Source organism: Acinetobacter sp. CIP 102129 (assembly GCF_000368305.1).
In the GTDB taxonomy this organism is placed as follows: domain Bacteria; phylum Pseudomonadota; class Gammaproteobacteria; order Pseudomonadales; family Moraxellaceae; genus Acinetobacter; species Acinetobacter parvus.
Genome location: NZ_KB849341.1, coordinates 53,931 through 169,273, shown reverse-complemented (window position 1 = coordinate 169,273; position 115,343 = coordinate 53,931). Strand labels below are relative to the sequence as shown.

Genomic DNA, 115,343 nt, shown 5'->3' with positions numbered 1-115,343 from the left:
TGTATTCGTAATGTGCTGGACAATGCCATACGCTATACGCTAGAAAAAGGCTGTGTCTATATCACTTTAGATAAGCAGGGACAGTATTTACAGCTTATTATTGAAAATGAGGGACAAGGTATCGACCCAGAAGTATTGCAGCATTTGGGAGAACGTTTTTATCGTGCGTTGGGAACCAAAACCCAGGGATCAGGCTTAGGCTTATCCATTTGTAGGAAAATTATCGAATTACATCATGGGCAAATGGAATTGTTGCCATCTTCATATGGCGGATTAAAAGTCGTGATCAGATTGCTTGTCTAAAGCTTTATTTTGGTTTCTAGATGAATTAAAAAGCAGTACGCGCTGAACATACTGCTATTTCCACGTTTATTATTATCCGATTACTATTATTTTACTTGGTTAAAATCAGACGGTTGTTACGGGTGAGGCGTAGGCGATACTCTTCACCAGCGTGCATAATGCGAATTTCGCGGCCTAAGGCAAATAGGTTGTTTGAATGCAGCATTGGTAAGGATTGAGTTGCATCAGTGCTACGAGTAAATAGGTTAAATGGTGCGTTCATTTGTTATGCTCCGTGGCGTATTATCTAACGTTTTAAATGATAATCATTATCAAATATACCTGTCAACGTAAATTTGAATAATTTACAAAATCATTTATAAGTTTTTTCAGAACGATGTGCAAATTGATGAATGACAGGGATTTACTCTGTAGAGATGAGGGATGTGGACTGTGATAGCAAAGAGCGTCATTGATGTCGCAATTGCAATTTTATTGCATAAATCCAAGGTATTGGTGGGGTGGCGTCAGGCCAACCAACATCAGGGCAATAAGCATGAATTTCCTGGGGGCAAGGTTGAGCAGGGAGAAACACCTGAGCAGACCTGCCGCAGGGAAATTTATGAGGAGGTGGGCATTGGCTTAAAGGACTGGCATCGTTTTGATGTGATTCGCCATGAATATGATGATGTGATTGTGAACTTGCATATTTTTCATGCCTATGTCCCTGATGCGTTACTGGAACTGATTCACCAGCCTTGGGCTTGGTACAGTCGTGACCAACTGAAAGAATTAAATTTTCCTAAAGCCAATGACGTGATTCTGCAACGTTTGGTGTGGCCACATCTGATTAAGGTGAATGAACAGTTGGTCAAACTCCCGCAGCAGGAAAGTTTATTTTATTGGCGGACACAGGATGAAAATATTGATGCGATTGAGCAGCAGTTAGAAACACTCACTGATGAGAAGTATCAAAAACTCATTGTGAATTTTGAAATCTGCAATCAGCTGGATTCAGCATGTCAGGAAAAAATTAACACGGTTCATCTAAAACAATCACAGCTGATGGGATTAAAGAAAGGAGAATTAATTGTAGGGAAACGTTTTATTGCAGCGTGCCATGATGCAGTTTCATTGCAACATGCACATCATATTGGCTGTGATGCGGTGTTTTTAAGTCCTGTGAATATAACTGAGACTCATCCAGAAACAAAAGTGTTGGGATGGGACGGTTTTGCTGAACTCGCTGGAAAAAGTGATATTCCTGTTTTTGCTTTGGGTGGTGTTGCGCCTACTGATCTGGAACAAGCCCAAAAACATCATGCTTATGGGCTTGCGGGGATTCGCCAGTTTGAATCAATCCAGTAACAAGGCTCTAAAGTGACTGAATTGCTTTTTTCGCTTCCTGTGCCTTGACTGGATGATTACGTGCTTCGCTGGCACGAAGCACAATTGTCCAAAGCTGCTTTTTCATGGCATTGCTCTGTGCATAGCTTAAACCACGGCGCGCTAAAGCCTCGGCATTGGCATACTCTTTTCGCTGGTTGGCGATTAGACCCAGATATAAATAGGTTTCAGAAGCCTGTGGTGCAATCCGTTGGGCTTGAAGCGCATAACGTTCTGCTTCCGCGAGTTGCTGACTTTTATAAGCGGTCTGGGTTTTTTGCATCAGGGTTCTAAAGGCGGGGAGTTGAGCACCATCATTACTAAACTTCTGCTTCACCTTTTGTTCAGGTACCACCACCTGTGGTGTCACGGTTTGCCGTTTAATCTCTTTTTGGTCATACGGAATGACTTTCACGCCAGAAGCAGGCGGAGTCACTTTTTTCTTCTGCGTATTCGTGCCTGCTGCTGGATTAACAGGTTTAGTGGTCGTGACTTTTTCTGGAGTGGCGGTACAGCCAGCCAGTACAAGTACACCAATTGCGAAAGTTATTTTCTTGATCATGTCCAAATCCCTGTAGAAATTAATTTTCACCGCTGTAGCTACCACTGGAAATGATGCGTGTTGGCGTATGATTTGATAAATCATTGTCCATCTGGTTTTCGCTTTCCCGAATATAATTGTTTGTGCCATCATCATGATCATTTTCTGATGTACCACCCTGAGGTATATAGGTTGGTTCAACTTCATAATGAGACTGACCGCAAACCGTTGCATGGCGAGGTACAGTTTGACGAAGCAATGGAATATACAATGCGCCATCACAGCCCTCGGCAGAAAGCTCACCGCTGGCGCTATCAATCCACTGCCATTGAACGTTGTCGGTTTGACGAAGATTTACAGGTTCCTGACGAAGCTGTTTCATGACATTGGTCCAGACTGGCAATGCACCAGAGGAACCTGTCAGACCAGTAACCTTGTTGTCATCCAGCCCTAACCAGACCACAGCGACATGATTGCCAGAATAACCAGCAAACCATGAATCGCGTGTATCGTTGGTTGTTCCTGATTTTCCTGCAAGATTCAGTGATTCAGGCAAGCTGCCATAGGCAGAGCGGCCTGTACCTGAACGCATGACTTGCTGTAAACCATAATTCAGGATATAGGCGGTGGCGGGGTCAATGGTTTGCTGTACATTCAAACCATAACGCTCCAATAAATGCCCTTTTGCATCCACAACAGTGCGGATAGAACGGGTAGGGTATTTAAAGCCACCTGTGGCAAAGTTTCCATAAACGCTCAGCACTTCCATTGGTGACATATTCACCGCCCCCAGATAAATGGATGGATAGGCTGGAATATCTGAACTTACCCCAAACTGTCTGAGCTTATTTGTGAATGTAGATAGGCCAAACTCGTTCGCCAAACGTACAGTAGAAAGGTTGTATGAATTTGCCAAAGCCTGCTGCATTGGAACCACACCATGCTCACCACCACTATAATTTTTGGGTGTCCAGTTTTTATAACCATCAATTGGAATACTGATGGCTGTATCTTCAATTGGGCTAGCCCATGTATAACGGCCTGACTCAAGTGCACTTAAATAGATGACAGGTTTCAGTAATGAACCCACTTGACGTTTAGCATCCAGTGTACGGTTAAAACCTGTAAAGTCTTGAGTCGATCCCACAGCGGCAACCAGTTCACCATTGTCTGGATGAGCGACAACAATGGCACCCTGTAAGTTCTTTAAACGGGCAGGATTGGCATTCGCCAGACGATCAACTGAATTTTTAAACGCATTTTGCACCTGAATCTGTGTGATTGGATCTAGTGTGGTAAAAATTCTTAAACCCTGATTGGTAATGTCACTTTCCTGATATTCGGTGCGTAGCTGACGACGGACAATATCAAGGAAATCAGGGAATTTCGCAGGTCCTAGAGTCGGTTTGCTCACTACATTTAAAGGACGTGCAATTTCATCCTGATATTCCGCCTCACTGAGATAGCCCATAACTTTCATGTTGTTCAGTACAACATCACGGCGTTTTTTTGCCGCTTCAGGATTACGCCAAGGGTTATATAAAGAAGGACCCTGTACTAAACCAACCAAATAGGCTTGTTGGGAAATATTCAATTCACGTAAAGGTAAACCAAAATAGAACTGTGAAGCCAGACCATAACCATTGATGGAATAACTGCCATTTTGACCTAAATTCACTTCATTCAGATAGGTTTCAAGAATTTCATCCTTGCTGTAATGCAGTTCAATCAATAAGGCCATCAGCGCTTCATTGACTTTACGTTTCAGGGTTTTTTCAGGAGAAAGATAAAAGTTTTTCACCAACTGTTGTGTGAGTGTTGATCCACCTTGACGTTTACCACCCGTCACATTGCTGACTAGAGCACGTGCAGTGCCACGAACTGAAACACCGTGATGGTGATAGAAGTTGCGGTCCTCAGTTGAGATCAAAGCCTCAATCAGTGTTTTTGGTACTTTATCTAGTTTAATGAGTACGCGATCTTCATTATGCTGAGGGTAAATACCACCAATCAATAAAGGTTCCAGCCGTGCAATGCCTGTGCTTGATGGTTTGGTGGAACGGATTTCACCAACCTGCCCATTCAGGAAACCAATTTCAAGCACCTGTTCAGGTTCATTGCTGTCACCATAGTCAAAACCACGTGTATGGACATACATCTGGTTGCCTTGGGTGACATAGCTACCTGATTTTTCATAATTTGTGGTATTTTTGTAACCCAGTAATTTCAGTTCCTGAATGAAGTTTTCCTGAGTAATTGGCGCATTTGCATAGATTTCTAGAGGACGAGCAAATACCTTGGCTGGAATATCCCAGCGCTGACCTTCAAACTTATTGCGAATAATATTATCCAGACGGATCAGATAGATACTAAAGGCAATAAAAACACCAATCACTAAAATGGAAAAAATTAGCGCAAGAAAACCGATACCACGTTCACACTTCATAGATTTGCGTTAAAATCAAAACAATGGGGTTAATGATGCGATAGCTTATGCGCAATTTGCAATCGTAAAACTGTGAATAAATAGCAACATGCAACAAAAAATTTAAGAATGTGTTGACATTAACTGAGTAAAAAAACAACGAATAGACATTTTTATACTTTTTAACAATCGTCAACGAATTTCTGATAGTTAATGATATGATAGTCAGGAAGCGCAGCGGAGCTGAATTATTCGTGCAAATTTCACATAAATCCTTTCGAAATATTGGTTTGATTGGGCGACCAGATAAAGATTCTGTAGTAGAAACCTTATGTTTGATTCATGATCACTTGATCACCTTAGGTTTAAATCCTGTCTTTGATCAGGAAACAGCGAAACTCGTACCTTATAGCCATGGACAGACTGTCAGCCGTAATTTATTGGGCGAAGTCGTGGATTTAGTGATTGTAGTGGGCGGTGATGGGTCGCTACTACATGCTGCACGTGCCTTGGTTCGATACAATACTCCTGTGATTGGGATTAACCGTGGGCGACTGGGCTTTTTAACCGATATTAAACCTGCTGAAGCAATCTTTAAGCTAGATCAGGTGTTGCAGGGACATTTTCAACTGGATCGCCGTTTCCTGCTGGAAATGGAAATTCGGTCTAATGGTGAAACCATTTATGATGCAATTGCATTAAATGATGTGGTTCTACATTCTGGACGATCAGTCCATATGATTGATTTCGAACTCAGTATTGATGGGCAATATGTCTATCGTCAGCACAGTGACGGTTTAATTGTTTCCACACCAACGGGTTCGACAGCATATGCATTGTCTGGTGGTGGACCTATTTTGCATCCAAGTATGGATGCGATTGCATTGGTGCCCATGCATCCGCATACCTTATCCTCCCGTCCGATTGTGGTTGGTGGACAAAGTGAGATTAAAATTACCATTCGTGAAAATCGGGTTTTACCCATGGTCAGCGCCGATGGACAACATAGTGTTGCATTAAATGTGGGTGACACTGTGCATATTCGCAAACATCCATTTAAACTAAGCTTATTACATCCGCCTGGGTACGATTTTTATATGGCTTGCCGTACTAAACTGGGCTGGAATCAAGATTTCGAATCTTTTCAACAGGATGACTCATGAATATTGAACAAATGCTCGCTGTTTTAAATCCTGAAATTGTTGAGCGCTTAAAAACAGCCGTTGAAATTGGCAAATGGCCAAATGGTATTGCATTGACCAAAGAACAACGTGAAACCTGTATGCAGGCTGTTTATGCATGGGAAATGAAACATTTACCAGAAGAACAGCGTAGTGGCTATATTGATCGTGGTACAAAGGAAGAGGGTGAGGAATGTGATGATGACCATCACAAACATGAACCTGAATTTAAACCAATTCGGTTTGTTTAAATTAAAGACCCAGTAAAAACACTGGGTTTTTTAATGAATGAAGCCTAAATTTTTCGACTTTCCCAAAGCTCTTTTGCTTTAACCATCGCCTCATCAAAACTACTGACCACACCCATCGTATATAAAGCGATTCCGATGGTTTCAGTGACGGCCATTTCACCATAGTCATGTTGCTGCTGACCAAGCCAAACCGCTTTAAACACTTCAAGATCGAGCTCTTCTTCAATAGGGCTACGTTCAGGTGTCAGTTTGGGTAATTCATACTCATATAACTCACCATTTTTAATCCCACAAATAAGGGTTTTTGCATCAGGGTTACGCTCAAATTCACCTCCTTCACCTTTAATCACCGCACTATTTTGATAACCTAAACGGAACGCGGTGTGTTGGTGTGAGGTTCGATAAGCAGGGTGGAAAATGGCCTGTAAAGTGGCTTTGGCATTAAAAGGATTAATCAGGCGGGCAAGGGTATGAATGGGTGAACGTAAGCCCATCACATTTCTCAATGAAATCAGATCACTTAAAATTGGTGAGATCACTTCAAGAGGCAAATAGGCAAAGTTATGTCTTTCTAGTTGTTGTTTAACCTCCTGTTCATTTTGGCAGATTGAATAGCCTAAGTATTGTAAAACCTGTTCTGTATAAACACGGTTAATGGTATGACCCGATGCACCATGCATCACGATCTTATAACCATGATGGGCCAGTGTTAAGGCTGCCAATAAAAACCATGGATAATGTTTACGTTTTCCTGCATATGATGACCAATCCAGATCAACATCTAGCGGTTGAAAATTAAGTTGATCACGCGTTGCCTGGACAAAACCAGCCAGTTCATCAACAGATTCTTCCTTAACCCGTAACAACATTAAAAAAGCACCCAATTGAACATCAAGCACTTCATTTTTTAAGATCATGCTAAAAGCCTGATAGGCCTCATCATAACTCAGTGAACGCGCACCCGTCTTACCCTTACCAACGATTCGTATGTATTGGGCGAAAGGATGTTCAGCATCTTTATAAATATTGCGTTTGGTATTCATGATCGTATTTGCAGTCATGGTGAAGAATTAAAATTAATATGACATAAAAGTGATGCATTTAGCGTAAAAAATCAGAACTTCTGTTTATTCAATAAGCAATTGGGTCTCGAAAATAACCACTGCAAACAAAATTATTGACCGCATCAGTCGGGTGATTTGATGCAAAAGGGACATGACATCCTACCTAAAAATCATTAGCATGGTTGCGAAGCAAATTTTCAAGAAAAATGAAAGCGAAAGGAAATAAAGATGTTAGCTTATGATGCAGATTTGGAACTCTTCCGTGACAACTTTAAACGTTTTATGAGTGAACACATTGCACCTCATTATGAAAAATGGGAACGTGAGGGCATTATGCCGCGTTCTGTCTGGACATTATTGGGTGAAAATGGCTTCCTGTGCGTAGACGTGCCAGAAGAATATGGTGGTTATGGCGTACCAACCCATTATTCATTGATGTTGGTTGAAGAATCTGCGCGTGCTGGTTATTGTGCCTTATCAACTGGTATTTCGTGTCACTCTGAAATTGCTGCACCATATATCCAACATATTGGGTCAGAAGAACAGAAACAGTATTGGTTGCCAAAAATGGTGTCTGGTGAAGTGGTGGGTGCAATTGGTATGACTGAGCCTGGTGCTGGTTCAGACTTGCAGGCCATGCGTACCAGTGCAATTTTGCAGGGTGATCACTATGTGTTAAATGGTTCTAAAACCTTTATCTCAAATGGTCAGCATGCTGATGTTGTGGTTCTGGCAGTGAAAACTGATCCGCAAGCTCGTGCCAAAGGTGTGTCTTTATTATTGGTTGATACCCATTTGGAAGGCTTTAAAAAGGGCACGAACTTAGACAAAATTGGTCTGCATTCACAGGATACCTCAGAGCTTTTCTTTGATAATGTCAAAGTACCTAAAGACCAGTTGTTGGGTAACGCAGGTTCAGGTTTTGCTTATTTGATGCAGGAATTACCTCGTGAGCGTACTGCAATCGCAGCGACCTCTTTGGGAGCAATTCGTGGTTCAATTGATCTTGCGATCCAATATGTGAAAGAGCGTCAGGCATTTGGTCAGGCGATTGCTAACTTCCAGAACACACGTTTTGTCTTAGCTCAGGCGAAGATTGATGAATTGGCAACTGCCGCTTTCTATAATCAAAACGTGGCCTTATATAATGAGGGTAAACTGGATGTTGAAACTGCGGCTGCACTCAAGAGCTTCAGTACTGACATGCAAATGAAAGTTGCTGACAACTTGCTTCAGTTATTTGGTGGCTATGGTTATATGACTGAATATCCAATTTCACGCTTCTTTGTTGATGCACGTATCCAGCGTATTTACGGTGGTACCAATGAAATCATGAAAGAAATCGTGGCACGTGGATTGATTGGTAAAGCTTAATTAATCTTGATAAATCGGCCTGCTTTCGAGCAGGCTGTTTTTTGATAGATACTATTTTTCTATTGGGGTAGGCTTTGTTGCATAAATATTTTGCAAGATACTGATTTTTAAGGTTTTTCCTAAAATTTTAATAAAAATAAATATAATAAAATCATAGTGTTAGCTATTTGTGCAACAAAGCCCACGAGAACTGAAATTTAGCATCAAACATATAATGAAAATCATTATCAATAAAGTTGAGTCATGAAAAGAGTTAAAACTCAGCGTGTTTAATAGCTTAAAGTCTTGTTATACTAGCCAAGATAACCAATTCACAGATGAATTGTAATCCATTCTTATAGATGATTTTGCTGAGGCTGCATTCAATGGTAAACGATGGACAAAACACATCGACTTCACTTAATTTAGAACAAATTCGTAACGATATTGATAGTGTTGATCAACAAATCCAAGAATTACTCAATCGCCGTGCCACATTGGCGGAAGCCGTAGCCAAGGCGAAGTTTGCAGCCGAAGACAACCCACTGTTTTATCGCCCTGAACGTGAAGCTCAGGTTTTGCGTAAAGTGATGGAGCGTAATCAGGGACCTTTGTCCGATGCAACGATGGCGCGTTTGTTCCGCGAAATCATGTCGGCATGTCTGGCACTTGAGGCCCCGCAAAGTATTGCTTTTTTAGGGCCAGAAGGAACCTATACCCACTCCGCGGTGCTGAAACATTTTGGTAATGATGCAGTGGTTCGTCCATTGCCAACCATTGATGAAGTGTTCCGTGAAGTGGAGGCGGGTAGTGCGCATTATGGCGTGGTTCCTGTTGAAAACTCATCAGAAGGAATTGTTAACCATACACTGGACTGTTTTAAGGCTTCTAGCCTGAATGTGATTGGTGAAGTTGAATTGCGTATTCATCATCAATTCCTTGTTTCTGAAAATACCCGTAAAGACAGCATTAAGCAGATTTATGCACATCAGCAAACCTTGGCGCAGTGCCGTAAGTGGTTAGATGCGCATTATCCTGGAGTAGAGCGTGTTGCACTAAACTCAAATGCGGAAGCGGCTCGCCGTATTCGTAACGAATGGCATTCTGCTGCAATCGCCTCTGATATCGCAGCCAGCATGTACAACCTTGAGATTTTATATAGCAATATCGAAGATAATCCTGAAAATACCACACGCTTCCTGGTGATTGGTCGTGAGAAAATTCCACAAAGTGGCAATGATAAGACCTCATTGTTGATTTCAGCACATGATCGTGCAGGAGCTTTACTGGAAATTCTTGCGCCATTTGCCAAGCATCAAATCAGCTTGACCAGTATTGAAACTCGTCCAGCTCTACCAGAAAAATGGGCCTATGTGTTCTTCATTGATCTGGAGGGGCATATTGATCAGGACAATGTGGCGGCTGCACTAGATGAAATCCGTCCAATGGTCAAAGAGTTACGTGTACTGGGTTCTTATCCAATCGCTGTTTTATAAAACTGTTTTATCGTATGGATAGGTGGATGAATCATCTATCCATATCAAAATCGTCTTACTAGGCAAATATTTTTTATGTCACAAGCAGCTGTTTCCAAAGTATTGTTTAAAAAAGTCGCTTTTATCGGACTTGGGCTGATTGGTTCAAGTCTGGCACGTGTGATTGTGGCGGAACAGCTTGCGTCTGAAATTGTGGCTTCAACACGCTCAAAAAAAACATTGGAAGATGCCAAAGCACTCGGTCTAATTCAACATGGTTATACAAATCCTGAAGAAGCAGTCCAGGGTGCGGATTTAATTGTTTTGGCATTGCCTGTTCGTGCCACACAAAAAGTGTTGGAACAGATCAAACCTTATCTTGCAGAGAATGTCATCATTACCGATGTGGGTAGTACCAAAGGCAATGTGGTGGATGCAGCGAAGGCAGTGTTTGGTGAAAATCTGCCTGTTGGTTTTGTACCTGGGCATCCAATTGCAGGTGCGGAACATACAGGTGTACATGCAGGTAAAGTCGATTTATTTGCTAACCATAAAGTGATTCTAACGCCTTTGCCAAGTAGTGCAGATTGGGCGGTGCAGAAACTGATTCAGCTTTGGTCAGTCGCCAAAGCGGAAGTGATTTGTATGGATGTGTCGAAACATGATGAAGTGTTGGCGCATACCAGTCATTTACCGCATTTGATGGCGTTCAACTTGGTTGAGCAACTGGCCAACCGTGAAGATAATCTGGATATTTTCCGCTATGCAGCGGGTGGTTTTCGGGATTTCTCTCGGATTGCGGCCAGTGATCCACAGATGTGGCATGACATTTTCTTTGCCAATAAAAACGCAATTCTCAATGCCGTTGCTGGCTTTGAGCAGCAACTTTCTGTTTTAAAGCAACTGATTGAAAATGAAGATTCTCAGGCGTTGATGGGGCTGCTTGGACATGCGCAAGCGGCACGCCAACACTTTAACCATATGTTAGCCAAAAAACCTTTGATGGAGAAAAACAAGGTGACACAGCAATTTACCATTTTACCAGGCAAGAAAACATTTACAGGTAAATTCACCGTGCCAGGTGATAAGTCAGTGTCACATCGCTCCATCATGTTTGGGGCGATTGCTGAGGGTACAACCCATGTGACTGGCTTCCTTGAGGGTGAAGATGCGTTAGCAACTTTACAGGCATTCCGTGATATGGGGGTCAGCATCGAAGGCCCAAAAAATGGTGAGGTGACCATTCATGGCGTGGGCATGCAAGGTTTAAAAGCACCTGCCAGTGCCTTATATATGGGTAACTCAGGCACAAGTATGCGTCTGCTATCTGGTATGTTGTCAGCACAAAAGTTTGATTCGGTGATGACAGGTGATGCGTCATTGTCTAAACGTCCAATGGAGCGTATTGCAAAACCATTACGTTTAATGGGTGCGCAAATTCAAACCACAGGTGAGAAAGGTACGCCGCCAGTCAGCATTACAGGCAGTCAAGCTTTAAAAGGTATTCAATACGATTTGCCAATGGCTTCGGCTCAGGTGAAATCAGGGATTTTACTGGCAGGTTTATGGGCTGAGGGTGAGACTTCTGTGACTGAACCAGAGCCGACCCGTGACCATACTGAGCGTATGTTGCGTGCCTTTGGTTATGAGGTAAAAACCGAGGGCAATAAAATCTCGCTGGTTGGTGGTGGTAAACTGGTTGGTACAGATATTCAGGTGCCATCAGACATTTCATCTGCTGCATTCTTTATGGTCGGTGCTGCGATTACCGAGGGTGCTGATGTGATCCTTGAAGCAGTGGGCATCAACCCAACCCGTACAGGTGTGATTGAAATCCTCAAGCAAATGGGTTCGGACATCAGTGTTGAAAATGAACGCATCGCTGGCGGTGAGCCGATTGCCGATATTCATATCAAGGGATCTAGTACACTCAAAGGTATTCACATGCCTGAAGATCAGGTACCTTTGGCGATTGATGAATTTCCTGCCTTGTTTATTGCGGCTGCCTGTGCGGAAGGTCAAACTGTTCTGACTGGCGCTGCGGAACTTCGCGTGAAAGAATCTGACCGTATTCAGGTGATGGCGGATGGCTTGAAAGTCATGGGTATTGATTGCACCCCAACTGAGGACGGCATTATCATTGAGGGTAAGGGTAAGTCTGGTGACTGGTCAGCAATTTTCACAGGTGGAAAAATTGAATCACACCATGACCATCGTATTGCCATGAGTTTCAGTATTGCAGGGTTACGTACTTCGGGCGAAATCATCATTCACGGTACGGAAACAGTGGCAACCAGTTTCCCCACCTTTACCGAACTTGCCAATGCGGCAGGGCTAGATTTACAGGTTGTAGATCAATAAGTTAATCGGAAAATGCAGTGTCTGGCTTGCTCAAATGCTGCATTTCTTATTCGGTTATCAATAAAAACAGCTTGTTTATCATGATAATAAAACGTTTAAATAATAAAAATGTTGGGTTTGGATATGTATAGTCAAACTACTTTATTATCCATACAGGATTCGAAAAAAAATCGAAATAATTCATCGATTGAGTTGTATTAGTTCTATAATGATTTGACTATACATATCTAATCAGGTCTAAATTTATCAATTTAGCAAAACAAGTAAGACAATTGGCTAATCAATTAAAGATAATTGTATATATACGACTTAGGCACTGTTATTTATAGACTTTTTGTGGTAGCAGATGATTTTTATCGAGAATAAAGTCATCAATGAAGTTTTTGATCATTGGTCTAAATAATTTCTTCTGCCAACGATATACATTTTCAAAGATCCGCTCAAACTGGTTCTTTTGTATCTCAACGTAGGCCATTAAGGCTGAAAAAATATGATTCAAAATCAGTTTAGATCGTCTTACCTGAAACTTTTCAATATGACAAACCTGTTTAATCACCCAGTGATATTTTTCTATTTTCCAATAACTTGAATGTAATTCATAAAAACTTTCAAAGGACAATAAATCATCTTCATCTTGATACACAATATAAAACCTCTGCTGTTCTTTTAACTAAGTCTTAAATAATTGTACAAAGCCAAAATCTTTGAGCCAGACCACTTGACCCTGTAATAAATTGAATCTTTGCACCCCAACTGAGTACTTCACTTAACATATCCATAAAGTAATCATTCTTGGTTTTACCCTCAGATTTGTCATAAATTCGGAAATTAATTGGAATATTTTGACCATTCTGATCTGTCGCATACAAGGTAATGAGATTAATCCCCTTGACGGATCGGTGGTGTTTGCCTGACCAAAAATAGCTAACCAAGTCCATATGTTGACTATATGGTTTATCTAAAACAGTATCATCAATACTGACTATAAGTTTATTTGCATATTCCTGCATAAACATACCACCCATTCTTGTTCGTAACGTACCAGTCGTTCCTTTCGTAATGAGCCGAAAATGAATAAACCACAAACAGTAGATGCACAATTTAAACTTAGATTACCAACAACATTAAAGTTAAAAATTGAAAATGAAGCTCAAGGCTTGAAACGATCTATGAATGCTGAAATTGTGGCACGATTAGAAAAAAGCTTTAACTTTAAAAAATTAGACAATAATAGTGTATTGAACCAATATCAACTTATTGATCGCAAGAAAGAACTATCAAATCGCTTAACTAAAGCAATAGAGTTGTTTAATTCATTACAGGTAAAAGAAATTAAATATACACACATTGCTGAACAACTAGGATATGAAACTGCTGAACCTGTATTAGATTGGATACAAGGTAAACATGAACCATCTTTCCATCAACTTCGAGAAATAGCAGAGTATCTAAAGGTTAATCCGTCTTGGCTTGTACATGGTGATGGTGAAATCAGCACTTGAATAATAGTACCATTATTGATACTATTTAGAGATTGGAATTATTGAGCATATTAATGGCTAATATTGATCAACTCATAGAGCAAATGCGGAATAATCCAAAAAATATTCGTTTTGTGGATTTAATCAAGGTTTGCAAACAGTATTTTGGTGAGCCAAGACAAACAGGTGGTAGTCACACCGTATTTAAAACACCGTGGCAAGGCGATCCTCGTATAAACCTTCAAGATGATGGTGGGAAAGCTAAACCATACCAAGTGAAGCAAGTTTTGGCTGCACTCGATAAACTTAACGTATTGTGAGGTGGAAAATGGATAGTAAGCAATATACTTACCGTGTTATGTGGTCAGCAGAAGATAATGAATACGTTGGACAATGTGCTGAATTTCCATCATTATCTTGGCTTGATGCAGATCAATCTAAAGCATTTTCAGGTATTGTTAATGTTGTTGCTGAGGTTGTAGCCGATATGATCAGTAATAATGAAAAAGTACCAGTGCCACTTTCAGAGAAGAAATATAGTGGTCGTTTTGCTGTACGTGTTCCATCAATGGTTCATCAAAAACTAGCATTAGAAGCAGCAGAACGTGGTGTAAGTATGAATCGTTTAGTATCCGCAAAATTAGCTATGTAACCAGTTAAAAGGATATGAGATTTTGTCTCATATCCAAGTGGTTCAAGAAATAGGAATGACTGGTATGTTACGAACAGGAATAGGTGGTCGTTTTATCCAGTATTTTGCACACTGTGCTTTCACTGTTAAAGAAACAGATGGAATTTGGTTTATCCACGTTGATACAAAGCCATTCACCAACTGCCATGGATTGACACAAGCCTGTCCATCTAACATTTTGATCGCAATGTTCTTTATCGTGCTTGCACTGTGCTGGTTGCTTTGTTCAATCGCTGTGGCTTTGACCTGTATGGTCATATCCTGATTTTTGCTACTAGCAAAGCGTAACTGTGTCCAGTCCCATGTGCTGATATCTATCCATTGCTGGGTTGAACTAATGGTGATGTAGTTCGTTCCATCGGTCAGTACCGTACCCTGACTAAAGCCTGACAACTCCAGTTTGATGGTTTCTGAACCATCCTGATCATTACTATAGGCTGCAATCATTGGTAGATAGGTTGTTTGTCCGACCATTGCATAGACTTGGTTTGCTGTTGAAGTATAAGTTTCGACTAAACAAAATCAGGATAGTGCTACCTCGCATCCCAGATATAAAATAATGAGGACATTTTCTATTCCTTTTAAAACTATTAAAATACAAAAATGAGCTATTAAATAACTCATTTTTATAAAAATCTATCAAATAATTTTAGGATACGATACTATTATATCTTTTCTCAACTTCTTCGTACAATTTCTCTATTGTCCAATTAGCAAGATGAGGTAGAGCTTTAGCTCCTCTTTCAACATAAGATAAAGCTTCCTGAATTAGTTGATCATATAGAGGATCATTTAAGTATTTAGCGAAAGCCAGCCGATTTACTACTGCATTACCTATTATATATTTTTTTTCATCACCATGATTAATCCACTGATTTAATGTTTCTAAATCTTTGTGTTGTTCAGCATCATAAATTAAAAAATCATAAATTTGTTTAAAAATACTTTCAAGCTGTTTAGGGTGTGTTATCGCCAAGGGTTTACCCTCAACCCCATGCAGTTCTGGTATATATTGTAGGGTAAAATCTTTAATCGGATGTTGTCTAAGAATAGTAAAAGCCTTATCTTCAGAAACTTGAATATAACTGCTTAAAGAAACATGAGAATAACCTAGTTCATATTTAGATAAATTTGATGCAGTTACTATAAGAATTTTTTCATATATATTTTGACTAAAATCTCTATACAAACCGAACCCTTGATTATTCTGATTTTTTTCTTTATCCCAAAAACCCAATATATTTTCATTTTCCTTTAACCACTGATGATAGAACTGAACCAATTTATCCTGACTGGCTGGTAATACTTTAAACTGGCTTAACTGATCTTTGGTAATGGGTTGAACTGTACTTAACCAGCGTTGAATACTGTTCTGTTTTGGAAATATTTTATCTTTACTGAAGAAAATATAAGCCCCTGCATCAAAGCCTACCACATCATATTTTATAATCGCTTCAACAACAACTTTATATAAATATTGACTTTTTTCAAAGAAATAGCGATCTATATCCAACACATTCTCTTGTGTTGGCACAATATATCCCTCTGCATTATCAAAAAAATCTATAATATCCTGATCAAAGTTTTCTGAAAGTTCTGGGTCAGTCACTATTTTAATAATAGCACGTAAACATTGTGCTAAATTCTCACTATACCCCGTATACTGTGGATGTGTCGCATAATATTCTGCTTGTTCAAGATCGTTAATTTCAACATCAGGATGGTGTTGTTTGGCATCCCAAATATAAAATAATGATGACATTTTCTATTCCTTTTAAGATGATAGGACTTACGCACTGTTATTTATAGACTCTCTGTGGTAGCAGATGATTTTTATCGAGAATAAAGTGATCAATGAAGTTTTTGATCATTGGTCTAAATAATTTCTTCTGCCAACGATATACATTTTCAAAGATCCGCTCAAACTGGTTCTTTTGTATCTCAACGTAGGCCATTAAGGCTGAAAAAATATGATTCAAAATCAGTTTAGATCGTCTTACCTGAAACTTTTCAATATGACAAACCTGTTTAATCACTCGGTGATATTGTTCTATTTTCCAATGACTTGAATGTAATTCATGAAAACCCTCAAAGGACAATAAATCATCTTCATCTTGATACACAATATAAAACCTCTGCTGTTCTTTTAACTGAGTCTTAAATAATTGTACAAAGCCAAAATCTTTGAGCCAGACCACTTGACCCTGATGGAAATCTGGCAATAAACGCAGTTGAAACCATTGTCCTTTTTCTGGGGAAACCTTACGGTTACTGTCGACACCAAACATAAATCGAATACCATATTTTCTTATGGTTTTTAGATTTTCAGTCGATGAATACCAACTATCACCTGTAATAAATTGAATCTTTGCACCCCAACTGAGTACTTCACTTAACATATCCATAAAGTAATCATTCTTGGTTTTACCTTTAGATTTGTCATAAATTCAAAAATTAATTGGAATATTTTGATTTGATCTGTCGCATACAAGGTAATGAGATGAATACCCTTGACGGATCGGTGGTGTTTACCTGACCAAAAATAGCTAACCAAGTCCATATGTTGACTATATGGTTTATCTAAAACAGTATCATCAATACTGATTATAAGTTCATTATTATCAATATGTTGAATTGCTTCTTGATATAGGTCGTGAGGTGTGTAGTCTTCACGCTCTAGAAAGCGATTTACACTATCATGCGAGATATTATAAGTCTCGGCAATTTGCGTGCAGCGAATAGAGTTCGGTTTTGTCATGAGAAAGCCCATATAAATGGGTAATGTACAAGTTGCTGTAGAAGCATGTTTAGTTCGTCTGATCACAGATACGTTATAAAGTATTTTAATACTTTTTTGAATCCGTCAATGCGTAAGTCCTAGAAAATATAAAAAAGAAAAGCCTTAATAAAAGGCTTTTCTTTTTTCAGAATAAGTTAATCTGGTTATTTACGATTACGATTCCAGGCATCACGGGAAGCAAGTTTTGCCTCATCCCAAGACAAGCGTGATTCAGCTCTTGATTTTTCCCAATTGACTTTTAGCTCTGGCTCAATCTCTTCAAATGCCACATCAGGATCATAAATTGCATCATTGTCATAACCTAAACGATACGCCTGCTGGTAATCCCGTTCATAATTCAGGTCTGGATAATTTGCCTTGGTTGTACCATAGTAAGGCTGATTAATGTAGTTTTCACGCCAATAGGCATCTTCAACCGTTGGATCAATCGCTTCACCAACCGCACTACCTGCCAAACCACCCACGACAGCACCAACTGCTCCACCAACCAATGTACCCAATGGCCCACCAACACTACCTACAGCAGCGCCTGCCGCTGCTCCACCTACCGCACCCAGGCCTGTTCCTACAGGATGCGAACCAGGCTCTCCAGTAATTGGATCGGCATTCAACTCTTTTTTAACTTCATCTGGAGCATTCTTAATTTGCTCACGATCAAAATCATCTGCATGTGTCATTTCTATTCTCCTTAAAATGGATAAATCACCGTAAGAGTTACATTCTTAATAAAATCTTCAGTGATGTTTAAATTGTCTATTCCACAATAAAATAGGATTTTGTTAAAAAAAAGGCCTAATATTTTATTAAAAGTTAAAATTTATAGTGTTTAGTAACAAAAGAAACATATTGAAATATTAGGGTCGGTTGACATTTAATAATGGCAACTAAATGTATATGCAAGCGGCTTTTTTGCACAGATCTATCTCTAAGGGTTATTCCACAATATGATTTTCAAATGAATAGAGATGGTCCCACTTGTTTGAACAACTAAAAGCTTATTTATAAGTCATATTTTGCTCTAGCTAAGCTATAGCAAACCCTACTATATAAGCTACATTGATTTAAAACCAAACACTAGGGCATCATAATTTTCAACTTCTTCACCTTGGTGAAAAGTCGCATTATCTAAAATGATAATACGGTCTTTCATCGGTTTTGACTTCCCAAATGATTATCCGAATGAAGTTAACCAACTTTCAAATACACTACGATTACAACAGCTTTCAAATAGTATAGGCATGATAAATTTAGTTTTTCTGCCAAAGATATAGTACCAATAAAGCTCATAGGTCTGGAAGATAGACCTGAACGGGTGGCATGACATCTTGTACCTTTCTTTGACCATCCCATTTGGGCGACTTCATTGCAACTCATGCCAGCTTCATCCATATAATAGATATCTGATGGATCAACTCGTTTGAGTATTTCTAAAAAATGACAAGTTTGCGATTTATGGTGAGTATCATGATAATGTTTCATGACTTTTTCACGTAAATTTACAGAATATATTTTAGGTATGGGTAAAATCTCAAATAAATCCAAGTGTAGCTTATATTTTGCTAATTGCTATATATTGTACTCAGTTTAAAGATAAGAAAATGCAAAAGTACCCATATGCATCAATTGGATATTGCATGTTTTTGAAAAGAACCAAATGTGGTCACTTTGCATAGCAACACTTTAAGGCGTAAAATAGCCGATTAGTTTATTTTCTAGGAAAGCTGTTCAGTGCAGATTCATTTAAATGTAGATCAATGGGTTATGGCACGTGACCGTCACCGTTTAAATCGACTGCGCAAAGATAAAAAAACACAACCAGCAGAAATCGAAAAACTGTTTGAACAGTCTAACCACAAAGTCAAGCAACGTCTTGCTCGTCTTCCCAAGATCAAGCTCAATCAGGATTTACCTGTTACTCAGTATGCAGATCGTTTGATTGACGCAATACAAAAGCATCAAGTGATTATTGTGGCTGGTGAAACTGGTTCGGGTAAAACCACGCAGCTACCGCAGATTGCCATGCTTGCAGGTCGTGGTCTTACGGGAATGATTGGGCATACTCAGCCGCGACGTTTAGCTGCTCGCAGTGTCTCACAACGTATTGCAGAAGAAGTTGGGCAGAAACTGGGCGAGGCGATTGGCTTTAAAATCCGTTTTAATGAGCAGGGATCGCAGGATTCGATTGTTCGTTTAATGACTGATGGTATCTTGTTGGCTGAGCTGACCAATGACCGATTTCTTTCAAAATACGACACCATCATTATTGATGAGGCACATGAACGCTCCCTCAACATTGACTTTATCATGGGTTATCTCAAGCAACTTTTACCCAAGCGCCCAGATTTAAAAGTTATCGTCACCTCAGCAACGTTAGATGTAAATCGTTTTAGCCAATACTTCAATGATGCACCGATTTTTGAAGTAGAAGGGCGCAGCTTCCCTGTAGAAGTGCGTTATCGTCCGATCTCTGAGCTGAGTATTGTTGGCAGTGATGATGATGAGTTTGATGATTTTGAAGAAAATCTACCGCGTGCTGTTGTACAAGCGGTCGAAGAGTGTTTTGCTGATGCTGAGGGTAAAGGGCATCCAGAACATGCTGATATCTTGATTTTTGCCAGCACTGAGCAAGAAATCCGAGAATTACAAGAAACCCTACAGAAGTATGGTCCTCGGCATACTGAAGTGTTGCCTTTATATGCACGTTTGGCACTCGCCGAGCAGCAAAAGATTTTCAGTCCAAGCGGCAAAGGTCGCCGTATTATTATTGCAACCAACGTTGCTGAAACAGCATTAACCGTTCCTAATATCCGTTATGTGATCGATAGCGGTTTTGCTCGTATTTCACGTTATAACTACCGTTCACGTGTGCAACGCTTACCGATTGAAGCGATTTCACAGGCAGCAGCCAATCAGCGTAAAGGTCGTTGTGGCCGTATCGCTGCGGGTGTTTGTATTCGTTTATACAGTGAAGAAGATTTTTTAAGTCGTCCTGAATTTACCGAACCAGAGATCAAACGAACTAACTTAGCTTCTGTTATTTTGCAGATGCAAAGTCTTGGTTTAGGTAGTTTAGAAGATTTTGACTTTATTGAGCCACCTGATTTCCGTTTGGTGAATGATGGGCGCAAGCTTTTGATTGAGTTGGGTGCATTAAGCGAACGTAAAAATGATTTAACTAAAGTCGGTCAAATGATGGCACGCATGCCGATTGATCCACGATTAGCACGTATGCTGATTGGTGGCGCTCATTTTGGTGTTCTGAAAGAAACATTGATTATTGTCAGTGCTTTAGCGATTCAAGATCCACGAGAACGACCTGCCGATAAACAAATGCAAGCCGATCAGAAGCATGCCTTATTCAAAGAAGCGGATTCAGATTTTTTATTCTATTTAAAACTTTGGAATACGCTCCAAACCAGTCCTGATACGCAGTCTGAAAACAAGCGCCGTCAATTTGCGCGTCAACATTTTTTAAGTTGGTTACGTTTACGGGAATGGAAGCAAACCCACCAACAATTAGTTGAATTGGCTGAAGGATTAAAGCTGAGCTTTAATGAAAAGGCAGCCAATTATGAAAATTTACATCGTGCTTTGTTAACGGGTTTACTTTCATTTATCGCCAATAAAACCGATGAACGTAATACCTTTATGGCGGTACGTCAGCAGAAAGCCAAAGTATTTCCTGCCAGTACGCTGCATAAGACCAATACTGCTTGGGTGATGGCATTTGAGATGGTGGAAACTTCTCAAGTGTACTTACGCACTTTGGCAAAAATTGATCCTGAATGGATTTTATTAGCTGCACGTGAACTATTGAAATATCACTATTTCGAACCACATTGGTCGAAAAAAGCAGGCATTGTGAATGCCTATGCGCAAATTTCATTGTTTGGTTTAATTATTGAACCAAAACGTATGGTGAATTTTGAGAAAGTTGATCAAGCCGCGGCACATGAAATCTTTTTACGGGATGCCTTAACGACTGGTAATTTGGGTATTACGCCACCGTTTTTAAAGCACAATTTATTGAAGCTTGAAGAAGTTGAGCGTGTTGAAGATAAACTGCGTCGTCGTGATTTAGTGGTCGATGAAGAAACTATTTATCAATTTTATGCTGAAAAAGTGCCAGAGGAAATTGCCAGTCGCCGTAGTTTTGAGGATTGGCGTGCAACAGTAGAAACAGAAAATCCGCGTTATCTGTTTGTTGAAGATGATGCGTTGTGGATGAATGATCGGCCAACCACGCAGCAATTCCCAGATTATTTACATAATGGACAATTGCGTTTAGCTGCGAGCTATCGTTTTGATCCAAGCCATGATGAAGATGGTGCAACAGTTAAAATTCCTGTGCAGGCTTTGCCACAGGTCGATGAAAAGCAATGGTCATGGGGGATTCCTGGGTGGCGTCAGGATTTAATAGAGGCTTTGCTCAAGGCGTTGCCTAAAGACAAACGTCGTAATTTAGTCCCGATTCCAGATACTGCGAAAAAACTGATGCAAGGTGTTGATGCAGTACATTTACGTGAGCACTTATTTAGTTATTTAGCTTTTGCCTTACGTGGTGAGCAGATTACTGAAAAAGATTTTTCTTTTGAACGAATTGATCAATATCTTGTACCTTTTATTAAAGTTGTGGATGAAAAAGGCAAACTCATTGCGCAAGGACGTGATTTAGATGAACTCAAAGCGCGTTGTCGTGTTGAAACGCATCGCCCTGTGAAACAGCAAAAGGGTGAGTTCCAGACTTTTCCTGAAAATTTTGTGTTTGAGGCTTCCCAAAAAGTCACAGGTGTTATTGTCAAGCAATATCAGGCACTTGTTGCTACAAAAGCCTTTGCTGAATTGGATGCCAAAGATGAATCGGGTGTGGTGATTCAAACTTTTAATGATCAAGATGAAGCCATCAAGCAACATCGTGAGGGGATTATTCGTCTTGTGCATATGCAGTTGGGTGATTTAATCCGTCAGTTGAAAAAACAGATTTCCAAACCATTAGCTTTGGCATATTCGCCTTTAGGTGATCGGGCGAAGTTGGAACAAATGCTGGTTTATGCAACCTTACAAGTTTCAATAAAAACTTTGCCTAAAAATACAGCGGAATTTAATCAGCTAATCGTTGATGTGAAAAAGCAATTTTTGGCAGATGGTCAAAAAGTTTTAATTGATATTACTGATATTTTTACTCAATGGCAGCAAATTCGTCGCGAGTTATTGGTTTTAGATCAGGATATCTTTGGTCGAAGTGTGGATGACATTGAAGACCAACTTGATTTAATGTCATTGGCAGACTTTGTTTATAGCCGATCTGCCGAGATTTGGCAGGAATACCCACGTTATTTGAAAGCATTGCTATTGCGTTTAGACCGATTGCCCAATAATCTACAACGTGACCTCGCTGCAATTGATGATGTCGATCCATGGATGGACAAAGTATTTAAATTTAAAAATGATCCTAAAATCAAAGAATTGTATTTGATGTTGGAAGAGCTTAGAATTTCCTTGTTTTCTCAACCGATGAAAACAAAGCTGCCTATTTCACCAACTAGATTGCAAAAACTATGGGATCGATTAGCAATCGGTTAAACTGAGCGATGATGAAAGCTAGAACCATTCTTTACAGGAGTTTTACATGGGCATCCGTATAACAGGTACAGGTTTATTCCACCCGACCGAATCTATTTCCAATGAAGAGTTGGTTGAAAGTTTAAATGCTTATGTAGAACAATATAATCAAGATCATGCCGCTCAGATTGAAGCAGGCGAAATTGAAGCCTTGCGTGGCTCAAGCCCTGAATTTATTGAAAAAGCATCGGGTATCAAAAGCCGTTATGTAGTTGAGAAATCAGGGATACTTGATCCAGCACGTTTACGCCCACGTTTACAAGAGCGTAGCAATGATGAACTTTCACTTCAAGCGGAGTGGGGCGTGATTGCTGCTAAACAGGCAATGGAAAATGCAGGCGTGACCGCAGAAGACATCGATGTTGTCATCTTGGCCTGTTCAAATATGCAACGTGCCTACCCAGCTGTGGCAATTGAAATTCAATCAGCTTTGGGTATCCAAGGTTATGCTTATGACATGAATGTAGCTTGTTCTGCTGCAACATTCGGTTTGAAGCAAGCCTATGATGCAGTGAAATGTGGCGCACGCCGTGTATTATTGCTCAATGTTGAAATTACCTCAGGTCATTTAGACTACCGTACTCGTGACGCACATTTCATTTTTGGTGATGTTGCAACTGCTTCAATTATTGAAGAAACTGAAACCAAATCAGGTTATGAAATCCTAGATATTCATTTGTTTACTCAGTTCTCAAATAACATTCGTAATAACTTTGGTTTCTTGAACCGCAGTGAAGATGCTGTGGTTGATGACAAATTGTTCCGCCAAGATGGTCGTAAAGTGTTTAAAGAAGTTTGCCCATTGGTTGCAAAAATCATTACTGCACAGTTAGAAAAACTTGAATTAACTCCTGAACAAGTTAAACGCTTTTGGTTACATCAAGCGAATGCCAATATGAATGAGTTAATTTTAAAACTCGTTGTTGGTAAAGATGCTGATTTAGATCGTGCACCAATTATTTTAGATGAATTTGCCAATACTTCTTCTGCGGGCGTAATTATTGCAATGCACCGCACAGGTGAGCAAGTAAATAATGGCGAATATGCTATAATTTCATCATTTGGTGCAGGGTATTCGGTTGGTTCGATTATCGTACAAAAACATATTGCTTAAAATTTATAGGCAAAAATAAAAAACCGCATCAATGATGCGGTTTTTTTGATTTCAGCTTATTTAAGCAAGATCGCTAGGTCGATGACTTGCGGAGTGGTGTTACCACCAATAGTTGAAGCTGCTAAATTTGGTGTTCCATCTACACTGATAGCTAAACGTGCTCTAGGTGTTGTAATTGTTGTATCGCTATTTAAGTCGACTCGATAAAGTACAGATGGTCCAGTTTCACCTGCCACAGTCGCTAAAGCTAAGCCATTGTCACCACCAGCAATATCAAAACCATTGTCTATACCTAAGTTGATTCCTAAATTACCGATCAGGTTTAATGTGCCTGCGTTTGGTGGATTCTGTTTAGTGAGAGTTTTGCCTGTTTGATCCAGATCAAATAGTTCTGTAGCTAACATCGCGATAGGTGTAGCGAAACTATTGGTATATGCAGCTGCAGTAACTTTAGCCTCAGAAATTCCGTTAATATCGCCATCTTTTATAGTATCGCCAGTATCGACGTTAATTCTTAAGTTCTGTCCAGTATTGCTGATTACGCGGAGTCGATCTGCTGTAGGGTTGAAATCAACTGCGAAACTTGTACCATCTAGGTTTGTGAAAGTGCTGCCAGTAGCTGGTTTGAGTGCAGTGATGAGGCTTGCTAAACCAGTGTCTGTATTGATCGTATACAAATTCCCTTTATTGGTTAATCCATATAGCTTGCCAGAATTATCAGTTGAGGTTCTAAAACGATAGTCTATACCGATAAATTTCTCATCTACAAGCAATCCAGTGAGGCTCTTTTCAGTTACAGTATTTGGATTAGTAATAGCGAAGCTAAGCAGTTTATTGTTTGCTGTTAAACCATAGCCTTGAGCTGTGGCATCGGTTGAACGTTTTAATGCAATGCCACGAATCCCCATGCTATTAAAACTATTATTCAGGTCATGTGATTCAAAAACAGCATCGCTTGAGGTGCCGACATTAGCTAGATTAAGTTTAAAAAATTTATAATTGCCTGATGCGAGTTTGAGTGCGGCAAAACCGACATTGTTGACAGGGTCTATATCAAAACCGCCACCGCCGTTTGTATTAATATCTGCACCCAAAGCCGTAGAATTGCCTAATGTACCTGCGTTCGCATTTTGAAGATAAATGCGATCACTATTTTGGTCAATGCTATATAGTTTGGTTGAACCTGTGCCAGCAAAGGCATTGGTATAAGCGCCTGCAACAACTGCTGCACTACCTGTGGCTAAATTAATCGTGCCATCTGTAATGGTTGCACCAGTATCAACATTGATACGCAAGTTTTGTCCTGTGTTAGAAATTACACGTAGGCGATCTGCAGCAGGGTTAAAATTAACAGTGATAAGGTTGGCATCACCCATAATTTGTGTGAAAGATGCATTTCCATCTGTAGTATCGCTCGGGTCGGCGATGAGTTTTCTCAGAAAAATTGCTTCGCCATTGTTTGGATTTAAAGTATATAAATTCCCCTGTAGACCAACAGCATAAAGTTTGCCATCTTTAGGGCGGTAATCAATACCTACCAGTTCATCCCCAGACATTAATCCTTTAATCTTGCGGTTAGACACAAGCTTGTCAGGCATTGATCTATCGACTGAACTAATCATTCCATTGGCAGTTAGAATTAAAGTATCGCCAGTATTCACATTTGACGACTCGGCATCGTTGTCTGAATCATTATTACAACCTAACAATGCAAAGCTTGCTAATGCAGTAACAGTCAAAGCTGTAATTTTCTTATTCATGTGTCTATCCTGATCTCAAAGTTATTTATAATAAGAAGTCGTCTTCCAATGAACGGTTTAAATTGACAATGCTTCTTGATATTCATTTTTGTTTGGAGGAAATTCCAAAAAAGATGGATGTATTAAGTTTAAAAATACAAATCACAATTTTTTGAAATTCACTTCTACTCCAATCAGGTTATGCGGACTAGGGTATAAAGTAAATTAATGTTTTTAAGTGATTTTTTTGTAGTAGCGTGTCGATTGGTAATTATTCACGAGGAATTCACGCGCGTTAAGAAACGTTAGTTAGTTCACAGAAATTATTTTTTAAAATTGGATTATCTCATATCAAAAATTAAAAAAGAGAACATGATTGTTCCCTTTTTTAATTTATACAAACTTGATTAAGCTTCTACAGTTTGTACAGCAATTTTCTTGGCAGGGTCAACTTTACGGCGTACCGCAGGCACAGGTTCACCATAATACTGGCGATCGGCGAAGTAACTTGAACGAACCATTGGCGCTGACCAAATATTTCTAAAGCCTAATTTACGACCATGTTCAGCGTAACGTTCAAATTCTTCTGGTGTCACAAAACGATCAATTGGCGCATGTTGTTTGGACGGCTGTAAATATTGTCCAATTGTTACATAGTCCACATCGTGCGCACGCAGATCATCCAGTAATGCAAGCACTTCCTCTTCAGTTTCACCAATCCCAACCATCAAACCACATTTGGTTGGGATATCAGGACAATATTCCTTAAACATTTTCAATAGATTAAGAGAGTGCTGATAATCAGAACCTGGACGCATTGCTTTGTATAAGCGTGGCACAGTTTCAATATTATGGTTAAACACATCGGGTGGACATTCTGTCATGATGCGTAAGGCAATATCCATACGACCACGGAAATCAGGAACTAAAATTTCTAATAAAGTTTTTGGACTCAAAGCGCGAGCTTGTTTAATACAATCCACAAAATGTTGAGCACCACCATCTAAAAGATCATCACGATCTACAGAGGTGATAACCGCATATTTCAAACCCAAATTTGAAATAGTTTCCGCCATATGACGAGGTTCATCAGGATCAAGTGCATTTGGTCGACCATGTGCAACGTCACAGAATGGGCAACGACGTGTACAGATGTCGCCCATGATCATAAAGGTTGCTGTACCACCCCCAAAACATTCAGGCAGGTTAGGGCAGGCCGCCTCTTCACAAACAGTATGGAGTTTTTGTGCGCGCAAGGTGGTTTTAATACGCTGAACCTCTTCTGGTGCGGCCATCTTGACACGAATCCAGTCTGGCTTACGAGGTACTTCAACCGTAGGAATCACTTTTACAGGAATTCTTGCGACTTTTTCTGCGCCACGAAGTTTTATACCCTGTTCAGGTTTACGGTGTTCAGACATATTTCACTTTTCCCTTAATTATTGAACCGATCAAGACTGCATTATTATAGTCAAGTTTGTAGTAGAAACAGGTATTCATTTTGAAAATGTCAATATTTAAAATATATGGTTGAGAAATACATTAATTCGCCGCATATTAGTTATCATATATTTAGAAGTAACAGCAAGAATGAAAGGAGCTTTGAATGCCACGTAAGAAAGAGGTCATTGGTGGGAATATTGTGAAGTTTGATGCAGTTGTTCTCGGTTCTGGCCCTGCGGGTGAAGGCGCGGCAATGAAGCTTGCAAAAGCAGGTAAACGTGTTGCAATTGTTGATGTTCGTGATCAACTCGGTGGTAACTGTGCACACGTGGGAACAATTCCGAGTAAAGCATTACGTCAAACGGTTTCCAGTATTATCCGTTATCAGCGTGATCCAATGTTTCAAAAAGTAGGTGAATGGAAACAGTTCACCATGAAACAGGTGCTGCGTAATGCGCATAAAGTGATTCAGCAGCAAGTCGATACACATACCCGTTTTTATGACCGCAACAAAATTGAGGTCTTTCATGGTCGTGCCTATATTCAGGATAAAAACACCGTCCTGATTTTTGGTCAGGATGGCATTAAGGATAGCATTATCTGTAAACAAATCGTGATCGCAACAGGTAGCCGTCCATATCAACCGAAAGAATTAGACTTTAACCATCCCCGTGTGTTTGATTCAGATAAAATCCTTGATCTGGATTACGCGATCCATAAAATCATTATCTACGGTGCAGGGGTGATTGGCTGTGAATATGCCTCCATTTTCATTGGGCTGGACCATAAAGTTGACTTGATTAATACCCAGCATAAACTTTTAAGCTATCTGGATGATGAAATCGCCGATGCATTGTCTTACCACTTGCGTGAGCAAGGTGTCCTGATTCGCCATAATGAGCAAATTGATCGTTTAGAAACCTTTGATGACCACGTGGTAATGCATTTGCTCAGTGGCAAAAAAATCAAGGCGGATGCAATCCTGTGGTGTAACGGCCGTTCAGGTAATACTGATGGCCTTGGCTTGGAAAATGTCGGGCTTGTTCCAAATAGTCGCGGTCAGCTTATGGTCAATGACCAATATCAAACCGAAGTTGATAATATTTATGCTGCGGGTGATGTCATTGGCTGGCCATCGTTGGCATCGGCTGCATACGACCAGGGACGCTGTGCTGGGGCGAATATGGTGGGCGAGAAGAACGTTAAACCGATCAAGGATGTCCCAACAGGAATTTATACCATTCCAGAAATTTCATCGATTGGTAAGACTGAACAACAGCTTACCGATGAGAAAGTCCCTTATGAAGTAGGGCAGGCATCTTTCCGTCACTTGGCCCGTGCACAGATTACGGGTGATACGGTAGGTGAATTAAAGATTCTATTCCACCGCGATACTTTGGAAGTCTTGGGTATTCACTGCTTTGGTAACAATGCAGCAGAGATTATCCACATTGGGCAGGTGGTTATGCATAGTCCAAACAATACCTTGAAGTATTTTGTTGAAACAACATTTAACTATCCAACCATGGCTGAAGCCTATCGTGTAGCAGCTTTGAATGGTATAAATCGTTTATTTTAAATTGCGATGGATTTAGTTCGATAAGCAACAAAATGCCAATCAATATGATTGGCATTTTGCTATGGTGTGTTTGATAAAAAGGTGGATATGAAAACTCAAAAAAATAATTTAATTATCATCGTGATGGTTTTTCTTATTGCTGCTTATTTGGGATTGGATTTCAAGCAAAAACAAAATACAACCAATGGCTCAGCTCTGCCACCTTCTACCAATTTAGTCATAGATGATCAACAGAAGATCATGCAGGCATATCAACAGCAACGGAGTAATATTCAGGTTCAAGCCCATGGAACAATAAAAGCAATTTTGCCAGATGACGATCAAGGTTCAAGACATCAAAAAATAATTTTACAACTTGAGAACGGATTGACTGTGTTGATTGCCCACAACATTGATTTGGCGCCAAAAATTGAGGGACTTAAAAAAGGCGATAAGGTTGAGTTTTATGGTGAATATGAGTACAACCAAAAAGGTGGGGTGATTCACTGGACCCACCATGATCCTCAAGGAAAACATATTGATGGATGGCTAAAATATCAAGGAAGAATGTATCAATAACATCTTCCCTGAATCCTGATGAACCTAACATGCGCTAAATCAGCTTGTAAGCGCCAATTTTTGACGAGATTTCCATTTAGGTAGGACTTTAGCCAGATAAGCGTCCATGCACCATACTGGGCCAATCAGAAGGAATTGCAGGTCCTTGAAGAATGATGGCTTTTTGCCCTCTACTTTGTGCCCATAAAACTGTCCAATCCAGGCAACCACAAAAACGCCAATATAAAAACCTACCCCTACAGGCAGAATTACAATCAGCCATGCCATGACTGCCAATAGCGCGGCCATTGCCACTGCCAGTACAATATCCAGACGGGCATAAAAGACCAGGGTCAGTACAAGCAGCAGGGCGGTGAGTAGCGTGCTAAAGTGAGCAAGAATCCCAATGATTGAAAAAAGAATGGCTGGAACGCAGACCCAGTGAATTTTTTTATTGGTTTGGTCTTGATGGCTGTCACTATATTCATCAAACCATTCAGTAATTGATTTCACAGCGCTCTCCTTGCTATGCGACTATGTTTTTTTGAATATACCGAAGAAAAGCGAGAGGGTCAAAATGATTCTTGGGAATGATAAGGAAATGATGTCTCTAATTAAAGAAAATAAAAATTTTGGAAACCTAAAACATAAAAAGCCACACAAGGTGGCTTTTTATCGAATTGATGAACCTGAATTAAGAATTTGGACCATCAACGCGTTCTATACTTACTTTCGCAGTGCCGGCATTGGTAACACCGAGTTGCTTAGCTGCGCCATAAGATAAATCTAATACACGGTTACCATGGAATGGACCACGATCGTTAACCTTAACTACAACGCTTTTACCGTTGTCTTTATTGGTCACACGAATGTAACAGTTCAATGGCAGGCTACGATGAGCAGCAGTTAAACCATTCATGTCGAATGTTTCACCGCTTGCAGTCTTACGACCATGAAATTGACGACCATACCATGATGCTACGCCAGTTTGGCTAAACTTACGTACGGTATTAGACGCAACAGTGTTAAGTTTTTCAATCACTGAAGGCTCTTCTTCAGGGATATCAATTTTAGCAGCAATTGTTTGGCGACGTACTTTGTCACCAGAACTCTCAGTGATTGAAAGACTATTGACGTTAGAAAAACGAGAATTAAAATTTTGAGAATCTTTGCTCAAAACGCGGGCTGCTAAATTAGAACCTTCAACATCATTTGTTAATGATGATGATTGTACCATTTCAGCATGTAACGGGCTTAAACTTAAGCCTGCCGTCAGCGCTAGAATATATTTCAGCGAAAACTGCATTGTATAAACTCCTAGAGAACATGCTTTTCTATCTCAACAAAACAGCATTGAAATACAGTGCACATGTCTAATTATTCACTTTTGCAATTACTTTTCTTGGGTGGATAATATTCAGCGCTTACGAAGTGTGTCTAGTCTTTAACGATAAATAGTTACAAAAAGGGTAAAAACTTACAGTTTTAGATTAAAAAATAATCAATATTGTAACAAAATATGAAATTTGATTATTTAACACCCTTTTTGAACCATAAATTTATTGACTTTCAGATTTTGTTTAAAAAATCGGGTTATCTTCCTGCGACTTCAGTGCCTAATAACCACACCGCTGTGGCATACATTCGACTCTTATTATAAGTCGTGATTACTTGGAAATTTGGATAGGTGATGTAATAAATAGGTCCAAATTGGTCTTGTAATTGAATAACATTTACTAAATCAAGATCATCTATTTTTACCAACGGGTCAATAGGCGCAATACCCAGTCTTTTCAGCTCTCCATACGGAGTTGGCAGGGTTAAATCCTTGGCAATAATGCTGTCTGGATTGTTGCCAAGATAGCGGGCGGGGAAGCCAATTGGACGATCCCGTTGCCAGCCATGTTGGGCCAAATAGTTCGCAATTGAACCGATTGCATCAACGGCTGAATTCCTTAGATCAATATGGCCATTTCCATCATAGTCAACGCCTAACTTTTGAATGTTGCTTGGCATGAATTGTGGATAGCCGATTGCACCCGCATACGAACCGACGATGCTATTAGTTGGGTAGCTTTCCTTATATGTCCATGCAATCAGTGCTGCCAATTCATCACCAAAATAGTCTGCCCGACGTGGGTATCCAAAGGCCAGTGTTGCAAGCGCATCCCGTGTGATGAAAGAGCCTTTATTGGCGCCATAACCTGTTTCTACGCCTAAGATTCCCAGAATGACCGACTTAGGCACACCAAACTGCTGTTCTGCGCGATTCAGGGCATCTTCATACTGGCTTTTAAAGCGAGCGCCACGTTGAATAGTGCCCTCAACCAGAAACATTGAGCGATATTCATACCAGGGCTTGCTTTCACCAGGACGGGTCATGATATTCAGGATATTGGGCAGGTTGCGTGCCCCACTCATGGCGGCATCTACCTGCTCACTGCTCAGGCCATAAGTGTTCATGGCCTTTTGTTTAAATGCAAAATAATTGGGATGAGTGAAAAATTCATTTGCCTGCGCCCAGTTACTACTCAAAAATAGGCTGGCACTCAAGGTAACAAGTTTAAAAGTTTTATTTAAAGTTTGATGAAACATAATGTTTATATCGTTCCTCATTATCGATGTGTATGAATAGACATCACCAGTCCAAATGTTGACATAAGGGTAATAATTGCAGTGCCACCATAGCTCATAAACGGCAAAGGCACACCCACTACAGGTAAAATACCACTGACCATGCCAGCGTTTACAAATACATAAACAAAAAAGGACAAACCAAATGCGCCCGCGACCAGACGACCATAGTTATGGAAGCTTTGCAGGCCTATCTGGAACGTTCTGAAAATAATGGCGCAATAGAGCAGAATCAGTAGGCTGACGCCAATCAGGCCAAACTCTTCGGAATAGGCCGCAATAATAAAGTCGGTATGTCCTTCTGGCAGAAAGTGCAGATGGGATTGTGTTCCCTCCAGAAAGCCTTTGCCTGAGAACCCGCCTGATCCAATCGCTGTTTTTGACTGGATGATGTTCCAGCCTGTCCCTAAAGCGTCCGCTTCAGGGTTAAAAAGGGTTAAGACGCGCTGACGCTGATAGTCATGCAGTAAAAACTCCCATGCAATTGGGATGATCACGGCCACAGCACCCGCTGCCGCCGCAATCAATCGCCATGACAGGCCACTTAGAAACAGAACAAAAATTCCGCTGGCAAGAACCAGTAATGAAGTTCCCAAGTCGGGCTGCTCAGCAATCAGCAAAAATGGAATGACAATCAAAACCAGAGACAGAATTACCTGAGAAAAGCTGGGTGGTAGTGCCTTGCGCGACAGGAACCATGCAATCATCATCGGCATGCCAATTTTCATAAATTCGCTGGGCTGGACGCTACCGAAACCAGGAATATCAATCCAGCGTTGTGCCCCCATACGCACTTCACCAAAAATCACCACTGCAAGCAGCGACAGCACACCAAAGATATAAAAGTAGGGTGAGAATGCCTGATAAACCTTGGGAGGAATCTGTGCCAGACTGAACATGACCACAAAGCCAATGCCAAAACTCATGGCCTGCTTGCTAACCAAGCCGACATCCTGAGCAGAAGCACTATATAAAATGGTCAATCCCAGCAGAGCATTCAGCACAAGAAACAGGCAAAGCCAGGGGTCGATATGCAGTTGTTGCCAACGGGATAACTGGGTTGCTGTGCTCAAGCCGTCACGCGGCGCTTGACGTAGAAATTTATACTGGGAACTAGGTGCCATGCGAGTGTAGATCGGGAAATCAATGCTTGGCGAATGCTAACATAAATGCGGATTTAGAGCGTGCAAATTTAGAAAATGTGACATTTATAAGCATTCAATCTATAGAATGAAATGGCAATAAATTTGTTCATAGGATTTATACCATAAAATGCTATAAATCAACCTAATAGATGAGTAGGGCTGTAGTGCATACGCCCAATAAAAAGCGATGGTTTCATGACCATCGCTTTTGCATCATTTGCTGAATTACTTTTGAACCAATAACTGATCAAAATGTTTTGCAAATACTTCAAGTTCACCTTGGCTTAAACCTGGGATGAGCTTGTTAATCACAATGTGAACGGCTGTTTCGACACCACTGGTTGCAACGCTCGCAACACCGCGTTTCATCATGCCCAGACCCAGCGTTTTGTTAAATTCGGTCATGAAGTGGTGAGTCAATGCATCAGCAAAAGTTTTAAATTGCTGGGTTAATGCATCACGTTGTGCCTTGCCATTTCCAGCAGCGACTTCTGCAAAGCTTTTTTTCATGTCAGCGACCAGCGTATCAGGTAGAACCGTACCAATACGTTGTTGACCATCATTGTCAGTAAACAGGCTTTTTTCCATAAACGACAACGATTCAAGAACCTGCTCGTTCGATGCCTTGCCTAATAATTGCTTAAGTAAAGTCTCAACAATGCCACGGATTTTGATTGCAAGTTTCTCGGTGGTGTCACGCTTATCACTTGGCGGAAACTTTTGAACCAGCTTAATCAGCATGTTATCTAATAATTCATCAGTCAACTGTAGAGAAATTTTGTCACGCAACGGATATTGTGGTTCTTTACTGTCACGGTTGGCTTGTGCAAGTTTAATATCCTGACTCAAACCTGCTGATGGAAGAATACCGAAATAACTGGTCATTGAAGAACGTCCTCTATATCAAATTTATTCGTTTTATTGTCGTGCCAGACGAATTGGCTCGGGCATCCATGACAAATCCGATACACGGCATGGGTTAATATCCAGCCCCCCGCGGCGTGTATAGGTTGCATAAACCATCAGCTTTTCTGGTTGAAGCAGTTGCCAAATATCCGCAAATATTTGCTCAACACATTGCTCATGGAAACCATTATGCTGACGGTACGAGATAATATAGGCTAACATACTGCGATAACAAGGTCTTTTGCCTTGCAGACGAATAAAAACCGTGCCCCAGTCAGGTTGGCCTGTCACAGGGCAGTTGCTTCTTAAAAGATGTGAATACAGTTCAATTTCAACATGATCCTGACTGCTTGAGTCGAGTTGCAGCAAGCTTGAGTCTGGGTGTTCAGACAGGCGTTCAGGAATCAGCTCATCAATACAGATGCCTGTCGGTTTGGAAATGGCCAAGTCATCGACCTGAAACAGTTGTAGCTCAATCTTTGCACCAGCAGCCTGAGACAAGTCACGTTCCACTGTTTCAATAAATGTTTCTCTTGACTGAAATTGGGTAAAGTTCAGGCTGTTGAAATATAGCTTGAGCGACTTTGATTCAATCAGGTTGGGGGAGCTGGCTGGCAGGGTGATGCGGCCAATCGCCACCTGTGGCAAACCGAGCTGGTTTAACCATGAAATTTCAAAGACATGCCACCAATCCTTACCCTGACTAATGCCGTCAATATGTGCATATTGTTGACGGGAATCAGCGCGGGCAATTGGAAACAAAACCTCTGGCTGATATTGAGTTGGGTATTGGGTGTCTTTGCCCAACAAGGAAAGTTCAACACTCATTCACGCATTCCTGAACCACGAGCTAATAAATGATAGGCAATTGCATAGAGGGCAACGCAGCATAGTGTCACGATGCTCAATGAAAAGGATACATTGACATCACTGTGTCCTAAAATCCCGTAACGGAACGCATTGACCATATAGACAATTGGATTGATTAAAGACAGGTTTTGCCAAAATGGGCTTAACGCGCTAATCGCATAGAACACACCACCCAGATAGGTGAGCGGGGTCAATACAAAAGTCGGGATAATCGAAATATCATCAAATGACTTGGCATAAACGGCATTGATAAAACCACCAAGTGAAAACAACAACGAAGTAATGATGACGGTATAGACCGTCACAAATAAATTGTAAATTTCCAGATGGGTAAAGAACAGGCTCATTAGGGTTACAATCAAGCCAACCAGCACACCACGGCTTACACCGCCAATCACATAACCCCAAAGAATCAGGTGTAAGGGCACAGGGCTCATGATCAGTTCTTCAATACTTTTTTGAAATTTGGCACTAAAGAAACTTGATGAGACGTTGGCATAGCTGTTGGTAATCACAGCCATCATAATTAGGCCTGGCACAATGAACTGCATATAGCTAAAGCCACCCATTTCACCAATACGTGAGCCGACCAGGTTGCCGAAAATCACAAAGTATAAACTCATGGTGATGGCAGGTGGCAGTAAGGTTTGTGGCCAAATCCGCATAAAACGACGAATTTCTTTAACAACTAAAGTCCAGAGTGCGGTTTTAAGCTGATTGAAGTTCATTGATTCGCTCCCGCAAGATTCTTCTCGACCATTTTCACGAACAATTCTTCCAGACGATTGGATTTATTGCGCATACTGTTGACCTGAATATTCTGTGATTGCAGGATTAGGAACAAGTCATTCATGTTATGCGCCTTGTCCATGGTCACTTCCAAAGTCACAGGATCGACCAGGTTAAACCTGAACCCGATAATATCGAGTTGTAAATGCTCAATCGGTTGCGCTAAGTCAAAAATAAAAGATTCCTCGTTCAACTGATTAAGGAAACCTTTCATGCTGGTATCTTCCTTAATCACACCACGGTCAATGATGGCAATGCGACGGCACAGCATCTCGGCCTCTTCCAGATAATGTGTGGTCAGGATGATTGAAGTGCCTTTCTCATTCATTTCAGTGAGGAAATCCCACATGGAACGGCGTAGCTCAATATCCACACCCGCAGTTGGTTCGTCCAAAATCAAGAGTTTGGGTTCATGCATCATGGCACGGGCGATCATTAGGCGGCGTTTCATCCCGCCAGACAGCATGCGTGACTGGATATTACGCTTTTCCCATAACCCCAGTTTTTCTAAATAATGTTCGGCACGTTGTTCAGCCAGTTTTTTCGGAATACCGTAATAACCCGCCTGGGTCACCAGAATATCAAAGGTTTTTTCAAACTGACCAAAGTTAAACTCTTGTGGGACGACACCAAGACATTGTTTGGCATGTGAGGGGTGGCTATCAAGGTTATGCCCAAAGATTTCAACCGAACCCGATGTCTTTTTGGTTAAGGAACTGATGATACTGATTGTGGTTGATTTACCTGCACCATTTGGACCCAGTAGTGCATAAAATTCACCCTCAGGCACAGTTAAATCAATACCTTTTAATGCCTGAAAACCATTACGATAAGTTTTGGACAAATCGCTCAACACCAAAGCATCAGTCATGAATGTCTCACGTTATTTAATAGAATGCGTATTTTGAGCGATATAAAAGAATAAACCAAGTGGAAAAACAGGTTTATGGCGTGTTAAAAACAGAACGATCACAGAAAGGGAAGTATCTTAAGAAGATGGTGCGCTCAGCGGGACTCGAACCCACGCCACAGGCTTCGGAGACCTGTACTCTATCCAGTTGAGCTATGAGCGCGTGCGAGCCACATCATAGGCAAAAAAAGCACATAGGTAAAGTATATAACTTCGCTTAAGGCCGTTATTGTTTATTAAAACAACGATTTCTGCTTTTATTCAGCCATTTTTACAAAATCAGCATGATAAATGCTGAACTGAATAATTAATCAGTTTTAGCGTTTGATTCAGTTGGGTTGGTGGAATACGGGATTCCTGTAATGAGGTAATCCATTGCATTTGACACGCTTTCAATTGTTGTAGCGTTTTAATGGACTGAACTTTTTGTACCAGTGGACGAGCCATCAAGCCGCAATAGGTGGTTAAGGTCTGAATCATCACTTGCTGAATTTCAACAAAAGCGAGTTTTTCCAGTGAAATATTTTCTGGTTGAATCTGCTGGACAGGAACAGTATTGATTTCAGATACTTCTTTTATAGCGGATGTTTCTGAACTGTTCACTTCGTTGACTTGAACACTTAAATCTTCTTTTATTTCATTTTTTACTGGGGGTTGCGTAGCTTGCTGCGCCAATAAACCCATATCAATCAGTTGTTGCACCAGTTCTGTCGGGGCAATTTTTTGTTTATAGTCATGGTTTAGGTCCTGAAAGTCTTCGTGATCAATCAGTAGCAACAAACGGCGTTGACGTGCGGTCAGCTCAATATTGCGTTGCTGCAACGCATTTTGCCCAAGTTCTGTTTTAAAAAAATGTGACATTTCTGAATCTCCCCAGCCAAAAACTAGATGGAGATTAAGATACGGTTAATAAATGACAATAATGTTAACAATTTATTAAATATCATTGTCTCGTTTGGAGTAAGTGGAAAATAATCTAACAGTGCGACACGTTATGGAGTATTTGGCTCACTGAGTTTCCAGTGCCTTGCGTAAATAAGGATCAAGATCATCCTGACGTAGTAACCATTGAATATAGTCGGCAGGCAGGTCCTGAATGGCAGTACCCTTATGTTTGCCGAAAGTGATGCTCTTTGGAATACGAGCTTCTTCTGAAGCAATATAAAGTTGTTCAATATCCTGAATATTGAGGCGGTGAATGATGTGCATCAGGATATTGGCTGTCAGGATAATATCGGCATCGGCTCGGTGCGCACCCTTAAGCATTTCCCGCGCCTTGTCACTGCCTTTTGAAATTAAATAAATCAGGGCTGAAATATTGTGTGCTTCCGCCTCTTTCCAAACATGTCGGGCCAGGGCAAGGGTGCAGATCGGTTTCAGTTTGGATGTATCAACCCCGCAGCGTGCGATTGCGGCAATATCATAATCCACATTATGTCCAATAATATAGCTCGTCTGTTCTGGTAGCTGGAATTCACGGTAATTGGGCTGATCGACCAAATCTGATTCCAGAATATGGTGTACGGCCATTGCCGCATAGGAAATGGGTTGATTGACCTGATAAAGCTGATCAAAGATTTGGCTCTTATCCAGACTTAATTTTCCACTTTCAATTTTAATCGGCGCATAGGCGATTTCGATTGGCAAACCATTCAGTGTATGTGTCTCAGTATCCAGAATAATGGCTTGCATGAAGTGGTCCTATATGAAGTCTAGAATTTTATTATCTTACAAGAAATTTATTTATTGTGCCGTCAAATAATCGCTGTTTGAGCCCAGCCTAAAATGCTGGTTCAGTATTCGTAAAACTTTGAATGGTGGTTTGAGATTTACCCAAAGACTTTGACTCATACATGAGCTGGTCTGCGATTTTGCTCGCATCCTCAAGATTTTCAGGTAGTTCAGTCAAGATTGCTAAACCCATACTAAAGTCCACGCGGTATTGTTGTTTTAAACCACTTTCCTGAAATAATGCTCTAATACGCTGGTCACAGTGATTTGCCTGAGTGTCATTGACTGCCTTGAAGCCATCAAGGTCAATAATGCCCAACACGACGAGTATGAGTAAAATCAATAAACGTCGTAGGTTGGTATTTCATGCGAATAATCGTTCTAAGGTCTTTTCCATTACATTGTTATAAATGATTACACATTAAAACGGAAGTGCAATACGTCGCCATCCTGAACAATATAGGTTTTGCCTTCCAAACGCCATTTACCCGCTTCTTTCGCACCGTTTTCACCGTTGTATTGAATGAAGTCATCATAGGCAATACATTCAGCACGGATAAAACCTTTTTCAAAGTCCGTGTGAATCACACCTGCCGCCTGTGGCGCTGTGGCACCCACTTTAACGGTCCAGGCACGGACTTCCTGTACACCTGCAGTAAAGTAGGTTTGTAGGCCAAGTAATTTATAACCCGCACGGATCACCACGTTTAAGCCTGGCTCTTCCATTCCCATCGCTTCCAGAAATTCAGCACGGTCTTCATCTTCCAGTAGTGAAATTTCAGCTTCGATCTGGTTGCAAAGAGGTACCACAATCGCATTTTCCTCAGCAGCCAATTTTTTTACGGCGTCAAGATGTGGATTGTTTTCAAAACCATCTTCTGCCACATTGGCAATGTACATGGTTGGTTTGAGTGTCATTAAACCAAAACCACGGACTGCCTTACGTTCGTCATCAGAAAGGTCTGCTGCACGTGCTGGCTTACCTTCATCCAGTAAAGGCTGGATTTTTTCCAAAGCTGCCTTGGTTGCAATCGCATCTTTGTCACCACCTTTTGCTGCTTTGGTTAAGCGTAACAATGCTTTAGCAACAGTATCAAGGTCAGCCAGTGCAAGTTCAGTGTTGATGGTGGCAATGTCATCCAACGGGTCAATTTTACCATTCACGTGAATGACGTTTTCATCTTCAAAGCAACGCACCACATGGGCAATCGCATCCGTCTCACGGATGTTGGCAAGGAACTGGTTACCGAGGCCTTCACCTTTGGATGCGCCCGCAACCAGACCCGCAATATCAACAAATTCCATCGTGGTTGGCAGAATACGCTGAGGTTTTACAATCGCCGCAAGTTTGTCCAGACGTGCATCTGGTACAGGTACAATCCCTGTATTGGGTTCAATGGTACAGAACGGAAAGTTTTCAGCAGCAATGGCTGCCTTTGTTAATGCATTAAATAATGTAGATTTACCTACGTTTGGCAGACCAACAATACCGCAATTAAAACCCATGAAACCACTCACAAATGTGTTATTTAAAAAATTGCTGCTGATTTTACATGAAAGCCATGACAAAGTCAGGTCATGGCTGGAATGAAAAATCGATCTCGCCCAAATTACAGGAGATAGGAAAAAAAGGACATTGTATTGATTCGCTTTTACTTCTAAAGTATGGCAAACCTTATGTTTGAACGAATAGAAAAATAAAGCTGGAGAGTCTATGCGGGTTTTATACCAATTTCCTTTGTCTCACTATTGTGAAAAAGCTCGCTGGTTGTTGGATCATAAGGAATTGGACTATGTGGCACATAATTTAATTCCTGGTTTTCATCGTGCGTTTACCTATTTCAAGTCAGGGCAATACCTATTGCCAATGCTGAAAGATGGTAAACGCTGGATTGCTGATTCGACCCAAATCGCCTTATATCTGGATGCAACCTATCCTGAACATACACTGTTAAGACGGGATGAGCAATTGCGTGATCAGGCGCTGCAAATTGATAAACTGGCAAATGAGCTGGGTATCCATGTACGCCGCTGGTCACTGGCACAGGCACTTTTAGTGGGTGATCATCCGCTTGAAATCATGATGGGTGAACAAGGCTATTTACGCCAGTTTGAGAAGATTTCTAAACCAATTCTGAAAAGTCTGGTCTCAACCAACTATAAGCTTAATCCCGAAAAAGTCGCTAAATCCAAAATTCGCATGACAGAGATAATCGCCGATTTAAATCAGCGTCTGGTTGATAATCAGGGGCGTTACTTGGTGGGGGATCGTCTGGGTTTGGCTGATATTTCGGTCTGTTCAGTCCTTGCACCCTTGCTGGTGATCAAGGGAACACCGTGGGAACTGGAAAATGATGATATTGAACAGTTCTCAGACGAATTAAAGCAGTATCACGACTATTTACTGGATTTACCACTTGGACAATATGCACAGCGTATTTATGCCACTGAGCGTAATGCCCGTGTTGATTGGCGAGGGATGTAAATTTTCAGCTATACATCAGCCCTAAAATGTTTAGGGCTTTTTTATGAGAAAAAAACAGACATCTTTCACAAAATATAAGAAAAAAATGATTAATGAGTTTAATATCTAAAAGAAAATTCCTTTTTTTAATTAAAAATTGGAATTTATTTCCAAAATTGCTTTAAAAAAAATGAAAAGAGGGAAATAATTATGAAAGAGCTTTGCTATCTTATGTTTCAGGGTGAGGAACGATAAGTTCCGCAAGGGAATCGAAACCAGTTGTTCAACTTTTGGGAGACAGTTGAACCGTGATTTAAAAAGTTTGGTTTCGAGCTTGAGACAAAGATAAGCCAAAAGTTTATCGGAATAGTGTCTACATTATCTATGTAGTATGGTCAAAAGTTAAACGTATGTTTTTCCCTTGATCCCCCCCCAAATTACACATAAGAGAACAGTTCCGATGCCACCTAATTTTAGACTGAGGACTGTACAATGGAATTAGATCGTTTTGATAAACAGATTCTGGAAATTTTGACCCATGAGGATGTCAACTTGAATGAACTGTCAGAGCGTATTAACCTATCTGTCAGTTCAGTACACCGTCGGATCAAGAACCTGATTGAATCTCAGGTGATGGGACAGCTCAAACGGGAAATTAATTTTAATAAGCTCGGCTTTAGCTTACATATTCTTTTACAAGTTTCATTGAGCAAGCATGATAGTGAAACCTTTGATAAATTCCTGCAAGAAATTGAAGATATTCCAGAAGTCACCAATGCCTTTTTAGTGACAGGGCAGAGTGCAGATTTTATTCTGGAACTGGTGGCTCGCAATATGGATGACTACAGTGAAATCCTGTTACGCCGTATTGGCAAGATTGACAGCGTGGTTGCACTACATTCAAGCTTTGTGATTAAGGAATATAACGTATTTAACTGCTATAAGCTTTTGAACAAGCTATAAAAAAATGCATCTAAAAAGATGCATTTTTTTATTCATCTGAGTGGCTTACGCATCGAGTTGAGCTAAAACATCTTCAGAGAACTCAACGTTAGTATAAACGTTTTGAACATCATCCAGATCTTCAAACATATCAATCATTTTCATGATTTGCTTGGCTTGATCAATATCTGTGATTTCAGCTTTGGTTGATGGGCTCATGACCACTTCTGCATTGTCGGACTTCAAACCCGCAGCATTCAAGGCATCTTGTACATCACCAAAACTTTCTGGCGTGGTAATAACCAGGATGCCATCTTCAGAAACTTCGATGTCTTCTGCACCAGCTTCCAGCGCCACATCCATGATTTTGTCTTCTAAAGACACATCTTCAAAGCTAATTTCACCGCGTTTGGTAAACAAATAAGCCACTGAACCTGATGTGCCTAGGTTACCATTATTTTTTGAGAAGCAATGACGGACGTCTGGCACAGTACGGTTTAAGTTGTCTGTCATGGTTTCAACCAGAACGGCAACACCACCCACACCATAACCTTCATAAGTGACTTCGTTTAAATCTTCATTATCCTCGCCACCTGCACCGCGCTGAACAGCTCGGTTGATTGCATCACGCGTCATATTCACTGAAAGTGCTTTTTCAATCACTGCACGCAGACGGGGATTGCTGGCTGGATCGCCACCGCCTAGTTTCGCTGCTGTAACGATTTCACGAATATATTTAGTAAAGACTTTAGCACGGCTGGCATCTTGTTTTGCTTTACGATGCTTTGTGTTGGCCCATTTAGAATGACCTGCCATGGAAATAACTCCAAAAATTAAAACTTAAAAAAGTGCAGGAATATTAGCATAGCGATGGTTTTGTTGAAAACAACCGTATTTGATATTCCAAATTTAAAATTGGCCTGATGATCTTAACGTGAACAGAACAAACGCTATTGAATTTTCACATCGATGCCATATTCGGCATACAAGGTTTTGATTTTTTCTAAATCCTGCTGCAAGTCGGTTGGATAAATTTTACCTAAAATACCGCCTTGCCTGGTTTTGGCATTGGCGTACATCAGGATGATGGGTACATTGGCTGCCTTGGCAATATGCCAGAAACCAGTCCGAATTGGCTTGCGTTCTTCGCCATCTTTGGCACGTGTTGCCTCAGGTGCAATCACAAGGTTGAAATGATCATTTTGATTAAACAACTCAACCATTTGTGTGACAATATCTTTGCTGGCCTTGCGGTCAACAGGGATGCCACCAAGCTTTTCCAGAATCGTTTTAAGAGGGCCTTTAAACAGTTCTTTTTTGATAAGCGTATGGATTTTAAGCTCTAAAATTTCAAATAGTGCAAGTGACAGGATGGTGTCCAGATTTGAGGTGTGTTCAAAGCCAATAATAACTTGTTTGTTTTCTAAAATGGCTGGATTGACATTATATGTCCAACCCGTTGCTTTAAAAATAGATTTTCCTAAGAATTTTTTCATGGCAGAAATACATGACAAATGAATGATGAATGGCAGCAGTGTAATGCGAGTTTTTTAGAAAATACATATCCTAAAATTCCACACTAAAAAGAAATTTGGATGTTTCTTAATTGATCAAAATATGCAGATATTATCTTTACTCCAGACGCAGAGATCAGATAGAATCAGCGCAGTTTTTGGTTTTACTTAGTTTTTTAGCGACTTGATAAAATCATCTGCTTGTAATTTAAGTTAAATTTGGCTAAGATCAGGCAGCCTTAATCATAAGAAATATGATTAAAACTTTATAGGGGCCTATAGCTCAGTTGGTTAGAGCAGCGGACTCATAATCCGTTGGTCGACAGTTCAAGTCTGTCTGGGCCCACCATATATCGAACCTCGTAACTATATTTGATGTTCATCAAAACCAAATTATCGACTGGAAAAATCAATTGATTTCAGCAAAAAATCAGTATCTTGCAAAATATTTATGCAGCAAAGCCACTGAAACCGTAAACTAGAGAAAAATCACAAAAAATTCATGATTGTATTGTTATGCTTTTAATCAGATCAAACTCCTTTTGAAGCTATTTTATGTGAGTATAGCTTAAATGAAGCGGCGGTGATCCGCTTGATGCGGCAAAATATGAAAATTAGTAGCTTTAAAATGTGGCGTGCACGCGTGACTGGTCGAAAAACCAAACATCTGCAGCTGCGTTCAACTGATGTGATACGAGCCTATTGTTCAGGCCAATACAAGCGTTTCTAAGTATTTGATTTTTATAAGCGTCTGGACTCACGTTTACATCGTTCAGAACAATATCGTACTTCTGCCCAGCAGCCGTGCCATTTTTTTGCGCCAAGTAAAAGATCGCAAATAATGCGCACAGATTTTCTCAGGGAGATATTGTTTTTTCATCGTTTATAACTCATTGATCTGGCTAAATTGAAAAGCTTGGTAACGTACACGCCAGCCTTCTGCTTTGAGTTCTTTGGCAAAATGACGCATGGCGCTAAAAATCAGGGCAATTTTCTGTGGATGATGGGCAACATACGTGGCCTCCTCCACAACTTTGGCCATGAGGATGACATCCTAGGTGCGATCCAGCGCTTTAAGCGTAGCAAGCTGAGAATGAAGCTGGTCACCCAAAATTAAATAAACTAAAACGCATAGCCACTCCAGACCTGATCAAAGATTATGACGGCTTTCAATGATGGTGCTGCATGGTTTTTAGTACGGTGTCATCGGCTCGATCATGTGAATGCGCTGTATTTTACAGAGCACTATAAACAGACACCATTCTGAATAGGCAGGGAATACTTAGATATACCTTGAATAACAGCAGGAAAGAGAAACCATTACATGGCTTCATCATTCAGAAGTTTTTTTATTTAAATTACTTTTTGATTTAGCTTAAATAATTGATTTAAAGACGTATAAAATGTACGACCATCTAAATTTAAATCTACCTCAATTCCAGATTCCAGCAGAACTCTTTTACCCACTTCAATTTCTTTAAAACCTTGACGTGTATTCTGCATTTTATTTAAGGGAATTAAAGAAACGATAATTTCAGTACCATTTTTAGATTTTGCAATTAATTCATTAACTTTTAACAATTTATATCCTGTTTTTATGATTTTTTCCAATATGGAACAACAACTTTTTCTTTAAAATTAAAAAAGCACTGAGTAGTGCTTTTTCAACTCGTATTTTAGTGCTTATATAGCAACAATATTGACCGCATTCGGTCCTTTTTGACCTTGAGCGATGCTGAATTCAACTTGTTGACCTTCAAATAAGGTTTTAAAACCTGAACTGGCAATTTCACTGAAGTGTGCAAAAACATCTGGACCTGATTCTTGTTGAATAAAACCAAAACCTTTAGTTTCATTGAACCACTTAACGGTACCTTTAACAACATTTGAGTTTAACATAATAAATCCTACTGATTTTTTAATAATTTTAGTCATTTTATTGACTGCATATAACTTTGAAAATAATAAAGAATGAAACTTAAAATCTGAAAAAAACGAAGAATTATGAATAAAACGACGATAGTTAAAAGAGATTTAATGAAACAAGACTTTTTTCTAGTTGAGTTAACTATACCTTAAAAATAAAATTAATCAAGTTTTTTTATATGTATATTTAATTATCTTATAAAAAATGACTGAATTAGTAATTAATCTGTTGATCTAGTTGAATTTTTTAACAAGTCTATCGACAACATTGCTACATTGAAACAGAAAAAACCAATTTACCGCGTTAAAAGGGGATCCAAGAAAAAATCATTTTTCTCATTTTCTCAGGCTGTAAGATTGAAATTTCGCCTACATTCATCCTGCATTTAATCTTCACACTTTGTTCACATCGACTTGGGTTATCTTAATCTTGAGATCTAGCAAGGCTAAAAAATGAAGGTGCGATTTAAGTCTGCTTTTGCAGCTATAGCACTGTCTATCATCAGCTTAAGTAAAACGACTCAAGCAGAAACTGCTGCGCCTCATTGCCAATCGCGAGATAATTAGCTCTGAAAGTGTTGCGTATTCGCAAAATCAGGGGAACAACAAACTGAAAGTCAGCTTTTTGCCTCAAGGCTTAAGATGGATACCATTTAGCAAAGGTGATTACTGGGTATTGCGAGTAGATCCAGAATACAAAGTGGCGCTTGTGGGGGGACCAAGTAATAAATACCTATGGATTTTGTCACGTGAACAGCAACTCGATGAAGCTACGTATAAGTCCTATCTGGAAACTGCAAAACATTATGGTTACGACGTCACAAAACTTATCAAATTGCCTCATTAATCTGCTAAATGGATATAAGTCTGGGATTCAGCAGATTTTAAAACCGATTGAATTAAAATCCGCTTAAACCGAATTCACGTTAATTAAGTGAAATTTCTAAAAATAGTTTGCATTGTCCAGCCTATGGGCGTATAACGCTAACTCCCTAATGCGGGGTGGAGCAGTCTGGTAGCTCGTCGGGCTCATAACCCGAAGGTCGTTGGTTCAAATCCAGCCCCCGCATCCAAATTTTGTATATCAATATGAACAGATATTGATTGCGTGTTAAGAGAAAGCGTGTATAGTAAATAATAACTAGAAGAATAATACTGTTGATTCAGCAAATCTTAGATTTCGTAGTTTAACCAAACCTTTCGTTTCATCAGATTTAGTTTCAGAGTTTATTATTTCCAGTTAATTGCTGCTAAGCATCCAAAGTATTTTTGTATATAGGTTAATTTATGTCTAATTCTGTGACTGGTACAGTTAAGTGGTTCAATGAAACTAAAGGTTTTGGTTTTATTCATGCCGATTCTGGGCAAGATGTATTTGCTCATTTCAGTGAAATCCAAAGCAATGGTTTTAAGGTTCTTCATGAAGGACAACGTGTATCATTTACTGTTGCTCAAGGTAAAAAAGGTCCTCAAGCGACGGGTATTACTGTAGTTGCCCAGAACTAATAAAATCTTTTGAAAAAAAGCTCACCTTGGTGAGCTTTTTTTATCTGAAAATTAAATGGATAGAATAAAAATATAGGACTTACACACTGTTATTTACAGTCTCGAATTCGCCCTTCATCATAATGTCCGAATACAGCTATATTTTTTTGATTTCTACAATATCACTTGATTCAATGAGCGATTGGATATTACCAAATAAACTTTGAATATAATCAGACGCTATATGGATATCTAAATCCTCTCTGCTACGCCATTCTTCTAAGAAGAAATATCTACTCGAGTCATTTTCGCTAATATAAAGCTCATATTTCAAGCATCCTTCTTCGTGAAGCGTAGGCTCTATTACACTTTTTAAAAGCGCTTCTAATGTCTCTTTTTGATCTGACTTTGCCTTAAAGTTCGCAATTACTGAAATAGTCATTATTTCACCTTTAATTTGTTTTAGAAGTTTTCTAGTACAATTTTGCCTTTTGACTTGCCTGATTCAAGCAACTTATGCGCCTTCTCCAAGTTTGCAGCGTTAATTTTGCCTAGATTTTGGTTGAGGGTACTTCTAATTTTTTGCTGGTCAACTAATTGAGCAACCTGTTGCAATAGATCACCTTGCTTTTCAATATCATCGGTTTCATACATTGAACGGGTGAACATCAACTCCCAATGGATAGAAATAGATTTAGTCTTAAACGGCATAATATCAAATGTTTGTGGATCATCGATCAATCCAAGCTTGCCTTGTGGTGCAATCAGAGAAACTATTTGCTTGATATAGGTTTCTGTATGATTTGTAGAGAATACGTATTTTGGTTTTTCAATGCCTAGTGTCTCGATTTGTGCATTTAAATCTTTGCTATGATCAATGACATGGTCGGCACCAAGTGATTCCACCCAAGATTTCGTTTCTTCACGTGAAGCTGTTGCTATAACGGTCAGATTTGTTTTTACTTTTAGGAGTTGGATAGCGATTGATCCTACACCGCCTGCACCACCAATAATTAGAATACTGCCAACTTCTGTTTCTGAAATTTGAAAACGATCAAACAACATTTCCCATGCCGTTATTGCAGTTAATGGCAATGCTGCTGCTTCTGCATTAGATACTGTAATTGGTCTAAGACTGATAATTCGTTCATCGACTGCTTGAAACTCAGCATTACTACCATCTCGGGTTAAATCGCCAGCATACCAAACAGAATCTCCTACTTTAAACGAGGTAACTTTTGAGCCAACTTCAATAATTTCCCCAACGGCATCCCAACCTAAAATACGATTATTTGCTTCAGACGAATTTTTTCTCACTTTGGTATCAACTGGATTCACAGAGATTGCCTGAACTTTTACCAGTACATCACGCTCCTTAAGCGTAGGCTTTGCTTTTTCAATATCTACCAATGAATTTTTAAAATCATCATGGTTATTTATAACATACGATACGGCTTTCATAGATTTGTCCTTAAATTTAAAAAATATAGTAAAAATAGGAGCGAAGTGCTCCCATTTTATGTTATTCAATCATTAAAACTCTTGGCTCGTTGGGCGCAAAACAATTTCATTAATATCTACATCCGCAGGCTGTTCAATTGCATAAGCAATTGCTCGAGCGACTGAGTCAGCTGGTATGGCTTGCTTGTAGAAATCAGTAACAAACTCTGAACTTTCTTTATGAGAAGAACCAAATTTTAGTTCTGACTCAATTGCACCAGGCTCAATAGTCGTCGTTCTAATTGTTCCCCCAACTTCATGACGAAGTCCTTCAGAGATGGCTCTTACAGCAAACTTAGTACCGCTATAAACAGTACCGCCTGGACTAAATACTTTTATCCCTGCAACAGATGCGAGATTAATAAAGTGTCCAAAGTTTTGTTTTTGGAAAACAGGTAGGGCAGCTGCTATACCATAAAGAACACCTTTAATATTAATATCGATCATACGATCCCATTCATCAACTTTTAGCTCACTTAATGGTGCAATAGACATTAATCCAGCATTGTTTACCAATACATCGATTTGACCAAATGCGCTTAATGCCTTTTCAATAAGTGCTTGTACTTCCTGTGGTTTGGTTATATCCATACCAATAAATTCAGCTTGACCACCTTCAGCACGAATGTCGTGAACAATAGCCTCTAATTTTTCAGTACGTCTAGCACCAAGTACAACCTTTGCACCTTTTTTAGCAAGTAAGCGAGCAGTAGCTTCACCTAAACCACTACTTGCACCAGTGATAACAATAACTTTATTTTCTATATTATTCATACAAGTAACCTTCAACCTATCTGTCAATCATATTTGATGGGTTAAGTATTACAGCCTTGTTAGGTATAATAAATGAATAATATTATCTTTCAGAATTCCTATTTACGGAATAATCACCATAACACAGGATTGGACATGCAGAACAAATTGGAAATGATGCGTATCTTTTGTGTCGCAGCAGAGTCTCGAAATTTTAAAGAGGCAGCAACTCAGCTGGGTATTTCCCCACAGGTAGTGACACGGGCAATAAAAGAGCTAGAAGAGCAGCGCGGAGAGATTCTGTTCTACAGGAGTACTCGACAAATTAAAATTACCGCTGATGGTGAGCGTCTGGCAAAGCAAGCACGTTTTGCGGTGGGATCGATCGATGCTTTGCTTGTAAAAGACACCAAGGAAAAACGAGATGAAATGCGTGGGACTGTCCGTCTTACTGTGTCGTCTGTGTTAGGGCGTAAATTGGTAGTACCTGCACTAGCAGAATTTGCCACACGTTATCCAGATATTGTCGTGGATTGTGTGCTAACAGATTCACACTCGGATGTGATCGATGAGCGGATAGATATCGGGATCAGATTTGGATTTTTGCCGGACAATCGATATGTGGCAAGGGAATTGGCTAAAGTGAACTTTTATTCTGTGGGTACGCCAGAGTTAATTGATAAGGTTGGAATGCCCAAAAAAATTATTGACCTTGATAAATACCCTCTAACAGCACTAGTCGATCATAAAACAGGGCGTTACTGGCCATGGACATTCACCGAAAGTCGAAGCTTTACGCCATCAAAGCCCCGTTTTATTACAGATGATCTAGAAGCTGAATTTCAAGCGATTCTCGCTGGAGTTGGATTCGGACACATGCCTGGATTTCTAGTTTTGCCGTGGCTTAGGAGTGGTAAGCTCATTCAGATACTTCATGAGGAAACCTCTCCCGTTTGGCGCCTGTATTTATATCGTCCACAGCGGGGCCCGACACCTTTGCGAATCCGAGCATTGTTTGATTACTTAGCGGAAGTGCTGGGCCGTATAGAAACCTGAATCAGATAAGACCATCACGTATCTAGAGTAACTACAATTTTTCCTATTTGCTGATTTGATTCAAGATAGCGCTGAGCGTCATGCATGTCCTCAAAGTTAAAGCAACGGTCGATCACTGGACGAAGATATCCTGCACCTATACTGCTAAGAATAAATCGTCTGGCTTGCTCCCTTAGAACAGGGTCATGCAGAACCTCAAGGAACAAAAAACCTCGCATGGTTAAGCTCTTGCGTAATGCAACTTTAAGCGGAAATGGTGTGATCTCAGGGCTAAGTGCACCATGCATAACCATAGTTCCTCCTACAGACATCGCTTTTGCAATCTGTTCAATATGCGGCCCTCCTACAGCATCGAAGGCGACATCAAGATATTCTCCACCCAAACGTAAAACAAGCGCCTCATACAAATCGGGTTCATCTTCACTGGCTATAACATTTTTAACACCGAGATCTAGTAAACGTTGCTTTTTCTCTATCGTCTGTGTACTTGCAATGACCTTAGCACCCGCTGCTTCAGCTATCTGTATCGCAGCTAGTCCTACACTACTTGAAGCTGCTGTGATCAAGATCGTTTTTCCTTTCGAAACTCCACCAGCATGGATTAGACCACCCCAAGCCGTCAAATACTGCATCCAGATTGAAGAAGCTTCTTCCCAGCTTAAACTATCAGGTTTGTGAACTAAAAAAGTTTCTGGAATCAGAAGCTTGTCCGCATATGTCCCATATTTGGCTAGATTGTCAGTCGGAAGAATCGATACTGCATCTCCTGGAGAAAATTGGCGTACACCTTCACCTATGGCAAGAACTATGCCTGCTCCCTCATATCCCAGACGAGAGGGGAATACTGCCTTTTGAATATAAGTACCACGCCGAAACATTACATCAGCCCGGTTGAGTCCGATCGTTTTCATCTGGATTAGAACTTCTCCTGCGGCTGGTAAAGCAACAGGAAGTGTTTCTAATGTCAGAACATCTGTATCTCCAATACAATTGAAGCGCCAAGTCTTGGCCTGAAGTGCGTTAAATGACATCAATAACAACCTTAATATTGGCAGAGCGATCTTGAACAGCATCATGAGCCTCAATCGCTTGATCTAGAGTAAAATGACGAGGATCAACAATAGGACGCAGTTTACCTTCCTCAACGAGACGAGTCGCGATCTTAAGGACATCGCCATGATGAGAACGTCGATTGCCTGTTAACATCGGCATTAGGACGAATACGCCAGACACTGTGGCACACCGTAGAGATGAACTCGCTAAATTATGATTACCAAATGCAGCACAGCTGGTAATGTGGCCATAGTGAGTTGTCATGGAAAGTGAAGCTTCGAGTACTGGACCACCCACAGTGTCGTAAACAATGTTAAAACCTTGACCCTCAGGGCTTGCAGCAATAATGTCATCGGAAGATGCTGTTGTGTAATCGAGAGGTGTTGCACCGAGTTCTGAAATCAGTGATTGATCAGCTGTACGACCAGTCGCCCAAACATTTGCATCAAGTGCTTTTGCAAGCTGAACAACCATATAACCAACGCCACCAGCACCACCCTGAACCAGTACAGTTTGCCCTGGTTGGACCTTAGCATTATCCACTAAACCTTCCCAAGCGGTGAGGAACGTCAATGGTAGTACTGCTGCCTCGCGCATAGAGATATTCCGTGGCTTTAATGCGATCAGATCAGCATCTGCTACAACATATTCTGCTAAAGATCCTTGAAGACCACGAACGCCACCTATCAGACCGTAAACTTCATCTCCGACGTTGAAGTGTGTGACACCTTCACCAACAGCAGTTACAACCCCAGCCATATCCGTTCCCAACACGGCAGGAAGCTCTGGCATAGCATATGGTGCTTCACCAAGACGAATTTTATAATCAATAGGGTTTACACCACTAGCATGAATACGTACTAGAACTTGCCCAGCCTCTGGTTGAGGTATAGGGAGTTCTACACGTTTAAATTCATGATCACCAAAATTTTCTAGGATAAGAGCATTCATCATCTTATTCATAGTTATTCCTTATTCTTAACTGGGGGATGATATGCACAGTACCAAAATAAATTAATCCAATAAATGATATTTATAGGATTTAATAATTCCTAAATAATGAATAATAAATATCATCCGCTCACTAAAAATATTCTAGTACAGTCTGTAAAGGCAGTTTAATCTAAACTGTCGGTAGTATTTTCAAGGCTTGAAACGTTCAAAATATCTACAAAGTGGCTAAAATTTGAAACATAATTCTAAAAGGTCACAGCATCACAAAGAACATGAGCCAAAATAAAAAAATGGGAGCTAAAAGTCCCATTCTTTGTGACTTTAGCATCAGCTCTACGATGTTAATTTAAAAAAACTAAAAACAGGGATAGAAAATTTTCGCTAAAGGTCTTTTTGATTTTCGATTTATAAAAAATATTGCTTTTTTTATACTATGGGGTACTATAGTATAAATGCTAGCAAATAAGGAGGTCTGATGCCTAATCAGGTTGAAGACAAAAAAAAGATTCTTCTACGCGTCAGAAAGATCAAAGGTCAGACGCAAGCGATTGAAAAAGCGTTAGAAGACAATGTGGAATGTGGTGCAATTCTGCAACAAATATGCTCTGTGCGTGGTGCTATTAATGGTTTGATGAATGAAATGTTGGAGGTTCATTTAAAGGACACTTTAGTATCAGGTGAAACCACAGAACAACAACGAAAAGAAGAATTGGCTGAAATCGCCAAGATTCTAAAATCATATTTAAAATAGATCTGTATAAGGAATTATTCCATGAAGTCACGTGCTGCCGTTGCGTTTGGTCCTGGTCAACCTCTTCAAATTGTTGAAGTTGATGTTGCACCACCGAAGAAAGGTGAAGTATTAATTAAGATCTCCCATACCGGTGTGTGTCATACAGACGCATTTACTTTATCTGGCGATGATCCTGAAGGTGTTTTTCCCGCTATTCTCGGGCATGAAGGTGCTGGCGTTGTAGTTGAGGTTGGTGAAGGCGTGACTAGCGTCAAACCAGGTGATCATGTAATTCCACTTTACACCGCTGAATGTGGCGAGTGCCTATTCTGTAAATCTGGAAAATCGAACTTGTGTATTTCCGTTCGCGAAACTCAAGGTAGAGGTGTAATGCCAGATGGTACCACTCGTTTTTCCTACAATGGTCAACCGATTTACCACTATATGGGCTGCTCAACGTTCAGTGAATACACGGTAGTGGCAGAAGTATCATTGGCTAAAATCAATCCTGAAGCCAATCATGAACATGTATGCTTACTGGGTTGTGGGGTAACAACGGGTATCGGTGCAGTACATAACACGGCTAAAGTACAAGAAGGTGATAGTGTTGCGGTCTTTGGTTTAGGTGGTATTGGTTTGGCAGTCGTACAAGCCGCACGTCAAGCTAAAGCAGGGCGTATTATTGTGGTTGACATGAATCCAGATAAATTTGCGCTGGCAAAAGAGTTTGGTGCAACGGACTTCTTGAACCCTAAAGATTACGATAAACCAATCCAGCAAGTCATTGTCGAAATGACTGGCTGGGGTGTAGATCATTCATTTGAATGTATTGGTAACGTGAATGTAATGCGTTCAGCCCTTGAAAGTGCACACCGTGGCTGGGGACAATCCGTAATTATTGGTGTAGCTGGCGCAGGTCAGGAAATCTCTACCCGTCCATTCCAACTGGTTACTGGTCGTAAATGGCTAGGTTCTGCCTTTGGTGGCGTAAAAGGTCGCTCGCAACTTCCAGGAATGGTTGAAGATGCAATGAAAGGTAAAATTCAATTAGAACCATTTGTGACACACACGATGGGTTTGGATCAGATCAATGAAGCCTTTGATCTAATGCATGAAGGAAAGTCGATTCGTACTGTAATTCATTACGAATAATTCCGTCAGACCTTATACTTTTCCATGCATGTGAATCATGATTGACATGCATGGAATCCTCTAAAACGGCACATCATCTGTAAAACAGATCTATCTGTGTAGGCATCGTGTATAGGTTCAATAAACCTGCCTACATTTTAAATCTTTATGACTTCTCTCTGTGGAGAATGTAAGACTCTTTGTTTACTCGATTTCTCATGAAGTCTTGCTCAACATAGGTAATTGATTATGGAAATAATTGAGAAACATGCTTCTTTTGGTGGATCGCAAGAAGTGTATCGTCATCAGTCAATAGCACTAAACTGTTCAATGAAATTCTCAATATATCTGCCACCTCATGATAAAGATGAGAGGTTGCCAGTTTTATATTGGTTATCAGGACTGACTTGCAACGAACAGAACTTTATTACTAAAGCCGGAGCACAAAAGTATGCGGCTGAACATAAAGTCATTATTGTTGCAACAGATACCAGCCCACGTGGAGAGGATGTACCAGATCATGCAGATTATGATTTAGGCCAAGGCGCAGGATTCTATGTGAATGCAACACAAGCACCCTGGTCGCAGCATTTCAAAATGTATGATTATATTGTGGAAGAGCTCAGAAATCTGATTGACCTAAATTTTCCGACCAATCAAGTCCAAAGTATTATGGGTCATAGCATGGGTGGTCATGGTGCATTAGTAATTGGGTTAAAAAATCCTGAGCTGTATAAAAGTATTTCTGCTTTTGCACCAATTGTTGCACCTAGCCAAGTACCTTGGGGGAAAAAGGCTTTTACACACTATCTAGGTGAAACCGAAACTTTATGGAAAAGCTATGATGCGATTGAATTAATCAAAAACGCTGAAGTTCATTTACCTATTTTAGTCGATCAGGGAACAGCTGATGATTTTCTTGAAGAACAGTTAAGGCCTAAGCTTCTGAGTGATATTTGTTTAGAACAAAAATATCCTCTTACACTTAACCTAAGAGAAGGGTATGACCATAGCTATTACTTCATTGCGAGCTTTATAGAGAAACATATGGAGTTTCACAGCAAATTCCTAGCTAAATAACTTTCATAGATATGCGGATGTACAATGTTGTTCTTGAGTGCTTCTTGAGCAATATTTTTTGATTCAAATGTTAATGATCTTAACTTGAATAAATTCATAGCATTATGTCGAAATAAACATCCAAATTTTGGCTCTGCTATGGAAAATTGTTTTTAACCTTTGTACAACAAAACTTTCTGACATGCATCCATTAGCAATGTCAGAATCGTTTTAATTCTAATCAATTGTGGAGTTTTAGTCATGCTTAAAACAGCTTTATATGTCCGTCTTGAAGCTAAACCAGGTAAAGAAGACGAAGTGGAAGCTTTCCTTAAAGGCGGTTTACCAATCGTAATGGAAGAACCTGCGACAGTTGCGTGGTTCGGCCTACGTCTTGGACCTACAACATTTGGTATTTTTGATGCATTTCCTGATGAGGCGGGTCGCCAAGCACATTTATCTGGCAAGGTTGCAGCTGCGTTGATGGCTCAGGCCGAAGAGCTATTTTCAGAGCCACCGTCTATTGAAAAAGTAGATGTTTTGGCGAGTAAACTACCAGCTTAAACCGACGCTTAAATGTATGAGTGTGCTGCCTGAAATTTTGAATGAAAGGCAGCACTTCAACCCTGTGAGGTTTGTCAGAGGCTTTTTATTCAAGTTGGGCTACTTTATTTAATGGCTTAATCTCATCATTTACTTGGGTCAATATCCAAAACAGGGTAAATAAACGAATATAACTATTTACATGCTTTATATTGAACCAATCTATCTAATTTACTGTCACATTTGTACCTCTGCTAAACCGTGTCAATCTGCTTTTAAAATATTTAATCATCGCTATTTTGTATGAGCCATTCACTCTTTTAGCTAATGCGTTCACGACCATGTCAATAGTCATACGTGTTGATTCTTTCGATCCAACAATCGCTCGTGAAAATACATCAATAATAAAAGTGGTATAGAACAAGCCTGAATTTGTTTAACCATCACTCAAGTTGGCAAGCTGAAATAATTTTTATAAAAATAGACGACTGGTCTATTTTATGTATAGTTAGCACATGGTGCAGTCAAAAGCCGCATTATTTTCCGTGCTTGATCCGAATAAAACCTTTAGCTTGCCGACGCGCCAATTAGCAAATGGCGTAGTCGATGCATTTGTTCATGTCATGGAACAGTACTTAACTTACCCTGTCAATGGACAAGTACAAGATCGTTTTGCCGAAGGTCTATTGCAAACTCTGATTGAGATTGGACCGAAAATCTTGGAAGATTCAGCAGATTATGACACACGTGCGAATTTGATGTGGGCTGCTAGCATGGCACTGAATGGGCTAATTGGAGCTGGTGTACCACAAGATTGGTCAACCCATTTGATTGGACATGAGCTCACGGCTTTATATGGTATTGATCATGCTCGTACCTTGGCCATTGTGTTGCCCGCCAATTTACAAGTGCGTCGTCAAGAGAAGCGAGAAAAATTACTACAGTATGCAGCTCGTGTCTGGCAGATTGTCGAAGGTGATGAAGAACAACGTATTGATGCAGCTATTACCCGTACTCGAACCTTCTTTGAGCAACTCGGATTGCCGACTCGTCTTAGCGATTATGGACTGGGGGAGACAGATATTGAGATCATCATTACCCAACTTAAATCACACAATCTTACACAGCTAGGCGAACATAAAACTGTTTCATTAGAGATCAGTCGTGAAATTCTCGAGACGAGCATCTAAATAAGCGTATCTGTCATGGTCACGCTACACGACAAGTGATCATGCAACAATGCTCCTCAATCCTGAAAAATATCGGAGAAATAATATGAAAATTTTAATCGTTTTAACCTCACATGATCAACTTGGCAATACTGGTAAGAAAACAGGTTTCTGGCTAGAAGAACTTGCTGCACCGTATTACACCTTTATTGATTCTGGTGCTGAAGTTACGCTGGCGTCGCCTCAAGGTGGGCAGCCACCACTAGATCCGAAAAGTAATTTAGCCGATGCGCAAACTGAAACCACTCATCGTTTTGAAGCTGATCCAACTGCAATGCAAGCATTGGCACAGACGCATAAACTTAGCGAAATTTCTGTAGCTGATTATGATGCAGTGTTTTATCCAGGCGGGCATGGCCCATTGTGGGATTTAGCAGAAGATCCGATTTCAATTTCTCTGATTGAACAGGCGATTCAGTCTGGCAAACCTGTTGCAGCAGTGTGTCATGCCCCAGGTGTTCTTCGTCATGTGAAAGCGAGTAATGGAGCACCTTTAGTCAGCGGTAAATTAGTGACTGGTTTCACTAATACTGAGGAGGCTGCTGTAGGTTTGACTGAAATTGTACCATTTTTAGTCGAAGACATGCTTAAAGAAAACGGTGGTCATTATTCTAAAGTGGATGATTGGCAAGTATATGTTCAAGTAGATGGCTTGCTGGTTACTGGACAAAATCCAGCCTCTTCTGCTGCAACCGCTACAGCATTACTTCAATTGTTGAAATAAAGAGTAGCTAGTGTCTGTTGTGGTGCTTAGCAGTGAATAAACTTCTGACTCTGAGCAACTGGCGCAATAAGCAAAATAACCCTCATTTAATGGTGACAGGCCTGAGTTAATAGCTTTTATTCGAGCTAGTCGAAAGTGGGTGAAGTATGTCAATTATCAATTGCAGAAGCTGATTGGGAAATGCGTAAGTCCTCGATATCTTGTTAAATCGACACGTTTAAAAAACGGCTAATCACTTGTTTGAGCTGTTTTAAATAGCCCGTAAAGAAGTGGTTTGCGCCAGGCAAGATGGTAATCGGATGCTTTTGTGGCTTTGCCCAGGCAATCATATCTGAAAGCAGGGTAATATCGTCCTGTTCCCCATGAACAAATAAAATATCCCCGTCAATTGCTGGAGTGGTGTAATGACGCAACTCGATCACTGAACCTGTGGGTAATCCACATAAAACCAGTTGTTTCGGACGTAGTTCTTGGCTGAGTTGCGCCTGACATTTTGCCAGTACATGCGAACCAAAACTAAAGCCACCTGCGTAGAATGTTAAGCCAGCATGTTTTTCACGGGCATATTCAATCACAGTCAGAATATCATCCGTTTCACCATGACCTTGATCATGTGTACCCTCGCTGCCACCCAGACCCCGAAAACTTGGACGATAGACCACACAACCCATTTCATTAAAAATCTGAGCCAGCAACACAGGAACCTTATGATGCGGTGTACCACCTTGTAAAGGATGAGGATGGCACACCACCGCAAAACCTGTCACTTCACCTTTAGGTTGATCGACAAATATTTCGATTTGACCAACAGGACCTTGAATGAATATTTGCTCAGACATAAGACATGGTATGGGTAATGGAAGAATCCACTATTTTACCGATAAAACTTAGCGAGAACACGAATTGGCATTAAAAATTATCAACTGTTATAGTTTAGGGAATTTAGATTCACTTTGATTGATTATGCTTGCCTTAATTTCTCCAGCAAAAACTTTAGATTACGAAACAGCTTTACCAACAGATACTTATACACAACCTCGTTTGTTACAACAGTCTCAACAATTGATTGACGTGTGCCGCAAACTTTCGGCAACTGAAATTGCTTCTCTGATGACAGTTAGTGAGAAAATTGCAAATTTAAACGTTGGGCGTTTCCGTGACTGGAATGCAGATTTTAATTTTTCCAATGCCCGTCAAGCCATGTTTGCATTTAAGGGGGATGTCTATACAGGTTTGGATGCTTATGATCTCGATGATCAGGAAATCGACTTCGCCCAACAGCATTTGCGGATGTTGTCAGGTCTCTATGGTTTATTGCGTCCTTTGGACTTGATGATGCCATACCGTCTGGAAATGGGCACAAAACTAAACAATACACGCGGCCATAACCTGTATGAGTTTTGGGGTGATATTATTACCGATCAGATCAATCAGGACTTGGCAAATATTGATGCAAAAGTATTGATAAATTTAGCCTCTGACGAATATTATAAATCTGTAAATGAAAAGAAAATTCAGGTGGAGATTATCAAGCCTGTATTCCTGGATCAAAAGAATGGAAAATATAAAGTCATTAGCTTCTATGCGAAAAAAGCAAGAGGTCTAATGGCACGATATATCATTAAAAACAAACTGAGTCAGGTAGAGCAGCTCAAAGCATTTAATAGTGATGGCTATTATTTTGATACTGAAAGTTCATCAGACAAAGAGTTGGTCTTTAAGCGGGATGAATAATAAGTAAATCAATAATTTTTAAAGGTGTTATCGATGCAGCAATATATACCAGCCCTAGAAAAATCATGGTTTGAGTTGCATCAACACTATCATTTTTCTGAACCACAGAAAATATTGAATAAACTCATCGCTGCCTATAGCGAAAAACAACGGGCTTATCATACCATTCAGCATTTATATGAATGTCTTATTTTACTTGAATTGGTTAAACCCTATTTAAATGATTTTTATGCAGTTGCTCTGGCACTCTGGTTTCATGATGCTGTTTATAATCCACAAGCCAAAGACAATGAACTGAAAAGTGCTGAATTATTTGAACAATATTTGGCTGCTGATTTATCTGATCAAACGGTTATCAAAATTAAGCAATGGATTTTAGCCACACAAAAACATGCAACAACAGATGAATTGGATTTACAGTTTTTACTGGATATTGATTTATCGATTTTAGCAGCATCGCCAGCACGTTTTGTAGAATATGAACAACAGATTCAAAAAGAGTATGTTTGGGTTGAACCAGAACTTTATGCAGTGAAGAGAAAAGAAGTTTTACAGCATTTTTATCAAACACAACCGCTTTATCAGACGGAATATTTTCAACAGAATTTTGAGTTACAGGCAAAGCAGAATTTAAATAGGGTGCAATGATAATTGCACCTTTTTATAACAAAATGAATATGTTTTTGATGAACTATTTAAAGAAATATCCAGTTTCAGGTGAGCTTGCATTTGCCATACGCTTACGAGGCATACGGCCTGCAAGATAAGCTTCACGACCTGCTTCAACCGCTTTCTTCATGGCAGAAGCCATTAAGATCGGGTTTTGAGCAGCCGCAATCGCTGTATTCATCAAGACACCGTCACAGCCCAATTCCATTGCAATCGCTGCATCACTGGCTGTACCGACACCTGCATCGACCAGCACAGGTACTTTGGCGTTTTCCTTGATAATCGAAATAGTGTGTGGATTGAGAATGCCTAAACCAGAACCGATCAGGCTACCTAAAGGCATGATTGCCACGCAACCCATACTTTCAAGTTCTTGGGCCACAATTGGGTCATCCGAGGTATAGACCATGATCTCAAAACCATCGTCAATCAAGGTTTGGGCCGCTTTTAGTGTTGCAGTGATGTTTGGGTATAAGGTTTTCTCATCACCTAGAACTTCCAGCTTGACCAGATTGTGTCCATCTAAAAGTTCACGCGCCAGCATACAGGTACGGATTGCGCTATCCGCATCAAAGCAACCTGCGGTATTTGGCAGGATGGTATATTTCTCAGGTGGAATCACTGAAAGCAGGTTAGGTTGATCTGCATGTTGTCCGATATTGACTCGACGAATTGCCACCGTCACAATCTCAGCGCCACTTGCCTGAATGGCTAAACCAGTTTCATTTAAATCTTTATATTTGCCTGTTCCGACCAATAAACGAGACTGGAAAGTACGTGAGCCAATAATTAAAGAGGAATCTTGCATGGGCTACTCCATTTTTAGCCGATTAGCCGCCACCAACAGCTTGAATGATTTCAATACGATCTTCGGGAGCAATTGTGGTTTGCTCAAGTTTACTTTTCGGAATGATCTGTTGATTTTTCTCCACAGCGAAGCGTTTACCCTCTAAAGCCAACACCAGAATCAATTGCTGTAGGTTTTCACAAGGCGTGTCAGTCAACTCGCCATTTAAATAGATCTTCATGATAAATCCTTATTTCGCATGCGTAAGCGCTTGCCATGCGAGCAAAAGCCAACCTGCAATCATAAATCCACCACCAATCGGGGTGATCGCACCTAAGATTTTCGGTAGACCAAGTGCCATAATGTACAACGAACCGCAGAAAAAAATGATACCAATTTGCATCAAAATAAAAGGAATTTTTATTGGCAGAGTTGGTGTGGTTTTATGAAGCACACCTAAAATCAGTAAGCCAAGGCCATGATAGAAAAAGTATTGGGTTGCTGTGCTCCACCAAGCCAGTTGCTCAGGTGTGGCAAAAGATTTGAGTCCATGCGCACCAAAGGCCCCTAACATGACCGCAAGCGCGAGATTTAGCGCAGAGATTGCTATCCACATAATGATAATGGAACTAGAAATTTGATGAACAAACTTAACATATTCGGGTGTTTAAACAAAGCCAGATAAAACAAAAGGGCATGAAAGCCCTTGTGTTTGATGTAATCTTAACTCGCAGACATGGCGGTTTTGATTTTTTCCATTGCATTCTTTTCAAGTTGGCGAATACGTTCTGCAGAAACGTTATATTCAGCCGCAAGTTCATGCAAGGTCGATTTATCATCATCCAGCCAGCGACGTTGTAGAATGTTACGTGAGCGATCATCAAGCTGATCCATGGCCTCATGTAAGGCAGTGGTGCTTTGTTCCTCGTAATCTTCTTCTTCAATCAAGCGCGCAGGATCGTAACGATTGTCTTCCAAATATAGTGCAGGGGCGGTATGTGGAGTATCGTCATCATCATCGCCCTGTGCTTCAAACGCAGCATCATAAGCGGTTAAACGACCTTCCATTTCAAGCACTTGCTCAGGTGTTACATTCAAATCATTTGCAATTGAGCGTGCTTCTTCTAAGGTCAGTTTTTTACTTGATTTTTTAAGACTACGCAAATTAAAGAATAATTTTCGCTGTGCTTTGGTGGTGGCAATTTTGACAATACGCCAGTTACGAATCACATATTCGTGGATTTCGGCTTTAATCCAGTGTACGGCAAAAGAAACCAGACGCACGCCCATGTTTGGGTCGAAACGTTTTACTGCTTTCATTAAGCCGAGATTACCTTCCTGAATTAGGTCGCCCTGTGGTAAACCATAGCCTGCATAACTACGTGCAATATGCACCACAAAACGTAAGTGTGACATCACCAAAAGTTTGGCAGCATCAAGGTCTTGATCATAATAGTAACGCTCAGCAAGTTCTTTTTCCTGCTCAGCCGTTAAAATTGGAATTTGATTGACAGTACTGATATATGCGCCAAGGTTTACACCTGGCGCAGACAATGACAGGGGCATCAATTGATTGCTGCTGTCAGTAGTCATGGAGTCTCCTTATAGGATTATATTTAAGTCAACAATTTCATCTTAATGCGAATAGACTTCATCACTAAGGAAATTTGAGTATAGAAATGTAAATTTAATGCATTTATCTTTAGTCAGAGTTTAGCAAAGAATTACATAGATTCAATTAAATAGTGAAACTCATTCTCTGAAATTTTTTGAGGCTGGCATTGAAGTTGCTGGATTTGGCAATATCGTGTTACATCAATTTCACTATGTGGGTCGGATGACTTGAGTAAAAACTGCTGTTTTTCGGGTGACTTTTTTAAGGCACGTTTCAACATCAACAGGGGCATTGGGCAGGGCTGCCCTAGGGCATCAATAATCTCAGGTGAACTGGAAATAAGAGTCATAATCGTTTAAACCGCTGAATACGTCATTATCTTAGCAAATTTTCGTGTGACTTTAGAGGGGGGAATCTCATTAAAAAAACAGCTAAATGATTGAAAAAAACAGATAGAAACATTAGAAATAACTTAAAATAAATCTATTAATTATCATAAACCCATGTTAAGCTCGATGCGTTTTAGAAAGTGTTTAATTAAATTTTATTGTATTAAACCCTATAACAAATGGATGTAACCGGAAATTGTTGATAGTTTTACAGAATGATTACAAGCTTTAAAATTATAAAAATTTTAAAACCTTGTTGGCTCTGCTGTTTGCAACACCGGAAGGTCCTTATCTTTCAATATCTGAGGATTGACTTATGACAGCTCGTGAACAAGGCGTAGTAAAGTGGTTTAACGACACTAAAGGCTTTGGTTTTATTCAGCGTAATGGTGGTGATGACGTATTCGTTCATTTCCGCGCAATTATGGGCGATGGCCACCGTTCTTTACGTGACGGCCAACGCGTAGAATTCAACGTAGTTCAAGGACAAAAAGGTTTCCAAGCTGAAAACGTTCAGCCTTTAGACTAATTTGTTGCTTTAACCCCCTATAGTTCCCCCTTAATAAGGGGGAAAACAAAGGGGTTATAAAACGCTCCAATCTTATTGGGGCGTTTTTATTTTTTATGGTTTATAATAGCGACTTTCTTTTGCTCATTGATGGTTCGAGTGCATATATGACATCTGGTTTTGAAACCTTAAATTTACATCCGCAGTTAAAAAAAGCGATTGATGCTTTGGGTTTTACACAAATGACCCCAATTCAGCAAAAGGTTTTAAAATATACGTTGGCAGGACATGATGCCATTGGTCGAGCGCAAACGGGTACAGGCAAAACAGCGGCCTTTTTGATTAGCGTGATCAATGATCTACTCAATAATCCTATTCAGGACCAGCGTTTTCGTGGTGAACCGCGTGCCTTGATTCTGGCACCGACACGTGAGTTGGCTTTACAGATAGAAAGTGATGCTCAGGCTTTAACAAAATTCTCAAATTTGCATGTTGTCACTTTGTTGGGTGGTGTTGATTTTGACAAGCAAAAGAAAATGCTGGACAAGAATTTTGTCGATATTATTGTTGCGACTCCTGGGCGACTGATTGATTTTGTGGAGCAAAAAGAAGTCTGGCTTGATAAAATTGAATTTTTAGTGATTGATGAGGCGGATCGTTTGCTGGATATGGGTTTTATTCCTTCAGTAAAACGTATTGTGCGTTATTCGTCATTTAAGGAGCAGCGTCAAACATTGATGTTCTCGGCAACGTTTAGCTACGATGTTCTCAATCTTGCACGCCAATGGTTATTTGAACCTGTTACGGTTGAGATTGAGCCTGAGCAGAAAACCAATGTCGATGTTGAGCAACGCGTGTATGTGGTTGAGAAAAAAGACAAATATAAGCTTCTACAAGAAATTTTGCGTGATGAGCCTATTGATAAAGTCATGATCTTTGCGAACCGTCGGGATCAGGTTCGCCGTTTGTATGACCATCTCAAGCGTGATGGTTATAAGGTTGGGATGTTGTCGGGTGAAATTGCCCAGGACAAGCGCTTAAAGATGCTGGACCAATTCAAGCAGGGCAAGCACAACATTATGATTGCAACCGATGTGGCAGGTCGTGGTATTCATGTTGATGGTGTGTCGCATGTGATTAATTTTACCTTGCCAGAGCAATCGGATGACTATGTACATCGTATTGGGCGTACAGGTCGTGCAGGGGCGCAGGGCGTAAGTATCAGTTTCCTGTCTGAAGATGATGCTTTTTATCTGCCAGAAATTGAAAAGGCGATTGGTAAAAAATTACCTTTGACTCGTCTGGATGGGTATTGTTAGTTTTAATCAACCCAGTGTAAGTATGGAAAAGACCAAATTATTCATAGATTTGGTCTTTTTTTATTGCAAAATACAATTCGTTCACCAGATTGCACAAAAGATCAGGGATTTTTTTTGATTTCCTGTGATTAGTTGCTGAATTGAAATAAATCAGCATGTAGAATATGGCGCATTACCTGGGAGGATATTATGGCACTCATCTCAATGCGCCAGCTCTTGGATCACGCTGCGGAACATAACTACGGCGTACCAGCATTTAACGTAAACAACTTAGAACAAATGCGTGCAATCATGCTCGCTGCGGATGCAACAAACTCACCTGTAATCGTGCAGGCTTCGGCTGGCGCGCGTAAATACGCAGGTGCACCGTTCCTCCGCCACCTTATTTTGGCAGCGATTGAAGAATGGCCGCATATTCCTGTGGTAATGCATCAGGATCATGGTACAAGCCCTGATGTTTGTCAGCGTTCTATCCAGTTGGGTTTCAGCTCAGTCATGATGGATGGTTCATTGGGTGCAGATGGCAAGACACCAACCTCATACGATTACAACGTTGATGTAACTCGCCGCGTGGTTGCGATGGCGCATGCATGTGGTGTTTCAGTTGAAGGTGAGATTGGCTGTCTAGGTAGCCTTGAAACTGGTATGGCTGGTGAAGAGGATGGTGTTGGCGCAGAAGGCGTACTTGACCATTCTCAATTGCTGACTTCTGTTGAAGAGGCAACCTCGTTTGTGGCAGATACCAATGTTGATGCTCTGGCGATTGCTGTTGGTACTTCACATGGCGCGTACAAGTTTACTCGCCCACCTACAGGCGATATTCTGGCAATTGACCGTATTAAAGAAATTCATGCTGCACTGCCAAACACGCATCTTGTGATGCATGGTTCAAGCTCCGTACCACAGGAATGGTTGGCTGTGATTAACCAATATGGTGGTGATATTAAAGAAACTTATGGTGTGCCTGTAGAGCAGCTTGTTGAAGCAATCAAACATGGTGTGCGTAAAATCAATATTGATACTGACTTGCGTTTGGCTTCAACGGGTGCAATGCGCCGTATGATGGCTGAAAAACCAAGTGAATTTGATCCGCGTAAATTCTTTGGCGAGACAGTTGAAGCAATGAAGCAAATCTGTATCGATCGTTATGAATCATTTGGTACAGCAGGCAATGCTGACAAGATTCGTCCAATTTCTTTAGAGAAGATGGTTGATCGTTACAAATAACTCATTTGTAGCTAAAAACAGCGGCATTTGCCGCTGTTTTTTCTTTATCACGAACATAAAAAAATGCCAGCTTTAAAACTGGCATTTGCTAAAGTAAGTGGGTTATTTTTGTGGAGCTTTGGTGTCTAGGTTGGCATCTTTAATTTCAACATAGGCATTGGCGCGAAGTTCACGTGTCCAGCTATCCACTTCGCTATCAAACTGACGTTCACCTAAAATCTGGCGAGCCATACGTTCCTGAACTTCCTTGGTCATGTCCTGCTGGCGAGTATCGGTAACCTGTAGGATATGCCAGCCAAACTGGGTCTGGAATGGTTTACTGACTTGACCAACTGGTGTGTCTTTCATGACCTGTTCAAACTCTGGAACCATCATACCAGGGCTCACCCAGCCGAGACTACCACCATCACGGGCAGAACCTGTATCAGTTGAATAGGTTGCGGCCAATGTTGCAAAATCTTCGCCTGCTTTTACACGCTTGTAAAGACTTTCAATCATTTGCTTGGCACGGTCCAGGGTTACAACTTCTGATGGTTGAATCAGGATGTGGCGGGTCTGGTATTGAGAAACCAAGGCCTTTTGATCATTCTGTTTGCGTTCAAGTAATTTAAGCACGTGGACGCCATCACGAACATTGATCAGTTCAGTGGTTTGACCTACTTTTAATGGGATGATGCGCGCCGAAAGTTCGGTAGGAATATCAGACAGTGGGCGGAACCCCATATCTGCACCATCAACCTTAACGGTTGAAGTGGACAGTTTTGAGCTAATCGCTTTAGGATCATTACTTGTAGTCAAAGCCTGCTTAACTTCTTGAGCGACTTTTTGCACTTCATCGGTATTTTCACCTGAAATACGCATATGAATGACGTGTGCCTGAATCCCTAAGGCAGCCTGGCCTTCAGGTGAGTTTAGGAAATTCTCAACATCATGGTCACTGATTTTAATACGCGACATCACTTGTTGTTGACGCAGGCGGCCAATGGCTAAATCTTCAGCAATTCGGTTACGTAGATTTTCGTAAGTACCAGGCGCAATGGCATCCAGCTTTTGCTGGAAAGCCTCTAATGTGCTGGCACCTGACTGATTCGCAACTTTTAGTACGGCTGCATTCAGGCTTTTCTCGTCTGGTTTAATGCCATAGCGTTTTACTTGCTCTAACTGGGCTTGACGAACGATCAACTGGTCCAGCACCTGCATTTGTAAATACTGTTGAGGTGGGACCGTTTTATTTTGTGCTTTTAGCTGGTGTTCCGTTTCCGCAACTCCTTGCTCTAAGTCACTTTTAAGAATAACACTATCGTCCACAATTGCGACAACCTCATCCGTAGGTTGGGCAAAGCTTTGCATTGATGAAGAAACTAGGGCAGCGAGAACAGTGGCTCTAAAGATATGTTGAAAGTGTTGTATCTTCATTAACGTTGTGTCCAAGATTGATTAATTTTGTTGAAACCTAAAACTCTATTTTCCAGAAGAGAGGCAAGCTTGTTGTTTAAGCCCCCTAAACCTTTCAGGGTAAACTCGGCCATAACTGCACGTTTTTTGCGAACATCTGGAGAGTTTGGATCATCCAGATCGTTATAGTAGGAACGACCATAAACTGAAACAGCCCAACAGCAAGACTCATAATTGATGCCAAGCAGGTACTCACGCATTAGTTTGTTGTCCAGGTCATATTGAGCATGGCCCATGATACGCCAATTATCCTTTACAGGTTGTATAAAGGATGCAACAACCTGATCGTAATAATTCTGACGGTCAGGAATGTCTTTACGGTAGAAATAGCCTAAGTTATATAAGTTACCCTGATCGCCTGTATAGTAGGCTTGCACATCTCGCTGAGCATTGTCACCATTCGACATCCAAGCTGAATTGGCGTTAATGGTGAAATTCTGGTTGAGCTGACTAGATACACTGACAATAGGACCTGTCTGACGCTGGGTATCAAACTCGTCAGGCTGTTGGTTTAGGCTGACACGTCGATCACTAAAATAATAGCTTTGACCGACACTGGCGCGAATACGCTCCAGACCTTCTGTATCCAATAAACTATAGGTTACCCCCAATGACAAAAAGTTGTTGTCATCAAGGCGGTCATGGCCATAGAAACGGTAGGGGTTAAAAAGCTGATCGTAGTTGATCGAGGCTGTGGTTGAGTCAAAGTTTGGATAATCATCCTGCTTTTTATAAGGTGAGTAGGCATAAAAAGCACGTGGAGAAATACTGTGCAGGTATTTGCCATCTTTTTCAAAGGTGACACCCGTTGCCAACGTAAACTGGGGTACAACAACAGATTTTTCTAAATCATCTGACTTGGATAGTCCAATACTCTTCTTGGAGTCCTGATCATAGAATGTATTGATGCTGCGCACAGAAACTTCTGGGATGGCATATAACCATGATGGCGTGATGTAGTTATAGCGAACGGCAAACTGGTTGTAGATACGCGTACCACTTGACTCTAATGCTGAATCATCACCAATCGACTTTTTGAAATATGCAGTGTCATTATTAAATTCATACTGTAATCCCTGTGGATCGCCTGTAACATAATTTAATAAAAATTGCGGTAGTCGAGCATAAGGCTTGTCTGCATCTTTAATGCTTTTATCTAGTGTCTGGAAATCTTCAACTTTCAACTGAGCTTTAAGTCCAGGAATACCATTTTGATAATTCAGTTCCCAGGCGCGACGTAGATTCAGATCGGTTTTGCTATTTGGATTATTTTCAAAGTCTGCGAAATAATCCTTATCTGATGCATAGTTATATTCTAAATTGGTCGACCATTGATTATTCATTTTCCAGTAATGGATGAAATGCAGGTTATCACGGTCTTTATTGTCATATTGATTGTCGTTTGGTAAATATCCGCCCCAGATTCGACCTGAACCAAAATTCTCAGTCATATAGCGGAATTCACCATCCAGCTTGCCACCGCGTCTACTCATAAAGCTTGGAGTAAGTGTTAAGTCGTAGTTTGGTGCCAGGTTAAGATAAACAGGCACGCCAAGCTGTGCACCACCATCATTGGTATAACCGAAAGTAGGGGTTAAAATACCTGTGGTACGGCGGTCATCAATCGGGAAATTGAAATAGGGTACGGCAAGTACAGGTATGTCTTTGACATAAAGCTTGGTGCCACGTGTTACACCACGACCTGTATCCTGATTCAGTTCAATTTGTTTTGCCTGAATTTTCCAGGCTGGTTTTTGTCCAGGTGGGCAGGCGGTATAGCTTGCATCTTTTAAGACAACCAGGTTTTCATTCTGACGCTGGATTTGACTTGCATAACCATGCGCATGCTGCTGTTCAGAGATATAGAAACTATTGTTTAAATCACCTGTCTGTGTTTTTAGGTTGTAGTCAATCTCATCACTTTGCGTGAGCAGGCCTGATTGTGCAAGCTGCACTTGTCCTTGCGCTTTTGCATGGGTTTGGGTTGAATCAATGGTGACCTGATCTGCGCGAATACTGCGCCCTTCCTGATCAATCACAACATTGCCTTGCAGGAAAGAATCTCCCTCAGGATTGTAATGACCATAGTCTGCGGTGATTACTGAAGTGGTGTTATTGGCATCGGATGGTTTGGTTTGTGGATTAATCGGGGTAATCCATGTGCCCTGACAAAAGGAAGAACTTAAATAGCGATTGTCGCGTAACTGGGCTTCTGCTGCTGATTTGTCTACATAATATTGCTGGAAAAACTTTTCACCCTTATAGCTTTCTTGCTCTGGCTGAGCCTGATTTTGTTGGGTGAGGGCTTTAAGCTGTTTATTGTCAAGCGTAGAGACGGCATCAGCTGAAGCTGCGAAACCTGATTGAATCGAGCCGCCACACAAAAGTGTCAAAATAGCTGTTGCTAAAGGATTAAATTTAAACTGATGTTTCATTGTCTCATTAACCAGTACGCTAATTCACAATTAATTATTGTCGCATCATAGAGAAAAAGTTGATAAGTGGCTACACTTAAGCTTTCAAAATCTCAGCTAGTTTTAGATTTTATTGCAAATGAATACACAACGTGAACAATTGATACAAACTTGGCTTCAAGCCGTTCTTCAGTCCGATCAATTTGAGATCAGTTTTTTGGCAGGAGATGCAAGCTTTCGTCGTTATGCGCGAATCAAGTTACAAAACAAAACCTATATGCTCATGGATGCGCCACCTGAAAAAGAAGACTGTGTTCCATTTGTGAGTATTGATGAGTTCTTTGATGGGCATGGGGTTCGTGTGCCACATATCGTCGCCAAGGATTTAACCCAGGGTTTGTTGCTGCTTGAAGATTTTGGTGATGTGGTGTTGTCCACTCTATTGAATGACGAAACTGTTGACCAATACTATGCACAAAGCTTTAAACAGTTGATTGAGTTGCAGCAGATTGATGGAAAAGACCATTTACCAGCCTATTCTTATGAAAAGCTGATGACAGAAATGCGTCTATTGACTGAATGGATGTTACCATCCTTGAATATTCAGCCTACAGAGCAGCAGCTTGAAACCATTGAGCAGGCATTCGACTTTCTTGCGATTGAAGCAACCCATCAGCCACAAGTCATTGTACATCGTGATTTTCATAGTCGTAACTTGATGAAAATAGAAAACGAGCAAGCATTAGGGGTGATCGACTTCCAAGATGCCGTCATTGGTGCAGATACCTATGATCTGATCTCGATTACACGTGATGCTTATGTACAGTGGAATGCCGAGCGTGTCTACGAATGGTTTGAGGTGTTCTATAACTTATTACCAGCGGCAGCAAAAGAAAACCGTAGTTTCGAGCAATTCAAGCGTGATGCTGATTTAATGGCGATTCAGCGTCATCTGAAAATTCTAGGTATTTTCGTTCGCCTGTTTGAGCGTGATGGTAAATCGGGTTATTTAAAAGATTTACCGCGTGTGATGTGGTATTTGCTTGAAGAAAGCCAAGGTTACGACGAATTGAATGACTTTATGCAGTTTATTCGTGATGTGGTCATGCCTAAATTTACTGCAAAATATGGTAGCTATGAGGTGGTTGCATAATGAAAGCGATGATTCTTGCTGCAGGGCTAGGGAATCGCATGCGTCCGCTAACCCTACATACTCCTAAACCTTTGCTTGAAGTGGGTGAAAAACCGCTGATAGTTTGGCATATTGAAAAGTTGCAAAAGATTGGTGTGACTGAGATCGTCATCAATACCGCATGGCTAGGCGAAAAACTGGCGAATGCGCTGGGTGATGGTTCTCAATTCGGTGTCAAAATCCTATGGTCACATGAGGGTGAGGGTCTTGAAACCGCAGGTGGAATCATCAATGCCTTGCCATTGTTGGGTGATGAGCCATTCATTCTGGTAAATGGAGATGTCTGGACCACCATGGATTTTGCTTCATTATTAGATGTTCAGTTAGGTGAGCAGCAGGCACATTTGGTCTTGGTGGAAAATCCCCCACAACATTTAAAGGGTGATTTTATCCTTTCTAACGGGCTGGCTTATACCTTTGAACAGGAACAGTTGGGCGAGGCATTAACCTATAGCGGTATTGCGGTGCTTCATCCGCGGATGTTTGCTGGTCTGGAAAATGGCAAGCGACCTTTGGCGCCATTGTTAAAACAGGCAATGCAGCAACAGCAGGTTTCGGCTGAAAAATTACAAGGGATTTGGGTGGATGTTGGCACACCTGAACGTTTGGAGCAGCTAGATCAACAAATTAAGCAAAATAAGTTTTCGTAGTAGGTCATTGTCTTTGTTTGATTTGTATGGAAAAAGACAAAAGCCTACAGGATTGTGCAGTTTATCATGTTTGCCACTGTTTAACTGCATAATCGTTCAACAAGTCCTACTGTGCCTTGCATCAGAAATCGGTATACTGCACGGCAAGTTTATCGAGATGTTATACCGCTATGCATCCTTTTTTTCAAGAATTAAAGCAAGGTAGCCAGGCTTTGGGTTTAAACCTGAGTGATGAGGCCTTAACACTCTTATTGAAATATCAAGATGCTTTGGTGCTCTGGAATAAAGCATATAACCTGACAGCAATCCGTGACCCGAAAGAAATGCTGGTGAAACATTTACTGGATAGTCTCAGTATCCTGAATGATTTACCCCAGGGCCGTTTGCTGGATGTGGGAACGGGTGGTGGCATGCCAGGCATGATCATTGCGTTATGTCAGCCAGAGCGTTCTTGTGTGCTTCTGGATTCCAATGGAAAAAAGATTCGTTTTTTAAAGCAGTTTATTGCTGATCTAAAGCTTAAAAATGTCATTGCAGTGCAAACACGTGTAGAAAATGAAGACAGTATTAACGAGCTTGGTCATTTCGATGTCATTACAAGTCGGGCCTTTGCCTCCCTGACTGACTTTGTCGATGCTGCACAACCTTATATGCACGAACAGAGTATTATTGCCGCAATGAAAGGTTTAATTCCAACCGACGAAGTTGAGCAAATCAAAGATCAATATTCATGTACGGTGATCGAACTTCGTGTACCAAGATTAGATGAACAACGTCATTTACTGTTACTTCAACGTATTCAATAAAAAATATTAAGGGTAGTCATGGCTCAAATTATTGCAATTGCAAACCAGAAAGGTGGTGTAGGGAAAACCACGACCGCAGTGAATCTTGCCGCATCTTTGGCAATTTTGAAAAAACGTGTCCTGCTGGTCGATATGGATTCACAGGGTAATGCCACTATGGGGTCTGGCGTTCAAAAGAATGACTTGCTTTATTCAGTGACGGATGTGCTGTTGGGCGAAGTGCCCATTGAAACAGCCATTCAAAAGGCTGAGGTGGGTTATAAGGTCTTGGGTGCAAACCGTGAGCTTGCAGGGGTGGAGCTTGTTATTGCGGAGCAGGATGGGCGTGAATTTATCCTGAAAAATGCCTTGCAGGAAGTCGCGTCCTCATTTGACTATATCATTGTGGATTGTGCCCCAAGTTTGAGCCTCATCACTGTGAATGCCTTGGCAGCGGTTGATGGTGTGATTATTCCAATGCAGTGTGAATATTATGCTTTGGAAGGTCTGGCTGATCTGACCCAGACCATTGACCGTATACAAAAAGCCCTCAATCCAAACTTGGAAATCATTGGGGTGTTGCGTACCATGTATGATGCCCGTAATGCCCTGACTCGTGATGTGTCGGCAGAGTTGGAGCAGTATTTTGGTAAAAAATTGTATGATACGGTGATTCCTCGAAATATTCGTTTGGCTGAAGCGCCAGCACATGGTTTGCCAGTGATTTATTTCGAAAAAAGTTCAAAAGGTGCGGTTGCCTATTTAAACCTTGCCGCAGAAATGTTGAAGAAAAGTAAAGTGAAAAAAGGAAGTGCTGTATGAGCATCAAAAAACGCGGATTGGCTAAAGGTCGTGGTTTAGATGCGCTATTGGGTTCAATTCAAAAAGAAAAACTGCAACTCGAAGCACAAGCCCTGGATCATGGTGAACTCAAGCAGATTGATGTCAACTTATTAAAACGTGGCGAATATCAGCCACGCCGTTTTATTCAGGAACAGGATTTACAGGAACTTGCGTCATCCATCGAGAAGCATGGGGTGATGCAGCCAATCGTGATTCGTCCTGTTGACGATGAACAGCACCCTTACGAAATCATTGCGGGTGAACGTCGTTGGCGTGCAGCGCAGTTAGCGGGTTTAACTCAAATCCCTGCCATTGTTCGTGAACTGAACGATCAGGTCGCAATTGCATTGGCACTGATTGAAAATATTCAGCGTCAGGACCTTAACCCGATTGATCAGGCATTGGCTTTGCAACGTTTCCATGATGAGTTTGGTCTGAGCCATCAGGAAATAGCCGATACTGTGGGTAAAGCCCGTACCACAGTGAGTAACTTATTACGCTTACTCAGTCTGGCTGACCCAATTAAGGACCTGATGCAACAGGGGCAGATTGATATGGGACATGCTCGTGCCATTCTCACCCTGAAAGCCAAAGAGCAAATGGATGTTGCTAAAATCGTGATTGAAAAAGCCCTGTCAGTGCGTCAGACTGAACAACTGGTACGTGAGTGGTGTGAACCAAAGCCTGAAAAGGAAAAGGTGCAGGTTTCTCCTGATATTGAACAATTGACTCAGAAACTGTCGGAACGTTTTGGGGCAAATGTGAAAATTGACCATAACCAAAAAGGTAAAGGAAAAATGGTCATTCATTACCACTCATTGGATGAGTTGGATGGAATTTTAAATATTTGTTTACCTAACTAATATTCAAGGTGCGTCCTTTTATATTTTAAATATTATTGGGGAATAATATGTGGGAACTTGTGAAAGCGGGTGGTTGGTTAATGCTACCGCTTATTCTCTCATCAATTTTTACGGTTGCAATTTCAATTGAACGCTATATTCGGTTAAAACGGGCACAGGTGCTGCCACAGATATTATTGGTCAATGGTTCGGATGCTGAATCTGTCATTTCACAACTAGAGCAGGATGCTGCCGCAAAAAGTCCTTTGGGTCGTATTCTTAAGGCAGGATATGAACATCGTGACCAGGGCGAGCAGTTCGCGCGTGCGCAGATGGAGGCAACTGCTTCACGGGAAATCAGCCATCTGGAAAAAAATATCAATTTTCTGGGTACCTTAAGTGCCATTGCACCTTTGCTTGGTTTGTTAGGAACCGTACTTGGTATTATTGAATCATTTTTAGTGATTGATATCGGTTCTTCCGGAAATGCAAGTATGATGATGCCTGGTATCTCTAAAGCCTTGATCACAACGGCTGTAGGTATGCTGATAGCGATCCCTGCCATGATTGCCTACCGTTATTTTCAACGTGTAGTACATGAATATATTGCTGAGTTAGAACAACAATCAACATTATTTCATGCTGCACTTTTCTACAAAAAAGCACCTCATGTGCAAGAACATCGCCATGCAAGCTGAGCATAGGTGACATTATGAAATTTAAACGTTCTCAAGTTGAAGATATTCATATCAACCTGACACCCATGATTGACTGTATGTTGTTCATTCTGGTGTTCTTGCTATTGTCCACAACATTCAGCCAGCAAAGCCGTATCAATCTGACTTTGCCCGATGCACAGGGTGTGCCACCAAAACAGTTCGATCAGAAAATTGAAATCATGGTAGACTCAACTGGACATTATTCTGTGAATGGTCAGGCATTATCAACCAAGGATATTGCGGATTTAAGTACCGCAATCAAGCAGGCTGCACAGGATCGGCGTGATCTCATGTTTATTATTGCGGCTGATGCCAAGGCAACCCATCAGGACGTGATTCGTGTGATGGACGTGGCAGGTCAGCTTGGCTTTGTTAATGTCAATATCAGCACTAAAGTTCCGACTAGAGGTTTTACTGAGTGAATCAGGATTTTAAGGTTTATTTGCGCCTCATCTCATATTTAAAATCTTATTGGGGTATTGCCTTATTTATATTGATCGGTTTTGCGATTAATGCCACAACAGAAGTCTCAGTCGCCAAGCTGATGAAATATATCATCGATGCCATTCAAAATGGTGATCGAGAGAATCTGAACTGGTTTCCTGTTTTAATTGTGCTATTGATGTTTTTTCGTGGCGTTGGATTATTTTTAGGTGGATATTTTACCGCCGTTATTTCACGTCAGTTGGTCTTTGGTATTCGTCAGGAAGTTTACGCCAAACTATTAAGACTCCCTGCACAATATTATCTTGATCATAGCTCTGGTCATATTACTGCCAAGTTAATGTATAACGTTGAACAGCTTTCAGCCGCATCATCAGAGTCTTTGAAAACCCTGATTAAAGACGGTTTGATTGTTATTGGATTGTTGAGCTATTTACTGTATACCAATTGGCGTTTAACACTATGTTTTATTGTCTTTATACCAGTGATTGGCATCTTGGTGCGTATTGCCTCGAAAAAAATGCGTAAGCTGTCGATTCAGGTACAAAATACCATGGGTGATGTCAACCATGTGGTACAGGAAACCATCAATGGCAATAGTGTCGTCAAAAGTTTTACAGGTGAAGCATTTGAACAGCAGCGTTTTTATAAATCGTCAGAAGAGAATCTTCGCCGTGGCTTAAAAATGGTGGTGGTGCAAAATATTAACAGCCCGATTATCCAGTTGATTTTATCTTGTGCGATGGCAGTGATTTTATGGATTGCACTACGTCCAGAAGTTTTAGGTGATACTTCGGCTGGTGAATTTGTTGCTTATATTGCGGCGGCAGGTTTAATCTCAAAACCTGTGAAGAACCTGACCGATATTAATGAAAAATTACAGCGTGGTTTGGCAGCAGCCCACTCTGTATTTGAACTGCTGGACTTGCCTGAAGAACAGAATAAGGGGCAACTCACGCCTGTGCTGAAAGGCAATATCCAGTTTGAGCATGCAGATTTACGTTATGAAGACGGTACACATGCAATTAAAGATTTTTCTTTAAAGATACATTCTGGACAGACAGTTGCATTGGTGGGACGTTCAGGTGCGGGTAAAACCTCACTGGTGAATATGCTGCCACGCTTTCAGGAGTTAAGCGGTGGGCAACTGAATTTTGATGGTGTGCCTGTTCAGGACATTGAATTGTCTTGCCTGAGATCACAGATTGCAATGGTCAATCAACAGGTGATTCTGTTTAATCGTTCAGTCCGTGACAATATCGCCTATGGTCAATTACAGGATGCAAGTGACGAGAAAGTGATTGCGGCGGCAAAAGCGGCTTATGCACATGACTTTATCATGAACTTGCCACAGGGCTATGACACTGTTCTCGGTGCGCAGGGCTTGAGCCTTTCTGGTGGTCAACGTCAGCGTATCGCCATCGCAAGAGCGATTCTCAAAGATTCTCCAATCCTGATTCTTGATGAGGCAACCAGTGCGCTGGATAATGAGTCTGAATATTTTATTCAACAGGCTTTTGATGAGGCGATGCAAGGTCGTACTACCATTGTGATTGCGCATCGTTTATCGACCATTGAAAATGCTGATGTGATTGTGGTGATGGACAAAGGGCAGATCATTGAACAAGGCACACATACCGAATTGCTCGCAAAACATGGCATGTATTATCAATTGCATCAACGCAATTTTGAGGAACACTAAACATGTCTATGGCGCAAACCATTCAGGATGCCTGGAATAAACAGGCAGCATGGTTAGTGTTGTTGCGTCCATTGTCATGGTTGTACCGTTTTGGTTTTTGCCTGAATCAGGGCTTGTATAGAACTGGAATCAAGAAAGTATATACCGCACCTGTGCCTGTGATGGTGATTGGTAATATCACGGTTGGGGGAAGTGGCAAAACGCCGTTGTTGATTCAACTGGTCAAGTATCTTCAACAACACAATATTCGTGTTGGAGTGATTAGCCGTGGTTATGGCGGTAAGGGAGATTTTCCTGCGCTGGTGACCACAACCTCTGAACCTGATCAAGTGGGTGATGAACCCTGTCTGATTGTACAGGCAACCCATGTTCCCATGGCCGTTGGTCCAAACCGTCAGGCAGCGATTGAACTGTTATTAAAATCTACCGCGATTGACCTGATTATGAGTGATGATGGTTTGCAGCATTTGGCTTTGGCACGTCAGCTTGAATGGATTGTGCTGGATCAAAACCGTGGTTTGGGCAATGAAAAGTTATTACCTGAAGGTTATCTGCGTGAGCCTAAATCACGCTTAAATAGAAGTACGGTCATTGAACATACTAAAATTGCACGAGCTCAGCGAAATATGCATTTAGAGATTGGCCAACCTTATTTGCTTAATCCCAATTCAAGCACAAACACTTTTGATGCCAAGCAGTATTTTAATGCTGTGGTGGGGATTGGCTTTCCGCAGCGTTTTTATCAAACACTGAATAAGCTCGGTGTTAACCAATATCAGGCACATGAGTTTCCAGATCATCATGATTATGAAATTGCTGATTTAACATTTGATCATCATGATGTAATTATCACGACTGAAAAAGATGCGGTTAAGTTCAAGACATTATTAAAGCAACATCCTGAATTTAACATTCCCATTTGGGTGGTGCCTGTTGAGGCAGTTTTATCATCAGATTGTTATGACTTGCTGCGGCAACAGTTACAGCAAGTCGGGATTCAATTTTCTTAGAGGGCAACTATGAAACACATCGTTATTCCTGCACGTTTTGCCAGTTCTCGTTTACCAGGCAAGCCTTTATTGCTTATTCATGGTCGCCCAATGATTTTGCGCGTAGTTGATCAAGCCAAAAAAGTACAGGGCTTTGATGATTTGTGTGTGGCAACGGATGATGAGCGTATTGCCGAAGTGTGTCGAGCTGAGGGAGTGGAGGTGGTCTTGACCCGTGCTGATCACCCATCAGGCACAGATCGGTTAAGTGAGGTTGCCCGTCTAAAAGGCTGGTCTGCCGATGACATTATTGTCAATGTTCAGGGTGATGAGCCTTTGCTTCCAGCACAGTTGGTACAGCAGGTAACGCAACTTCTGGTTGAGCAACCACAATGTTCAATGTCTACTTTATGTGAGCCTATTCATCAGTTAGATGAGTTTCAACGTGACAGCATTGTGAAAGTGGTGATGAGCAATCGCAATGAAGCATTGTATTTTAGCCGTGCCACCATTCCGTATGATCGTGATGGGGCAAAACAGTCACAACCCACCTTGCATGATCAGGCATTCCGCCATCTGGGTTTATATGCTTACCGTGTCAAATTACTACAAGAATATGTCACTTGGGAACAGGGAAATCTGGAAAAACTGGAAAGCCTGGAGCAATTGCGTGTATTGGAAAATGGCCACCGTATTGCGATTGCTGTTGCAAAAGCGAATTTACCTCCTGGGGTAGATACACAAACAGATTTAGACCGTTTAAATGCGATGCCTGTTAGTTTATTTGAATAGTATTGAGTGATATGCAACAAACCATGATTTATCCCTGGCATGAGCAAACATGGTCTTTGCTCACCACGCGCTTTCCTGAGCTTGGTCATGGTTTACTGTTTTATGGTAAACAAGGCTGTGCCAAGCAGGAGTTTGCCGAACGGTTTGTTGCATGGGTACTTTGTCTGAATAAACAGGCTGAGGCGGCATGTGGTGAGTGTTCTAGCTGCCAATGGCTGAAATCTGACACCCATCCCAATTATGTGCATATCACCACAGACGACGACAATAAAAAGCAAAATGCAAAAATAAAGATTGAAAAAATCCGTGACTTATTACCTTTCGTGCAGCAGACAGGTGAAGGCTGGCGTGTGGTAATGATTGAGCCAGCGGAAGCACTGAATATTGCCTCTTCCAATGCATTGCTCAAGACTTTAGAAGAACCAGGTGAGCGTGTGGTGCTGATTTTAGTTGCCGATCATTACTTGAAACTACCCGCAACCATCCGCAGTCGTCTACAACATTTCGCCTTGGATCGTCTAACCCCTCAAGAGTCACAGACTTTTGTGCGACAGCAAATTCCAGATTTAACATCTGAGCAAACTTCACTGTTGTTGAATCTTGGCAATGATATGCCGTTAAAGGCAATCGAGATTCAACAGAGTCACTGGCTAGAGAAACGGGCTACATTTTTAAATGACTGGTTGAAGCTGGTATCTGAAAAGAATATGCCTTTGTACTACGCCAACAAGTGGTCTAAGGAATTAAATTTTTCAGAATTTCTGATCATGTTTGAATATCTTTTAGCTGATGTCATTGCTTTAAAATTAAATCAGTCAATCAAGAATGACGATCTGAATTTTCAAGAAATTATTCAATGCTATGATTTGGAATGCCTGTTTTCAATTTATTCAGATCTACAGCAGAAGAAATTGATGGTGGAGCAAAATGTTCAGACGCAATTGGTGCTTGATGAGCTGTTCATACAATTAATGAATGCTTAATTCTTGGTATTATATAGCTAAATTCTAAAAATACTAGCACAAGGAAATATTTGTAAAACCTCATTTCCTATGGTTTTAGGTGTGATGATAAATGAAGTATTCAGCTATAGATAAAAAATATAAAGAAAATTCTTCTGTTTAAAGAACAAGAAAATTCCTTTGGTTTGGACGTTTTTATTAAACATTATTTGTTGTTTCCAGCAATGTTTCCTATAATCAAAAGTAACGATGTAAATGCTTTAACTCATTACTTATCTTTTATCTGCTAAGTCTGAGTTAGATTGATTTTTATAGACGGTTCAATTTGTTAGATTAATCAGCGTGATATAAAGTGTTCGGTTTTTGTGTTAACAGGGGAATGTTATGCAACCACAAATGATGGGTGGAATTATACAGGTCAATATTCCTGATAAAGCAACTTTGCAATCAAGTTATATGCCTTTTGTGCAAGGCGGCGGTTTATTTGTTCCAGCCAGGCAGGCGGTCAAGATGGGACAGGAAGTATTTGTTCTGGCAACCTTGCCAGATCAGGCACAGAAGATTCCGTTGACAGGTAAAGTGATCTGGATTTCTTATAAACAAACACATTTTAAACCACAGGGTTTTGCAATCCAACTGATGGGTGAAAAAGGTGTGTATTATAAAAATGAGGCTGAAAAGTTGCTGGCAGGTTCAAAAGGCCTTGATCGCCCAAGTTACACCATGTAAGCGTTATAGATATAGATAGGAAAAAAGAGTGTTTGTTGATACGCATTGCCATTTAACCATGCTGGATTTAACGCCTTATCAAGGAGATCTGGATCAGGCACTTGCACAGGCCAGACTCGCGGGTGTGTCAAAATTTATGGGAATTTCAGTTGATCTGGATGACCATATTCAATTGTCACAGATCGCGTCCAGACATGTGGATGTTGGCTATACGGTTGGTGTTCATCCATGTGAGGATGAGCAGACCATGGCACGTGCGACAACAGATTATTTGGTGGAGCTTGCCCAATCTGAAAAAGTCTGGGCTTTGGGTGAAACTGGTCTGGATTACTATCACAGCACTGATTTTATTGCAGCGCAAAAGCAGTGTTTTGCACGGCATATTCAGGCCTCAAAGATTATAAAGAAACCTGTGGTGGTACATACACGTTCGGCTAAGCATGACACGGTTGATATTATAAAGACTGAGCAGTCAACGCATGGAATATTGCATTGTTTTACCGAAGACTGGGAAACTGCGAAAGCTGTTCTGGACTGTGGCTACTACATTTCATTCTCTGGCATTATCTCATTTAAAAATGCACAGGATTTGCGAGATGTCGCTAAACAGGTTCCACTTGACCGTGTACTGATTGAAACAGATAGTCCTTATTTAGCACCTGTACCTTATCGTGGTAAAACCAACGAACCGAAATATGTGCCGTATGTAGCAAAAGCACTCAGTGATGTATATGATAAATCGGTTGAAGAAATTGGCATGATCACTGCCCAAAATTTTGAAAATCTTTTAAATTTGAAATAAACGGTTTTGTTGCGCTAGGAAAAGTTATCACGTGAAAATGGATCGCCAAGCTCAGTTTAGAGCACGAGAAGTCTTGATTTTTCAGATTGCTGAACAACTCTTATTGGAAAATGGTGAAGCAGGTATGACACTTGATGCGCTGGCTGCTGAGCTGGATCTTGCGAAAGGGACTTTATACAAACATTTTCAGAGTAAAGATGAATTGTATATGTTGCTGATTATTCGTAATGAGAAAATGTTGCTGGAAATGATTCAGGATACTGAAAAGACTTTTCCTGAACATCTGGCATTCTTTATGCTGCATCATCTCCATCATCCTGAACGTACCGCCTTATTTCACCAGATTGAAGAACGTCTCTCCACGACTGGGCAAGGGATTCAATTGCTATTCAGTGAGTTGTATAGAATTCGCCGTCAACGTTTGCGGATTATTATCCGTATGACAGAAAGCCATCTGGTAGATATCCATAGCAGCATGACCACACGCGATTATTTGGCTTCCATCTGGTCTTTGACTTATGGCGCTGCGGTGATTCTCAACTCAAGTTTTTATCAGCGTTATTTGGGCTCTCGAGATACCTTGCGCGTTGCCTATATTGAGCAGGCTTTGGCGATGCCAAAACAACTTGAACAAGTGGCTGCTTCATAATTGGTCAAGCAAATGAGATCACCCCGTCGATTACAACAGGCATTCACCCTCATTGAAATTATGGTGGTGATTGTGATTATGACCATCATGGCATCCTTGGTAGTGTTAAATATTGGTGGTGTTGATCAGCGCCGTGCCATGCAGGCGAGAGAAATGTTTATTCTCGATTTGAAAAAAATCAATAAGGAAGCAACTGATCAAGCCAAGGTGCTGGCATTAAATACCCAAAATGCAACTGATGTTGCACCCTTTAGCTATAATTTATTTGAATATCATGATCAAAGCCTTGAGCAAATACAACAGGCTAATCGCACTTGGCAACCTTATCCTGAATTTAAACCACGCCAGTTACCTGATCAAGTGTCGTTTAGCATTCAAAGTTTAGATGACGAAAATTATTCGAAAGCCAAAAATGAAGATTTATTAGGTGGTAAATCCCCCCAGTTGATCTGGTTTGGCAATGGCGAGGCCAAACCTGTTCGTATTCAGTTTTATTATGAACAACAACCCATTGGCCATGAGCTGGAACTCGATCACCTGGGTAAAATAAATGAACAAGATTAAAGCCTTTACCTTACTTGAAGTGATGGTGGCACTTGCTATCTTTGCTGTGGCAGCGATTGCATTAACTAAAATTGCCATGCAATACACACAGTCAACCTCCAATGCGATTTTGCGGACCAAGGCACAATTTGTTGCCATGAATGAAGTGGCCATGATGGAAATGAATCAGGAATGGCTGGAGGGGACACAGTCCAGACAAGTCACCTCACAGGGGGAAACCTGGCAGATTGATAAAAAAGCACAGGCAACCATTAGTCCCAATATTCAGCGCATCGAATTGCAGGTGAGCCTGTTTAATAGCGAACAAGGTAAAGTTGAAGCAGGGATCACCAACATGGTGTTTTTTAACTACCCAGCAAAAGCCAAGACATCATGAAATATAAACAGGCATTTACTTTAGTTGAATTGTTGGTTGCGATTGCAATTTTTGCGGTACTTTCAATGCTGGGCTGGAAAGTCTTTGATTATTTATTAAAAGTAAAAGACCGTAATGCGGAACATGAAACCTACCTGTTTGAACTACAGGACGCTTATCAGCAAATTTTGAGGGATAGCCTACAAATCATTCCCTTAACGGCCAATGATGGCAGACAATTACAAGCGGCTTTATTGTTAAATGATCGAAGTTTTATATTTAGTAAGGCTGGTGTCTCAGATCCATTAAAGCAGGGTGTGTCGCCTTATGAACGGATTGAATATCGCTATGATTCTGCACAGAAGAAAGTCTATCGTTTAAAATATGCAAATCTCAATATCCCTAATCGGGTGCAACCGATTTCCAGTACGCTGTTAGAACGGGTGGACCAGTTTAAAATTACCGTTCTCAACCCACAAGAACTGACCCAATGGCCTGAAAATATCAGTGATCCGAATAATGTGACTGAATTAAAAAAACTACCTTTAGGGTTTAAGGTACAGTTGACTGTTGCAGGCACAGATTATGAGTGGATTTATAGTCTACTGAATACCAATAAATTGTCAGAAAATAAAACAGGGCCATGATTGCTATGAAGGATGATTCATCTCAACGTGGTATCGCATTACTCACTATTTTAGTGATGGTGGCCTTAGCCACCATTCTGGCTGCAACCATTGCCAAACGACAGACCAATACCTCTGAAAATACAGGTTATTTGATGCGTCAGGATCAATCCCTGCTTTATGCTAAAAGTGCAGAGGCATTTTTCTCTGAATTGCTGATTCAGGACAGTGATAATGGTAGCAGCATTGATCATTTACAGGAAAACTGGGCGAAACCAATGCCAGCCTTTCCTGTAGAGGATGGTTTTATTTCAGGTCGTTTGCTGGATGAGTCTGGAAAATTCAATTTAAATAATTTGTTAAAAGCTGATGGCAGTGTGGATGACTCTGCAAGACGCTGGTTTGAAAAATTATTGCAACGCGTCGGGTTGCCTGCTGAATTGAGTCAGGCCGTAATTGACTGGCAAGATGCCAATGATGAAACTACGGGGGCGATGGGCGCAGAAAGTAATTATTATCAGGGTTTGGATCCATCCTATTTGGCTTCCAATACCAGGTTTCATCAGGTAGAGGAGTTAAAGCTGGTCAGAGGGTTCGAGGGAAAAAATTATGACCTCATTGCACCTTATGTCACCGCATTGCCAGAAGCCACAAAAATCAATATGAACACGGCGGCTCCCTTATTATTGGCAAGCATTGATCCCAAATTAGATGTAAAAACGCTAGAACAGGAATTAAAAGCCAAACAGGCAGAATTGACCTATTTCAATAGTGTTGAAGATTTATGGAAACTGAATGCTTTTTCTGGAATAGAACCACAAAACAAGACCGATGCTGCGGCATGGTTAGACAGTAAATCAAATTATTTTACTGCTCAAATTGAAGTGGTTTTAAGTGAACGCAAACGACAGTTTACCAGTGCCATGATGCGCAAAGACAAGCAGGTAACAGTCTATTCCAGAAGCCTTGCGCCATTTAATACAGTTGTACCAGCACCATAGAAATCGAGTGGGTAAATCTAAAATGTATAAATTGGATGATTGAATGGTCACAGGGTTTAAAATCAATCACAATGCTTGGTTTTTTGCTTTATAATAAAATCCGTTTTGCAGAATAAGATCAGCTTGGTGCATGTTAATTCGTAAATTATTTAAGTTTGAAAATGCTCATATTGTGCGTAACTGTACATCGGACCGTTGTAAGCGTTCGATTCATGGGCACAGCTATAAAGTTGAATTACTGTTAAAAGCCTCAAAGCTGGATCATGGGCAAATGGTTTATGATTTTGGGTTGTTAAAAGGTGTGATTAAGGAGCTTTTTGACAGTTTTGATCATGCCATTTGCTATTGGCAAAAAGATGACCCTGAATATATCGCCGCATGTCAAACATTTAGTGCACGGTGGATTGCGTTACCTGTTTCGCCATCTGCTGAGCAATTTTCACGGATTTTCTTTTATCTGGCACAGCAGGTGCTTCATTCAACCACTACCCAAAATGGTGAGGGTGATGTAGAGGTTTATTCGGTGATTGTGCATGAAACGGATACAGGTTATGCACAAAGTTTCATAGAAGATATTGAAAACGAACAAATGGGTATCTTAAATTTAGACCAGATTATTTTTTCAGAACAGGTACAGGCGGAATGGAGTGATCCTCAAATGTATGAGAATCTGAAAAAAGGAATAAGATTCCAGAATCCAAACGTAGAACTACAAGTCAATATTTGAGTGGTCTGTTACTTTACAACAAATGAATTTATTGCAGGGAATGTTGATGCAATTTACTGAACAACAGCAGGAAAAACTTAATAAAGTTCAGTTGGATGAGTCATGGAAAATCTCTTTGTCAGAATTTCTAGTCAGTCAGAAGATGGATCATTTAAGAGAGTTTCTACAGCAACAGATCCTTGCTCAGAAAACAATTTATCCGCCTAGCAAGCAAATTTTCAATGCATTGAATACAACCCCGTTACAGGATGTAAAAGTCGTGATATTGGGTCAAGATCCATATCATGGCCCTAATCAAGCCAATGGTCTAAGCTTTTCTGTACAAAGAGGGGTTGCATTACCACCATCTTTGCGTAATATTTTTCATGAATTACATACTGATCTCACAGTGCCGATTTCCCGTCATGGGGATTTAAGTAAATGGGCTGCTCAAGGGGTATTGCTATTAAACAGTGTACTGACTGTTGAAGCAGGACAGCCAACTTCTCATCAGAAACAGGGATGGGAAGAGTTTACCGATGCTGTCATTGATGTGTTGAATGAACAGCGGGAGCATGTGGTCTTTATTTTGTGGGGTGCGTATGCCCAGCGAAAAGGACAGCGCATTGATCGAAATAAACATCTAGTGTTAACAGCTGCACATCCCTCACCTTTGTCTGCAAACCGAGGTGGTTTTTTTGGCTGTAAAGTATTTTCTAAAACAAATCATTATTTGAAACAACATGGCATTGAGCCAATAGACTGGCAACTGGACGCATAATGACTTCTCCCGATTTAAATAGTTATCACCCAGATTTAATTATCGAAAACGCTAAAAATGGTTGGCGTATTGTTCGTTTAAACCGACCAAAATCTTTACATGCACTTGATGAGTCAATTGTGAGTGCTTTATTGAAAGTATTTGAATATTTTCATGAAGATGACAGTGTTAAAGCAATCTGGTTTGATTCAACCACACCAAAAGCCTTTTGCGCGGGTGGTGATGTTCGTAAACTCCGTCAACTTGTCATTAATAATGAAGTAGATACGGCAAATAAATTTTTTGAACAAGAATATGCGCTTGATTTATTGCTTCATAACTATGCTAAGCCAATCGTAGTTTGGGGTGAAGGTTATGTCATGGGTGGTGGTTTAGGACTATTCATGGCCGCGCCTTTCCGTCTAGTCACACCTTATTCACGTCTTGCAATGCCTGAAATCAATATTGGTCTCTATCCTGATGTAGGGGGAAGTCGTTTTCTTGCAGATCGTGGTCAAATTGGGCTGTTTACAGGTTTAACGGGTTCAATTATGACTGCAGCTGGTGCTTTTAGCATTGGTTGGGCAACTCATATTTGTGAAGCACAGCGAGATAATGTTCTTCAAAAAGTTTTGAATGTGGATTGGAATCACTATCCTGCGGGTGCTTTCCGTGCCATTGATGATACTTTAAATAGTCTACATCGTCCTGTAGCGGCAGGTCCTCTGCAAAACTCAATCGATGTGATTCATAGTGTTTGCCGTGGTCAAAGTTTTGAGTATGACTATCAAGCGATTATTGGTCTGAGTGATGCAAGTAGTGACTGGTTACGTCAGGCAAGTGAGAATCTGCAAAAAGGTTCTCCAAGTACTGCTGCGATTACATGGTTGCTGTGGCAATGGGGCAAGCAGGGTCATGCCTGGGATGAGGTTTTTGCGCTTGAATCACAAATTTCTGACTGGAAAATTCGTCATCCAGATTTTGTTGAGGGTGTCCGTGCACGTTTAGTTGATAAGGACTTATCACCAGAATGGAAAGCAGCCGAAAAAATTACGTTACAAGATATTTTATCTGATTGTGCTCCAGTAACTACGATTGATAGCTGGAATGCATTATTAAGACAATATGGTGTTATTGCTTAAAATCGATGAGTATTGACGTCACAATTTCAGAAAACTTTAACGATGAATACTGGATGCAGTTTGCTTATGAGCAGGCTAACCTAGCCGCATCACAGGACGAAATTCCAGTTGGGGCTGTAATTGTAAGCCAGAATAAGGTGATTGGTTCGGGTTATAATGCACCCATCAAGCTTTCTGATCCAACTGCACATGCTGAAATCCAGGCACTTCGTTCCGCCTGTCAGGCTATAGATAATTACCGTTTGCCAGATGATGCCACACTTTATGTGACGCTTGAACCTTGTACGATGTGTGTTGGCGCACTCATTCATGCCCGTATCAAAAAAGTAGTGTTTGCTACAACAGAGCCTAAAGCTGGTTCGTTGGTCAGTGCAAGACAGCTACTTGAAAGCGGCTATTACAATCATAAATTCACTTTCGAACAGGGATGCATGCAGGCACAGTGTTCATCCCAGTTAAGTGAGTTTTTTAAGCGTAGACGTGATGAAAAGAGAAAAATCCATTCGTCAAAAACGCCCTTAAATGATTCATAATGCCCTTGTAGTTGTGGCAAACTAGGCCCTCCCATGATTTTGGTTAGATCAAAAAGGCGAAGCTATGCGTAATGCAATCACCATACAAAAAGAATTCAATGCACCCATCTCTGATGTTTTTGATTTATTGTCAAAACATGCAACCTACAACAAGGCGTTTGCACCTTTACAGGTGGTGCGGGTAAAGGATTCTGCTGACCCTCAACGTCCTGATGGCATCGGCTCAATTCGTCGTATGGGTTTTGGCCCGATTAAGCCATTACAGGAAGAGATTACCCTGCTGGAAGAAAACAAGCGGATTGAATATAAGCTGATTAACAACCCATTGGTAAAACATCATTTGGGACAAATTGATTTTAGGGAAATTACACCCTACATCACTTTGGTGACCTATAAGATTGAATTTACCGCAAAAGCACCATTTGTAAGTAAATTAGTTCTTGCACAACTCAAGGCAGCGATTACACTAGGTTTTTCAAAATTAGCAAAATCAGTTGCTTCATAAGAGACAGGAATGACAGTTCAAATTATTACGATTGATGGTCCTAGTGGTTCTGGCAAAGGGACCTTGGCAGCCAAAATAGCTGCTTATTATGGATTTAATCTTTTAGACTCTGGTGCTTTATATCGTTTACTCGGGCTGTCATTATTTCAAAAGGGCTTGTTGGACCAGATTGAGGCAAGGCTGGAACAATGCATTGATTATGCAATTCATTTGGATATTGAGTTTAGATCAAATGAGACCGCTACGCAGGTGTTGCTTGAGGGGAGAGATGTCACCAATATCATTCGAACAGAGCAGGTCGGTGAGTATGCTTCTAAAGTGGCAACTGTGCCAGAATTAAGAAAGGCATTATTTGAACGTCAACGTGCATTTATCCAGCATCCAGGACTGGTTGCCGATGGCCGTGACATGGCAACTTCAATTTTTCCTGAAGCGCAAGCCAAGCTATACCTTACGGCATCAGCCGAATCGCGTGCTGAGCGACGTGTAAAACAGTTGCAGGGTATGGGGCTTGATGCTAAAATAAGCGACATTTTATCTAACATACAGGCTAGAGATAAAAGAGATATGGAGCGTGAAGTCGCTCCGCTCAAGCCAGCGGAAGACGCCTATATCATTGATAGCTCTACAATAGGCATTGATGAGGTCTTTAAGCTCATGGTTGATTATATCGATAGTCGTATATAAATAGATATTCAATGAATTTTCAGTTGAAGCATGGTCTGGTCAGATTTTATGGCTATGTAACAACTTAACTAAACCGATCTTGTCTGATCCAAGACCGTTGAATTTTTTAGGTATATCATGACCGAATCTTTTGCAGCCCTCTTTGAAGAAAGCGAATCAACCCTTAATATTGACAAAGGTGCCGTAATTAAAGGTATCGTTGTTAGTATCGACTCTGACTGGGTAACTGTTGACACTGGCCTTAAATCTGAAGGTGTTGTTGACCGTGCTGAGTTTTTAAATGAACAACGTGAACTTGAAGTTCAGGTTGGTGATGAAGTTGATGTTGTTGTTGAAGCGCTTGACAACGGTATGGGTCAAACAGTTTTATCACGTGAAAAAGCGAAACGTGCTGAAACCTGGACTAAACTTGAAAAAATCTTTGAAGATGGCGAAATCGTTACTGGTGTTATCTCTGGTAAGGTTAAAGGTGGTTTCACTGTTGACATCGGTCCTGTACGTGCATTCCTGCCAGGTTCTTTGGTTGACACTCGTCCGATTCGCGACACAACTCACCTTGAAGGTAAAGAGTTGGAGTTCAAGGTTATCAAGCTTGATGCTAAACGCAATAACGTTGTGGTTTCTCGTCGTGCCGTAATGGAAGCTGAATCTTCAGCTGACCGTGAAGCATTGCTTGCTCAGCTTGAAGAAGGTCAAACTGTTACTGGTACAATCAAGAACCTTACAGATTACGGTGCATTCGTTGATCTTGGTGGTATTGATGGTCTTCTGCATATCACAGATATGGCTTGGAAACGTATCAAGCATCCATCAGAAGTGGTTGAAGTGGGTCAAGAAGTTACTGTTAAAGTACTTAAGTTTGACAAAGAGCGTAACCGCGTATCTTTAGGTCTTAAGCAATTAGGCGAAGATCCATGGTTGGCGATCATGAACCGTTATCCTAAAGGTTCTATCGTTAAAGCTCGCGTAACGAACTTAACTGACTACGGCTGTTTCGCAGAAATCGCTGAAGGCGTTGAAGGTTTAGTACACGTTTCTGAAATGGACCACACTAACAAAAACATCCACCCATCTAAAGTTGTTCAGATTGGTGATGAAGTTGACGTTATGGTTCTTGAAGTTGACGAAGAGCGTCGTCGTATTTCTCTTGGTATCAAACAAACTCGTGCTAACCCATGGGAAGAGTTTGCTAAGAACCACGACAAAGGTGAAAAAGTTTCAGGTACAATTAAGTCAATCACTGACTTCGGTATCTTCATCGGTTTACCAGGCGGTATCGATGGTCTAGTTCACTTGTCTGACATTTCTTGGAACGAGCAAGGCGAAGAAGCAATTCGTCGTTACAAGAAAGGTGACACAGTTGAAGCGGTTATCTTGTCTGTTGACGCTGAAGGCAACCGTATCAGCCTTGGTATCAAGCAATTGAACAGCGACCCATTCAATGACTTCTTGGCTGCGAATGAGCGCGGTGCCTTGGTTAAAGGTACTGTAACTGCTGTTGATGCGAAAGGTGCTACAGTTAAATTGGCTGATGACATCGAAGCAACACTTAAAGCTTCTGAAATCAACCGTGACCGCGTTGAAGATGCAACCAAGTTCCTAGAAGTTGGTCAGGAAGTTGAAGCGAAGATCATCAACGTTGATCGCAAGTCTCGTTCAATCAACTTGTCTATCAAAGCGAAAGACGAAGCTGAAGAGAAAGAAGCTGTAAACAATGCTCGTCAAGCTGCTGCTACACAAGTTGCTGACAGCAATGGTCCTAAGACTATTGGTGACTTAATTAAAGCTCAAATGAAGTAATTTGTTAAAAAGTACGTTTCTTGTAACAGAGAAGTACTTTTTTATACAAAAATACTGTAAACGGTAGCGTAGTATTGATGTACTGCGCTACCGTTTTGTATTTAAACAGGTTATTATTAAAAACATTAAAAAGTAGCAATAATTAAAGAGGTCATCAATGACTACTGAAGCACTTAATAAATCTGATTTGATTGAACGGATTGCACTTAAAAACCCACACTTGGCTGAACCTTTAGTTGAAGATGCAGTTAAGATCATGATTGACCAAATGATTGAAGCGCTTTCAAATGGTGATCGTATCGAAATTCGTGGTTTTGGCAGTTTTGCATTGCATCATCGTGAACCACGTTTAGGACGTAACCCTAAAACAGGTAAGGCTGTTGATGTTGCGGCGAAAGCCGTTCCTCACTTTAAACCAGGTAAAGCACTTCGTGATGCGGTAAACGAATCTGCTGAATAATATTCGAGGTGTGTATGCGTTATATATTAATTGCATTACTTATTGCTATATTTGGTTATTCGCTTGCCTTGGTTTTGCAGAACCCAGCAGAGTTGGAGGTAAACTTATTGTTTACCCAAGTCCCTGCGATGCGTTTAGGTCTATTGCTTCTATTAACATTGGCATTAGGCATTGTTGTTGGTCTACTTCTTGGTGTCCAGGTATTTAGGGTTTTCCAAACCAATTGGGAAATTAAACGTTTACGTAAAGACATTGATCATCTGAGAAAAGAACAAATTCAGGTGGCTCAACAAGCTGCTGCTCAGGCTGCTGCAAGTACAAGACATGAAAAAACTGTGCTGGATATTCACACAGAAAATAAAAGCCCATTATAATATGGGCTTTATTTTTATTGGGAAGAAAAGCTCTTGAGTATCATTGTTGCCTTGGATGCAAAAAGCGAATACGACGCTCTGACAATTGTGGAACAACTTGATCCTACTCTATGTCGTGTCAAAGTAGGCAAAGAGCTTTTTACTCATGAAGGTCCATCTGTTGTTAAAAACTTAAAGAACAAGGGTTTTGAAGTTTTTTTGGATTTAAAATTCCATGATATTCCGAATACCACCGCTCAGGCGGTTTGTGCGGCGGCTGATCTAGGTGTTTGGATGGTCAATGTACATGCATCTGGTGGTCGCAAGATGATGGAAACCTGTGTTGAGCGTTTGCAAGCAGGAAATTATCAAACACAATTGATTGCAGTGACTGTTTTAACGTCAATGGGACGTGAAGATTTGCGTGATATTGGTTTGGATATCGAACCTGTAGAGCAAGTTAAACGCTTGGCCAAGCTCACTCAAGAGAGTGGCCTGGATGGTGTAGTATGTTCGGCACAGGAAGCAAAAATTCTTCGTGAAATGTTAGGGGCAGATTTTGCATTGGTAACACCTGGTATTCGTCCTGAGGGTTCGAATGCAGATGACCAGAAACGTATTGTGACACCTAAACAGGCAATGCAAGATGGTTCAACCCATTTGGTCATTGGCCGTCCAATTACCAAGGCAGAAAACCCAACTGAGATGCTCAAGTCTATTTTAGCTTCGATTTGAATCAATAGATCTTCATGTAAGGGCGAACTTGTGTTTGCCTTTTATATTGATTTGATCAATTCAACTGACATTCATTAGAATTTCAGATTTAAAAACAGAGTTATCAATAGGGGGGAGTAGCGAAAGAATTAATCCGCTCATCATGGCATGAGGTACATAATACGTACCACATGATTGCTTCACCATTGCCAGGGTAACATCCATTGAAGTTGCTTAATTTTTTATTTTATCCCAGTATATGATTCATCCATTATGCCCAGAAAAGTGCTATACAAAATATCAGCAGATAGATATGGAGGAGGGACTAAATGCAAGTTAAATCTATATTTTTCTTTTTATGCTGTAGTGTGGGTTCACTTGCTTGTACCCCAGTTGTACAGGAGCCAAAAAAGATTTCAGTAGATCCAGAGAAAATATTAACTTCATATTTTTGGCAATATCAACCCCCGAATGAGAATCCTCCAATTAAATTAAACTTTGAAAATAATAGTGTTGGGGTGAATACAGGGTGTAATGCTGGTGGTGCGCCTTATAAAATTCAGGGGAAAAAATTAATTGCGACAGAAAGTTTTGTGCTAACCGCTAGGGGATGTCCTGATGAATTAGCAAAACAAGAAGTATTAGCGACAAATTTATTTGATCAAGACAAGCAGGCTATATTTACCTTGGATTCAACCAATATTGCTCAACCAACCTTAACATTTAAAATGTTAGATAGTCAGCAGTATTCATTTGTAGGAAAAATGACACCTGAAACAAAATATCAGTCTAAACCTGAAATTTTAACATTTGAGGTTTTTCCTCATTTCGTATCTTGTGAAAATAACAGTGCAGCTTCCGAACGACCACAATGCTTAAAGATTCGTGAAATTAAAGAGGTCGGATTATGGGAGAATCGGGAAAAAGGACAGTGGCAAATTATTAAACAAGATCAAATTGAAGATTATCAGCATATTGAAAATACGTATGCCATGATTTTAGTGAAACGTTTTCCACTAAAAGATCACAAGCGTCCGTATGTGGATGTTTATTACACCACACCAATGTCAGGTAATGGCGATTATTACGAACCTTAAAACAATAAACGAGAGGATCATAAATTATCCTCTCGTTTATCATTACAATTTAAGCGACTTGTTTTTTTGATTGCTTAGCGTCATTACTCATAAAATTATAATCAGCAACATTCGCTTTACGCGTTTCTAACCAGTATTTCCAGGTATAAGTTGGCCATAGAGAGAAGTTCTTGCCATCAGCCGCCTGATACCAACTGCTACAGCCACCTGCTTGCCATACCGTACCTTTAAGCTGTTCCTGTACACGTTCGTTGAACTGATCTTGTGCATCATGCTTGATTTCAATCGCCTGAGTAGCTGTTTTATCCACGGTCTGGATCAACTGTAGAATATAGTTCACTTGTGATTCAATCATGAAAATCACAGAGTTATGCCCTAAGATTGTGTTAGGACCAAGTAGCTGGAACAGGTTCGGGAAGTTCTTGGTGACAATGCCATAATAACTCTCAGCGCCATCTTTCCATGCCTGTTTCAGCTCAATGCCATTACGACCGACACAATCAAAATGCTTTAAGTAGATACGTGGATCGGTAATAAAACCTGTACCATAAATCAGGCAGTCAATCTGACGTTCTTTACCATCTTTGGTGATGATGCCATTTGCAGTAATTTCCTGAATAGCATCTGTAACCAGTTCAACGTTTTTACGGTTAAAGGTTGGAAAGTATTTGTTGGAAATCAAAATACGCTTACAACCCATGACGAAATCAGGAGTTAGTTTCTTGGCGAGTTCTTTATCTTTCACCTGAAAACGAATAAAGGCTTCTGCAAGCTTTTGACCATATTTCATGATCTGAGGTTGTACAATCGGCACGACACGAGACTCATTGGTCCAGTACAAGCGGGTACGATGGATTTGGCGATAAATATTCGATGCCTTGAACAAAGTCTTGCTGAGTTGTGAATATTTACGTTCATCACGTGGGATGACCCATGCTGCAGTACGCTGAAACACATAAAGCTGTTTTACTTCGGGTGCAATTTCAGGAATATACTGAATGGCACTGCCACCTGTACCAATAGAGGCAACAGATTTACCACTTAAATCATAATCGTGTTCCCATTTTGAAGAATGGAAGACTTTGCCTTTGAATTTCTCAATCCCTTTAATGTGTGGAATTTGGGGAACATGCAGTGGACCAGAAGCAAAAATAACAAATTGTGCTTCAAGTGTTGGCTGGTCTTTAAATTCTACAGTCCAGACATTGCGGTTTTCATCAAACTGAGCATGAGTCACTTCATGATTAAATTTACAATAATCTTTTAATTTATATTGTTCAGTAATGTCCTGAATATAAGTAAAAATTTCATCTGCTTCTGCGTAACGTTTGGACCAGTCGGTTTTAGGTGCAAATGAAAGGGAATACATATGCGATTGAACGTCACATGCTGCGCCTGGATACTGGTTTTCTCGCCATGTGCCACCCACATCATTGGTCTTTTCCAAAATCACAAAATCATTGATTTGACTTTGTAATAGTCGAATAGCCATTGCCAAACCACCAAAACCTGCACCAATAATGGCAACTTTGGTTTTTTGAATTGCATCCTTGTTCGCATTACGCATAGCCCATCCCCTACACAGCTAAATTTTGTGCAAGTTTAAAGGTTTTATCGAGATTAAATATGATTGTATAGACGCAGAACTTGATCATTTCGGCAATTCATTTACATGCTTTTTTATAGTACAACATTAAAGTCTTGAGAATTGCATTTGGAATTATGAAGAGATCTATCCTCGGATTAATGTATTTGATTCAAGGCATGCGTCATCTCCGAGCACAATGTGAAATCTCAGGTACCTATAAGTTTTTACAAGATATTTTTAAAATGATGGGGCTGGAAATTCCTCACATTCAAATTGAATTACCATTTAAAAGGCCAAAAGACTTGGCATTGATGGCTGCCTATCAGGACTATTATGGGCAGGATGTCAAATTTGATTGTGATCAGGCGGCATTCATTCTGGACGATATTCAAATCCTGCAAATTAAAGTCCCCTCCGCAGATACATTGACCTATCGGGTGTATGAGGAAAAATGCCTACAGGATTTAGCAAAGCTGGAGAAGAATGAAAACCTCAAGCTGACCGTTGTCGAATATGTTGAAGATTATCTGGAACTGCAGAATGGCGTGATTCCAACCATGACGGAAACAGCCTGTGCATTGAACATGCCTGAACGAACTTTAAGGCACCAATTACAGCAAATGCAGACCAGCTATAAGGAAATTCGGGAAAGGCTCATCAAGCAAAAGGCATTAAAATTCATTGAAAACAGTTCGTATTCGATTGAGCAAGTGGCCGAAATGTTGGGATATTCTGAACCTGCAGCATTTAATCATGCCTTTAAAAGATGGTTTGGACAAAGCCCTAGACAATATCATCGAAATAGCTAAATAATTAAAAATGGTAGATTATGATGTTTAAACAGCATGATAATTAAGCCTAAAATCTAATGCCTTTGAACTCAATGTTCGATATAATTTTCACCAATTAAAATTGCAATAAGTCCTTATGTCAAATTCTAAACCAGACTCACATAGCACTGCATTTATTCCTGCATCACCTGCTGAACGCTATACTCAAGCGCTTGAGTCAGGTCAGTTTATGCCTGATGAAGCTCAGGCTCAGGCAGTGCAAGAGTTAGATCGAGTATGGAAAGAATTACTCACTCGTTATAAAGCTTCCAAGAAAGCATTTCGACGTTTCCGTCGTCAGACCTATCCAAAAGGGGTTTATATGTGGGGCGGTGTAGGCCGTGGCAAGACTTGGTTAATGGACCAGTTTTATGATGCTGTCCCGTTCCGCCGCAAGACCCGTATGCATTTTCATCACTTTATGCAGCACGTCCATAAAGAATTAAACAAGCTTTCAGGCCAGCGTAATCCTCTGGATGCAGTGGCCGATCAAATTTATAAAAATGCAGTTGTGATTTGTTTTGACGAGTTCTTTGTGTCGAACGTGACAGATGCAATGATTCTTAGTGATTTATTCCAGAAACTATTTGAGCGTGGCATTACCCTGATTGCAACATCAAACATTGCGCCAGAGGGTTTATATAAAAACGGGATTCACCGTGACCGTTTTATGCCCACGATTACACTGGTACAGAAAAACTGTGTGGTTTTAAATGTTGATGCAGGCATTGATTACCGTTTACGAGTTTTGAAACAGGCACAGTTGTTTAAATATCCATTAAGCAGTGATGCCCAGTCATGGATGCTTGAACGTTTCCAATCGCTTACACATACTCAAACCAAGTCGAATACACCCATCATGATTAACAATCGTGTGGTAGAGACGCTGGGGCATACCGAAGATGTATTGTGGTGTGAATTCTCTGAATTATGCTTTAAGCCACGTAGTCCAGCAGACTTTATTGAAATTGCCAATATTTACAATACTGTATTGGTCAGCAATATTCCGAATTTGACCGATTTCCTGTCAGAAGGAACCCGACGCTTTATTTATCTGGTCGATGAGTTTTATGATCGGGGAGTGAAATTATTGCTGACGTCAGAAGATTCAATTATTGAGCTTTATGAAGGTCAGAAATTGGCTTTTGAAATTGAGCGTACCCGTTCAAGATTGCTGGAAATGCAGTCGGATGACTACCTGCATTCTGAACATCGACAGATACAGGTTGCAAAAACCTCATAAATTTACAAAGGCATTCTTCGGAATGTCTTTTTTATAAATTTAGAGGGAGAAAGCTTTATTCTTGTTTGAATTTTGCTATAAATAAAGTCGTTTAAAAATGTGAGGACATTGCAGGCCTAAACTGTAAGTACCCAGGAATTTGATTTTTTGATAAAGAGATAAAATTGCGCTTGTCAATACGTCTTATAGAGAAAATGCTTACTATTTAGGAATGTGATATTACTATTCAGGCTAGTATAAATCGGTATACTAGGAATCTTGTTATAAAAAGTTAGCACCATCAGGAAAGACAATGACTGTACGTATTCAACAAGGCAAGCTAGCGATTGCTAAAGAACTTTACGATTTCATCGAAAATGAAGCTTTACCAGGATCTGGTTTAGATAGTGAAACTTACTGGAAAAACTTCGAGCAAGTCGTTGTCGATCTTAGCCCAAAAAACAAGGCATTATTGGCTAAGCGTGATGAACTACAAGCCAAGATTGATGAATGGCACCGCAATAATAAATTTGAATTGAATGCCTATAAAGCATTCCTGACTGAAATTGGTTATCTGGAACCAGAAGTTGTTGACTTTAAAGTTACAACTGAAAATGTAGATGAAGAAATTGCTTTATTGGCAGGTCCACAGCTAGTTGTACCAGTACGTAATGCGCGTTATTGCTTAAACGCAGCCAATGCACGTTGGGGTTCTTTGTACGATGCGCTGTATGGTACAGATGTGATTTCTGAAGAAAACGGTGCAGAAAAAGGTAAAGGCTATAACCCAGTTCGTGGTGACAAGGTTATTGCATTCGCTAAAGATTTCTTAAACCAGACTTTCCCGTTGGCACAAGGCTCACACGCTGATGCAACTCAATATGCGGTTGATCACAATCGTCTAGTTGTGACTTTAAAAGATGGTTCGACTACTTCTTTGGCGCATGAAGCTCAATTTGTTGGTTTCAATGGTGAAGCCGCAAACCCAACTGAAATCGTTTTATTAAATAACGGCCTGCACGTTATCATTGATATTGATGCAAACAGCCCAGTGGGTAAAACTGATGCTGCTGGCGTGAAAGATTTAACCCTTGAAGCGGCAATCACAACCATTCAGGATTTGGAAGATTCTGTTGCGGCGGTTGATGCTGAAGAGAAAGTTGAAGGCTACCGTAACTGGTTGGGCTTGATGAAAGGTGACTTGCAGGAGTCTATCGAGAAAAATGGTAAAACCATTACACGTGCCTTAAACAAAGACCGTACTGTTCAAAACCTGATTGGTGGCACTACAACTTTACATGGTCGTTCGTTGATGCTTCTTCGTAATGTTGGTCATTTAATGACTAACCCAGCGATCCTTGTAGAAGGTGAAGAAGTATTTGAAGGTATTATGGATGCATTAGTTACTCCATTACTTACAATTTCAGATATTCGTGGCGAAAACGAAAATAAGAACTCTCGTAAAGGTTCTATGTATATCGTTAAACCAAAAATGCATGGCCCAGAAGAAGTTGCATTCGCAGTTGAATTGTTTGAGCGTGCGGAACAGGCACTTGGCTTGCCAGCGAAGACGCTTAAAATCGGGATTATGGACGAAGAACGTCGTACTTCAGTTAATTTGAAAAACTGTATTGCTGCTGCAAAAGACCGTACGATTTTCATTAACACTGGTTTTATGGATCGTACGGGTGATGAAATCCATACCTCTATGGAAGCAGCGCCAATGGTCCGTAAAGAAGCTGTTAAAGCTCAGAAATGGATTGCTTCTTACGAAAATCGTAACGTTGCGATTGGTTTGGCATGTGGCCTACAAGGTAAGGCACAAATTGGTAAAGGCATGTGGCCAAAACCAGACAGCATGAAAGATATGTTGGCGACTAAAACTGCACATCCAAATGCAGGTGCATCTTGTGCATGGGTTCCATCTCCAACAGGTGCGGTACTTCATGCATTGCATTACCATCAAATCAACGTGAAAGCACGTCAGGATGAGTTGGCTAATGAAGATATGTTGTCTCTGGATGACTTGTTAACACCTCCTTTTGCTCCAGAAACCAACTGGACTGCTGAAGAAATTAACAACGAACTTGAAAATAACTGTCAAGGTATTCTGGGTTATGTCGTTCGTTGGGTTGACCTAGGCGTAGGTTGTTCTAAAGTTCCAGACATCAACAACGTTGGTTTAATGGAAGATCGTGCAACTTTACGTATTTCTTCTCAGCATGTTGCAAACTGGTTGCGTCACGGTATCGTAACGAAAGAACAAGTTGAAGAAGTGCTTAAACGTATGGCTGTGATTGTTGATCAGCAAAATGCCAATGATCCGCTTTATACGCCAATGGCACCAAATTTTGATGGTATTGCATTCCAAGCTGCTGCTGATTTGATCTTCAAAGGCGCTGAGCAACCATCGGGTTATACAGAGCCATTGTTACATGCTGCACGTTTAAAACTTAAAGGTTATACAGGTGATTAATTTCTTCTAAACTGAAAAGCCTCCTCGGAGGCTTTTTTTATAACCTCGTTTTCTTAAAATATGTAAAATATAGTCAAACTACTTTATTATCCATACAGGATTCAAAAAAAAATCGAAATAATTCATCGACTGAGTTGTATTAGTTTTATAATGATTTGACTATATTGCTTATCACAGTATTGTTAGTCATTTTATGTGCGTGAATTTCAAAATTTAATAAATGTTCTATCATTGAAACTAAAAAGCGTGATTTGCAATTTTTGAGTAAGCTAAATTAAACAGATTGTTGGTTTATTTTTTCAAAAATATCAATTAAAAAATATAGAAATTAAGATGTTAGCGCATAAAAAAGCAAAGCCGAGGCTTTGCTTTTTTATCAACAAAACTTAGATTTTGCTAATTAGATCATTAATTTGTTTCGCTTGTTCAGCTGCATTACCTGTATATGTTGCAGGTGTTAATTCAGCCAAACGTGCACGTTCGTCAGCAGGAACTTGTAATAACTCATCACCATTTACGAAGTTCACCATCATTTCACGTGTCATTGCTTGACCACGAGTCAATGCCTTTAATTTTTCGTATGGCTTTTCAACGTTATAACGACGCATAACGGTTTGGATTGGTTCAGCAAGAACTTCTTGTGCTTGGTCTAAATCTTCATTTAAACGGTTAGCATTGAGTTCAAGTTTACCAATACCTTTTAAGCAAGCATCAAAAGCAATCAAGCTTTGTGCAAAACCAACCCCCATGTTACGAAGAACAGTTGAGTCAGTTAAGTCTCGCTGCCAACGAGAAACTGGAAGTTTTTCACCTAAGTGACCTAATACCGCATTTGCGATACCTAAGTTACCTTCAGAATTTTCGAAGTCAATTGGGTTTACTTTATGAGGCATGGTTGATGAACCAACTTCACCGTCTTTTAATTTTTGCTTGAAGTAACCCAGTGAGATATAGCCCCAAACATCACGGTTAAAATCGATCAAGATCGTGTTGTAACGACGTAATGCATCGAACAATTCAGCCATATAGTCATGTGGCTCAATTTGTGTGGTGTATGGGTTAAATGCTAAACCTAAAGATTCAACAAATGCTTGAGCATGTGCAGCCCAGTCAATTTCTGGGTAAGCAGAAAGGTGAGCATTGTAGTTACCTACAGCACCATTGATTTTGCCGAGTAATTCGACATTTTCAAATTGCTTGATTTGGCGCGCTAAACGATAAGCAACGTTTGCCATCTCTTTACCCAACGTCGTCGGGCTTGCAGTTTGACCATGTGTACGAGACAACATTGGTTGTTCAGCATGTGTGATTGCTAAAGCAGAAATCGCATTCAGAATTTGTTTCATGCTTGAAACTAAAACTTCACGACCATTTTTAAGCATTAATGCATGAGACAAGTTGTTGATGTCTTCAGAGGTACATGCAAAGTGAATAAATTCGCCCGCATTTTGTAGCTCATCAATATTCGCAATTTTTTCTTTAAGGAAATATTCAACTGCTTTTACATCGTGGTTTGTCGTACGTTCAATTTCTTTAATACGATTCGCATCTTCTTCAGAAAAATTGGTTACGATTGCATCCAATGCTGCATTTGTTTCAGCAGAAAAAGCAGGAACTTCAATAATTTCTGCACGATTTGCAAGTGCTTGTAACCAACGCACTTCAACCGTAACACGAGCGTGGATTAAACCAAACTCAGACAAAAAAGGGCGTAACGCATCGCATTTGCTTGCATAACGTCCATCAAGTGGTGAGAGTGCGGTTAAAGCATTCATACAGATTCCTTAATTTTGGAATAAACATAAAAATAAATTCGTCTTAGCATCGGTTTATACCACCTGATACTGCAAACGAGCGAGAGCTTGAATATCTTGTAAAAGCTTACGTTTACTAAAGATCATACTCCATGAGCTACCGCCCAGTTGTCGCCACAAATGCGCAAGCTGTAGACCTGTAAAAAGGCAAGCACGGATTCGATTTGTATGATTCATATCTTTAAACGCGTCAGCATTACCACGGACAAGGATACGTGGATTAATTTGCCCAGCAGTTTCAACGTAGGTCTGAGCTAAATTGGCAATAATACTTGGATGCAAATAATTGTTATCGAAAAATGAAAGCTGTTTTAATATTTTTTGCTGAGCTGCTTCGATAATTTTGACGTATTCAGGATTGCTATAAACTTTCTTTTCCAACTGCAATAATGCCATAGCATACGACATTGGAAGTTTAGCTGTCGAAAGTTTAGGGACTCTGGATTTTGGTGCAGTATTAAAGGGTTGAGTAATACAACCTTCTAATGTTTTTAAACCAAGAGAGATATCTGCAAGTTGATTAAAAAAATCTAAAGTTTGAGTGGCATTATTGGTGGCTGGGCGAATATTAAGACTGGCTTTAATCAGTAGTTCAAAATAAAAATTACCACTATCTCCAATACTCTGCTGTCCCGCCATCGCCGTCATATGCGTGAGCTGAGTTGCTTGGAAGACAGCAGCCAATGCTAAAGCACGGTTTTGTCTTACATTCAACGCTTGGGTGTGCTGAAAGGGTAACTCCGCCATGCTTCGATTCCAATATCCTTAAATAAAATCTGGTTGAGGTGCATCAGTATGGTGAATGACACCACCGCCTAAGCATACCTCTCCTGAGTAAAACACCACACTTTGCCCAGGAGTTACAGCACGTTGTGGTTCGTCAAACTCAACACGAATACCACTTTCTGTATGTTCATCACGATAAATTGTACACGCTTGATCAGGCTGGCGATAACGGGTTTTTGCCGTGCATCGGAATCCTGTACTTGGGATGTCCTGTTCACCTGCGACCCAATCAATTGACTCACTCCAGAGCTGTGTGCTTTGCATAAGCGGATGATCATGCCCCTGTCCAATGACTAATCGGTTATTGGCAACATCCTTATGCAATACGAACCATGCACCTTCTTGTGCACCTTTCATACCACCAATACCGATCCCACCGCGTTGACCGAGCGTATAGTACATTAAGCCGTGATGTTCACCAACTTGTTTGCCATTATCCAAGACAATTTTTCCAGCTTGAGCAGGAAGATATTGTTTGAGGAAGTCGGTAAATCGACGTTCACCAATAAAGCAAATACCAGTTGAGTCCTTTTTCTTCGCTGTTGCTAAATTAAGTTGTTCAGCAATGCGACGAACTTCAGGCTTTTCAATTTCACCGACAGGGAACAGCGTCTTATTGATTTCACGACCATGAACAGCGTGTAAAAAATAAGTTTGATCTTTATTATTATCAACACCTCGTAATAATGGTGCATAGGTTTCACCACGAGAGTTTTGTGTACTCGCACCACGACGTGCATAGTGGCCTGTGGCAATAAAGTCTGCACCCAAAGTCATCGCATGATCGAGGAAAGCGCGGAATTTAATTTCTTTATTGCACAGAATATCTGGGTTTGGTGTGCGACCCGCAGCGTATTCAGCCAGAAAGTGCTCAAAGACACGATCCCAATATTCCATTGCAAAGTTTGCAGTATGCAGCTTGATGCCAATTTTATCTGCAACGGCTTGTGCATCAGCTAAGTCTTCAAGTGCTGTGCAGTATTCCGTACCATCATCTTCTTCCCAGTTTTTCATGAAAAGACCTTCAACTTGATATCCTTGTTGAAGTAATAATGCGGCAGAAACAGAGGAGTCTACACCACCAGACATACCGACGATGACACGTTGTTGCATCTAATTAAGCGTCCAAATGAGAAGTTAATGAGGGAGAGAAAGGGTGCTCATAAATGAGCGATAAGGGATATTTTTTGCCAGCAAGGGCATCTTCAATTACTTTTAAAACCAATGGGCTTCTAGCACGTGCTGATTCTTGTAGCTCATCTAAGTTCATCCAGACCGTACCGACAATGCCTGTATCCAGTTGCGCATTTTCCTCAACGGAAGTGATATGGGCAAGAAAGCAGAAACGGTAATAGGTACGATCAGGAAACATGGGCGGCGTATAGGTGTAAATCCCGAGCAAGTGATCGACTTCAACATGATGACCTGTTTCTTCTAAGGTCTCACGAATCGCTGCTTCAACAATGGTTTCGCCACATTCGACATGTCCCGCAGGTTGATTAAACACGGTATGTACAAAGCCTTCGCTGTGTTCTTCAACAAACAGAAAACGTCCGTCTTTTTCGACTACAGTGGCGACTGTGACATGAGGTGTCCAAGCGGTCATAGAAAGTACCGTGATTTTAAAAAAGGTATTCTACAAAATTTGAGACGTGGTGGCTATCCTATTATTTTCCATCTCGATCTTTAATATGTTGTTTGGTGTCATCAGGAATTATGCTGGAATATAAAAATTCTAACTCTTTCGGTTTGGTAATCATTTCATTTGCAATAAAGTTTAGGATATGAAAAAGTTTTATGGCTATTTCATTATCATCATTAAGGTCAATTTGGCCTGGATGAACTGCATTGTTTCCAACCACCCTTAATAAATCTAATGCTTGTTGGATTTTTGGGCTTAAACCCTCAGAAACTAATTCTTTTATATCGTTATTAATATTTTTTCCTGACTTTCCAAGTTGTTTTAATAAAAGTTGTAATGCTAATCTTAAAAGTGCAGTTGCACCTTTAGGTGATTCCATAGCAATTGATAAGGCCTCATTATATAGGTTTTGAATTTCTTCACTCATATCTTGATTTGGTGGTTCAATGGCAATTTGCTTTGGATAAACTAGTTTTGCTTCTACCCAAATAGAGATATCTGAACATGTTAAACATGTAGATAGTGAAAATTTAGATGGGATGAAATTAGGTAATTGTTTCTCGTTTTCTTGATAAAAGCGACGTAGAAATAGGGCAATAGCTTCTTGATGATAATCCCTGATACTCGATCTATAGTTCAAAAAAGTATTATTTACTATATTTTCTACTACCGTGGTTGCATTGCGCTTGTCAAACCAATCCTGTTGAGAAACGACCTTACAATGTGGACATTGAAAATTGCTTTTACCAAGCTTAGGTGTGTGATCCATAAATCTCTCCTATTTTTATAATGTAATGATGTTTTGTAATTATGATGTTACTGAGTTCATATAATTATCCTTCACTTTCACATAGTTCTGCGCCGAATAAGGTAAAAATGCCTTTTCTTTATCTGTGAGAGGGCGGACTTGTTGGACTGGGCTACCCACATACAAATAACCACTTTTTAAGACTTTGCGTGGTGGCACTAAACTACCGGCACCAATCATTACATCATCTTCAATAATCACGTCATCTAAAACAACGGTATTAATACCGATCAGGACACGATTTCCAACAGTACAGCCATGTAAAGTCACATGATGCCCAACCGTCACATCCTCTCCAATGACAAGTGGAGAGCCATTTGGTTTAGATTGATTTTTATGACTGACATGCAACATACAATGATCTTGCACGTTACTATTTTTGCCAATTCGAATGGAATTTACATCGCCACGAATCACGGCAAAAGGCCAAACCGAAACATTTTCAGCCAATTTTACATCACCAATGACCACAGACATTTCATCAATATAACAACTCGTATCAATATCAGGGTAATGATCTAAATAAGGGCGAATGTTTTTAGCCATGAGAAAATACAATAAATAATTTGCATGAATTATAAAATAAAAAGGCACCCAGACTAAAGTGTGTGGGTGCCTGATTTGGCAATTCTAAAATTAGAACAAGTTGCTAAAGAACATCTTGATATGGTCAATCATACGGGCAAAGAAGCCAGCTTCTTCCACAGGTTTGAGTGCAACCAGTGGTTTTTCAGCAATCACTTTACCGTCAAGGTTGGCCACCAATTTACCAACGACCTGACCTTTTGCCAAAGGTGCATTCAGTTTAGGCTGTACCACAAGCTGGGTCTTGATTTTGTCAGCCTGACCTTTCGGCATGGTTACGTTGAAGTTTTCAGCTAAACCAATCTGAACATCATCTTCCTTACCAAACCAAACCTTGGCTTTGGCAAGCACCTGATTGGCTGGTTGTACATTAGCCGTTTCAAAGTTTGCAAAACCCCAAGCTAAAAGGGTACGTGTCTGGCTGGCACGCTCATTCATGCTTGGAGTACCAAAGATCACGGAAATCAAGCGCATTGGACCACGTTTGCTTGAGGTAGTGAGGCAGTAACCCGCTTCTTCGGTATGTCCTGTCTTGAGGCCATCAACACTTGGGTCAGTGTAAAGCAGGGCATTACGGTTGCCTTGCTTGATACCATTAAAGGTAAATTCTTTTTCAGAATAGATTGGGTAGTATTTAGAGCTATCTTTGATAATGTGCTGAGCAAGAACAGCCATATCTTTAGCTGTTGAATAATGACCTTCAGCAGGCATACCTGTTGAATTGATGAAATGTGTATTCACCATACCAACACGTTTTGCTTCTTGGTTCATCATATGGGCAAATGTGCCCTCATTGCCTGCAATGTGTTCAGCCATCGCTTTAGAAGCATCATTTCCTGACTGGATAATAATACCACGCAACATCTCTAATACGGTTGCTGTGCCATTTAATGGAACATACATACAGGATTCAGTGCTGCTACCACGGCACCACGCAGATTCATTCATCCGCACCTGTTCATCTTCAGTCAATTCACCCTTTAAAAGTTTCTGCTCTATGATGTAGCTTGTCATCATTTTTGTCATAGAAGCGGGTGCAAGTTTTTCATTTTCATTTTTGGCAGCGAGAATCTGTCCTGTCTCATAATCCATGAGCACATAGGATTTATTATTTAATTCTGGTGGAGCAGATAGGACAGTTGCTGCATATGAAAAGCTTGGCAAAAGTAGTAATGCAGCAAGAGCGCTTTTTTGAGTCATTCTAGGTGGTTCCAATATCTTGTATGAAGCAGAAGAGCCTAGCATTTTAGGACAAAGCAAAGCCGACTGCTATGGGCGAAGTCGGCTTTTTATCATGCTATTGTAGCAAATCGGTTACTTGGAATAATAATTACGGACATCATTACAGATTTGACGGTTATCTTCGTCCGAGGCTGCCTTGGCAATGTCACGGGCTTCTTTCAAGGGTTGCTTATATTCCTTGGTTTGCATGCGTTTGCTGAGAATCTCAACCGCATTTTTTTCATTGGATAAATAGGACTTGACCAGTGTATCGTAGGCCTTGTTAAACTTTAAATCCTTGCCAATTAGAGTTGGGCAGGTTTCAGACAATACATAAATGACTGCAAGTTCCCGTGGTGAAATTTCATCAGACATTGGGGTGACTTCAATCTTTTCAGTTTCAGGCTGTTTGTCTGCTGCGAATGCGGTAGGAACAAAAGTGCTGGCAGCGATGAGGAATGATAAACCTAGTGTTTTTACAACATTTTTCTTCATAAGAAATCAAACTCAAAACAAGACTTAAAGAATTTGAACAATTTATAGCATAAAAACAGATAAAAATTTGTATGTTTGCTGTAGGGAATATGGAGAAACTGTGGTTTTAAATATCAATATCTAAAACCATTTTAAGGTCTGAATGGCCTGTTTAGCCCTCAAAATTCAATACCTCTTCACATACCGCTTTCTGTTCAGCCTTATCAACCTCTGTGGCAGCTTGACGGGCATCTTTTAGTAAAGTGTTGAATTCAGCATCTTTTTGCAGGTTTTCAAGCGAAGCAGACTTGTCTGAGTAACTACCCAAATAAGAATCCACCATTTTTTTGATATTCTGGTCAAATTTTGCATTCTTACCGATCAGGTTAGGACACATCTCAATCAGCACTTGTGCATTGGCAATATCATCCTTAATCAATGCATCCGCTTCTTTTACTGAAGCTGCGTCAGCAAAAACTGCTGGTGCCACAAGAAATGTGAAACTAACCGCTAAAACTCGAACAAAACTGGATAAATGTCTCATGGCTGCATAAATTTCTCATACTATGAAGATATAAATATATATAATTCAATTAATATTTCAATTGAAAAAACTGCACAGTAATTTTTGAAGAGACAGAACCTTAGTGAATATCTTAATCGCAAATGATGATGGTGTGTTTGCACCTGGACTGCAAGCCTTGGCGCAGGCGTTAAAACCTTTGGGGCGGGTGGTGGTGGTTGCCCCTGAAAGTGAGCGTAGTGGTTATTCAAGCGCCTTAACCCTGGATCGGCCCTTACGTCCCATCCCCATTTCTGAAGATGTCTGGGCTGTGAATGGCACACCTGCGGACTGTGTATACTTATCCATGAATGGCCTGTTTGATTTCGAATTTGACCTTGTGGTCAGTGGAATCAACAGTGGCGCCAATCTGGGCGATGATGTTCTATATTCAGGTACGGTTGGGTCTGCATTTGAGGGAAGATTGATGAAACATCCAGCAATTGCCGTGTCTTTGGCGGGTGTAAATGTACGTTCCTATGAACATCCGCAGCATTATGCGCAAGCGGCACAATGGGTACATGACTTCATTGCCAAAGGACTGCCTGTGTTGCCACCGCGTCATATCTTTAATATTAACATTCCCGATGTTGAGCAGATCAAAGGGGCACAGGTGACTTATCAGGGGCGCCGTGCGCAGTCCAAGCCAATCAGCAGCCATGTTGATCCGCGTGGTCGTCAGGTGTACTGGATTGGGCTTGCTGGAGAGGCGGTGACTGATCCACAGTCGGCTTCCAGCCATATCCAGTCTGATTTTTTTGCGGTGTCGAATGGCTATGTCAGCATCACCCCAATCCAGATGGATGCGACCAATTATGCGGTACTGGACAATCTACATAGCTATGTGAATGGACCTGAATAAGCACCTAAATGTTATAACTTTGTGAATATGGAAAGTGAGAACTCGTTTTTTCTCACTTTTTTGGTACTCTTAGGCGCAAATAAGTTAAGGTTTTTTCGATGAGGGCGAAGATGCACTTAAATCATGTTTCGATTTTTCTATCACAAAAAATGATGAAAACAATCGTGCTGTCTACGGTGGTAACACTCACAGCGCTGGTTACTGGTTGTGCATCTAAACCGCAGGTGAATGGTGGCGTTCGCAATGTGCAGGCACCAAATTACTATACAGTGCGTTCAGGCGACACCTTGAGTGGAATCGCAAATCGTTATGGCCTGAATTATCTGGATATTGCCGCATTGAATGACATTGCGGCGCCGTACCGCATCTATGTCAACCAGTCTCTACGCTTAAAGGGCTCTGTGGCGCAACGTACCACCTCAACCCAGGTGATTACCCAGGCGGCTCCAATCCAGCGCCAGAGCATTAATTTGCCAGCACAACAGCCAGTGGTTCCAAAACCGCAACCTGTGGTTCCTAGAACTCAGCCTGTTGTTCCAGTGGCTCCCGTAAATCCATCCTCTTCAACTCTGGCATCTAGCCTGCGTTGGGTAAAACCATCAAATGGTGCGGTCATTCAAAGCTTTAATCTCGCAAGTAATGTGAAAGGCACTCGCTATGGCGGAAATGAGGGCGATCCAATATTTGCCGCTGCAAATGGTCAGGTGGTTTATGCTGCGGATGGTCTGAAAGAATATGGAAACTTGGTATTGATCAAGCATATTGACGGTTACATCACAGCATATGCCCATAACAGCAAGATGCTGGTGAAGAGTGGGGACAATGTCACCGCAGGACAAAAAATCGCGGAGATGGGCTCTTCTGGCGCTAACCGTGTGATGCTGGAGTTTCAGGTTCGTCTGGATGGTAAACCTGTGAATCCAGCGACTGTTTTACCGAATTAATTTATTCCGTTTAACAAACTTTCAACAAATTGTTAATAATCTCTAGCCTACAAATAGACTTCTCTGTATGTTAAGCTCGTTTGCTTTTATTAGAACAATAAGCATATTAATAAATTACGAGAGAAGTCTATGTTAGATCAATTGCGTGAAATGGGGGTCTTTGCTTGCGTTGTAGAAAAAAAATTCTTTTAGCGGTGCAGCAAGAGAACTGGGCATTACAACTAGTGCGGTCAGTCAACAAATCCGATCTTTAGAACAAGAAATGGAAGTCACCTTACTTCATCGTTCGACCCGAAAACTGAGTCTAACCGAGGCGGGTCAAGCATTCTTTTAAAGCTGTCAGGAAATGCTGGCTGCGGCAGAGCGTGGCAAAATCCGTATTAACGAATTGCGTGATGATCTGGTGGGAGATTTGCGTATTGCAACCACGCCTGAGCTGGGTGCGCTGCATGTCATTCCAGGCTTGTCACACTGGATGTCTTGGGCTGGCACGTATTTTATACATGGACATCCAGAAAGAGCTGATTAATGGCACGCTGGTTGAGGTGTTGCCTGACTGGCACATGCCTGCCTATACCTTGCATGCCTTAACCTCCAAGCGTGAACAGTATCCAATGAAAGTACAGCGCTGTATTGATGCATTGAAACAATACTTTGTGCAGTGACCTGGTGGTCGCTCTTTGCAGGGGGTTGCCTGAACTGATCAATAAAACCAAAAAGCCATGCTAGAGAGAGCATGGCTTTTTTTATGGATTATTTACGTTTTTTAGCTAAGGTATTGAGAGTTTCAACTTCGACTACAGTTTCATCCGCGGCTTTGGCTTCCATTTCATCCTTTTTGCTTTTCTTACGTTTTTTCTTTTTCTTGGGCTGTTCCGTTTCAACGGCTTCACCATCCTCAATGGCTTGCCAATATTCCAACTGTTCCATCACTGCAGCATAAATGGAGTTTTTGCTGTATCGACCTTTTTTATCGAGGGTGCCAACTGGACGGGCCATCAGAATTTCCAGCGCCTGATCAATAGTGTCAATCGCATGGACATGGAACTGATCAGTTTGTACCGCTTCAATCACATCCTGACGGAGCATCAGGTGCTGCATGTTCTGGCGTGGAATAATCACCCCTTGTTTGCCTGTAAAGCCTTGCAACTTACAGGCATCGAAGAAGCCCTCAATTTTGGCATTCACTCCACCAATTGGCTGTACCTGGCCCAACTGGTTCATCGAGCCTGTAATTGCCCAGGACTGATCAATTGGAATCTGACAAATTGCGGAAATTAACGCAGAAAGTTCTGCAACAGTGGCACTATCACCATCCACTTGCCCATAGCTTTGCTCAAACGCCAAGGCGGCAGAGAAGTGCAGGATTTGTTCACGGCCAAAGTGTGCTTTTAAGAAGCTCGACATGAGCAATACACCTTTGGCATGCAATGAGCCACCTAGCTCCACACTGCGTTCAATATCCAGAATATCGCCACCACCTTGATATACAGAAGCTGTTAGACGCGACGGTAAGCCAAACTCGACATCGGCATAGTGAATCACAGAAAGGGCATTGATTTGACCAAGACGATGCCCAGAAGTTTCAATCAACTGCGTACCGCGAGACAGGTCTTGCCAGTAGAGCTCACGTAAATAGCCTAAGCGATATTGGCGATGGTGCAGGGCTTGGTTGACATGCTGATCTGTGACAATCTTGTCATCCGCTTTAAAGGCATGGTGATGCGCTTCGCGGATCAGGTCACCAAGGGTTGAGGCATGTAATGATAAAGAGCTTTGATCCTCAGCCTGACGGCTGGAATCAGTAAGCAATGCGGCTAGTGCAGAACGGTCAAAGGGAAGTAATTTATCTGCCTGAACATAGTCGGCGATCAGCTGCATATAAGCCTGTTCGTTACTGTCATTACGTTGTAATGTATCGGTAAAGTCGGCACGGATTTTAAAGACACTGCCAAGCTCAGGTTCCACTTCCAGAATTTCATAATAAATTTCAGGTTCGGCCAGTAAAACCACTTTAATATCAAGTGGAACGGAAGCGGGTTCAATGGAGATACTGCCTGTGAGGGTGAGCATATGTTCCAGTGAAGAAAGCTTGAGTTGTCCAGATTTTAAGGCACGTTTCAGGCCTTGCCATGCATAAGGTTGCTCCAGCAATTGTTCCGCTTCCAGCATCAAAAAGCCACCATTGGCCCGATGCAGTGAACCAGAACGAATCAGGGTGAAATCAGTGGTGATCGTACCATTGTGAGTCAGTTGCTCCACATGACCCAATAAATTGTAGTGTGTTGGGAAATCTTCAAAAATAACGGGTGCGCCACTATTTGGTTTATTGGCAATAATCACATTGGCCTGATAACGAGAGGGTACCCGGTTGAACAGTGCAGGAGTAAAGTCATCTTCCTCTTGCTCTAAAATCAACTCAACGTTGTCAATAATGTCTTCGGCGTACTGCTTTAAATAGATATCGAGACCTTTAACCTCTTTGTTCTTATTTAAAATCAGTTCAATACGAGGCATCACCACCTGGGTGGCAATATCACGGTTTAAGCTGGACACCTGATCCCGCGCATCATCTTCCAGATCGCCCAGATGTAAACCCAGACGTTCAAGTTTTTTCTCCATATAACGCATATTGGAGTTGATTTCAGCACGTTCCTTGCTAGTTAATGCGTTCAGGTCATTTTGGGTGAGTTCATGATATTCATTGTCTTTCAACTGCATTGGAATAAAGACATGCTTGTCATTACGGGAAATCAATTTTAAATCGAGTTCTTCACCCTCTTTGGTCAGTTCAACCAATGCCTGTTGCTGTACATCACCCGTATCCTGACGGATACGTTCAATACGGTTGTGATAGGTTTCCGCACTAAAACGGCGTTCCAGCTGCTTTAAGATAATTTGCCATGCCTGCTGCAAGGCATTTTGAAATTTGCTGCCTTGTCCCGCTGGGAAGCGCAGAGCAATCGGTTGTCTTGGGTTCTTGAAATTATTGACATAGACCCAGTCATCAGGGGTAGCCATGGTTTTGGCGTGCTGTTGGAGCAAACGCTTGATCATGGTTCGTTTACCAAGACCAGCCGTACCCACAGCAAAAATGTTATAGCCTGAATAGGGTAAAGAAATCCCTGCCTCGACTGAGGCACGGGCGCGGTCCTGTCCTAAAAAATTATTCAGTGGTTTAATGCGTTTGGTTGAACTTGGAATTTCAGCCAAATCTGGCGTATGCGTCAGTTGGTGTGCATGTAATGCGGTTTTAAGTAGAGTTGCCTGGATGTCGGTCTGTTCAAAAGCACTTGGAAATGAATTGATTTTTGCTGTAATCGTGTTTGTTGGTGTCGAGGATAAAGTTGTTGCGGTCATTTGATCGAGTTTTTGGGTCACTATTGCTATCCAACAAAGAAACGAAAGTTAGGTAATTAAAGGTATACAGTTTTAGGTCCAAAGATCAAGCGAACTTGTGTTTTTTATCGACAAAACAAAACAATAATTTTATTTGATTGCATAAAGCAACTTGCAAGCAGGCGCAAGACGCGATTGAATAGGCACATTCACGCATGTTCATGGAAAATAATAACCAATGACAACTCAAGCCACTGGCTGGGCATCCGCATTTAAGGCATTTTGGGATCGCCGTGCCCTGATTATGTTATTTCTGGGTTTCTCGGCAGGGATTCCGATTCTACTGATTTTTTCCAGTTTATCGCTGTGGCTGGGTGAGGCTGGTATTGATAAGAGTGCGGTGACCTTTTTTAGTTGGGCGGCATTGGGTTACTCTTTTAAATTCGTTTGGGCACCATTGATTGATGAATTGCCTGTTCCATTATTAACGAAAAGTTTAGGCCGTCGCCGTGCCTGGTTGTTGATTGCACAGTCTTTGATTATATGTGCAATTTGTATCATGGCATTTTCCGACCCAGCACTTGGACAAAGCTATTTAATTCAAATGGCAGTTGGTGCCGTTTTATTAGGGTTCTCGGCAGCGACTCAAGATATTGTCATCGATGCTTATCGTATTGAACTTGCTGAAAGTGAGATGCAAACGGTTTTAGCTTCAACTTACAACGCAGGTTATCGTATTGGGATGATCGTTGCAGGTGCAGGGGCTTTATTTCTTGCTGCTTATTTAGGTACAGCTAAAGGCAATTATATCTATGAAGCATGGAAATATACTTATCTAACCATGGCAGCAGTTATGGTGGTTGGTATTATTACAACTTTATGCATTCGTGAACCTCAAGTAAATCGTGTTTATAAACATTATAAAACTACAGATTACTATCGCTTAGTCTTTGTATTCTTTATTGCTGTTGCAACTTTTGTTGTCAGTTATATTTACTCTGGGAATGTAACAGATGCTACCGCTAAAGCCGCAAATATTAAAGACACCGCAGCTTTATTTGGTTTAGAAGCCCTACGCTTTTTAACTGCTACAGCCACAGCTTTATTGGTTGGTTTTGGTTTAGTTAAAATTGGCGTCGTGAATCAACAAATGGCAAAAGAAACCTGGGTTGCCCCAGTTTTAGAATTCTTCAAACGTTACGGTATTAAACTTGCCTTAGTGCTTTTGCTGCTGATTGGTTTTTTCCGCATCTCAGACATCATTGCAGGAGTGATTTCCAATGTGTTCTATCAAGATCTAAATTTCAGTAAAGAACAAATTGCTGAGGCTGTGAAAATCTATGGTGTGATCTTTAGTTTAGTTGGTGGTTTTCTCGGTGGTTTGTTAGCGCAACGCATGAACATTATGAAACTGATGTTCGTGGGCGCAGTGTTGGCCAGTTCAACCAATTTAATTTTTATCGGCTTGGTCAAATCAGGAAAACCACTTGCTCCAGTTGAGGTTCAGGTCGGAAATAAACATTATCAAGTGCAAACCGATGATGTTGGATATTGGAAATTACAAGTGCCGAATGACGTCTTGGCAAAAACAAATTCGGTACAGGTAAGTACTCAGTACCAAAATCAGAGCGATACCAATGTAACTCTTGCAATACCATATTTAGTAAATGCCCAGCACGCTCAGATTCAATTATTACCAATCAGTGGTGATGATCAATTAACGGAAAAAGAATTGAAGCAAAGTCTAGTCGTTAAAGGGCAATTAGCAGGGCTTAAAAATGAAGATTTAAATCAGGATAAGCCTGTTATTCTTAAATTAGATAATCAAGAGTTTGCTGCGAAACTGGATGATAAAGGAATATTTACTGGTGCTGTAGATGGAAAGCTATTACAAGCATCTCCCACTAAAACCATTAAAGCTTTTGTTAATTTCAAAAATAATAGTGCAAGCAAGTTATTTGCAACAAGATCATATCGTATTAATACTGCATCACATGTTGAAACCACACTCGATGTCGATATTCAGCCAATTGCTGTGGTCGATCCAAGTCAGTCAGGCACAATAGAACTTTCTGGCAAAGTGATAAAGGGTTATAGCTCATTGTGGCTGTATTTTGCCATTATTGTCGATAATTTAGCCTCAGGTTTAGCTGGTGCTGCATTTATTGCCTTTTTATCTAGCTTAACGAGTGTGTCATTTACTGCGGTTCAATATGCGATTTTTAGTTCTTTAATGACGCTCACACCCAAATTATTGGGAGGATATTCAGGAACGATTGTGAGTAATATTGGCTACCCAAATTTCTTTTTAATGACGACTTTAATTGGAATTCCAATTTTGATTCTTGTGGTTTGGGTTGCGAAACTATTACGTGACCATGAAAACCAAACAATTCAACAGACAGGTGAATAACTATGCGCATGTTACATACGATGTTACGAGTAGGTAATTTAGAACAATCTTTAAAGTTCTACACTGAGGTACTTGGTATGAAATTACTACGTCAACGTGATTATGAAGAGGGGCGTTTCACCCTGGCTTTTGTGGGCTATGGTGATGAAGAAAATAACACTGTGCTTGAGCTGACTCATAACTGGGATACAGCAAGCTATGATTTAGGCAATGCTTATGGTCATATCGCGATTGGTGTTGATGATGCCTATAAAGCATGTGAAGAAATCAAAGCAGCTGGTGGAAAAGTAGTACGTGAGGCTGGCCCAATGAAAGGTGGAGTTACGGTGATCGCTTTTGTTGAAGATCCAGATGGCTATAAAGTCGAGTTGATTCAGCAGGATTTAAACGCACGTAATAATTAGTATGGTGTATATTGAGTCATATAGGGTTGATTTTTATTAAGCCTTTTACTTAAAAACTGCAATATGATGTTTTTAATCTCATATTGCAGTTTTTTTATCCATTGGAGCGTAAAACCTCGGGGTTTAGCCCGAGGATATAAGCGACTGGCGTAAGCCATACGACATGAAATGTCGTTTTAAATACTTTTGCTATAATCACTATTAAGAAAAATACGGTTAAAATAATTGTATGAAGACACTCAAATTACGCATAAAAGACAAACATTGCAAGATGCTAGACCAACTAGCGTTGGAGGTAAACTTTGTTTGGAATTATGTCAATGATTTGTGTTTCAAGCATCTACAACGCAAACAACAATTCTTTTCAGCATACGATATTGCTAAATACACAAAAGGCACATCGAAAGAATGTAATTTGCATAGCCAAACGATTCAGGCGGTCACAGAAGAATTAGTGACAAGACGCAAGCAATTCAA

The 115,343-nt window shown here is 40.7% G+C and carries 114 protein-coding genes, 3 tRNA genes and 10 pseudogenes (1 of these 127 only partly in view); 71 read left to right on the top strand and 56 right to left on the bottom strand.

All coding sequences use genetic code 11. The features are described from left to right. Window positions 1-303, top strand: the 3' end of a protein-coding gene (locus F973_RS08875; RefSeq protein ID WP_004761308.1) for a sensor histidine kinase. The gene continues 1,032 nt to the left of window position 1, outside the view; 303 of the gene's 1,335 nt are visible here — the last part of the coding sequence; its start codon lies beyond the left edge, outside the window; the stop codon is at window positions 301-303. Between the two features lie 91 nt (window positions 304-394). Here the strand turns inward: F973_RS08875 and hemP are convergent, their stop codons facing one another. Continuing rightward, window positions 395-565 (bottom strand): hemin uptake protein HemP, encoded by a 171-nt coding sequence (hemP, locus tag F973_RS08870; protein ID WP_004679713.1) that lies wholly within the window; start codon window positions 563-565, stop codon window positions 395-397. A gap of 161 nt (window positions 566-726) precedes the next feature. Here hemP and F973_RS08865 point away from each other — a divergent pair, with 161 nt between their 5' ends. Continuing rightward, window positions 727-1,650 (top strand): thiamine phosphate synthase, encoded by a 924-nt coding sequence (locus F973_RS08865; RefSeq protein ID WP_004761307.1) that lies wholly within the window; start codon window positions 727-729, stop codon window positions 1,648-1,650. Between the two features lie 7 nt (window positions 1,651-1,657). Here F973_RS08865 and F973_RS08860 read toward each other — a convergent pair whose 3' ends face one another. Both F973_RS08860 and mrcB read right to left on the bottom strand, forming a co-directional pair. Next, window positions 1,658-2,230 carry a tetratricopeptide repeat protein gene (locus F973_RS08860; RefSeq protein ID WP_004761306.1) on the bottom strand — a complete coding sequence of 191 codons (573 nt, stop codon included), beginning with the start codon at window positions 2,228-2,230 and terminating at the stop codon, window positions 1,658-1,660. A gap of 19 nt (window positions 2,231-2,249) precedes the next feature. Then, window positions 2,250-4,655, bottom strand: coding sequence for a penicillin-binding protein 1B (gene mrcB, locus F973_RS08855; protein WP_004761305.1), 2,406 nt, complete (start codon window positions 4,653-4,655; stop codon window positions 2,250-2,252). Window positions 4,656-4,888: 233 nt separating this feature from the next. Here mrcB and F973_RS08850 point away from each other — a divergent pair, with 233 nt between their 5' ends. Both F973_RS08850 and F973_RS08845 read left to right on the top strand, forming a co-directional pair. Further along, complete coding sequence (locus F973_RS08850) at window positions 4,889-5,797, top strand: NAD(+) kinase (RefSeq protein WP_004679704.1); 909 nt, start codon at window positions 4,889-4,891, stop codon at window positions 5,795-5,797. Beyond that, a complete protein-coding gene (locus F973_RS08845) occupies window positions 5,794-6,066 on the top strand; it encodes a YeaC family protein (RefSeq protein ID WP_004679703.1) in 273 nt (90 codons plus the stop codon). The genes F973_RS08850 and F973_RS08845 overlap by 4 nt, the downstream gene beginning before the upstream one ends. Window positions 6,067-6,110: 44 nt before the next feature. Here F973_RS08845 and F973_RS08840 read toward each other — a convergent pair whose 3' ends face one another. After that, window positions 6,111-7,109, bottom strand: coding sequence for a glycosyl transferase family protein (locus F973_RS08840; protein ID WP_171062329.1), 999 nt, complete (start codon window positions 7,107-7,109; stop codon window positions 6,111-6,113). A 249-nt stretch (window positions 7,110-7,358) separates the two neighbouring features. Here F973_RS08840 and F973_RS08835 point away from each other — a divergent pair, with 249 nt between their 5' ends. The 3 genes from F973_RS08835 (at window position 7,359) to F973_RS08825 (ending at window position 12,319) form a co-directional block, all read left to right on the top strand. Beyond that, window positions 7,359-8,504 (top strand): acyl-CoA dehydrogenase family protein, encoded by a 1,146-nt coding sequence (locus tag F973_RS08835; protein WP_004761303.1) that lies wholly within the window; start codon window positions 7,359-7,361, stop codon window positions 8,502-8,504. A gap of 365 nt (window positions 8,505-8,869) precedes the next feature. After that, a complete protein-coding gene (pheA, locus tag F973_RS08830) occupies window positions 8,870-9,979 on the top strand; it encodes a prephenate dehydratase (RefSeq protein ID WP_004679698.1) in 1,110 nt (369 codons plus the stop codon). A 75-nt stretch (window positions 9,980-10,054) separates the two neighbouring features. Then, complete coding sequence (locus tag F973_RS08825; RefSeq protein WP_004761300.1) at window positions 10,055-12,319, top strand: bifunctional prephenate dehydrogenase/3-phosphoshikimate 1-carboxyvinyltransferase; 2,265 nt, start codon at window positions 10,055-10,057, stop codon at window positions 12,317-12,319. A 319-nt stretch (window positions 12,320-12,638) separates the two neighbouring features. Here the strand turns inward: F973_RS08825 and F973_RS14715 are convergent. After that, window positions 12,639-13,314: pseudogene (locus F973_RS14715) on the bottom strand (IS701 family transposase); the annotation flags it as partial. A gap of 75 nt (window positions 13,315-13,389) precedes the next feature. Between F973_RS14715 and F973_RS08810 the strand changes: the two are divergent. Genes F973_RS08810 through F973_RS08800 form a run of 3 tightly spaced genes read left to right on the top strand, consistent with a single transcriptional unit; the run spans window position 13,390 to window position 14,452 of the window. Beyond that, the gene (locus F973_RS08810) at window positions 13,390-13,821 is read left to right on the top strand and encodes an Arc family DNA-binding protein (RefSeq protein WP_004761294.1); all 432 of its coding nucleotides are present in this window, start codon (window positions 13,390-13,392) and stop codon (window positions 13,819-13,821) included. Between the two features lie 53 nt (window positions 13,822-13,874). Further along, window positions 13,875-14,120, top strand: coding sequence for a hypothetical protein (locus tag F973_RS08805; RefSeq protein ID WP_004678286.1), 246 nt, complete (start codon window positions 13,875-13,877; stop codon window positions 14,118-14,120). Between the two features lie 8 nt (window positions 14,121-14,128). Then, window positions 14,129-14,452, top strand: a complete 324-nt coding sequence (locus F973_RS08800) for a type II toxin-antitoxin system HicB family antitoxin (RefSeq protein WP_004678285.1) — start codon at window positions 14,129-14,131, stop codon at window positions 14,450-14,452. 42 nt (window positions 14,453-14,494) lie between these two features. Here F973_RS08800 and F973_RS08795 read toward each other — a convergent pair whose 3' ends face one another. The 5 genes and pseudogenes from F973_RS08795 to F973_RS14705 form a co-directional block, all read right to left on the bottom strand. Beyond that, window positions 14,495-14,965: a hypothetical protein gene (locus tag F973_RS08795; RefSeq protein ID WP_004761293.1), complete on the bottom strand. Its 471-nt coding sequence runs from the start codon at window positions 14,963-14,965 to the stop codon at window positions 14,495-14,497. A 175-nt stretch (window positions 14,966-15,140) separates the two neighbouring features. After that, on the bottom strand, window positions 15,141-16,253 hold the full coding sequence (locus F973_RS08790) for a hypothetical protein (protein ID WP_004761292.1): 1,113 nt from the start codon (window positions 16,251-16,253) through the stop codon (window positions 15,141-15,143). A 37-nt stretch (window positions 16,254-16,290) separates the two neighbouring features. Continuing rightward, window positions 16,291-17,315, bottom strand: a pseudogene (locus F973_RS14710) (transposase). A gap of 119 nt (window positions 17,316-17,434) precedes the next feature. Continuing rightward, window positions 17,435-17,968, bottom strand: a complete 534-nt coding sequence (locus F973_RS08775) for a glycine zipper domain-containing protein (protein ID WP_004761287.1) — start codon at window positions 17,966-17,968, stop codon at window positions 17,435-17,437. Between the two features lie 508 nt (window positions 17,969-18,476). Next, entirely contained in the window at window positions 18,477-18,770 is a 294-nt protein-coding gene (locus tag F973_RS14705; RefSeq protein ID WP_171062324.1) for a hypothetical protein, read from the bottom strand. Between the two features lie 249 nt (window positions 18,771-19,019). Here F973_RS14705 and hrpA point away from each other — a divergent pair, with 249 nt between their 5' ends. Beyond that, on the top strand, window positions 19,020-22,874 hold the full coding sequence (gene hrpA, locus F973_RS08770) for an ATP-dependent RNA helicase HrpA (protein WP_004761283.1): 3,855 nt from the start codon (window positions 19,020-19,022) through the stop codon (window positions 22,872-22,874). A gap of 46 nt (window positions 22,875-22,920) precedes the next feature. Next, window positions 22,921-24,027, top strand: a complete 1,107-nt coding sequence (locus F973_RS08765) for a beta-ketoacyl-ACP synthase III (protein ID WP_004761281.1) — start codon at window positions 22,921-22,923, stop codon at window positions 24,025-24,027. A gap of 56 nt (window positions 24,028-24,083) precedes the next feature. Here the strand turns inward: F973_RS08765 and F973_RS08760 are convergent, their stop codons facing one another. Beyond that, complete coding sequence (locus F973_RS08760; RefSeq protein WP_004761279.1) at window positions 24,084-25,787, bottom strand: DUF4394 domain-containing protein; 1,704 nt, start codon at window positions 25,785-25,787, stop codon at window positions 24,084-24,086. 386 nt (window positions 25,788-26,173) lie between these two features. Then, window positions 26,174-27,187, bottom strand: coding sequence for a lipoyl synthase (lipA, locus tag F973_RS08755; protein WP_004761278.1), 1,014 nt, complete (start codon window positions 27,185-27,187; stop codon window positions 26,174-26,176). Window positions 27,188-27,372: 185 nt separating this feature from the next. On the opposite strand from lipA, the gene sthA reads away from it, so the two are divergent. Together sthA and F973_RS08745 are read left to right on the top strand one after the other, a co-directional pair. Next, entirely contained in the window at window positions 27,373-28,788 is a 1,416-nt protein-coding gene (gene sthA / locus F973_RS08750) for a Si-specific NAD(P)(+) transhydrogenase (protein ID WP_004761276.1), read from the top strand. An 87-nt stretch (window positions 28,789-28,875) separates the two neighbouring features. After that, a complete protein-coding gene (locus F973_RS08745) occupies window positions 28,876-29,346 on the top strand; it encodes a DUF3465 domain-containing protein (protein ID WP_004761274.1) in 471 nt (156 codons plus the stop codon). 39 nt (window positions 29,347-29,385) lie between these two features. Here F973_RS08745 and F973_RS08740 read toward each other — a convergent pair whose 3' ends face one another. From F973_RS08740 to ychF, 13 genes are all read right to left on the bottom strand, one after another. Beyond that, window positions 29,386-29,838, bottom strand: a complete 453-nt coding sequence (locus F973_RS08740; RefSeq protein ID WP_004682320.1) for an Mpo1 family 2-hydroxy fatty acid dioxygenase — start codon at window positions 29,836-29,838, stop codon at window positions 29,386-29,388. Window positions 29,839-30,019: 181 nt separating this feature from the next. Further along, window positions 30,020-30,631, bottom strand: coding sequence for a septal ring lytic transglycosylase RlpA family protein (locus tag F973_RS08735; protein ID WP_004679681.1), 612 nt, complete (start codon window positions 30,629-30,631; stop codon window positions 30,020-30,022). 287 nt (window positions 30,632-30,918) lie between these two features. Continuing rightward, a complete protein-coding gene (mltB, locus tag F973_RS08730) occupies window positions 30,919-31,920 on the bottom strand; it encodes a lytic murein transglycosylase B (RefSeq protein WP_004682314.1) in 1,002 nt (333 codons plus the stop codon). A gap of 20 nt (window positions 31,921-31,940) precedes the next feature. Continuing rightward, complete coding sequence (rodA, locus tag F973_RS08725) at window positions 31,941-33,083, bottom strand: rod shape-determining protein RodA (RefSeq protein WP_004761269.1); 1,143 nt, start codon at window positions 33,081-33,083, stop codon at window positions 31,941-31,943. Window positions 33,084-33,329: 246 nt separating this feature from the next. Continuing rightward, on the bottom strand, window positions 33,330-33,989 hold the full coding sequence (locus F973_RS08720) for a hypothetical protein (protein ID WP_004679678.1): 660 nt from the start codon (window positions 33,987-33,989) through the stop codon (window positions 33,330-33,332). Window positions 33,990-34,022: 33 nt separating this feature from the next. Beyond that, window positions 34,023-34,838 (bottom strand): NADPH-dependent 7-cyano-7-deazaguanine reductase QueF, encoded by an 816-nt coding sequence (gene queF, locus F973_RS08715; protein ID WP_004757862.1) that lies wholly within the window; start codon window positions 34,836-34,838, stop codon window positions 34,023-34,025. Beyond that, a complete protein-coding gene (locus F973_RS08710) occupies window positions 34,835-35,608 on the bottom strand; it encodes an ABC transporter permease (RefSeq protein ID WP_004679673.1) in 774 nt (257 codons plus the stop codon). The genes queF and F973_RS08710 overlap by 4 nt, the downstream gene beginning before the upstream one ends. Then, window positions 35,605-36,540 carry an ABC transporter ATP-binding protein gene (locus tag F973_RS08705; RefSeq protein ID WP_004679671.1) on the bottom strand — a complete coding sequence of 312 codons (936 nt, stop codon included), beginning with the start codon at window positions 36,538-36,540 and terminating at the stop codon, window positions 35,605-35,607. Before F973_RS08705 ends, F973_RS08710 begins: the two co-directional genes overlap by 4 nt. Before the next feature lie 126 nt (window positions 36,541-36,666). Beyond that, window positions 36,667-36,742 (bottom strand) — tRNA-Arg (locus F973_RS08700). A 116-nt stretch (window positions 36,743-36,858) separates the two neighbouring features. Then, the gene (locus tag F973_RS08695) at window positions 36,859-37,440 is read right to left on the bottom strand and encodes a hypothetical protein (protein ID WP_004679669.1); all 582 of its coding nucleotides are present in this window, start codon (window positions 37,438-37,440) and stop codon (window positions 36,859-36,861) included. A 147-nt stretch (window positions 37,441-37,587) separates the two neighbouring features. After that, window positions 37,588-38,271, bottom strand: a complete 684-nt coding sequence (locus F973_RS08690) for a 3'-5' exonuclease (protein WP_004679666.1) — start codon at window positions 38,269-38,271, stop codon at window positions 37,588-37,590. 88 nt (window positions 38,272-38,359) lie between these two features. Further along, entirely contained in the window at window positions 38,360-38,632 is a 273-nt protein-coding gene (locus tag F973_RS08685) for a nucleotidyl cyclase domain-containing protein (RefSeq protein ID WP_004679665.1), read from the bottom strand. Window positions 38,633-38,724: 92 nt separating this feature from the next. Continuing rightward, window positions 38,725-39,816: a redox-regulated ATPase YchF gene (gene ychF, locus F973_RS08680; protein ID WP_004679664.1), complete on the bottom strand. Its 1,092-nt coding sequence runs from the start codon at window positions 39,814-39,816 to the stop codon at window positions 38,725-38,727. Window positions 39,817-40,024: 208 nt separating this feature from the next. On the opposite strand from ychF, the gene F973_RS08675 reads away from it, so the two are divergent. Together F973_RS08675 and F973_RS08670 are read left to right on the top strand one after the other, a co-directional pair. Continuing rightward, window positions 40,025-40,795, top strand: a complete 771-nt coding sequence (locus F973_RS08675) for a glutathione S-transferase family protein (protein ID WP_004682306.1) — start codon at window positions 40,025-40,027, stop codon at window positions 40,793-40,795. 471 nt (window positions 40,796-41,266) lie between these two features. After that, a complete protein-coding gene (locus F973_RS08670; RefSeq protein WP_004661600.1) occupies window positions 41,267-41,737 on the top strand; it encodes an Lrp/AsnC family transcriptional regulator in 471 nt (156 codons plus the stop codon). Between the two features lie 45 nt (window positions 41,738-41,782). Here the strand turns inward: F973_RS08670 and F973_RS08665 are convergent, their stop codons facing one another. Both F973_RS08665 and F973_RS08660 read right to left on the bottom strand, forming a co-directional pair. Further along, the gene (locus F973_RS08665; RefSeq protein ID WP_004679662.1) at window positions 41,783-42,532 is read right to left on the bottom strand and encodes a YebC/PmpR family DNA-binding transcriptional regulator; all 750 of its coding nucleotides are present in this window, start codon (window positions 42,530-42,532) and stop codon (window positions 41,783-41,785) included. Window positions 42,533-42,666: 134 nt separating this feature from the next. Beyond that, entirely contained in the window at window positions 42,667-43,212 is a 546-nt protein-coding gene (locus F973_RS08660; RefSeq protein WP_004682304.1) for a 1-acyl-sn-glycerol-3-phosphate acyltransferase, read from the bottom strand. A gap of 290 nt (window positions 43,213-43,502) precedes the next feature. Between F973_RS08660 and F973_RS08655 the strand changes: the two genes are divergently transcribed. Together F973_RS08655 and F973_RS08650 are read left to right on the top strand one after the other, a co-directional pair. Next, window positions 43,503-43,579 (top strand) — tRNA-Ile (locus F973_RS08655). Window positions 43,580-43,759: 180 nt separating this feature from the next. Beyond that, window positions 43,760-43,960, top strand: a pseudogene (locus tag F973_RS08650) (TIGR03643 family protein); the annotation flags it as partial. Window positions 43,961-43,971: 11 nt separating this feature from the next. Here the strand turns inward: F973_RS08650 and F973_RS14695 are convergent. From F973_RS14695 to F973_RS08640, 4 genes and pseudogenes are all read right to left on the bottom strand, one after another. Further along, window positions 43,972-44,079 carry a DUF2256 domain-containing protein gene (locus F973_RS14695; RefSeq protein ID WP_249399895.1) on the bottom strand — a complete coding sequence of 36 codons (108 nt, stop codon included), beginning with the start codon at window positions 44,077-44,079 and terminating at the stop codon, window positions 43,972-43,974. Window positions 44,080-44,137: 58 nt separating this feature from the next. Further along, window positions 44,138-44,374: pseudogene (locus tag F973_RS15600) on the bottom strand (cryptochrome/photolyase family protein); the annotation flags it as partial. A 209-nt stretch (window positions 44,375-44,583) separates the two neighbouring features. Next, a complete protein-coding gene (locus F973_RS08645) occupies window positions 44,584-44,811 on the bottom strand; it encodes a hypothetical protein (RefSeq protein ID WP_004761266.1) in 228 nt (75 codons plus the stop codon). 102 nt (window positions 44,812-44,913) lie between these two features. Further along, a complete protein-coding gene (locus F973_RS08640; protein ID WP_004679551.1) occupies window positions 44,914-45,129 on the bottom strand; it encodes a cold-shock protein in 216 nt (71 codons plus the stop codon). A gap of 583 nt (window positions 45,130-45,712) precedes the next feature. Between F973_RS08640 and F973_RS14685 the strand changes: the two are divergent. The 3 genes and pseudogenes from F973_RS14685 to F973_RS08630 form a co-directional block, all read left to right on the top strand. Continuing rightward, a pseudogene (locus F973_RS14685) lies at window positions 45,713-46,003 on the top strand (lipocalin family protein); the annotation flags it as partial. Window positions 46,004-46,152: 149 nt separating this feature from the next. Then, window positions 46,153-46,229 (top strand) — tRNA-Met (locus tag F973_RS08635). A 214-nt stretch (window positions 46,230-46,443) separates the two neighbouring features. Continuing rightward, the gene (locus tag F973_RS08630; RefSeq protein WP_004679548.1) at window positions 46,444-46,662 is read left to right on the top strand and encodes a cold-shock protein; all 219 of its coding nucleotides are present in this window, start codon (window positions 46,444-46,446) and stop codon (window positions 46,660-46,662) included. Between the two features lie 136 nt (window positions 46,663-46,798). Here the strand turns inward: F973_RS08630 and F973_RS08625 are convergent, their stop codons facing one another. From F973_RS08625 to F973_RS08615, 3 genes are all read right to left on the bottom strand, one after another. After that, window positions 46,799-47,083, bottom strand: a complete 285-nt coding sequence (locus tag F973_RS08625; protein ID WP_004281848.1) for a putative quinol monooxygenase — start codon at window positions 47,081-47,083, stop codon at window positions 46,799-46,801. Window positions 47,084-47,103: 20 nt separating this feature from the next. Beyond that, a complete protein-coding gene (locus F973_RS08620; RefSeq protein ID WP_004761263.1) occupies window positions 47,104-48,102 on the bottom strand; it encodes a zinc-binding alcohol dehydrogenase family protein in 999 nt (332 codons plus the stop codon). Window positions 48,103-48,174: 72 nt separating this feature from the next. Then, complete coding sequence (locus tag F973_RS08615; protein WP_004761261.1) at window positions 48,175-48,915, bottom strand: SDR family oxidoreductase; 741 nt, start codon at window positions 48,913-48,915, stop codon at window positions 48,175-48,177. Window positions 48,916-49,050: 135 nt separating this feature from the next. On the opposite strand from F973_RS08615, the gene F973_RS08610 reads away from it, so the two are divergent. Next, window positions 49,051-49,950, top strand: coding sequence for a LysR family transcriptional regulator (locus F973_RS08610; protein WP_004761259.1), 900 nt, complete (start codon window positions 49,051-49,053; stop codon window positions 49,948-49,950). Window positions 49,951-49,964: 14 nt separating this feature from the next. Here F973_RS08610 and F973_RS08605 read toward each other — a convergent pair whose 3' ends face one another. Continuing rightward, entirely contained in the window at window positions 49,965-50,981 is a 1,017-nt protein-coding gene (locus F973_RS08605) for a zinc-dependent alcohol dehydrogenase family protein (RefSeq protein ID WP_034432566.1), read from the bottom strand. Further along, window positions 50,971-51,966 (bottom strand): zinc-dependent alcohol dehydrogenase family protein, encoded by a 996-nt coding sequence (locus F973_RS08600; RefSeq protein WP_004757897.1) that lies wholly within the window; start codon window positions 51,964-51,966, stop codon window positions 50,971-50,973. Before F973_RS08600 ends, F973_RS08605 begins: the two co-directional genes overlap by 11 nt. A 466-nt stretch (window positions 51,967-52,432) precedes the next feature. On the opposite strand from F973_RS08600, the gene F973_RS08595 reads away from it, so the two are divergent. The 6 genes and pseudogenes from F973_RS08595 to F973_RS08570 all read left to right on the top strand — a co-directional run bounded on the left by F973_RS08595 (window position 52,433) and on the right by F973_RS08570 (window position 57,376). Then, window positions 52,433-52,708, top strand: a complete 276-nt coding sequence (locus F973_RS08595) for a metal/formaldehyde-sensitive transcriptional repressor (RefSeq protein ID WP_001133624.1) — start codon at window positions 52,433-52,435, stop codon at window positions 52,706-52,708. Window positions 52,709-52,729: 21 nt separating this feature from the next. Continuing rightward, entirely contained in the window at window positions 52,730-53,842 is a 1,113-nt protein-coding gene (locus F973_RS08590; protein ID WP_004761256.1) for an S-(hydroxymethyl)glutathione dehydrogenase/class III alcohol dehydrogenase, read from the top strand. 228 nt (window positions 53,843-54,070) lie between these two features. Then, window positions 54,071-54,901 carry an S-formylglutathione hydrolase gene (gene fghA / locus F973_RS08585; protein ID WP_004761255.1) on the top strand — a complete coding sequence of 277 codons (831 nt, stop codon included), beginning with the start codon at window positions 54,071-54,073 and terminating at the stop codon, window positions 54,899-54,901. Between the two features lie 240 nt (window positions 54,902-55,141). Beyond that, complete coding sequence (locus F973_RS08580) at window positions 55,142-55,444, top strand: putative quinol monooxygenase (RefSeq protein WP_004679538.1); 303 nt, start codon at window positions 55,142-55,144, stop codon at window positions 55,442-55,444. 518 nt (window positions 55,445-55,962) lie between these two features. Continuing rightward, window positions 55,963-56,613, top strand: a pseudogene (locus tag F973_RS08575) (iron-containing alcohol dehydrogenase); the annotation flags it as partial. Window positions 56,614-56,698: 85 nt separating this feature from the next. Next, a complete protein-coding gene (locus tag F973_RS08570) occupies window positions 56,699-57,376 on the top strand; it encodes a type 1 glutamine amidotransferase domain-containing protein (protein ID WP_004761253.1) in 678 nt (225 codons plus the stop codon). Between the two features lie 203 nt (window positions 57,377-57,579). Here F973_RS08570 and F973_RS08565 read toward each other — a convergent pair whose 3' ends face one another. Further along, window positions 57,580-58,215, bottom strand: a complete 636-nt coding sequence (locus F973_RS08565) for an alpha/beta hydrolase (protein WP_004757906.1) — start codon at window positions 58,213-58,215, stop codon at window positions 57,580-57,582. Between the two features lie 124 nt (window positions 58,216-58,339). Here F973_RS08565 and yaaA point away from each other — a divergent pair, with 124 nt between their 5' ends. Together yaaA and F973_RS08555 are read left to right on the top strand one after the other, a co-directional pair. Continuing rightward, window positions 58,340-59,110, top strand: coding sequence for a peroxide stress protein YaaA (gene yaaA / locus F973_RS08560; RefSeq protein WP_004761252.1), 771 nt, complete (start codon window positions 58,340-58,342; stop codon window positions 59,108-59,110). Window positions 59,111-59,143: 33 nt separating this feature from the next. After that, entirely contained in the window at window positions 59,144-59,758 is a 615-nt protein-coding gene (locus tag F973_RS08555; RefSeq protein ID WP_004761251.1) for an HD domain-containing protein, read from the top strand. A gap of 43 nt (window positions 59,759-59,801) precedes the next feature. On the opposite strand, the gene F973_RS08550 is transcribed toward F973_RS08555, so the two are convergent. The 5 genes from F973_RS08550 to F973_RS08530 form a co-directional block, all read right to left on the bottom strand. After that, window positions 59,802-60,587: a thiazole synthase gene (locus tag F973_RS08550; RefSeq protein ID WP_004761249.1), complete on the bottom strand. Its 786-nt coding sequence runs from the start codon at window positions 60,585-60,587 to the stop codon at window positions 59,802-59,804. A gap of 22 nt (window positions 60,588-60,609) precedes the next feature. Continuing rightward, window positions 60,610-60,807: a sulfur carrier protein ThiS gene (gene thiS, locus F973_RS08545; RefSeq protein WP_004761248.1), complete on the bottom strand. Its 198-nt coding sequence runs from the start codon at window positions 60,805-60,807 to the stop codon at window positions 60,610-60,612. Window positions 60,808-60,816: 9 nt separating this feature from the next. After that, complete coding sequence (locus F973_RS08540; protein WP_004761247.1) at window positions 60,817-61,182, bottom strand: DUF423 domain-containing protein; 366 nt, start codon at window positions 61,180-61,182, stop codon at window positions 60,817-60,819. A gap of 107 nt (window positions 61,183-61,289) precedes the next feature. After that, the gene (gene rpoH, locus F973_RS08535) at window positions 61,290-62,159 is read right to left on the bottom strand and encodes an RNA polymerase sigma factor RpoH (RefSeq protein ID WP_004679525.1); all 870 of its coding nucleotides are present in this window, start codon (window positions 62,157-62,159) and stop codon (window positions 61,290-61,292) included. Window positions 62,160-62,290: 131 nt separating this feature from the next. Continuing rightward, window positions 62,291-62,530, bottom strand: coding sequence for a sulfurtransferase TusA family protein (locus F973_RS08530; RefSeq protein ID WP_004761246.1), 240 nt, complete (start codon window positions 62,528-62,530; stop codon window positions 62,291-62,293). Between the two features lie 356 nt (window positions 62,531-62,886). On the opposite strand from F973_RS08530, the gene F973_RS08525 reads away from it, so the two are divergent. The 3 genes from F973_RS08525 to fba all read left to right on the top strand — a co-directional run bounded on the left by F973_RS08525 (window position 62,887) and on the right by fba (window position 65,624). Further along, window positions 62,887-63,099 carry a cold-shock protein gene (locus F973_RS08525; protein ID WP_004679521.1) on the top strand — a complete coding sequence of 71 codons (213 nt, stop codon included), beginning with the start codon at window positions 62,887-62,889 and terminating at the stop codon, window positions 63,097-63,099. Window positions 63,100-63,245: 146 nt separating this feature from the next. Continuing rightward, window positions 63,246-64,397, top strand: coding sequence for an ATP-dependent RNA helicase RhlB (gene rhlB / locus F973_RS08520; protein ID WP_004679520.1), 1,152 nt, complete (start codon window positions 63,246-63,248; stop codon window positions 64,395-64,397). Between the two features lie 189 nt (window positions 64,398-64,586). After that, window positions 64,587-65,624, top strand: a complete 1,038-nt coding sequence (fba, locus tag F973_RS08515; RefSeq protein ID WP_004679518.1) for a class II fructose-bisphosphate aldolase — start codon at window positions 64,587-64,589, stop codon at window positions 65,622-65,624. Window positions 65,625-65,726: 102 nt separating this feature from the next. Here the strand turns inward: fba and F973_RS08510 are convergent, their stop codons facing one another. Further along, on the bottom strand, window positions 65,727-67,040 hold the full coding sequence (locus F973_RS08510; protein ID WP_004761243.1) for a peptidylprolyl isomerase: 1,314 nt from the start codon (window positions 67,038-67,040) through the stop codon (window positions 65,727-65,729). Further along, complete coding sequence (locus F973_RS08505) at window positions 67,040-69,514, bottom strand: LPS-assembly protein LptD (RefSeq protein ID WP_004761241.1); 2,475 nt, start codon at window positions 69,512-69,514, stop codon at window positions 67,040-67,042. Before F973_RS08505 ends, F973_RS08510 begins: the two co-directional genes overlap by 1 nt. 118 nt (window positions 69,515-69,632) lie before the next feature. On the opposite strand from F973_RS08505, the gene F973_RS08500 reads away from it, so the two are divergent. The 28 genes from F973_RS08500 (at window position 69,633) to pyrF (ending at window position 91,820) form a co-directional block, all read left to right on the top strand. Then, complete coding sequence (locus F973_RS08500; RefSeq protein ID WP_004761240.1) at window positions 69,633-70,646, top strand: aminoglycoside phosphotransferase family protein; 1,014 nt, start codon at window positions 69,633-69,635, stop codon at window positions 70,644-70,646. Continuing rightward, window positions 70,646-71,335, top strand: a complete 690-nt coding sequence (gene murU / locus F973_RS08495) for an N-acetylmuramate alpha-1-phosphate uridylyltransferase MurU (RefSeq protein WP_004761239.1) — start codon at window positions 70,646-70,648, stop codon at window positions 71,333-71,335. Before F973_RS08500 ends, murU begins: the two co-directional genes overlap by 1 nt. Before the next feature lie 170 nt (window positions 71,336-71,505). Beyond that, a complete protein-coding gene (gene rsmG / locus F973_RS08490; protein WP_004761238.1) occupies window positions 71,506-72,141 on the top strand; it encodes a 16S rRNA (guanine(527)-N(7))-methyltransferase RsmG in 636 nt (211 codons plus the stop codon). 18 nt (window positions 72,142-72,159) lie between these two features. Continuing rightward, window positions 72,160-72,942, top strand: a complete 783-nt coding sequence (locus F973_RS08485; protein ID WP_004679507.1) for a ParA family protein — start codon at window positions 72,160-72,162, stop codon at window positions 72,940-72,942. Continuing rightward, window positions 72,939-73,826: a ParB/RepB/Spo0J family partition protein gene (locus tag F973_RS08480; RefSeq protein ID WP_004761237.1), complete on the top strand. Its 888-nt coding sequence runs from the start codon at window positions 72,939-72,941 to the stop codon at window positions 73,824-73,826. Before F973_RS08485 ends, F973_RS08480 begins: the two co-directional genes overlap by 4 nt. 47 nt (window positions 73,827-73,873) lie before the next feature. Continuing rightward, window positions 73,874-74,503: a MotA/TolQ/ExbB proton channel family protein gene (locus F973_RS08475; protein WP_004761236.1), complete on the top strand. Its 630-nt coding sequence runs from the start codon at window positions 73,874-73,876 to the stop codon at window positions 74,501-74,503. 14 nt (window positions 74,504-74,517) lie between these two features. After that, on the top strand, window positions 74,518-74,946 hold the full coding sequence (locus F973_RS08470) for an ExbD/TolR family protein (protein WP_004679501.1): 429 nt from the start codon (window positions 74,518-74,520) through the stop codon (window positions 74,944-74,946). Then, on the top strand, window positions 74,943-76,670 hold the full coding sequence (gene msbA / locus F973_RS08465) for a lipid A export permease/ATP-binding protein MsbA (protein WP_004761231.1): 1,728 nt from the start codon (window positions 74,943-74,945) through the stop codon (window positions 76,668-76,670). The genes F973_RS08470 and msbA overlap by 4 nt, the downstream gene beginning before the upstream one ends. Window positions 76,671-76,672: 2 nt before the next feature. After that, window positions 76,673-77,680 carry a tetraacyldisaccharide 4'-kinase gene (gene lpxK / locus F973_RS08460; protein WP_004761230.1) on the top strand — a complete coding sequence of 336 codons (1,008 nt, stop codon included), beginning with the start codon at window positions 76,673-76,675 and terminating at the stop codon, window positions 77,678-77,680. 9 nt (window positions 77,681-77,689) lie between these two features. After that, the gene (gene kdsB, locus F973_RS08455) at window positions 77,690-78,451 is read left to right on the top strand and encodes a 3-deoxy-manno-octulosonate cytidylyltransferase (RefSeq protein ID WP_004761228.1); all 762 of its coding nucleotides are present in this window, start codon (window positions 77,690-77,692) and stop codon (window positions 78,449-78,451) included. Window positions 78,452-78,462: 11 nt separating this feature from the next. After that, window positions 78,463-79,434: a DNA polymerase III, delta' subunit gene (locus F973_RS08450; protein WP_004761227.1), complete on the top strand. Its 972-nt coding sequence runs from the start codon at window positions 78,463-78,465 to the stop codon at window positions 79,432-79,434. A 363-nt stretch (window positions 79,435-79,797) separates the two neighbouring features. Continuing rightward, on the top strand, window positions 79,798-80,142 hold the full coding sequence (locus F973_RS08445; RefSeq protein ID WP_004761225.1) for a PilZ domain-containing protein: 345 nt from the start codon (window positions 79,798-79,800) through the stop codon (window positions 80,140-80,142). Between the two features lie 28 nt (window positions 80,143-80,170). Further along, window positions 80,171-80,944 carry a TatD family hydrolase gene (locus F973_RS08440; RefSeq protein ID WP_004682231.1) on the top strand — a complete coding sequence of 258 codons (774 nt, stop codon included), beginning with the start codon at window positions 80,171-80,173 and terminating at the stop codon, window positions 80,942-80,944. Window positions 80,945-80,981: 37 nt separating this feature from the next. Next, window positions 80,982-81,593 carry a TetR/AcrR family transcriptional regulator gene (locus F973_RS08435; RefSeq protein WP_171062340.1) on the top strand — a complete coding sequence of 204 codons (612 nt, stop codon included), beginning with the start codon at window positions 80,982-80,984 and terminating at the stop codon, window positions 81,591-81,593. Window positions 81,594-81,605: 12 nt separating this feature from the next. Further along, the gene (locus tag F973_RS08430; RefSeq protein ID WP_004761223.1) at window positions 81,606-82,157 is read left to right on the top strand and encodes a pilus assembly FimT family protein; all 552 of its coding nucleotides are present in this window, start codon (window positions 81,606-81,608) and stop codon (window positions 82,155-82,157) included. Beyond that, the gene (gspI, locus tag F973_RS08425) at window positions 82,144-82,533 is read left to right on the top strand and encodes a type II secretion system minor pseudopilin GspI (RefSeq protein ID WP_004761222.1); all 390 of its coding nucleotides are present in this window, start codon (window positions 82,144-82,146) and stop codon (window positions 82,531-82,533) included. The genes F973_RS08430 and gspI overlap by 14 nt, the downstream gene beginning before the upstream one ends. Beyond that, entirely contained in the window at window positions 82,530-83,159 is a 630-nt protein-coding gene (gene gspJ / locus F973_RS08420; RefSeq protein WP_004761221.1) for a type II secretion system minor pseudopilin GspJ, read from the top strand. The genes gspI and gspJ overlap by 4 nt, the downstream gene beginning before the upstream one ends. A 5-nt stretch (window positions 83,160-83,164) precedes the next feature. Beyond that, window positions 83,165-84,139 (top strand): type II secretion system minor pseudopilin GspK, encoded by a 975-nt coding sequence (gene gspK / locus F973_RS08415; RefSeq protein WP_004761220.1) that lies wholly within the window; start codon window positions 83,165-83,167, stop codon window positions 84,137-84,139. Between the two features lie 130 nt (window positions 84,140-84,269). After that, complete coding sequence (locus tag F973_RS08410; RefSeq protein WP_004679482.1) at window positions 84,270-84,866, top strand: 6-pyruvoyl trahydropterin synthase family protein; 597 nt, start codon at window positions 84,270-84,272, stop codon at window positions 84,864-84,866. A 46-nt stretch (window positions 84,867-84,912) separates the two neighbouring features. Next, window positions 84,913-85,626, top strand: coding sequence for a uracil-DNA glycosylase (gene ung, locus F973_RS08405; protein WP_004761219.1), 714 nt, complete (start codon window positions 84,913-84,915; stop codon window positions 85,624-85,626). Then, window positions 85,623-86,747, top strand: a complete 1,125-nt coding sequence (locus F973_RS08400) for an enoyl-CoA hydratase/isomerase family protein (protein ID WP_171055705.1) — start codon at window positions 85,623-85,625, stop codon at window positions 86,745-86,747. The genes ung and F973_RS08400 overlap by 4 nt, the downstream gene beginning before the upstream one ends. 5 nt (window positions 86,748-86,752) lie before the next feature. Then, window positions 86,753-87,280 (top strand): tRNA adenosine(34) deaminase TadA, encoded by a 528-nt coding sequence (tadA, locus tag F973_RS08395; protein ID WP_004679479.1) that lies wholly within the window; start codon window positions 86,753-86,755, stop codon window positions 87,278-87,280. A 64-nt stretch (window positions 87,281-87,344) separates the two neighbouring features. After that, window positions 87,345-87,785 (top strand): SRPBCC family protein, encoded by a 441-nt coding sequence (locus F973_RS08390; RefSeq protein ID WP_004679478.1) that lies wholly within the window; start codon window positions 87,345-87,347, stop codon window positions 87,783-87,785. 9 nt (window positions 87,786-87,794) lie between these two features. Then, the gene (gene cmk, locus F973_RS08385) at window positions 87,795-88,472 is read left to right on the top strand and encodes a (d)CMP kinase (protein WP_004761218.1); all 678 of its coding nucleotides are present in this window, start codon (window positions 87,795-87,797) and stop codon (window positions 88,470-88,472) included. 117 nt (window positions 88,473-88,589) lie between these two features. Beyond that, window positions 88,590-90,272 carry a 30S ribosomal protein S1 gene (gene rpsA / locus F973_RS08380; RefSeq protein WP_004679476.1) on the top strand — a complete coding sequence of 561 codons (1,683 nt, stop codon included), beginning with the start codon at window positions 88,590-88,592 and terminating at the stop codon, window positions 90,270-90,272. A 157-nt stretch (window positions 90,273-90,429) separates the two neighbouring features. Further along, window positions 90,430-90,732 carry an integration host factor subunit beta gene (locus F973_RS08375; protein WP_004679473.1) on the top strand — a complete coding sequence of 101 codons (303 nt, stop codon included), beginning with the start codon at window positions 90,430-90,432 and terminating at the stop codon, window positions 90,730-90,732. A 14-nt stretch (window positions 90,733-90,746) separates the two neighbouring features. Beyond that, window positions 90,747-91,106, top strand: coding sequence for a lipopolysaccharide assembly protein LapA domain-containing protein (locus tag F973_RS08370; protein WP_004679472.1), 360 nt, complete (start codon window positions 90,747-90,749; stop codon window positions 91,104-91,106). A 33-nt stretch (window positions 91,107-91,139) separates the two neighbouring features. Beyond that, entirely contained in the window at window positions 91,140-91,820 is a 681-nt protein-coding gene (gene pyrF, locus F973_RS08365; RefSeq protein ID WP_004757943.1) for an orotidine-5'-phosphate decarboxylase, read from the top strand. 74 nt (window positions 91,821-91,894) lie between these two features. Here pyrF and F973_RS14680 read toward each other — a convergent pair. Next, a pseudogene (locus tag F973_RS14680) lies at window positions 91,895-92,033 on the bottom strand (LysO family transporter); the annotation flags it as partial. Between the two features lie 95 nt (window positions 92,034-92,128). Between F973_RS14680 and F973_RS08360 the strand changes: the two are divergent. Continuing rightward, window positions 92,129-92,896 carry an META domain-containing protein gene (locus F973_RS08360; protein WP_004761217.1) on the top strand — a complete coding sequence of 256 codons (768 nt, stop codon included), beginning with the start codon at window positions 92,129-92,131 and terminating at the stop codon, window positions 92,894-92,896. A gap of 49 nt (window positions 92,897-92,945) precedes the next feature. Here F973_RS08360 and F973_RS08355 read toward each other — a convergent pair whose 3' ends face one another. After that, window positions 92,946-94,463 (bottom strand): flavin-containing monooxygenase, encoded by a 1,518-nt coding sequence (locus F973_RS08355; RefSeq protein ID WP_004761216.1) that lies wholly within the window; start codon window positions 94,461-94,463, stop codon window positions 92,946-92,948. 206 nt (window positions 94,464-94,669) lie between these two features. Between F973_RS08355 and F973_RS08350 the strand changes: the two are divergent. The 3 genes and pseudogenes from F973_RS08350 to F973_RS08340 form a co-directional block, all read left to right on the top strand. Next, window positions 94,670-95,293, top strand: a pseudogene (locus F973_RS08350) (helix-turn-helix transcriptional regulator); the annotation flags it as partial. A 118-nt stretch (window positions 95,294-95,411) separates the two neighbouring features. Further along, window positions 95,412-96,557 carry a cell division protein ZapE gene (gene zapE, locus F973_RS08345; protein ID WP_004682208.1) on the top strand — a complete coding sequence of 382 codons (1,146 nt, stop codon included), beginning with the start codon at window positions 95,412-95,414 and terminating at the stop codon, window positions 96,555-96,557. A gap of 292 nt (window positions 96,558-96,849) precedes the next feature. Continuing rightward, a complete protein-coding gene (locus F973_RS08340; RefSeq protein WP_004761213.1) occupies window positions 96,850-99,012 on the top strand; it encodes a malate synthase G in 2,163 nt (720 codons plus the stop codon). Between the two features lie 386 nt (window positions 99,013-99,398). On the opposite strand, the gene purB is transcribed toward F973_RS08340, so the two are convergent. The 9 genes from purB to F973_RS08295 form a co-directional block, all read right to left on the bottom strand. Continuing rightward, window positions 99,399-100,787 carry an adenylosuccinate lyase gene (gene purB, locus F973_RS08335; protein ID WP_004682205.1) on the bottom strand — a complete coding sequence of 463 codons (1,389 nt, stop codon included), beginning with the start codon at window positions 100,785-100,787 and terminating at the stop codon, window positions 99,399-99,401. 54 nt (window positions 100,788-100,841) lie between these two features. Then, window positions 100,842-101,573 (bottom strand): high frequency lysogenization protein HflD, encoded by a 732-nt coding sequence (gene hflD, locus F973_RS08330; RefSeq protein ID WP_004761212.1) that lies wholly within the window; start codon window positions 101,571-101,573, stop codon window positions 100,842-100,844. An 18-nt stretch (window positions 101,574-101,591) separates the two neighbouring features. Continuing rightward, window positions 101,592-102,725 carry a tRNA 2-thiouridine(34) synthase MnmA gene (gene mnmA, locus F973_RS08325; RefSeq protein ID WP_004761211.1) on the bottom strand — a complete coding sequence of 378 codons (1,134 nt, stop codon included), beginning with the start codon at window positions 102,723-102,725 and terminating at the stop codon, window positions 101,592-101,594. 4 nt (window positions 102,726-102,729) lie between these two features. Beyond that, entirely contained in the window at window positions 102,730-103,218 is a 489-nt protein-coding gene (locus F973_RS08320; protein WP_004761209.1) for an NUDIX hydrolase, read from the bottom strand. 61 nt (window positions 103,219-103,279) lie between these two features. Beyond that, on the bottom strand, window positions 103,280-104,023 hold the full coding sequence (locus F973_RS08315; protein ID WP_004761208.1) for a DUF4145 domain-containing protein: 744 nt from the start codon (window positions 104,021-104,023) through the stop codon (window positions 103,280-103,282). 39 nt (window positions 104,024-104,062) lie between these two features. Further along, window positions 104,063-104,608: a gamma carbonic anhydrase family protein gene (locus tag F973_RS08310; RefSeq protein ID WP_004761207.1), complete on the bottom strand. Its 546-nt coding sequence runs from the start codon at window positions 104,606-104,608 to the stop codon at window positions 104,063-104,065. 90 nt (window positions 104,609-104,698) lie between these two features. After that, a complete protein-coding gene (gene dacC, locus F973_RS08305) occupies window positions 104,699-105,847 on the bottom strand; it encodes a D-alanyl-D-alanine carboxypeptidase PBP5/6 (protein WP_004761206.1) in 1,149 nt (382 codons plus the stop codon). Between the two features lie 114 nt (window positions 105,848-105,961). Then, complete coding sequence (locus tag F973_RS08300; RefSeq protein WP_004761205.1) at window positions 105,962-106,363, bottom strand: MCR_0457 family protein; 402 nt, start codon at window positions 106,361-106,363, stop codon at window positions 105,962-105,964. A gap of 151 nt (window positions 106,364-106,514) precedes the next feature. Continuing rightward, window positions 106,515-106,886 (bottom strand): MCR_0457 family protein, encoded by a 372-nt coding sequence (locus F973_RS08295; RefSeq protein WP_004761204.1) that lies wholly within the window; start codon window positions 106,884-106,886, stop codon window positions 106,515-106,517. Window positions 106,887-106,989: 103 nt separating this feature from the next. Between F973_RS08295 and surE the strand changes: the two genes are divergently transcribed. From surE to F973_RS08280, 3 genes and pseudogenes are all read left to right on the top strand, one after another. Further along, a complete protein-coding gene (surE, locus tag F973_RS08290; RefSeq protein WP_004761202.1) occupies window positions 106,990-107,766 on the top strand; it encodes a 5'/3'-nucleotidase SurE in 777 nt (258 codons plus the stop codon). Window positions 107,767-107,876: 110 nt separating this feature from the next. Continuing rightward, entirely contained in the window at window positions 107,877-108,710 is an 834-nt protein-coding gene (locus tag F973_RS08285) for a peptidoglycan DD-metalloendopeptidase family protein (protein WP_004761200.1), read from the top strand. 129 nt (window positions 108,711-108,839) lie between these two features. Further along, a pseudogene (locus F973_RS08280) lies at window positions 108,840-109,375 on the top strand (LysR family transcriptional regulator). Between the two features lie 88 nt (window positions 109,376-109,463). Here the strand turns inward: F973_RS08280 and F973_RS08275 are convergent. Next, on the bottom strand, window positions 109,464-112,091 hold the full coding sequence (locus F973_RS08275; protein WP_004761197.1) for a Lon protease family protein: 2,628 nt from the start codon (window positions 112,089-112,091) through the stop codon (window positions 109,464-109,466). 196 nt (window positions 112,092-112,287) lie between these two features. Between F973_RS08275 and F973_RS08270 the strand changes: the two genes are divergently transcribed. From F973_RS08270 to F973_RS08260, 3 genes and pseudogenes are all read left to right on the top strand, one after another. After that, window positions 112,288-114,462 (top strand): AmpG family muropeptide MFS transporter, encoded by a 2,175-nt coding sequence (locus F973_RS08270; RefSeq protein ID WP_004761195.1) that lies wholly within the window; start codon window positions 112,288-112,290, stop codon window positions 114,460-114,462. Between the two features lie 2 nt (window positions 114,463-114,464). After that, window positions 114,465-114,866, top strand: coding sequence for a lactoylglutathione lyase (gene gloA / locus F973_RS08265; protein ID WP_004761194.1), 402 nt, complete (start codon window positions 114,465-114,467; stop codon window positions 114,864-114,866). 229 nt (window positions 114,867-115,095) lie between these two features. After that, window positions 115,096-115,343 (top strand): annotated as a pseudogene (locus F973_RS08260) (RNA-guided endonuclease TnpB family protein); the annotation flags it as partial.

What these genes read in the sequence shown, in the direction of transcription:
- hemP (WP_004679713.1), bottom strand. Translation starts at nt 565, where the DNA reads ATGAACGCACCATTTAACCTATTTACTCGTAGCACTGATGCAACTCAA.
- F973_RS08865 (WP_004761307.1), top strand. Translation starts at nt 727, where the DNA reads ATGTGGACTGTGATAGCAAAGAGCGTCATTGATGTCGCAATTGCAATT.
- F973_RS08860 (WP_004761306.1), bottom strand. Translation starts at nt 2,230, where the DNA reads ATGATCAAGAAAATAACTTTCGCAATTGGTGTACTTGTACTGGCTGGC.
- mrcB (WP_004761305.1), bottom strand. Translation starts at nt 4,655, where the DNA reads ATGAAGTGTGAACGTGGTATCGGTTTTCTTGCGCTAATTTTTTCCATT.
- F973_RS08845 (WP_004679703.1), top strand. Translation starts at nt 5,794, where the DNA reads ATGAATATTGAACAAATGCTCGCTGTTTTAAATCCTGAAATTGTTGAG.
- F973_RS08840 (WP_171062329.1), bottom strand. Translation starts at nt 7,109, where the DNA reads ATGAATACCAAACGCAATATTTATAAAGATGCTGAACATCCTTTCGCC.
- F973_RS08835 (WP_004761303.1), top strand. Translation starts at nt 7,359, where the DNA reads ATGTTAGCTTATGATGCAGATTTGGAACTCTTCCGTGACAACTTTAAA.
- pheA (WP_004679698.1), top strand. Translation starts at nt 8,870, where the DNA reads ATGGTAAACGATGGACAAAACACATCGACTTCACTTAATTTAGAACAA.
- F973_RS08825 (WP_004761300.1), top strand. Translation starts at nt 10,055, where the DNA reads ATGTCACAAGCAGCTGTTTCCAAAGTATTGTTTAAAAAAGTCGCTTTT.
- F973_RS08810 (WP_004761294.1), top strand. Translation starts at nt 13,390, where the DNA reads ATGAATAAACCACAAACAGTAGATGCACAATTTAAACTTAGATTACCA.
- F973_RS08805 (WP_004678286.1), top strand. Translation starts at nt 13,875, where the DNA reads ATGGCTAATATTGATCAACTCATAGAGCAAATGCGGAATAATCCAAAA.
- F973_RS08800 (WP_004678285.1), top strand. Translation starts at nt 14,129, where the DNA reads ATGGATAGTAAGCAATATACTTACCGTGTTATGTGGTCAGCAGAAGAT.
- F973_RS08795 (WP_004761293.1), bottom strand. Translation starts at nt 14,965, where the DNA reads ATGGTCGGACAAACAACCTATCTACCAATGATTGCAGCCTATAGTAAT.
- F973_RS08790 (WP_004761292.1), bottom strand. Translation starts at nt 16,253, where the DNA reads ATGTCATCATTATTTTATATTTGGGATGCCAAACAACACCATCCTGAT.
- F973_RS08775 (WP_004761287.1), bottom strand. Translation starts at nt 17,968, where the DNA reads ATGACACATGCAGATGATTTTGATCGTGAGCAAATTAAGAATGCTCCA.
- F973_RS14705 (WP_171062324.1), bottom strand. Translation starts at nt 18,770, where the DNA reads ATGAAACATTATCATGATACTCACCATAAATCGCAAACTTGTCATTTT.
- F973_RS08765 (WP_004761281.1), top strand. Translation starts at nt 22,921, where the DNA reads ATGGGCATCCGTATAACAGGTACAGGTTTATTCCACCCGACCGAATCT.
- F973_RS08760 (WP_004761279.1), bottom strand. Translation starts at nt 25,787, where the DNA reads ATGAATAAGAAAATTACAGCTTTGACTGTTACTGCATTAGCAAGCTTT.
- lipA (WP_004761278.1), bottom strand. Translation starts at nt 27,187, where the DNA reads ATGTCTGAACACCGTAAACCTGAACAGGGTATAAAACTTCGTGGCGCA.
- sthA (WP_004761276.1), top strand. Translation starts at nt 27,373, where the DNA reads ATGCCACGTAAGAAAGAGGTCATTGGTGGGAATATTGTGAAGTTTGAT.
- F973_RS08745 (WP_004761274.1), top strand. Translation starts at nt 28,876, where the DNA reads ATGAAAACTCAAAAAAATAATTTAATTATCATCGTGATGGTTTTTCTT.
- F973_RS08735 (WP_004679681.1), bottom strand. Translation starts at nt 30,631, where the DNA reads ATGCAGTTTTCGCTGAAATATATTCTAGCGCTGACGGCAGGCTTAAGT.
- mltB (WP_004682314.1), bottom strand. Translation starts at nt 31,920, where the DNA reads ATGTTTCATCAAACTTTAAATAAAACTTTTAAACTTGTTACCTTGAGT.
- rodA (WP_004761269.1), bottom strand. Translation starts at nt 33,083, where the DNA reads ATGGCACCTAGTTCCCAGTATAAATTTCTACGTCAAGCGCCGCGTGAC.
- F973_RS08720 (WP_004679678.1), bottom strand. Translation starts at nt 33,989, where the DNA reads ATGACCAGTTATTTCGGTATTCTTCCATCAGCAGGTTTGAGTCAGGAT.
- queF (WP_004757862.1), bottom strand. Translation starts at nt 34,838, where the DNA reads ATGAGTGTTGAACTTTCCTTGTTGGGCAAAGACACCCAATACCCAACT.
- F973_RS08710 (WP_004679673.1), bottom strand. Translation starts at nt 35,608, where the DNA reads ATGAACTTCAATCAGCTTAAAACCGCACTCTGGACTTTAGTTGTTAAA.
- F973_RS08705 (WP_004679671.1), bottom strand. Translation starts at nt 36,540, where the DNA reads ATGACTGATGCTTTGGTGTTGAGCGATTTGTCCAAAACTTATCGTAAT.
- F973_RS08695 (WP_004679669.1), bottom strand. Translation starts at nt 37,440, where the DNA reads ATGTCACATTTTTTTAAAACAGAACTTGGGCAAAATGCGTTGCAGCAA.
- F973_RS08690 (WP_004679666.1), bottom strand. Translation starts at nt 38,271, where the DNA reads ATGCAAGCCATTATTCTGGATACTGAGACACATACACTGAATGGTTTG.
- ychF (WP_004679664.1), bottom strand. Translation starts at nt 39,816, where the DNA reads ATGGGTTTTAATTGCGGTATTGTTGGTCTGCCAAACGTAGGTAAATCT.
- F973_RS08675 (WP_004682306.1), top strand. Translation starts at nt 40,025, where the DNA reads ATGCGGGTTTTATACCAATTTCCTTTGTCTCACTATTGTGAAAAAGCT.
- F973_RS08670 (WP_004661600.1), top strand. Translation starts at nt 41,267, where the DNA reads ATGGAATTAGATCGTTTTGATAAACAGATTCTGGAAATTTTGACCCAT.
- F973_RS08665 (WP_004679662.1), bottom strand. Translation starts at nt 42,532, where the DNA reads ATGGCAGGTCATTCTAAATGGGCCAACACAAAGCATCGTAAAGCAAAA.
- F973_RS08660 (WP_004682304.1), bottom strand. Translation starts at nt 43,212, where the DNA reads ATGAAAAAATTCTTAGGAAAATCTATTTTTAAAGCAACGGGTTGGACA.
- F973_RS08640 (WP_004679551.1), bottom strand. Translation starts at nt 45,129, where the DNA reads ATGTTAAACTCAAATGTTGTTAAAGGTACCGTTAAGTGGTTCAATGAA.
- F973_RS08630 (WP_004679548.1), top strand. Translation starts at nt 46,444, where the DNA reads ATGTCTAATTCTGTGACTGGTACAGTTAAGTGGTTCAATGAAACTAAA.
- F973_RS08625 (WP_004281848.1), bottom strand. Translation starts at nt 47,083, where the DNA reads ATGACTATTTCAGTAATTGCGAACTTTAAGGCAAAGTCAGATCAAAAA.
- F973_RS08620 (WP_004761263.1), bottom strand. Translation starts at nt 48,102, where the DNA reads ATGAAAGCCGTATCGTATGTTATAAATAACCATGATGATTTTAAAAAT.
- F973_RS08615 (WP_004761261.1), bottom strand. Translation starts at nt 48,915, where the DNA reads ATGAATAATATAGAAAATAAAGTTATTGTTATCACTGGTGCAAGTAGT.
- F973_RS08610 (WP_004761259.1), top strand. Translation starts at nt 49,051, where the DNA reads ATGCAGAACAAATTGGAAATGATGCGTATCTTTTGTGTCGCAGCAGAG.
- F973_RS08605 (WP_034432566.1), bottom strand. Translation starts at nt 50,981, where the DNA reads ATGTCATTTAACGCACTTCAGGCCAAGACTTGGCGCTTCAATTGTATT.
- F973_RS08600 (WP_004757897.1), bottom strand. Translation starts at nt 51,966, where the DNA reads ATGAATAAGATGATGAATGCTCTTATCCTAGAAAATTTTGGTGATCAT.
- F973_RS08595 (WP_001133624.1), top strand. Translation starts at nt 52,433, where the DNA reads ATGCCTAATCAGGTTGAAGACAAAAAAAAGATTCTTCTACGCGTCAGA.
- F973_RS08590 (WP_004761256.1), top strand. Translation starts at nt 52,730, where the DNA reads ATGAAGTCACGTGCTGCCGTTGCGTTTGGTCCTGGTCAACCTCTTCAA.
- fghA (WP_004761255.1), top strand. Translation starts at nt 54,071, where the DNA reads ATGGAAATAATTGAGAAACATGCTTCTTTTGGTGGATCGCAAGAAGTG.
- F973_RS08580 (WP_004679538.1), top strand. Translation starts at nt 55,142, where the DNA reads ATGCTTAAAACAGCTTTATATGTCCGTCTTGAAGCTAAACCAGGTAAA.
- F973_RS08570 (WP_004761253.1), top strand. Translation starts at nt 56,699, where the DNA reads ATGAAAATTTTAATCGTTTTAACCTCACATGATCAACTTGGCAATACT.
- F973_RS08565 (WP_004757906.1), bottom strand. Translation starts at nt 58,215, where the DNA reads ATGTCTGAGCAAATATTCATTCAAGGTCCTGTTGGTCAAATCGAAATA.
- yaaA (WP_004761252.1), top strand. Translation starts at nt 58,340, where the DNA reads ATGCTTGCCTTAATTTCTCCAGCAAAAACTTTAGATTACGAAACAGCT.
- F973_RS08555 (WP_004761251.1), top strand. Translation starts at nt 59,144, where the DNA reads ATGCAGCAATATATACCAGCCCTAGAAAAATCATGGTTTGAGTTGCAT.
- F973_RS08550 (WP_004761249.1), bottom strand. Translation starts at nt 60,587, where the DNA reads ATGCAAGATTCCTCTTTAATTATTGGCTCACGTACTTTCCAGTCTCGT.
- thiS (WP_004761248.1), bottom strand. Translation starts at nt 60,807, where the DNA reads ATGAAGATCTATTTAAATGGCGAGTTGACTGACACGCCTTGTGAAAAC.
- F973_RS08540 (WP_004761247.1), bottom strand. Translation starts at nt 61,182, where the DNA reads ATGTGGATAGCAATCTCTGCGCTAAATCTCGCGCTTGCGGTCATGTTA.
- rpoH (WP_004679525.1), bottom strand. Translation starts at nt 62,159, where the DNA reads ATGACTACTGACAGCAGCAATCAATTGATGCCCCTGTCATTGTCTGCG.
- F973_RS08530 (WP_004761246.1), bottom strand. Translation starts at nt 62,530, where the DNA reads ATGACTCTTATTTCCAGTTCACCTGAGATTATTGATGCCCTAGGGCAG.
- F973_RS08525 (WP_004679521.1), top strand. Translation starts at nt 62,887, where the DNA reads ATGACAGCTCGTGAACAAGGCGTAGTAAAGTGGTTTAACGACACTAAA.
- rhlB (WP_004679520.1), top strand. Translation starts at nt 63,246, where the DNA reads ATGACATCTGGTTTTGAAACCTTAAATTTACATCCGCAGTTAAAAAAA.
- fba (WP_004679518.1), top strand. Translation starts at nt 64,587, where the DNA reads ATGGCACTCATCTCAATGCGCCAGCTCTTGGATCACGCTGCGGAACAT.
- F973_RS08510 (WP_004761243.1), bottom strand. Translation starts at nt 67,040, where the DNA reads ATGAAGATACAACACTTTCAACATATCTTTAGAGCCACTGTTCTCGCT.
- F973_RS08505 (WP_004761241.1), bottom strand. Translation starts at nt 69,514, where the DNA reads ATGAAACATCAGTTTAAATTTAATCCTTTAGCAACAGCTATTTTGACA.
- F973_RS08500 (WP_004761240.1), top strand. Translation starts at nt 69,633, where the DNA reads ATGAATACACAACGTGAACAATTGATACAAACTTGGCTTCAAGCCGTT.
- murU (WP_004761239.1), top strand. Translation starts at nt 70,646, where the DNA reads ATGAAAGCGATGATTCTTGCTGCAGGGCTAGGGAATCGCATGCGTCCG.
- rsmG (WP_004761238.1), top strand. Translation starts at nt 71,506, where the DNA reads ATGCATCCTTTTTTTCAAGAATTAAAGCAAGGTAGCCAGGCTTTGGGT.
- F973_RS08485 (WP_004679507.1), top strand. Translation starts at nt 72,160, where the DNA reads ATGGCTCAAATTATTGCAATTGCAAACCAGAAAGGTGGTGTAGGGAAA.
- F973_RS08480 (WP_004761237.1), top strand. Translation starts at nt 72,939, where the DNA reads ATGAGCATCAAAAAACGCGGATTGGCTAAAGGTCGTGGTTTAGATGCG.
- F973_RS08475 (WP_004761236.1), top strand. Translation starts at nt 73,874, where the DNA reads ATGTGGGAACTTGTGAAAGCGGGTGGTTGGTTAATGCTACCGCTTATT.
- F973_RS08470 (WP_004679501.1), top strand. Translation starts at nt 74,518, where the DNA reads ATGAAATTTAAACGTTCTCAAGTTGAAGATATTCATATCAACCTGACA.
- lpxK (WP_004761230.1), top strand. Translation starts at nt 76,673, where the DNA reads ATGTCTATGGCGCAAACCATTCAGGATGCCTGGAATAAACAGGCAGCA.
- kdsB (WP_004761228.1), top strand. Translation starts at nt 77,690, where the DNA reads ATGAAACACATCGTTATTCCTGCACGTTTTGCCAGTTCTCGTTTACCA.
- F973_RS08450 (WP_004761227.1), top strand. Translation starts at nt 78,463, where the DNA reads ATGCAACAAACCATGATTTATCCCTGGCATGAGCAAACATGGTCTTTG.
- F973_RS08445 (WP_004761225.1), top strand. Translation starts at nt 79,798, where the DNA reads ATGCAACCACAAATGATGGGTGGAATTATACAGGTCAATATTCCTGAT.
- F973_RS08435 (WP_171062340.1), top strand. Translation starts at nt 80,982, where the DNA reads ATGGATCGCCAAGCTCAGTTTAGAGCACGAGAAGTCTTGATTTTTCAG.
- F973_RS08430 (WP_004761223.1), top strand. Translation starts at nt 81,606, where the DNA reads ATGAGATCACCCCGTCGATTACAACAGGCATTCACCCTCATTGAAATT.
- gspI (WP_004761222.1), top strand. Translation starts at nt 82,144, where the DNA reads ATGAACAAGATTAAAGCCTTTACCTTACTTGAAGTGATGGTGGCACTT.
- gspJ (WP_004761221.1), top strand. Translation starts at nt 82,530, where the DNA reads ATGAAATATAAACAGGCATTTACTTTAGTTGAATTGTTGGTTGCGATT.
- gspK (WP_004761220.1), top strand. Translation starts at nt 83,165, where the DNA reads ATGAAGGATGATTCATCTCAACGTGGTATCGCATTACTCACTATTTTA.
- F973_RS08410 (WP_004679482.1), top strand. Translation starts at nt 84,270, where the DNA reads ATGTTAATTCGTAAATTATTTAAGTTTGAAAATGCTCATATTGTGCGT.
- ung (WP_004761219.1), top strand. Translation starts at nt 84,913, where the DNA reads ATGCAATTTACTGAACAACAGCAGGAAAAACTTAATAAAGTTCAGTTG.
- tadA (WP_004679479.1), top strand. Translation starts at nt 86,753, where the DNA reads ATGAGTATTGACGTCACAATTTCAGAAAACTTTAACGATGAATACTGG.
- F973_RS08390 (WP_004679478.1), top strand. Translation starts at nt 87,345, where the DNA reads ATGCGTAATGCAATCACCATACAAAAAGAATTCAATGCACCCATCTCT.
- cmk (WP_004761218.1), top strand. Translation starts at nt 87,795, where the DNA reads ATGACAGTTCAAATTATTACGATTGATGGTCCTAGTGGTTCTGGCAAA.
- rpsA (WP_004679476.1), top strand. Translation starts at nt 88,590, where the DNA reads ATGACCGAATCTTTTGCAGCCCTCTTTGAAGAAAGCGAATCAACCCTT.
- F973_RS08375 (WP_004679473.1), top strand. Translation starts at nt 90,430, where the DNA reads ATGACTACTGAAGCACTTAATAAATCTGATTTGATTGAACGGATTGCA.
- F973_RS08370 (WP_004679472.1), top strand. Translation starts at nt 90,747, where the DNA reads ATGCGTTATATATTAATTGCATTACTTATTGCTATATTTGGTTATTCG.
- F973_RS08360 (WP_004761217.1), top strand. Translation starts at nt 92,129, where the DNA reads ATGCAAGTTAAATCTATATTTTTCTTTTTATGCTGTAGTGTGGGTTCA.
- F973_RS08355 (WP_004761216.1), bottom strand. Translation starts at nt 94,463, where the DNA reads ATGCGTAATGCGAACAAGGATGCAATTCAAAAAACCAAAGTTGCCATT.
- zapE (WP_004682208.1), top strand. Translation starts at nt 95,412, where the DNA reads ATGTCAAATTCTAAACCAGACTCACATAGCACTGCATTTATTCCTGCA.
- F973_RS08340 (WP_004761213.1), top strand. Translation starts at nt 96,850, where the DNA reads ATGACTGTACGTATTCAACAAGGCAAGCTAGCGATTGCTAAAGAACTT.
- purB (WP_004682205.1), bottom strand. Translation starts at nt 100,787, where the DNA reads ATGAATGCTTTAACCGCACTCTCACCACTTGATGGACGTTATGCAAGC.
- hflD (WP_004761212.1), bottom strand. Translation starts at nt 101,573, where the DNA reads ATGGCGGAGTTACCCTTTCAGCACACCCAAGCGTTGAATGTAAGACAA.
- mnmA (WP_004761211.1), bottom strand. Translation starts at nt 102,725, where the DNA reads ATGCAACAACGTGTCATCGTCGGTATGTCTGGTGGTGTAGACTCCTCT.
- F973_RS08320 (WP_004761209.1), bottom strand. Translation starts at nt 103,218, where the DNA reads ATGACCGCTTGGACACCTCATGTCACAGTCGCCACTGTAGTCGAAAAA.
- F973_RS08315 (WP_004761208.1), bottom strand. Translation starts at nt 104,023, where the DNA reads ATGGATCACACACCTAAGCTTGGTAAAAGCAATTTTCAATGTCCACAT.
- F973_RS08310 (WP_004761207.1), bottom strand. Translation starts at nt 104,608, where the DNA reads ATGGCTAAAAACATTCGCCCTTATTTAGATCATTACCCTGATATTGAT.
- dacC (WP_004761206.1), bottom strand. Translation starts at nt 105,847, where the DNA reads ATGACTCAAAAAAGCGCTCTTGCTGCATTACTACTTTTGCCAAGCTTT.
- F973_RS08300 (WP_004761205.1), bottom strand. Translation starts at nt 106,363, where the DNA reads ATGAAGAAAAATGTTGTAAAAACACTAGGTTTATCATTCCTCATCGCT.
- F973_RS08295 (WP_004761204.1), bottom strand. Translation starts at nt 106,886, where the DNA reads ATGAGACATTTATCCAGTTTTGTTCGAGTTTTAGCGGTTAGTTTCACA.
- F973_RS08285 (WP_004761200.1), top strand. Translation starts at nt 107,877, where the DNA reads ATGCACTTAAATCATGTTTCGATTTTTCTATCACAAAAAATGATGAAA.
- F973_RS08270 (WP_004761195.1), top strand. Translation starts at nt 112,288, where the DNA reads ATGACAACTCAAGCCACTGGCTGGGCATCCGCATTTAAGGCATTTTGG.
- gloA (WP_004761194.1), top strand. Translation starts at nt 114,465, where the DNA reads ATGCGCATGTTACATACGATGTTACGAGTAGGTAATTTAGAACAATCT.